The 84,742-nt window shown below is 64.6% G+C and carries 87 protein-coding genes and 2 pseudogenes (1 of these 89 cut by a window edge); 42 read left to right on the top strand and 47 right to left on the bottom strand.

What is annotated here, in order from left to right:
* Positions 1-1,287, top strand: partial view of an exopolyphosphatase gene (gene ppx / locus IVB31_RS13385; RefSeq protein WP_247322784.1) — the 3' portion only. 216 nt of this gene lie to the left of the window's left edge; the window shows 1,287 of its 1,503 coding nt (coding positions 217-1,503); its start codon lies beyond the left edge, outside the window; the stop codon is at positions 1,285-1,287.
* Positions 1,288-1,326: 39 nt separating this feature from the next.
* Here the strand turns inward: ppx and IVB31_RS13390 are convergent, their stop codons facing one another.
* A complete protein-coding gene (locus IVB31_RS13390; RefSeq protein ID WP_247322787.1) occupies positions 1,327-2,187 on the bottom strand; it encodes a TerC family protein in 861 nt (286 codons plus the stop codon).
* A 44-nt stretch (positions 2,188-2,231) separates the two neighbouring features.
* Positions 2,232-2,654 (bottom strand): nucleoside-diphosphate kinase, encoded by a 423-nt coding sequence (gene ndk / locus IVB31_RS13395; protein ID WP_247322789.1) that lies wholly within the window; start codon positions 2,652-2,654, stop codon positions 2,232-2,234.
* Between the two features lie 313 nt (positions 2,655-2,967).
* Here ndk and IVB31_RS13400 point away from each other — a divergent pair, with 313 nt between their 5' ends.
* The 5 genes from IVB31_RS13400 (at position 2,968) to IVB31_RS13420 (ending at position 7,950) form a co-directional block, all read left to right on the top strand.
* Positions 2,968-3,234: a sulfur globule protein precursor gene (locus IVB31_RS13400; protein WP_247322791.1), complete on the top strand. Its 267-nt coding sequence runs from the start codon at positions 2,968-2,970 to the stop codon at positions 3,232-3,234.
* 319 nt (positions 3,235-3,553) lie between these two features.
* Complete coding sequence (locus IVB31_RS13405) at positions 3,554-3,727, top strand: hypothetical protein (RefSeq protein ID WP_247322793.1); 174 nt, start codon at positions 3,554-3,556, stop codon at positions 3,725-3,727.
* A 58-nt stretch (positions 3,728-3,785) separates the two neighbouring features.
* Positions 3,786-5,648 (top strand): ABC-F family ATP-binding cassette domain-containing protein, encoded by a 1,863-nt coding sequence (locus IVB31_RS13410; RefSeq protein ID WP_247322795.1) that lies wholly within the window; start codon positions 3,786-3,788, stop codon positions 5,646-5,648.
* 104 nt (positions 5,649-5,752) lie between these two features.
* Entirely contained in the window at positions 5,753-6,880 is a 1,128-nt protein-coding gene (locus IVB31_RS13415; RefSeq protein ID WP_247322796.1) for a helix-turn-helix transcriptional regulator, read from the top strand.
* Between the two features lie 227 nt (positions 6,881-7,107).
* Positions 7,108-7,950, top strand: coding sequence for a tripartite tricarboxylate transporter substrate binding protein (locus IVB31_RS13420; protein ID WP_247322798.1), 843 nt, complete (start codon positions 7,108-7,110; stop codon positions 7,948-7,950).
* A 20-nt stretch (positions 7,951-7,970) separates the two neighbouring features.
* Here the strand turns inward: IVB31_RS13420 and IVB31_RS13425 are convergent, their stop codons facing one another.
* From IVB31_RS13425 to IVB31_RS13435, 3 genes are all read right to left on the bottom strand, one after another.
* Complete coding sequence (locus IVB31_RS13425) at positions 7,971-8,465, bottom strand: hypothetical protein (protein ID WP_247322800.1); 495 nt, start codon at positions 8,463-8,465, stop codon at positions 7,971-7,973.
* A 166-nt stretch (positions 8,466-8,631) separates the two neighbouring features.
* A complete protein-coding gene (locus IVB31_RS13430; RefSeq protein ID WP_247322802.1) occupies positions 8,632-9,084 on the bottom strand; it encodes a DNA polymerase III subunit chi in 453 nt (150 codons plus the stop codon).
* 6 nt (positions 9,085-9,090) lie between these two features.
* Positions 9,091-10,590, bottom strand: coding sequence for a leucyl aminopeptidase (locus IVB31_RS13435; RefSeq protein ID WP_247322806.1), 1,500 nt, complete (start codon positions 10,588-10,590; stop codon positions 9,091-9,093).
* 340 nt (positions 10,591-10,930) lie between these two features.
* Here IVB31_RS13435 and lptF point away from each other — a divergent pair, with 340 nt between their 5' ends.
* The 10 genes from lptF to IVB31_RS13485 all read left to right on the top strand — a co-directional run bounded on the left by lptF (position 10,931) and on the right by IVB31_RS13485 (position 21,326).
* The gene (lptF, locus tag IVB31_RS13440; protein ID WP_247322808.1) at positions 10,931-12,100 is read left to right on the top strand and encodes an LPS export ABC transporter permease LptF; all 1,170 of its coding nucleotides are present in this window, start codon (positions 10,931-10,933) and stop codon (positions 12,098-12,100) included.
* Complete coding sequence (gene lptG, locus IVB31_RS13445; protein ID WP_247322811.1) at positions 12,097-13,194, top strand: LPS export ABC transporter permease LptG; 1,098 nt, start codon at positions 12,097-12,099, stop codon at positions 13,192-13,194. Before lptF ends, lptG begins: the two co-directional genes overlap by 4 nt.
* On the top strand, positions 13,194-15,680 hold the full coding sequence (locus tag IVB31_RS13450) for an LPS-assembly protein LptD (RefSeq protein ID WP_247322813.1): 2,487 nt from the start codon (positions 13,194-13,196) through the stop codon (positions 15,678-15,680). Before lptG ends, IVB31_RS13450 begins: the two co-directional genes overlap by 1 nt.
* 69 nt (positions 15,681-15,749) lie before the next feature.
* The gene (locus tag IVB31_RS13455) at positions 15,750-16,676 is read left to right on the top strand and encodes a SurA N-terminal domain-containing protein (protein WP_247322815.1); all 927 of its coding nucleotides are present in this window, start codon (positions 15,750-15,752) and stop codon (positions 16,674-16,676) included.
* Entirely contained in the window at positions 16,676-17,704 is a 1,029-nt protein-coding gene (gene pdxA, locus IVB31_RS13460; RefSeq protein ID WP_247322816.1) for a 4-hydroxythreonine-4-phosphate dehydrogenase PdxA, read from the top strand. Before IVB31_RS13455 ends, pdxA begins: the two co-directional genes overlap by 1 nt.
* Positions 17,701-18,558, top strand: a complete 858-nt coding sequence (gene rsmA / locus IVB31_RS13465) for a 16S rRNA (adenine(1518)-N(6)/adenine(1519)-N(6))-dimethyltransferase RsmA (protein WP_247322817.1) — start codon at positions 17,701-17,703, stop codon at positions 18,556-18,558. Before pdxA ends, rsmA begins: the two co-directional genes overlap by 4 nt.
* A gap of 22 nt (positions 18,559-18,580) precedes the next feature.
* Positions 18,581-19,639 carry an alcohol dehydrogenase gene (locus tag IVB31_RS13470; RefSeq protein ID WP_247322818.1) on the top strand — a complete coding sequence of 353 codons (1,059 nt, stop codon included), beginning with the start codon at positions 18,581-18,583 and terminating at the stop codon, positions 19,637-19,639.
* Between the two features lie 164 nt (positions 19,640-19,803).
* Positions 19,804-19,965 carry a Flp family type IVb pilin gene (locus tag IVB31_RS13475; protein WP_247322820.1) on the top strand — a complete coding sequence of 54 codons (162 nt, stop codon included), beginning with the start codon at positions 19,804-19,806 and terminating at the stop codon, positions 19,963-19,965.
* 75 nt (positions 19,966-20,040) lie between these two features.
* Positions 20,041-20,277 (top strand): hypothetical protein, encoded by a 237-nt coding sequence (locus tag IVB31_RS13480; protein WP_247322822.1) that lies wholly within the window; start codon positions 20,041-20,043, stop codon positions 20,275-20,277.
* A gap of 323 nt (positions 20,278-20,600) precedes the next feature.
* Positions 20,601-21,326, top strand: a complete 726-nt coding sequence (locus IVB31_RS13485) for a Crp/Fnr family transcriptional regulator (RefSeq protein ID WP_247322825.1) — start codon at positions 20,601-20,603, stop codon at positions 21,324-21,326.
* A 57-nt stretch (positions 21,327-21,383) separates the two neighbouring features.
* Here IVB31_RS13485 and IVB31_RS13490 read toward each other — a convergent pair whose 3' ends face one another.
* The gene (locus IVB31_RS13490) at positions 21,384-22,121 is read right to left on the bottom strand and encodes a Crp/Fnr family transcriptional regulator (protein ID WP_247322826.1); all 738 of its coding nucleotides are present in this window, start codon (positions 22,119-22,121) and stop codon (positions 21,384-21,386) included.
* Between the two features lie 171 nt (positions 22,122-22,292).
* Between IVB31_RS13490 and IVB31_RS13495 the strand changes: the two genes are divergently transcribed.
* The 3 genes from IVB31_RS13495 (at position 22,293) to IVB31_RS13505 (ending at position 23,233) form a co-directional block, all read left to right on the top strand.
* On the top strand, positions 22,293-22,514 hold the full coding sequence (locus tag IVB31_RS13495) for a hypothetical protein (protein ID WP_247322827.1): 222 nt from the start codon (positions 22,293-22,295) through the stop codon (positions 22,512-22,514).
* A gap of 18 nt (positions 22,515-22,532) precedes the next feature.
* The gene (locus tag IVB31_RS13500) at positions 22,533-22,919 is read left to right on the top strand and encodes a cyclic nucleotide-binding domain-containing protein (protein ID WP_247322828.1); all 387 of its coding nucleotides are present in this window, start codon (positions 22,533-22,535) and stop codon (positions 22,917-22,919) included.
* A gap of 62 nt (positions 22,920-22,981) precedes the next feature.
* The gene (locus IVB31_RS13505) at positions 22,982-23,233 is read left to right on the top strand and encodes a helix-turn-helix domain-containing protein (RefSeq protein ID WP_247322829.1); all 252 of its coding nucleotides are present in this window, start codon (positions 22,982-22,984) and stop codon (positions 23,231-23,233) included.
* A 25-nt stretch (positions 23,234-23,258) separates the two neighbouring features.
* Here IVB31_RS13505 and IVB31_RS13510 read toward each other — a convergent pair whose 3' ends face one another.
* On the bottom strand, positions 23,259-23,573 hold the full coding sequence (locus IVB31_RS13510; RefSeq protein WP_247322830.1) for a low affinity iron permease family protein: 315 nt from the start codon (positions 23,571-23,573) through the stop codon (positions 23,259-23,261).
* Positions 23,574-23,656: 83 nt separating this feature from the next.
* Positions 23,657-24,271: a cupin gene (locus IVB31_RS13515; protein WP_247322832.1), complete on the bottom strand. Its 615-nt coding sequence runs from the start codon at positions 24,269-24,271 to the stop codon at positions 23,657-23,659.
* A 1,572-nt stretch (positions 24,272-25,843) separates the two neighbouring features.
* Here IVB31_RS13515 and IVB31_RS13520 point away from each other — a divergent pair.
* The 3 genes from IVB31_RS13520 (at position 25,844) to IVB31_RS13530 (ending at position 29,062) form a co-directional block, all read left to right on the top strand.
* Complete coding sequence (locus IVB31_RS13520) at positions 25,844-27,190, top strand: caspase family protein (protein ID WP_247322834.1); 1,347 nt, start codon at positions 25,844-25,846, stop codon at positions 27,188-27,190.
* Between the two features lie 27 nt (positions 27,191-27,217).
* Positions 27,218-27,721, top strand: coding sequence for a hypothetical protein (locus IVB31_RS13525; protein ID WP_247322837.1), 504 nt, complete (start codon positions 27,218-27,220; stop codon positions 27,719-27,721).
* A 129-nt stretch (positions 27,722-27,850) separates the two neighbouring features.
* A complete protein-coding gene (locus IVB31_RS13530; RefSeq protein WP_247322839.1) occupies positions 27,851-29,062 on the top strand; it encodes a hypothetical protein in 1,212 nt (403 codons plus the stop codon).
* On the opposite strand, the gene gmk is transcribed toward IVB31_RS13530, so the two are convergent.
* The 9 genes from gmk to IVB31_RS13575 form a co-directional block, all read right to left on the bottom strand.
* Positions 28,995-29,654, bottom strand: coding sequence for a guanylate kinase (gene gmk, locus IVB31_RS13535; RefSeq protein WP_247322841.1), 660 nt, complete (start codon positions 29,652-29,654; stop codon positions 28,995-28,997). The two genes, IVB31_RS13530 and gmk, sit on opposite strands and share 68 nt — an antisense overlap.
* A 3-nt stretch (positions 29,655-29,657) precedes the next feature.
* On the bottom strand, positions 29,658-30,545 hold the full coding sequence (locus IVB31_RS13540; RefSeq protein WP_247322842.1) for a YicC/YloC family endoribonuclease: 888 nt from the start codon (positions 30,543-30,545) through the stop codon (positions 29,658-29,660).
* Positions 30,546-30,662: 117 nt separating this feature from the next.
* Complete coding sequence (gene mltG / locus IVB31_RS13545; protein ID WP_247322844.1) at positions 30,663-31,937, bottom strand: endolytic transglycosylase MltG; 1,275 nt, start codon at positions 31,935-31,937, stop codon at positions 30,663-30,665.
* 125 nt (positions 31,938-32,062) lie between these two features.
* Positions 32,063-33,328 carry a beta-ketoacyl-ACP synthase II gene (fabF, locus tag IVB31_RS13550; RefSeq protein WP_247322846.1) on the bottom strand — a complete coding sequence of 422 codons (1,266 nt, stop codon included), beginning with the start codon at positions 33,326-33,328 and terminating at the stop codon, positions 32,063-32,065.
* 108 nt (positions 33,329-33,436) lie between these two features.
* A complete protein-coding gene (locus IVB31_RS13555) occupies positions 33,437-33,676 on the bottom strand; it encodes an acyl carrier protein (protein WP_006020277.1) in 240 nt (79 codons plus the stop codon).
* 309 nt (positions 33,677-33,985) lie between these two features.
* Complete coding sequence (gene fabG, locus IVB31_RS13560; RefSeq protein WP_247322848.1) at positions 33,986-34,723, bottom strand: 3-oxoacyl-[acyl-carrier-protein] reductase; 738 nt, start codon at positions 34,721-34,723, stop codon at positions 33,986-33,988.
* A gap of 14 nt (positions 34,724-34,737) precedes the next feature.
* Positions 34,738-35,697: an ACP S-malonyltransferase gene (gene fabD / locus IVB31_RS13565; protein WP_247322859.1), complete on the bottom strand. Its 960-nt coding sequence runs from the start codon at positions 35,695-35,697 to the stop codon at positions 34,738-34,740.
* Between the two features lie 173 nt (positions 35,698-35,870).
* Entirely contained in the window at positions 35,871-36,896 is a 1,026-nt protein-coding gene (locus tag IVB31_RS13570; RefSeq protein ID WP_247322862.1) for a fatty acid desaturase family protein, read from the bottom strand.
* A gap of 3 nt (positions 36,897-36,899) precedes the next feature.
* Positions 36,900-37,604: a TetR/AcrR family transcriptional regulator C-terminal domain-containing protein gene (locus IVB31_RS13575; protein WP_247322863.1), complete on the bottom strand. Its 705-nt coding sequence runs from the start codon at positions 37,602-37,604 to the stop codon at positions 36,900-36,902.
* 342 nt (positions 37,605-37,946) lie between these two features.
* Between IVB31_RS13575 and rpsF the strand changes: the two genes are divergently transcribed.
* The 4 genes from rpsF to rplI all read left to right on the top strand — a co-directional run bounded on the left by rpsF (position 37,947) and on the right by rplI (position 40,559).
* Complete coding sequence (gene rpsF / locus IVB31_RS13580) at positions 37,947-38,465, top strand: 30S ribosomal protein S6 (protein WP_247322865.1); 519 nt, start codon at positions 37,947-37,949, stop codon at positions 38,463-38,465.
* 5 nt (positions 38,466-38,470) lie between these two features.
* Positions 38,471-38,710: a 30S ribosomal protein S18 gene (rpsR, locus tag IVB31_RS13585; RefSeq protein WP_007592020.1), complete on the top strand. Its 240-nt coding sequence runs from the start codon at positions 38,471-38,473 to the stop codon at positions 38,708-38,710.
* Between the two features lie 210 nt (positions 38,711-38,920).
* Positions 38,921-39,904 (top strand): hypothetical protein, encoded by a 984-nt coding sequence (locus IVB31_RS13590; protein ID WP_247322867.1) that lies wholly within the window; start codon positions 38,921-38,923, stop codon positions 39,902-39,904.
* A gap of 49 nt (positions 39,905-39,953) precedes the next feature.
* On the top strand, positions 39,954-40,559 hold the full coding sequence (gene rplI / locus IVB31_RS13595; RefSeq protein WP_247322869.1) for a 50S ribosomal protein L9: 606 nt from the start codon (positions 39,954-39,956) through the stop codon (positions 40,557-40,559).
* 36 nt (positions 40,560-40,595) lie between these two features.
* Here rplI and IVB31_RS13600 read toward each other — a convergent pair whose 3' ends face one another.
* The 3 genes from IVB31_RS13600 to IVB31_RS13610 form a co-directional block, all read right to left on the bottom strand.
* Complete coding sequence (locus IVB31_RS13600) at positions 40,596-41,063, bottom strand: PaaI family thioesterase (RefSeq protein ID WP_247322872.1); 468 nt, start codon at positions 41,061-41,063, stop codon at positions 40,596-40,598.
* A gap of 9 nt (positions 41,064-41,072) precedes the next feature.
* Positions 41,073-41,669 (bottom strand): TetR/AcrR family transcriptional regulator, encoded by a 597-nt coding sequence (locus IVB31_RS13605; protein ID WP_247322873.1) that lies wholly within the window; start codon positions 41,667-41,669, stop codon positions 41,073-41,075.
* Between the two features lie 106 nt (positions 41,670-41,775).
* Positions 41,776-42,795 (bottom strand): hypothetical protein, encoded by a 1,020-nt coding sequence (locus IVB31_RS13610; protein WP_247322876.1) that lies wholly within the window; start codon positions 42,793-42,795, stop codon positions 41,776-41,778.
* A 282-nt stretch (positions 42,796-43,077) separates the two neighbouring features.
* Between IVB31_RS13610 and IVB31_RS13615 the strand changes: the two are divergent.
* From IVB31_RS13615 to alr, 3 genes and pseudogenes are all read left to right on the top strand, one after another.
* A pseudogene (locus IVB31_RS13615) lies at positions 43,078-44,336 on the top strand (cyclopropane-fatty-acyl-phospholipid synthase family protein).
* 761 nt (positions 44,337-45,097) lie between these two features.
* Positions 45,098-46,606, top strand: coding sequence for a replicative DNA helicase (locus IVB31_RS13620; protein WP_247322878.1), 1,509 nt, complete (start codon positions 45,098-45,100; stop codon positions 46,604-46,606).
* A gap of 46 nt (positions 46,607-46,652) precedes the next feature.
* Positions 46,653-47,933 (top strand): alanine racemase, encoded by a 1,281-nt coding sequence (gene alr / locus IVB31_RS13625; RefSeq protein WP_247322970.1) that lies wholly within the window; start codon positions 46,653-46,655, stop codon positions 47,931-47,933.
* A 13-nt stretch (positions 47,934-47,946) separates the two neighbouring features.
* On the opposite strand, the gene IVB31_RS13630 is transcribed toward alr, so the two are convergent.
* Positions 47,947-48,165 carry a cysteine rich repeat-containing protein gene (locus IVB31_RS13630; protein WP_247322880.1) on the bottom strand — a complete coding sequence of 73 codons (219 nt, stop codon included), beginning with the start codon at positions 48,163-48,165 and terminating at the stop codon, positions 47,947-47,949.
* A 41-nt stretch (positions 48,166-48,206) separates the two neighbouring features.
* On the opposite strand from IVB31_RS13630, the gene IVB31_RS13635 reads away from it, so the two are divergent.
* On the top strand, positions 48,207-48,977 hold the full coding sequence (locus IVB31_RS13635; protein ID WP_247322882.1) for an exodeoxyribonuclease III: 771 nt from the start codon (positions 48,207-48,209) through the stop codon (positions 48,975-48,977).
* A 1-nt stretch (position 48,978) separates the two neighbouring features.
* Here IVB31_RS13635 and IVB31_RS13640 read toward each other — a convergent pair whose 3' ends face one another.
* The 4 genes and pseudogenes from IVB31_RS13640 to IVB31_RS13655 all read right to left on the bottom strand — a co-directional run.
* A complete protein-coding gene (locus IVB31_RS13640) occupies positions 48,979-49,794 on the bottom strand; it encodes a hypothetical protein (protein WP_247322885.1) in 816 nt (271 codons plus the stop codon).
* 97 nt (positions 49,795-49,891) lie between these two features.
* On the bottom strand, positions 49,892-50,260 hold the full coding sequence (locus IVB31_RS13645) for a GFA family protein (protein WP_247322887.1): 369 nt from the start codon (positions 50,258-50,260) through the stop codon (positions 49,892-49,894).
* A 306-nt stretch (positions 50,261-50,566) separates the two neighbouring features.
* Entirely contained in the window at positions 50,567-51,262 is a 696-nt protein-coding gene (locus IVB31_RS13650; RefSeq protein ID WP_247322889.1) for an alpha/beta hydrolase, read from the bottom strand.
* 395 nt (positions 51,263-51,657) lie between these two features.
* Positions 51,658-51,985: pseudogene (locus tag IVB31_RS13655) on the bottom strand (L,D-transpeptidase); the annotation flags it as partial.
* A 212-nt stretch (positions 51,986-52,197) separates the two neighbouring features.
* Here IVB31_RS13655 and IVB31_RS13660 point away from each other — a divergent pair.
* The 7 genes from IVB31_RS13660 to IVB31_RS13690 all read left to right on the top strand — a co-directional run bounded on the left by IVB31_RS13660 (position 52,198) and on the right by IVB31_RS13690 (position 60,232).
* Entirely contained in the window at positions 52,198-52,926 is a 729-nt protein-coding gene (locus IVB31_RS13660; RefSeq protein ID WP_247322891.1) for a sulfite exporter TauE/SafE family protein, read from the top strand.
* Positions 52,927-52,944: 18 nt separating this feature from the next.
* A complete protein-coding gene (gene radA / locus IVB31_RS13665) occupies positions 52,945-54,390 on the top strand; it encodes a DNA repair protein RadA (protein WP_247322894.1) in 1,446 nt (481 codons plus the stop codon).
* A 166-nt stretch (positions 54,391-54,556) separates the two neighbouring features.
* Positions 54,557-55,186 carry a CvpA family protein gene (locus tag IVB31_RS13670; RefSeq protein ID WP_247322902.1) on the top strand — a complete coding sequence of 210 codons (630 nt, stop codon included), beginning with the start codon at positions 54,557-54,559 and terminating at the stop codon, positions 55,184-55,186.
* A 31-nt stretch (positions 55,187-55,217) separates the two neighbouring features.
* A complete protein-coding gene (purF, locus tag IVB31_RS13675) occupies positions 55,218-56,723 on the top strand; it encodes an amidophosphoribosyltransferase (protein WP_247322905.1) in 1,506 nt (501 codons plus the stop codon).
* Between the two features lie 145 nt (positions 56,724-56,868).
* Entirely contained in the window at positions 56,869-57,609 is a 741-nt protein-coding gene (locus IVB31_RS13680) for an SDR family NAD(P)-dependent oxidoreductase (protein WP_247322907.1), read from the top strand.
* A gap of 77 nt (positions 57,610-57,686) precedes the next feature.
* Positions 57,687-58,835 (top strand): hypothetical protein, encoded by a 1,149-nt coding sequence (locus IVB31_RS13685; protein ID WP_247322910.1) that lies wholly within the window; start codon positions 57,687-57,689, stop codon positions 58,833-58,835.
* Positions 58,836-59,005: 170 nt separating this feature from the next.
* The gene (locus IVB31_RS13690; protein ID WP_247322912.1) at positions 59,006-60,232 is read left to right on the top strand and encodes an ABC transporter substrate-binding protein; all 1,227 of its coding nucleotides are present in this window, start codon (positions 59,006-59,008) and stop codon (positions 60,230-60,232) included.
* Positions 60,233-60,342: 110 nt separating this feature from the next.
* Here IVB31_RS13690 and IVB31_RS13695 read toward each other — a convergent pair whose 3' ends face one another.
* The 8 genes from IVB31_RS13695 to IVB31_RS13730 all read right to left on the bottom strand — a co-directional run bounded on the left by IVB31_RS13695 (position 60,343) and on the right by IVB31_RS13730 (position 69,345).
* Entirely contained in the window at positions 60,343-61,599 is a 1,257-nt protein-coding gene (locus tag IVB31_RS13695) for a TCR/Tet family MFS transporter (RefSeq protein ID WP_247322914.1), read from the bottom strand.
* Positions 61,596-62,978: a ribosome biogenesis GTPase Der gene (gene der, locus IVB31_RS13700; protein ID WP_247322916.1), complete on the bottom strand. Its 1,383-nt coding sequence runs from the start codon at positions 62,976-62,978 to the stop codon at positions 61,596-61,598. Before der ends, IVB31_RS13695 begins: the two co-directional genes overlap by 4 nt.
* Positions 62,979-63,082: 104 nt before the next feature.
* Positions 63,083-63,628, bottom strand: coding sequence for a hypothetical protein (locus IVB31_RS13705; protein WP_247322918.1), 546 nt, complete (start codon positions 63,626-63,628; stop codon positions 63,083-63,085).
* A 32-nt stretch (positions 63,629-63,660) separates the two neighbouring features.
* Complete coding sequence (locus IVB31_RS13710) at positions 63,661-64,314, bottom strand: tetratricopeptide repeat protein (protein WP_247322920.1); 654 nt, start codon at positions 64,312-64,314, stop codon at positions 63,661-63,663.
* 167 nt (positions 64,315-64,481) lie between these two features.
* Positions 64,482-66,074, bottom strand: coding sequence for a class I adenylate-forming enzyme family protein (locus IVB31_RS13715; RefSeq protein ID WP_247322923.1), 1,593 nt, complete (start codon positions 66,072-66,074; stop codon positions 64,482-64,484).
* 84 nt (positions 66,075-66,158) lie between these two features.
* Positions 66,159-66,743: an NnrU family protein gene (locus IVB31_RS13720; RefSeq protein WP_247322926.1), complete on the bottom strand. Its 585-nt coding sequence runs from the start codon at positions 66,741-66,743 to the stop codon at positions 66,159-66,161.
* Positions 66,744-66,934: 191 nt separating this feature from the next.
* Complete coding sequence (locus IVB31_RS13725) at positions 66,935-67,513, bottom strand: hypothetical protein (protein WP_247322973.1); 579 nt, start codon at positions 67,511-67,513, stop codon at positions 66,935-66,937.
* A 212-nt stretch (positions 67,514-67,725) separates the two neighbouring features.
* Positions 67,726-69,345, bottom strand: a complete 1,620-nt coding sequence (locus tag IVB31_RS13730; RefSeq protein WP_247322927.1) for a peptide chain release factor 3 — start codon at positions 69,343-69,345, stop codon at positions 67,726-67,728.
* A 158-nt stretch (positions 69,346-69,503) separates the two neighbouring features.
* Here IVB31_RS13730 and sugE point away from each other — a divergent pair, with 158 nt between their 5' ends.
* A complete protein-coding gene (gene sugE, locus IVB31_RS13735) occupies positions 69,504-69,818 on the top strand; it encodes a quaternary ammonium compound efflux SMR transporter SugE (protein WP_247322929.1) in 315 nt (104 codons plus the stop codon).
* On the opposite strand, the gene IVB31_RS13740 is transcribed toward sugE, so the two are convergent.
* The 7 genes from IVB31_RS13740 to IVB31_RS13770 form a co-directional block, all read right to left on the bottom strand.
* A complete protein-coding gene (locus tag IVB31_RS13740) occupies positions 69,811-70,818 on the bottom strand; it encodes an inorganic phosphate transporter (protein WP_247322931.1) in 1,008 nt (335 codons plus the stop codon). The two genes, sugE and IVB31_RS13740, sit on opposite strands and share 8 nt — an antisense overlap.
* A 15-nt stretch (positions 70,819-70,833) precedes the next feature.
* Positions 70,834-71,478 carry a DUF47 domain-containing protein gene (locus IVB31_RS13745; RefSeq protein ID WP_247322933.1) on the bottom strand — a complete coding sequence of 215 codons (645 nt, stop codon included), beginning with the start codon at positions 71,476-71,478 and terminating at the stop codon, positions 70,834-70,836.
* Positions 71,479-71,636: 158 nt separating this feature from the next.
* Positions 71,637-72,605 carry a branched-chain amino acid ABC transporter permease gene (locus IVB31_RS13750; protein ID WP_247322935.1) on the bottom strand — a complete coding sequence of 323 codons (969 nt, stop codon included), beginning with the start codon at positions 72,603-72,605 and terminating at the stop codon, positions 71,637-71,639.
* 1 nt (position 72,606) lies between these two features.
* Positions 72,607-73,470: a branched-chain amino acid ABC transporter permease gene (locus tag IVB31_RS13755; RefSeq protein WP_247322937.1), complete on the bottom strand. Its 864-nt coding sequence runs from the start codon at positions 73,468-73,470 to the stop codon at positions 72,607-72,609.
* Positions 73,471-73,542: 72 nt separating this feature from the next.
* Entirely contained in the window at positions 73,543-74,766 is a 1,224-nt protein-coding gene (locus tag IVB31_RS13760; RefSeq protein ID WP_247322940.1) for an ABC transporter substrate-binding protein, read from the bottom strand.
* A gap of 36 nt (positions 74,767-74,802) precedes the next feature.
* On the bottom strand, positions 74,803-75,549 hold the full coding sequence (locus tag IVB31_RS13765) for an ABC transporter ATP-binding protein (RefSeq protein ID WP_247322942.1): 747 nt from the start codon (positions 75,547-75,549) through the stop codon (positions 74,803-74,805).
* Positions 75,542-76,297, bottom strand: coding sequence for an ABC transporter ATP-binding protein (locus tag IVB31_RS13770; RefSeq protein ID WP_211396242.1), 756 nt, complete (start codon positions 76,295-76,297; stop codon positions 75,542-75,544). Before IVB31_RS13770 ends, IVB31_RS13765 begins: the two co-directional genes overlap by 8 nt.
* A gap of 338 nt (positions 76,298-76,635) precedes the next feature.
* Between IVB31_RS13770 and IVB31_RS13775 the strand changes: the two genes are divergently transcribed.
* On the top strand, positions 76,636-77,274 hold the full coding sequence (locus IVB31_RS13775; protein WP_247322944.1) for a hypothetical protein: 639 nt from the start codon (positions 76,636-76,638) through the stop codon (positions 77,272-77,274).
* Positions 77,275-77,298: 24 nt separating this feature from the next.
* Here the strand turns inward: IVB31_RS13775 and IVB31_RS13780 are convergent, their stop codons facing one another.
* Positions 77,299-77,682 (bottom strand): ArsC family reductase, encoded by a 384-nt coding sequence (locus IVB31_RS13780; RefSeq protein WP_247322975.1) that lies wholly within the window; start codon positions 77,680-77,682, stop codon positions 77,299-77,301.
* 121 nt (positions 77,683-77,803) lie between these two features.
* Here IVB31_RS13780 and IVB31_RS13785 point away from each other — a divergent pair, with 121 nt between their 5' ends.
* From IVB31_RS13785 to IVB31_RS13795, 3 genes are all read left to right on the top strand, one after another.
* Complete coding sequence (locus tag IVB31_RS13785) at positions 77,804-78,175, top strand: tRNA-binding protein (RefSeq protein ID WP_247322947.1); 372 nt, start codon at positions 77,804-77,806, stop codon at positions 78,173-78,175.
* Positions 78,176-78,391: 216 nt separating this feature from the next.
* On the top strand, positions 78,392-79,024 hold the full coding sequence (locus IVB31_RS13790) for a TetR/AcrR family transcriptional regulator (protein ID WP_247322948.1): 633 nt from the start codon (positions 78,392-78,394) through the stop codon (positions 79,022-79,024).
* 3 nt (positions 79,025-79,027) lie between these two features.
* Positions 79,028-79,810 carry a sulfite exporter TauE/SafE family protein gene (locus IVB31_RS13795; RefSeq protein WP_247322950.1) on the top strand — a complete coding sequence of 261 codons (783 nt, stop codon included), beginning with the start codon at positions 79,028-79,030 and terminating at the stop codon, positions 79,808-79,810.
* Position 79,811: 1 nt separating this feature from the next.
* On the opposite strand, the gene IVB31_RS13800 is transcribed toward IVB31_RS13795, so the two are convergent.
* The 6 genes from IVB31_RS13800 to IVB31_RS13825 all read right to left on the bottom strand — a co-directional run bounded on the left by IVB31_RS13800 (position 79,812) and on the right by IVB31_RS13825 (position 84,523).
* Positions 79,812-80,516 (bottom strand): glutathione S-transferase N-terminal domain-containing protein, encoded by a 705-nt coding sequence (locus tag IVB31_RS13800; RefSeq protein WP_247322977.1) that lies wholly within the window; start codon positions 80,514-80,516, stop codon positions 79,812-79,814.
* Positions 80,517-80,616: 100 nt separating this feature from the next.
* Complete coding sequence (locus IVB31_RS13805; protein WP_247322952.1) at positions 80,617-80,760, bottom strand: hypothetical protein; 144 nt, start codon at positions 80,758-80,760, stop codon at positions 80,617-80,619.
* 115 nt (positions 80,761-80,875) lie between these two features.
* On the bottom strand, positions 80,876-81,541 hold the full coding sequence (locus tag IVB31_RS13810; protein WP_247322954.1) for a DUF429 domain-containing protein: 666 nt from the start codon (positions 81,539-81,541) through the stop codon (positions 80,876-80,878).
* 91 nt (positions 81,542-81,632) lie between these two features.
* Complete coding sequence (locus IVB31_RS13815; RefSeq protein WP_247322956.1) at positions 81,633-82,325, bottom strand: GNAT family N-acetyltransferase; 693 nt, start codon at positions 82,323-82,325, stop codon at positions 81,633-81,635.
* Between the two features lie 4 nt (positions 82,326-82,329).
* A complete protein-coding gene (locus IVB31_RS13820) occupies positions 82,330-82,677 on the bottom strand; it encodes a Lin0512 family protein (protein WP_247322958.1) in 348 nt (115 codons plus the stop codon).
* A gap of 181 nt (positions 82,678-82,858) precedes the next feature.
* Positions 82,859-84,523, bottom strand: a complete 1,665-nt coding sequence (locus IVB31_RS13825; RefSeq protein WP_247322960.1) for an acetolactate synthase large subunit — start codon at positions 84,521-84,523, stop codon at positions 82,859-82,861.
* Between the last annotated feature and the right edge of the window lie 219 nt (positions 84,524-84,742).

Consider the following 84,742-nt stretch of genomic DNA (forward strand, 5'->3'; position numbering starts at 1 on the left):
CTGTGCCGGGTGATGCAGGTCGGACGGGTGTTTGCGATCGCGACCGCCGCCTGCCGCGACGCCTCCAACGGCGCCGACTTCATCGCGAAAGCCGAGCGCATCTGCGCGGTGAAGATCGAGATCCTGTCGGGCCCGCGCGAGGCGCGGCTGTCGGCGCTCGGCGTGATCTCGGGCATCCATCACCCCGACGGCGTCGTCGGCGACCTCGGCGGCGGCTCGCTCGAACTGATCGACGTGCGCAAGAACAGCGTGCGCAGCGGCGTGACGCTGCCGCTCGGAGGCCTCGCGCTCCAGGACCTCGCGCATAAATCGCTCAAACGCGCCGACCGCATCGTGCGCGAGGCGATCGACGAGGTGCCGCAACTCACCGCCGGCCGCGGCCGCAGCTTCTACGCCGTCGGCGGCACCTGGCGTGCGCTGGCGCGCATCCACATCATCCAGAGCGGCTATCCGCTCCAGGTGATGCACGGCTATTCGATTACGGCCGCCGAGGCGCTCGACTTTTCGCGGCGCCTGCGCCGGCTCGCGGCCGCCGACATGCTCGCCGACATCGAGATCGTCGCCGACGCCCGGCGCCCGCTCCTCACCTACGCCGCACTGGTGCTCGAGCACATCATCCGCGTGGCGAAGCCCAAGACCATCGTGTTCTCGACCTTCGGCGTGCGCGAGGGCCTGCTGCACGAAAAGCTGTCGGAGTCCGAACGCAACAAGGACGGACTGATCTGCGCGGCCGAGGAGCTGAACCAGCTACTGTCGCGTTCGGCCAAGCACGCGCGCGAGCTGATCGCCTGGACCGACCGCCTCGCGCGCGTGGTGAAGCTGCGTGAGACCGCGGAGGACCGCCGCCTGCGCCACGCCGCATGCCTGCTGTCCGACATCGGCTGGCGCGTCCATCCCGATCATCGCGGCGAGCAGACGCTCAGCCTCGTCGTCAACGGCAATTTCGGCGCGATCACCCACACCGAGCGCGCCTTCGTCGGCCTGTCCGTGTTCTATCGCTATGCGGGGCTGAGCGAAGAGAACCAGCCGCCGGTCAACATGCAGGAACTGCTGACGCCGGCGCAGCTCGAACGCGCCCGCCTCTTGGGCGCGGCCTTCCGCGTCGCGCATCTGATCTCGGCGGCGCGTCCGGGCGTCTTGCCCGCCACGCATTTCCGCAGTCTGGGCCGCAAGCTGATGCTGGTGTTCGAGCACCGCCTCGGCGATCTCGTCGCGGACCGCGTCGGCAGTCGCTTCCGCGCACTCGCCCGGTTGATCAACCGTGCCGGCTCGATCGTGCGGCGGTAGACAATTATCCGCCAAAGCCTTCTACTCGGCAGAAGCCTTCTACTCGGCAGAAGCCTTGGCGTGGCGCTCGGACGTCTCGAGCGCGGCCGCGCTGAGGCTGCGCCGGCGCCAGATCGTGCCGACCGCCAGCACAACCACGACGCCGAGAGCGGCGCACAGATATTCGCCGCCTCCGCCGCCATGGGCGAATTGCGGCGGGATGCGCAACGCGCCGAGCATGGTGTCCAGCGAGGCGCCGAACGGACCGTCGAACAGCGTGTGCAGCCGGGGCGCGATGCCGGGATCGGTCGCGATCACCTCGCCCGCGATCCAGCCGAGCAGCGCAGCACCAGCCCACACCAGAACCGGCAGCTTTGCGAGCAGCGCCATGATCAGCGCCGCACCGGCGACGATCAGCGGCACGCTGATGGCAAGACCGAGCACCAGCAAGGGCACGCTGCCATTGGCGGCGGCGGCGACCGCAATGACGTTGTCCAGACTCATGACGATGTCGGCGACGACGACGATCTGCACCGCCTGCCACAGATGCGAGGCCGACTCGACGCCGTCCTCGTCCTCCTGTTCCGGCACCAGCAGCTTCGCCGCGATCACGATCAGCGCAAGACCGCCGACGAGCTTGAGGTATGGCAGCTCCATCAGGCTCGCGACGATGCCCGTGAAGATGATCCGCAGCACCACGGCTGCGCCGGCACCGAGGATCATGCCCCAGAGCCGATGCCGCGGCTTGAGGCCGCGGCAGGCGAGCGCGATCACCAGCGCATTGTCGCCGGACAAAAGGATGTTGATCCAGATGATCTTGCCGACTGCAACCCAGAAGGTCGGTTCGGCCATCTCGACGCGGAACTGGGTGAAAAATGCCCCGATCGTAGCGGGATCGAAGATCTGCCAGAGCCAGTTCACAATACGTCCTTTCGCCCCGCGGCTTTAACTGACCGGCTGAAAGTTCAGCCGACGATCTCGTTGCCCGAGAAGAACTGGGCGATTTCGACCGCGGCAGTCTCCGGCGCATCCGAACCGTGCGCCGAATTCTCGCCGATCGACTTTGCGTAGAGCTTGCGGATGGTGCCGTCGGCCGCCTTGGCCGGATCGGTCGCGCCCATCGCGTCGCGATACTTGGCGACGGCGCCCTCGCCTTCCAGCACCTGGACGACCACGGGGCCCGAGGTCATGAATTCCACGAGCTCGCCGAAGAACGGCCGCGCCTTGTGGACCGCATAGAAGGTCTCGGCCTGTTCCTTGGTCATGCGGATGCGCTTCTGCGCGACGATGCGCAGGCCCGCCTTCTCGATCACGGCGTTAACCGCACCAGTCAGGTTACGCGCGGTGGCGTCGGGCTTGATGATCGAGAAAGTGCGTTCGATGGCCATGATATCTTGTCCTTGGGAAGAAAGCGGTGGTTCGGAGTTGCCGGGCTTATATCGGCGCCGTCGCCGGACGGCAAGCGACCGCCGGAACGGCCCTCACAGGCGCTTCGCCGCAGGCGCACAGCTCCAATTCCAGCATGGATTACGACAATTTCACTCAGATGAACCCAGTCTGAAGCCCTTGTCAGGCTTCGGTTCAGCTTGTCCGGCGTAAGGTCGGGTCCATCGAAACCGAAGCCTGATGATCAGGCAGAGCGTTTCGGCGGCCTTTCCATCGGCGCGATAGCCCCGCGCCGGCAGTTTTGAGGAGATCACCATGTTGAGGAAACTTTCGCTTGCCGCGGTCGCCGCGGTTGCGCTGGGTGCCGCGCTGGCACCGACCTCCGCCTCCGCTCACTGGCATGGTGGCGGCTGGGGCTGGCACGGCGGCGGCGGTGGCTGGCATCGCGGCTACGGCTGGGGTGGACCGCGCTTCTATGCCGGCGTCCCCGTCTCCTACGGTTATGGCGGCGGCTGCTATGTACGCCGGCTGGTCCCGACCCCTTGGGGACCCCGCTGGCGCCTGATCAACCGCTGCTATTGAGCCCGACAGCACCTTTCCAACAGCACCTTTCCAACAGCACCTTTCCAACAGCACCTTTCCAACAGCACCTTTCCAAGGGTACCTGAGCCCCCCAAGGTACCTTCCAAGCGAAGCCCCGGCGTTCCCCTGCGCCGGGGCTTTGTCTTGGCTTTTGGGCGTTGTCTTGGGCTTTGTCTTGGGCGTCGTCTTTGGACGAGGACATTGCGCGGCCTCATACAATTTTTGCTAGAATGCAGGGCAATCTCCGCGAGTGGCGAAACCATTTGGGGGGCCAAGGACTTGGTACCGTGTCGCTCCCTTGAGAACACGGAACCCTACGATGGCGGGCCTTTTTGCCAGTGACAGCGAACAGATCGACCGGCGCACCAGCCGCTCGATTTGCGATGCTGTGGGCGAGCGGCTCCAGCAGAGCCTGCGCCCCGAACCCCGGCTCCCGACCCATCTCGAACAGCTTATGGACGAGCTGAAGCAGCGCGACCGCGATTCGCACTGACATAAGGGGTCACGGAAAAACGGGTTGCGTTCGGCGCGCCTTGCGGTGACAAGGCCGCATGCTGTCCATCAACGACCTCTCCATCCGCCTCGCCGGACGCCTTCTGATTGACCAGGGCTCCGTGCAGATCACGCCCGGCGCGCGCGTCGGCATGGTCGGTCGCAACGGCACCGGCAAATCGACCTTGTTCAAGGTAATCCGGGGCGAGCTCGCGGCCGAGCACGGCACGGTGACCCTGCCGCCGCGGTGGCGCGTCGGCAGCTTGGCGCAGGAAGCCCCGAACGGCCCCGAAAGCCTGATCTCGGTCGTGCTCAAGGCCGATCTCGAACGCGACGCCCTGCTCACCGAGGCCGAGAGCGCGACCGACCCGCACCGTATCGCCGAGATCCAGACCCGGCTGGTCGACATCGACGCGCATTCGGCACCGAGCCGTGCCGCCGCGATCCTCTCCGGCCTCGGCTTTTCCGCCACCGACCAGCTCCGCCCCTGCGCCGAATTCTCCGGCGGCTGGCGCATGCGCGTCGCGCTTGCCGCCACGCTGTTCGCCGCCCCTGACCTGCTGCTGCTCGACGAGCCCACGAACTATCTCGACCTCGAAGGCACGCTGTGGCTGGAGGATCACCTCGCGCATTATCCGCGCACCGTGATCGTGATCAGCCATGACCGCGACCTGCTGGAAAGCTCGGTCGACCAGATCCTGCATCTGGAGCGCGGCAAGCTCACGCTCTACAAAGGCACCTATTCCTCCTTCGAGGAGCAGCGTGCCGCACGCGAGCTGCTCGACGCCAAGCAGGTCAAGCGCCAGGAAGCCGAACGCGCACACCTGCAAGCCTTCGTCGACCGCTTCAAGGCCAAGGCCTCCAAGGCGCGCCAGGCCCAATCCCGCGTCAAGATGCTGGAACGGCTGAAACCGATCAGGGCGCTGGTCACCCAGGACGTTCGCGAGATTACATTTCCAGCGCCGGAAAAAATCCTGTCGCCGCCGATCATCGCCGTCGACAACGCCACGGTCGGCTACGATCCGAACACGCCCGTGCTCAACCGCGTCACCTTGCGCGTCGACAACGACGACCGCATCGCGCTCCTCGGCTCCAACGGCAACGGCAAGTCGACGCTGGTGAAGCTGCTCGCCGGAAGGCTGGCGCCGTTCTCCGGCAAGGTGACCCGCGCCGACAAGCTGTCGATCGCCTATTTCGCCCAGCACCAGCTCGACGAATTGAACGAGGATGCCTCAACCTACGACCACGTCCGCAAGCTGATGGGCGATGCGCCCGAGGCAAAGGTGCGGGCGCGCGCCGGCGCGATCGGCTTCTCCGGTAAGGCCGCCGACACCAAGGTTGCAAAACTGTCGGGCGGCGAGAAGGCGCGGCTGCTGCTGGGCCTTGCGACCTTCTTCGGCCCCAACATGATCATCCTGGACGAACCGACCAACCATCTCGACATCGACAGCCGCGCCGCGCTTGCGGAGGCGATCAACGAATTTCCCGGCGCCGTCATCATGGTTTCGCACGACCGCTATCTGATCGAGTCCTGCGCCGACCAGCTCTGGATCGTCGCCGACCGCACGGTGACCAATTACGACGGCGACCTCGACGAATACCGCCGCCTGGTGCTGTCGTCACGCAATGCGGAACCCCCTCCGCGCGAGCGCAGCGCCCCGAGCGAAAAGCCGCAGCGCCCGAAGTCGGATAATCGCGGCCCGCTGAAGAAGCGCATCGCGGAAGCCGAGAGCGAGATCGCCCGCGTCACCGACATCATCGCCAAGATCGACACCGCGCTCGCTTTGCCCGACATTTTCACCCGCGACCCCAGGCAGGCCGCGCAATTGTCGAAGGCGCGCGCGAATGCCGCCGGGGCGCTGGCGCGCGCCGAGGAGCAATGGCTCGAGGCGAGCACGCAGTTTGACGAGGCGGCGGGCTGACAATTCTCGCCGCGCCGCTGCAGGGTTCCATCAAATAGCAAAGCCAAACGGCTTGCGGATCGCTTCGGCATCGGCGAGCTTGGTGCTGCTGCGGAGGAACGCGGATGCCGGTCGATTTTGAACAGAGGCGAGACGCGCTTGTCGGCGTGATCTACGACGCCGTGCTCGACCCCTCGCTCTGGAGCGCTGCACTGGAAGGTATCGCAGATATCACCCACAGCGCAGCCGCCCTGATCCACGGCTACCGCGTCGATCGCGAAATGTACACGTTCCACGAACTCGGCCGGATCGATCCAGAGTGCAAGCGTCGCCACGAACTCTTTCACGTGACCAATCCGTGGATGCGGTCGAGCCGTTTCCCGGCGGGCAGGATGGTGCATTCCGATGACCTGATCGGGCTATCCCAACTCAAGCGCACCGCCTTCTACGACGACGTCCTGCGGCCGCAAGACCTCGCGCACGGCCTCATCGTCAACGTGGTGAGCCGTCCGGAATTCCAGGTCTCGCTCAACGTCGAACGCAGCGAGAAGAGCGGACCGTTCAGTGAACGTGACGCCGCGATCTTGAATTCACTGCTGCCGCATCTGCGCCGCGCCAGCGAGCTGCGATTGCGCATGCTCGACTACCGCGAGGCCGCACAGGCAGAGCGTGACGCGCTCGACGCATTGTCGACCGGAATCATCACTTTCGATGCCGGCCAGCGCGTGCTGTTCGCAAATTCTGCGGCCCGAACGCGGGCCGTAGAACTTTCGCTCCAGCTCCGCGCCGGCTGCGACCCGTCAGGCCCGCCAGCAGTCGTGAACGCCATCCGCGCGCTCCTCGCGGACACCGTCGGCAGCGGCGCCGTGGGAACGTGCCGGCTGCCACGGCCGAACGGCGGTGACATCGGCATCACCGTGACGCCCGTGCAAGGCCGCGCGTTCGATCACCCGTCGCACCACACAACCGCGAGCCCCGTCGCGATCGCACTCCTGGTCGACATATCGCGCAACGGCGAGGCTGCGAGCGCGCTGCTGGCGGCCCGCCACGGCCTGACGGCGGCCGAATTGCGGGTGGCGAACACGCTCGCGCAGACCGGCGGCATGCGGGCGGCTGCGGCCAAACTTGGCGTCAGTGCCAACACGCTCAAATCCCATACCAAGCGGATTTACGCCAAGATCGGGATCCGCGGCCACGCCGAGCTGGTGCAGTCGGTTGCCCAAATCGCCCAGACGCTCGATCCCTCCGTGTAACGTCCGCGCGTCCCGCGCACGGCGTCCGTCATCACCCCATGGGGTGATGACCAGCGATCGGCCTGCGCAGATGATCCGCCGTGCAATACTGGAGACCACGCATGTTACGGCTGCTGCCTGCTTTGATCTCGCTTCTGTGGCTGACGCAGCCGCTGCAAGCGGAGCCGACATATCCGCAATCGACCATTCGCATCGTGCTGGGCTTCAGCCCGGGAAGCGCACCCGACGTGGCGGCGCGCATCCTGGCCGAACACTTCACGGCGAAATGGGGCAAACCCGTCGTGGTCGAGAACATGCTGGGCGCGGGCGGCAACATCGCAGCCGATCACGTCGCCAAATCGGCGCCGGACGGCGCCACGCTGCTGATGGCGGGCAATGCGGCGATCGTCATCAACCCGTCTCTTTACGCAAAGCTGCCGTATGATCCGGCGCGGGATCTGGTCCCCGTGGCCCAGGTCACGATCGCGCCGAACCTCCTGGTCGTGAACAAGGAGGTGCCGGCGGCAAGCGTGCAGGAGCTGGTCGATCTGGCGCGGCGCAACCCGGGCACGCTCACTTTTGCCTCGGCGGGAGTGGGCACCTCCACCCATTTGGCGGGCGAGTTATTCCAGACCATGGCGGGCATCAAGATTCAGCATGTGCCGTACCGCGACAGCGCTGCGCTGTTGAGCGATCTCACGGCCGGGCGCATCACGATGTTCTTTGGCAGCATCGCATCGGTGCTGCCTCAGATCCGCGACGGCGGACTTCGCGCTCTGGCGATCACATCGCTGCGGCGCTCACCGGCCGTTCCTGATCTGTCGACGCTTGATGAACTCGGTTTCCGCGGGTTCGATGCCACCGCCTGGTTTGGCTTGATGGCGCCTGCCGGCACGCCGGCGTCGGTGATCGCCATGTTGCACGACGAGGCGCAGAAGGCAGTGTCCGCGCCGGCCGCGCGCGCGAAGTTCGCTGCGCTCGGCATGGAAGCCGTGACACGCACGCCGGACGAATTCGCCGCCGAGATCCGGGTCGAAACGCCGAGATGGGCGGAACTGATCAGGCGGGTGGGAATCGCGCCGATCCAGTAATCGGCGCGGCCATCAGAGCCTCAAGCCGCCGACTTCTTCTTCGCTTTCGGCTTGGCCGCCTTCGGGATCACCGGCGCCTCCGGCGTGCCCTCGATCGAGGACAGTCGGCCGGCCGTGAAGGTGTAGATGCCCGCGCGCGGACCGGTCGTCCACGTCACGACCGCAACGCGCCTGCCGGCGGCATCATTCGAGAAGTTGACGTTCGAGGGCGCGCCGATGCCGCGCACCACGTCGCATTCGGTGTGGCCGAGCGCGACGGTGCCGCCCATGGGCGCGGGCGACGTCGTCGACGCATTGGCATCAGCCGGACCGGGCGGCGGCGCCATGCCGGCACAGCCCCCGTCGGCGCCGACCAGATCCTCGGCCCTAACCGGCCTGTCGGGGGTCAGCGGCGGCGACTCAATCGAGATGTTGCGGATGAACAGCCGGCTCGGCGTGTTGAACCACTGGGCATCCCTGGAGAACATATCGGCCCCGCCCGAGCAGCCAGCGACCAGCGGGGCTACCGCAGCCAAAGCAACTATGAGCGATCTGGGAAGCTTTTGATGTCGCACGATAAACTAAATTCCCCGTGTGAAGGACCGACCCTAAGCGATTGTCCCAACATCACTTTGCGGCACGATGGTGACCAAAGCCATCATCGCCCGAAAAGTGCAAATTATCATTAATTGCGAGCGGCTGCTAATTCCGCTTCTGCCACCGGCCCCGCTCGTCGGCCTGCCAATAGGTGACATCAAATCCCCGCGCCTTGCAATCCGTCCAGGCGCTGCGGGCGAACGCAAGCGCGTCCGGATCGTCGCCGTTGAACAGCAGCACCATGCGCTCATAGCCCTGCGCGTCCTGCGGCAGCGCGGCGTTGTCGACGAGGAAGCGGACATTGGCACCGTTCGGATTGTCCTCCTCGACCGTCAGCACGATCGGCTGATCGGCGGCGTCGCTCAAGCGCCATGTCGCGTGCGGCAGGAAGGAATCGTCACGATAGGTCCACAGATGGGCGTCGAGTCCATCGGCACGCTCCGGCGAATTCGACTGCACCACGACGCGCCAGCCGCGCTCGAGCGATTTCTCGAGAAGCGGCGGCAACACGTTCTCCACCGTCATGTTTTGTAGATGATAGAACAGCACTTCAGGCATCTTGGGTCATTTGCGCTCGTAATGGTCGGCGACCAGACGGTCGAGCAAACGGACGCCATAGCCGCTTCCCCAGCTCTGGTTGATGTCGGTCTTCGGCGCGCCCATGGCGGTGCCGGCGATGTCGAGATGCGCCCAGGGCGTGCCGTCGACGAAACGCTGGAGGAACTGTGCTGCGGTGATCGAGCCGCCATGGCGGCCGCCGGTGTTCTTCATGTCGGCGAACTGGGAATCGATCAGCTTGTCGTATTCGGGGCCAAGCGGCAGGCGCCAGACCTTCTCGCCGCTCTCGATGCCGGCGGCCAGCAGCCGCTCGGCAAGCTCGTCATTGTTGGAGAACATGCCTGCATGCTCGGTACCGAGCGCGACCACGATCGCACCGGTCAAAGTCGCCAGATCCACCATGAATTTCGGCTTGGTTTTCTTGGCGACGTACCAGAGCACATCGGCAAGCACCAGGCGGCCTTCCGCGTCGGTGTTGATGATCTCGATGGTCTGGCCGGACATCGAGGTGACGATGTCGCCCGGGCGTTGCGCATTGCCGTCGGGCATGTTTTCGACGAGGCCGATGGCGCCGACGACGTTGACCTTGGCCTTGCGTGCCGCGAGCGCGTGCATCAGGCCGACGACGCAGGCAGCGCCGCCCATGTCGCCCTTCATGTCCTCCATGCTGCCGGCCGGCTTGATCGAAATGCCGCCGGTGTCGAAGCAGACGCCCTTGCCGACGAAGGCAACCGGTGCCTCACCCTTCTTGCCGCCGTCCCAGTGCATGATCACGGTGCGGCTCGGCCGCGCCGAGCCCTGGCCGACACCGAGCAGCGCGCCCATGCCGAGCTTGTCCATCGCCTTGACGTCGAGCACCTCGATCTTGACGCCGAGCTTGCGGAGCAGGCCTGCGCGGCGCGCGAACTCCTCGGGGAAAAGCACGTTCGGCGGTTCGTTGACGAGGTCGCGCGCGATGACCACGCCGTCCACGATCGCCCCGGCCGAGACAAACGTCTTCTTCGCGGCGGCGGCATCGCCGACCGCAAGCGAGATTTCGGCGCGCGAGCCGCCCTCCTCGCCGTCCTTCTTCTTGGTCTTGTAGCGGTCGAATTTGTAGGTGCGCAGCCGCAGGCCGGAGGCGATCGCGACCGCCTGCTCGCTGGTCATGGCGCCATCGGGCAGTTCCGCCATGATGGTCATGGCCGCCGCCCCGGCGGGAAGCTTGCTCGCCGCCACGCCGCCGAATTTGAGGAAGTCGTTCGCCTTCAGGCCGACCGCCTTGCCGGCGCCGATCACGATCAGACGGGTGGCCTTCACCCCCTCCGGCGCCAGGATGTCCAGCGCGGCGCCGCTTTTGCCTTTGAAGGCGGCGGCGGAGGCTGCCCGCTTCACGAGTTCGGTGGCACCGCCCAGCGCCTTGGCCGTCGCCGGGCCGACCTTCAGACTGTCGTTGCAGAACACGACCAGGGTGCCACGGGCGGCGGCAGACAATGGGACGAAGCCGACCTTGATGGCATCGGACATGAGTAACTCCTCCAAAACATGCGGCTTTTTGCCCGTAGGCGATCCCGGCACGGGCCGGACCTGAACGGCGATTCACTAAGCCTTCCCCACTATGGGCCAGCGGCGGCGCAGATGCCAAGCACCCGCCGTGGCCGTGATGCCACAATGAGGGAAATATTAACCATATATTGAGGGTGCCACGGGGCAGCCATTTTGTTGACGGAACAAGGGGATGGTAGTGAGACAAGTAAGCCGGCGGAAGAGGTGGTTGGCCGACCTTGGGGATCCCCTCGCGGGGATTGGTTGGACAGCCAGAATTCCGGCCGGCATTGGGGACTTGGTGGGATTCGTGCGGTAGCGCATGGGGTCAATTGATAGGTATATCTTCCGCACGACGCTCGCGTCGTTTGCGCTGGTCCTGGTCAGCCTCACGGGCGTGATCTGGATTACGCAGGCGTTGCGCGGCATCGACCTGATGACGAGCCAGGGTCAGACCATTCTGACCTTCCTCGGCATCACCAGTCTCGTCGTGCCAGCCCTGGTGCTGATCATCTCGCCGATCGCGCTGATGATCGCGATCTCGCACACGCTGAACAAGCTCGCGACCGATTCCGAGATCATCGTGATGAATGCCGCCGGCTTCTCGCCGTTCCGGCTGTTCTATCCGTTCTTCTACGCCACCTGCGTGGTGGCGCTGCTGGTCGCCTTCATCGCGGCCTATCTCGCCCCGGACGGCATGCGGCGGATCAAGCAGTGGGACGCCGAGATCACCGCCGACGTGCTCACCAACATCCTCCAGCCCGGCCGCTTCGCCCAGCTCGACAAGAACCTGACGATCCGGATTCGCGAGCGCCAGCCCGGCGGCATCCTCGCCGGCATCTTCATCGACGATCGTCGCGATCCGAACGAGCGCGTCTCGATCGTCGCCGAGCACGGCGAAGTCGTGAAGAACGAGACCGGATCGTTCCTGGTGCTGGAGACCGGCAATCTCCAGCGCTTCGAGGCCGGCAAGCGCGATCCCGCGCTGGTGGCGTTCGGCCGTTATGGCTTCGACATGTCGAAGTTCTCGGGCCAGGGCCGCGACGTCACCCTCGGCATCCGTGAGCGTTATCTCTGGGAGCTGCTCTCGCCGTCCGAGGACGACCCCGTCTACAAGCAGATTCCCGGCCAGTTCCGCTCGGCCTTGCATGACAGCCTGTTGGCGCCGATCTATCCGTTCGCCTTTGCCGTGCTGACCTTCGCGTTCCTGGGTGCGCCTCGCACCACCCGCCAGAGCCGCAATTTCTCGATCGGCTCCTCGATCTTGGCAGTGTTCGGCCTGCGCATGGCTGGCTTCGCTTGCTCGGTGATGGCCGTGAAATCGCCGGCCGCGGTGCTGGTCCAATATGCGATGGTCATTGGTGCCATCGGCATGGGGCTCGCAATCATCATTGGCGGCCTCGTGGTCGAACCGCCGGCTCGCCTCATGGAGGCCATCAACAGGTCGAACGCGCGCATCGCGCGCCTGTTCGGACGGCCGGCCGCCGCATGAGCATGCTCACCAACACACTCGGGCGCTATTTCGCCGGCCGTTTCGTTGTCGCAGCACTTGGCGTGTTCGCCAGCATTTTCCTGCTGCTGGTACTGGTCGATTACATCGAGATGGTGCGCAAGACCTCAGGCCTTGCATCCGCCTCCGCGGTCATGGTGGCCGAGACCTCGCTGTTCCGCGTGCCGCAGCTCCTCGAGAAGCTGACGCCGTTCTGCATGCTGATCGGCGCCATGACCTGCTATCTCGCCCTCTCCCGCCGGCTCGAGCTCGTGGTCGCGCGCGCCGCCGGGGTCTCCGCATGGCAATTCATCTCGCCGGCGCTGGGCAGCGCGCTCCTGATCGGCGTGATCGCCACCGTTGCCTACAATCCGATGTCGGCCAATCTGCGCGAGCTCTCCAAGCGCATGGAGGCCGAGCTGTTCGGCTCGGCGCCCGGCGGCGGCATCCAGGACGCCACCGGATTCTGGCTCAACCAGAAGACCAGCGACGGCGAGACGATCATCAACGCGGCGCGCAGCGAGCAGCAGGGCATCCGACTCACGGGACTGACGCTGTTCCGGTTTGACACAGAGCAGCACTTCAAGGAGCGGGTCGAGGCGCGCGAGGCGACGCTCTCGCTCGGCCGTTGGTGGTTCAGGGACGTGCGCCGTTTCTCGCTGGATTCGCCGCCCGTCGACCAGGCCGTTTTGGAAATTCCAACCACGCTGACCGAGGCGCAGATCCGCAACAGCTTTTCCACACCCGAGACTGTGTCCTTTTGGCAACTACCGAGCTACATCCGTTCGTCCGAAAGCTCGGGCTTCGCGACAGCCGGATACCGACTCCAGTATCAGAAGCTTCTGGCGCAGCCGTTTTTGCTGGCGGCCATGGTGATGCTCGCGGCCTCCGTGTCGTTGCGCTTCTTCCGGATGGGCGGCGTGCAGAAGATGGTTTTGAGTGGCGTGGGCGCAGGCTTTCTGCTCTACGTTTTGTCGAAAGTGACTGAAGATTTGAGCAAGGCTGAGTTGATGCATCCGATCGCTGCGGCGTGGTTGCCCGTGGTGGTGGGCGGCCTCACCGGCTTTTTGGCCTTGCTGTATCAGGAGGACGGATAGTGACGGCCGTCCACCGCGGACTCGTGTCTCGTTTGACGCGACGCACATTGGTGCGCGCGAACGGGTGCGGCTTGTCCGTCCGCAGGTTCCTGCTCGCTGTCGTCGCGGCTGCCTCGCTTGGCGGCCTGATCGACGTCGCAGCCGTGGCGCCGGCCTCGGCGCAGTACACCTACAATCCGCTGCCGCCGCGTCCGAAGCCGCCGAAGGCCGCCAACGACAACCAGATGCTGGTTCAGGCGACCGAGGTCGATTACGACTACAACAATTCGCGCGTCTCCGCGGTCGGCAACGTCCAGCTGTTCTACAACGGCACCAGCGTCGAGGCCGACAAGGTCATCTACGACCAGAAGACCAAGCGGCTCCATGCCGAAGGCAACATCCGCATGACGGATGCCGACGGCAAGATCACCTATGCCGAGATCATGGATCTCTCCGACGACTACCGTGACGGCTTCGTCGATTCGCTGCGCGTGGACACGGCGGACCAGACCCGCATGGCCGCGAGCCGCGCCGACCGCTCCAGCGGCAACTACACGGTGTTCGAGAACGGCGTCTACACGGCCTGCGCGCCGTGCAAGGACGATCCGAAGAAGCCGCCGCTATGGCAGGTCAAGGGTGCGCGCATCATCCACGACCAGCAGGAGAAGATGCTCTATTTCGAGACGGCGCAGCTCGAATTCTTCGGCGTGCCGATCGCCTACATGCCCTATTTCTCGACGCCCGATCCGACAGTGAAGCGCAAGACCGGCTTCCTGATGCCGGGCTTTACGTCGAACACGCCGTTCGGTTACGGCGTCGAGGTTCCGTTCTACTGGGCGATCGCGCCCGACATGGACGCCACCTTCAACCCGCGCATCACGTCCAAGCAGGGCGTGCTGTTCCAGGCCGAATTCCGCCAGCGCCTGATGGACGGCGCCTATCAGATCCGCGTCTACGGTATCGACCAGCTCGACCGCAGCGCGCTTGCCGGCCAGCCCGGCGACAAGCAGTTCCGGGGCGCCGTCGATACCAAAGGTCAGTTCGCACTGAACGACAAATGGGTCTGGGGGTGGGAAGGCGTCCTGATGTCCGACTATTATTTCTTCTCGGACTATCGGTTATCGCAATATCGCGATCCGCTGGGATCGTTCCTGTACCTGCCGACGGATGCGATCTCGCAGCTCTATCTGACCGGTGTCGGCAATCGCAGCTTCTTCGACGCGCGCACGATGTACTGGCTGAGTTACTCGGGCAACCAGAGCCAGGTGCCGGTCGTCTACCCCGTGATCGACTATTCGAACGTGCTGAACTATCCGGTGTTCGGCGGCGAGTTCAGCTACAAGACCAATTTCGTGAACCTGTCGCGTGATACCGCGGTGTTCGATCCGATCACGACGCTCGCCAACACCAACAGCCTGTGCGCGACGGCGTCGGCCGATCCGCTCGCGCGCACGCCGTCGCAGTGCCTGCTGCGCGGCTTCCCCGGCACCTACACCCGCCTGAGCGCCGAAGCGCAGTGGCGCAAGTCCTTCACCGATCCCTTCGGTGAGATCTGGACGCCGTTCGCCATTCTGCGCGCCGACGCGATCAATTCCTCGATCTCGAACCAGCCGGGCGTGTCGAACTACCTGCCCGTCGGCGACACCCAGGCGTTGCGCCTGATGCCGACCGTCGGCCTCGAATACCGCTATCCCTTCATCAACATTCAGCCTTGGGGCTCGACCACCGTCGAGCCGATCGCGCAGATCATCATCCGGCCGAACGAGACCTATGCCGGCAAGTTCCCCAACGAGGACGCGCAGAGCATGGTGTTCGACGCATCGAACCTGTTCAGCGTCGACAAGTTCTCCGGCTACGACCGCGTCGAGGGCGGCGGCCGCGCCAATGTCGGCGTGCAGTCCACCACGCAATTCGACAGGGGTGGCGCCGTCAAGGTGCTGTTCGGCCAGTCCTACCAGCTGTTCGGCATGAACTCTTTCGCGGTCCAGGATTCCATCAACACCGGCCTGGATTCCGGCCTGCAAAAGCCGCGCTCCGATTATGTGGCGAGCGCCGCCTACTCGCCCAACAGCACCTATACGTTCAGCGTCCGCTCCCGCATGGACGAGCAGACCTGGAACATCCAGCGCTTCGAGGCGGAAGGCCGCGCCAACTTCAACCGCTGGTCGATCAGCATGATGTACGGCAATTACGCGCCGCAGCCGGAACTCGGCTATCTGACGCGCCGCGAGGGCATCCTGACCTCAGGCTCGATCAAGGTCGCAGCCAATTGGGTGGTGACAGGCTCGGCGCGCTGGGACCTGGAGGCCAACAAGATCAACCAGTATGTGCTCGGTGCCGGCTACGTCGACGATTGTTTTGTGCTCGGCTTGAACTACGTAACTGCGTATAGCTATTCCGCGGGCTCGGCGCCGCCCGTGCTGAACCACGCGATCATGTTCCAGATCGGCCTGCGTACGCTGGCGAACACGGCGACGACCAGCAGTTCCGGCGGCGGCCTCCAGTGAACGGTTTGAAGGTGCCGGCCGCGTGTTCCCGATCGCAGGTTCACCGGGGCTGACATGCGAGCGACAAATATGACGACCCCATTGCCTGGCTTCCGCCTCCTCCTCGTCCTCTTCGTCCTGCTCCTGGCCGGCATGCCGGCGCGGGCGCAGAACATCGTCGTGATGGTCAACGGCGATCCGATCACCGATTTCGACATTGAGCAGCGCTCCAAGCTCGACCAGCTGACGACGCAGAAGACGCCCGCCCGTCAGGAGGTCATCAACGAGCTGATCGACGACAGGGTGAAGATGAAGGAAGGCAAGAAATACGGCGTCGATCCCGGTGTCTCCGACATCAACCAGTCCTACGAAGGCATGGCGCAGCGCATGCGCATCTCGCCGGACCAGCTCACCAAATCGCTCGAGACCAAGGGCGTCCGCCCCGAGACCCTGAAGACCCGCATGAAAGCCGAGATGGTCTGGACCAGCCTCGTGCGCGGCCGCTTCAAGGAGAAGCTGATGGTCGGCGAGAAGGACGTCGCCGACAAGGTGCGGGAAGGCGGCAGCGAGAAGCTCCAGATCGAGGGCACCGAATACAAGATGCAGCCGATCGTTCTGATCGTGCCGCGCGGCTCGTCACCGGCGTTCCTGGAGACGCGAAAAAAGGAAGCCGAGCAATACCGCGCGCGCGTCGGAAGCTGCGAAGAAGCCAATTCCTTATTTCGCTCCACGCCGAACGCCACCATCCGCGACGCCGTCACCAAGACCACGGCAGAGCTGCCCGAAGCGCTGCGCAAGGTGCTCGACGACACCGCGATCGGCCACCTGACCGCGCCCGAGGCGACCAAGGCGGGCATCGAGATGGTGGTGCTGTGCTCGCGCAAGCCGACCATGATCGACACGCCGAAGAAGCGCGAGGTCCGCGAGAAGATGTATCAGGAGAAGTACGAGAAGACCCAGAAGACCTATCTCGAAGAGCTCCGCAAGGCAGCGATGATCGAATATCGCAACCGCTGATGGCCAGGCCGACCATCAAGCACTCGGCCAAGCCCCTCGCCCTGACCCTGGGAGAGCCTGCCGGCATCGGCCCCGACATCACCATCGCAGCCTGGCTGAGGCGCCGCGAGCTCGACCTGCCCGCCTTCTATCTGCTCGGCGACGCGGCGCTGATGGCCAGCCGGGCGAAAGCGCTCGGCGCCGACGTCAGGATCGCCGAAGTCGATGCCGGCGAGGCCGAATCCGTCTTCGCCGAGGCCCTGCCGGTGGTTGCGACCGGCGAGCGTGCAAGCGCCGAGCCCGGTAGGCCCGATGCATCGAGCGCACCGGCCGCGCTCGCCTCGATCCGCCAGGCGGTCACTGACGTCCGCGAAGGCCGCGCCAGAGCCGTCGTCACCAATCCGATCGCCAAGAGCGTGCTCTATCGCGCGGGCTTCCGCCATCCCGGCCACACCGAATTCCTCGCCGAGCTTGCGGCCGAGGACGGCCGCGTGCCGCAGCCGGTGATGATGCTGTGGTCGCCGCGGCTCGCCGTGGTGCCCGTGACCATTCACGTCTCCTTGCGCGATGCGCTGGCCCAGCTCAGCAGCGAGCTGATCGTCTCGACCGTGCGCATCGTCGCAACCGAGCTCAAATCCCGCTTCGGCATCGACAGGCCGCGCATCGCGATCTCCGGCCTCAATCCGCACGCGGGCGAGGACGGCTCGCTCGGCCATGAGGAGCAGACCGTGATCGCGCCAGCGCTCAAGGCGTTGCGCAGCGACGGCATCGAGGCAAAGGGACCACTCCCTGCCGACACCATGTTTCACGAAGCCGCGCGCAACAGCTACGACTGCGCCGTCTGCATGTACCACGACCAGGCGCTGATCCCGATCAAGACGGTGGCCTTCGACGACGCGGTCAACGTCACGCTCGGCCTGCCCTTCATCCGCACCTCGCCCGATCACGGCACCGCCTTCGACATCGCCGGCACGGCCAAGGCCAATCCGGCAAGCCTGATCGCCGCGTTGAAGCTTGCGAGCCGGATGGCGGCCGCGAAAATCCCATGAGCGCGATCGACGACCTCCCGCCGCTTCGCGAGGTCATACGCCAACACGCTTTGTCGGCGCGCAAATCGCTCGGCCAAAACTTCCTCCTCGACCTCAATCTCACCGCGCGCATCGCGCGTGCGGCGGCTCCGCTCGAGGACTCCACCATCGTCGAGATCGGCCCCGGCCCGGGCGGGCTGACGCGCGCGTTGCTCGCGCTCGGCGCCCGGCGCGTCATCGCCATCGAGCATGACGAGCGCGCGATCCCTGCGCTGGAGGATATTTCCGCGCGCTATCCCGGCCGTCTCGAGATCGTGCATGGCGATGCCATGACCTTCGATCCGCGCCCGCTGCTCTCAGGCGAACGGGCAAAAATCGTCGCCAACCTGCCCTACAACATCGCGACCCAGCTTCTGATCGGCTGGCTCACCACCGAACCCTGGCCGCCCTGGTACGACATGATGGTCCTGATGTTCCAGCGCGAGGTCGGCGAGCGCATCGTCGCGCGCGAGGACGAGGAGGCCTTTGGCCGGCTCGGCGTGCTCGCCAATTGGCGCTGTGAGACCAAGATCCTGTTCGACATTGCGCCGTCCGCCTTCGTGCCGCCGCCGAAGGTCACCTCCTCCGTCGTGCGCCTTGTGCCGCGCGCAGAACCACTGCCCTGCGATCGCAAGCTGCTCGAACAGGTCGCAGCCGCCGCCTTCGGCCAGCGCCGCAAGATGCTGCGCCAGAGCCTGAAATCGCTGGGCGCCGATCCCGCGCGGCTTGCGCAAGCGGCCGGCGTCGACGCGACGCGGCGCGCGGAGACCGTTCCGATTTCCGGCTTTGTTGCCATGGCGCGTGAATTGGCGGATATACGAAAGCAAGCTGAATAACAGGAATTCCGGAGGAAAGAATATGGCGTTGATGCGTCGGCAGTCCCTGGTCAAGTTCGATGCGCCGCTGTGCGAGACCATCGTCGACACGCCAAAACCGCAGGCGCGCGAGGTGCTGGTGCGCATCGAGCGCTGCGGCCTCTGCCACTCCGACCTGCACATCCAGGATGGCTATGCCGATCTCGGCGGCGGCAGGAAGCTCGACACCACGCGCGGCATGACGCTGCCCTTCACGCTCGGCCACGAGATCGCGGGCGTGGTCGACGAAGTCGGCCCGGACGTGCCCGCCGGCCTCGTCGGAGCCAAGAAGGCGGTGTTTCCGTGGATCGGCTGCGGCCAGTGCCGCGACTGCGCCAATGGCGATGAGAATCTCTGCGCCAAGCAGCGTTTCCTCGGCGTCTCCATCGACGGCGGCTTCGCCACCCACGTGCTGGTGCCGGACGCGAAATATCTGCTCGATTACGATCCGCTGCCCGTCAACCAGGCCGCGACGCTGATGTGCTCCGGCGTCACCGCCTACGGCGCGCTCAAGCGCCTGGTCGACCGTCCCCGCCAGCGCAATTTGCTGCTGATCGGTCTCGGTGGTGTCGGCATGATGGGCCTGTCGTTCGCGCAGGCCATGTTCAAGCAGCCGATCACGGTTGCCGACCTCAGCAGCGCCGCGCGCGAGACCGCGCTGAACAACGGCGCAGCGGTGGCCTACGATCCGGCCGAACCGGAAGTCATCCGACGCATCCTCAAGGAGACCGAGGGCGGCTTCGACGAGATCGTCGATTTCGCCGGCAACGAGAAGTCCATGGCCTTCGCGGTCGCCGTCGCCGCACGTGGCGGCAAGATCGTGGTCTCCGGCCTGATGGGTGGCCAGTTCACGCTGCCGATGGTGCAGTGGGTCTACAAGCGCATGACCATCGAAGGGTTCATGGTCGGCACGCTCACCGAGGCCCACGAGCTGATGGCGCTCGCCCGCGCCGGCAAGATCAAGCCGACGCCGATGCGCGAGGAGCCGATGGGCGAGGTCCAGACATGGATCGACCAGCTTCGCGCGGGCAAGGTCGTCGGCCGCATCGTCCTGAAGAACTGAAGCGCGGAATTCCCGTACAAAACCGCGATTTGTGTGGCGGCGGAGCCGCCCGCTTCGATCACCTGATTAACTCGAAATTGACGCAAAGCTCGGTTCCGGATTGGGGAACCCGCTTCCTGGGGATTACAGTCCTCGCCAGCCCCCTTTGCAATTCCGGTAGGACCATGCAGACCATTCGCCGCTTCCTGGCCGACGAAACCGGCGCCACCGCGATCGAGTACGGCCTGATCGCCGCCGGCATCGCGCTTGCGATCATCGCCGTCGTCAACAACCTCGGCTCGACGCTGAACAAGAAGTTCACCTCGATCAACACCTCATTGAAGTAACGCGGGCACGCGCGCGCGTTCGCGGCACTTCGCCCTGCGCGCGGAACGTCGGCGCCCGGGCTGCGTTGGCAGCCCATGTCCATTCGTTGCACCGTCGAAAGCGCATTCTTCATCGCGTGGAGCTTCCTGGAGCAGAGCGGAGAGCTCGGCCCTCCGGACGAGAGCGCGAACGTCCTTCTGGACGCCATCGAAGCCCAGCTCAGGACCGGCGAACGCCGGCAGTTGATGCTCGCCAACAGGGCGATCGACGCCTACCGCGCGCACGCGGAAAAAACCCGGCCCGCGCACGACTGCGAAGCACGCTTCGGGTGATGAACGTCGCCGCCGCCCTCGGGGCCGCCGGCCCGGCGGCGTACAGGTAAAGGCCGGCGGTCCGTCGGGCAAAGCGCACGGGTGCAGCGCTCGGCGACGACAACGCTACGCCGATCCGCGCACCGGCTATGTGCACTCCTGTACAGAGCTCGTGAGAGTTCGGCATACGGCGCGGTGCGGCCCCGTCCACTTCCGGAATTCCGCAGGCTGAAAGGCCAACTTTTCAACGTGGATAAGGGCCTTGTGTGCACTTTGGAACCGTCGGTTCCGCAGCGGAAACGTAGGGTTCGGGCCGGTGCCGATTCCCGGCCAGAGCAAGACACGTGACCGGTCGGCCCCAGAACGATCTTCTCCAGCGGCTCAGCCATCTGGATTTCGAACTGCTCGCGCCTCACCTCCAGCCGGTCGAGCTCGAGGCGGGTCACACTTTGCATCACGCCGGGGACGAGGTGGTCGCGGTCCATTTTCCCTGCGGCCCCACGCTGGTGTCGTTCGCCGTGCCGGTCGAGGACGATCGCGAGGTGGAAAGCCTGCTGGTGGGGCGCGAGGGCGCGGTGGGCATTGGCGCCGGCCGCAGCGCCTCACTCGCCTATTCCCGCATCGTCGTGAAGCTCGGCGGCAGTCTGGTGCGGCTGCCGCTACGCGCGCTTGAGCAGGTCCAGCAGAGGTCGGCCACGCTCCAGCAAATGTTCTCGCGCTATGCCGACTGTCAGTTCGCGCAGCTACTCCAGGCCGCGGCCTGCAATGCCGCGCATTCGATCGAGCAGCGCGCCGCCAAGTGGATCATCTCCGCGCAGGAGCACATCGGCAACCCCGAGATTCCTCTCACCCACGAGCAGCTCGCCGGCATGCTCGGCGTGTCCCGCAGCTATGCCAGCCGCGTCATCCAGATGTTCAAGGCGAGGCGGATCCTCGCGACCCGCCGCGGCGCCATCCTGATCCTCGATGCGCCCGCGCTCGAAGCCAGAGCCTGCCGTTGCAACGATTGGGTGAAGAAGCATTTTGATGAGGTTCTGGGCGGGCGGCATCTGCCGACGGCTGGAGCGTGATCCGGAAAAGTGTGCAGCGGTTTTCCGAAACGATCATGCTCGAACAATAATGCCGCCTTACAATCGTGGCGGCGACTGACGCTTGAGGTGTAGATAGGCCGGCGTGAAGTCTCCAAGCCGCTGCAATTCGCGCCATTTCAGGACGATCAGCTCGCTATCGCGCAAGTCCATTGTCCCGCTTTGCCTGAGGTCGGCGAGCGTCCGGTTCACCGTCGCGATCGCCATGCCCAGCGTCTCGCCGAGTTGCGCAAGACTGATCGGCAAACGGCAGCGATTGCTGCGGACGAGTTGCGCGGCGCGCGCGCGGTAGAACAGCTCGCAGAACAGATGCGCCATGCGCGCCGGCATCGGCCGGGCGCTGTTGTTGGTGATGGCCTCGCGAAAAATCGAGGCGTCGAGCAGCGTCTCGCGCCAGACGGCCAACGCAAAATTGGGCCGCCGCCGGAACGCGGCGAACAATTCGCGATGCGGAATGAAGGCCACCGAGGCTTGCCCCAGCGCACTCAGCCCATGATCCATCTGGTCGATGAACAGGCTTTGAGAGTCCGGCAGGTCGCCGGAGAGATGGAACGCGAGATATTGCCGCCGCCCGCTGCCGAGCAGGTGGTAGCGCGCCACCATGCCGGAGACGACCAGCGCCGAATGTTCCGGCTCGTCGCCCTGGTGGACGAAGTTCTCGTTGGGCGCGAAATCGCGCTGCGTAAAGGTGAGCGAACGGATCTCGGCGATCTCCTCCGGCGCGAGCGCCGTGTGCTCACAAAGGTTCCGGATCAGCACGTCGTGGGCTTTTTCCATGCCGCCGCCAAAAATCATGCCGGTTCTATCAAGTGATACGTCCGGCTCGGGTCCAGCGGACTAGAACGCGAGTCGGACGCACTGGTTGCTAACCGGTTTGCCACGGCACCGGATCGCATCAACGCCCATCCCCCGTCGCGCGGACCGAGCCTGCTTCTCATGAGCCCTAAGATGATCCTCGAGTGCATCCGCCGCGTGTTCGCATCGTCTCCGAGCGCGCACCTCGACGGCATCGGCGAGGCCTTACTCAAGGATCCGCCGAACGAGCCGGTCCGGCCGATGTCGGATCAGGAACTGGCCCGCGCCATCCGCGAGTTCCGCGCCCTGCCCGTCTCCGGCCGGACCATCCCAAAACTCTCGCGGCGTTTCGTCGAAATCCCGCGGGAGGACTGAAGCGCACTCGTGTAGCCCATGCCCCATCCGAAGTTCATCGAACGTCTGCAATCGATCGCAGACGTGTCCGACGGCGAGCGCCGGCAGATCGCGGCCGTTCCGTCTACGCGGCGCCACGTCGCGGACGCCGATATCGTGCTGCGCCAGGGCGAAGCCGCCTCACACTGCGTCTTCGTCGTCAGCGGCTTCCTCTACCAGGCCCGCATCGTTGGCGACCGCCGCCAGATCCTCTCATTCCACATTCCCGGCGACATGCCGTGCCTGCACACGCTGCTGATCTCACCGATGGATGCGGACCTCGTCAGTCTCGGGCCGACCACCGTCGGCTATGTCGCGCATGGCCAGCTCAAGCAGCTTCTCGACGGCTCCATCCATCTATCCGCGAGTTCTGGCGCGAGACGCTGATCGACGCGGCGATCTCGCGGCAATGGATCGCGCGCCTCGGCGCGCAGACGGCGCTGCCCAAGGTGGCGCATCTGATCTGCGAGCTTGCTGCAAGGCTGGAGGCCGTGGGCCTCGTCAAGGATGGCTGCTTCCAGATGCCGATGACACAGCGGCACGTCGCCGATGCCTGCGGATTGTCGATCGTCCACGTCAACCGCACCATCCAGGAACTCAGGCATCGCCGATTGATCGCATGGGAGGGCGGCGAGATCGAGTTGCTGCAACCCGACGAGCTCCGCGACCTCGCCGATTTTACGCCGGACTATCTGACCTGACCGCGGCGGCGGTGAGCTCGATGCGCTACCCGCTCCGTCGAATCTCCTCCCGCTGCGCCTCGACCTCTTCGGCTTCCTCGTCATCGACCTTCATCTGATCGCCCCGGCCGCTGGCCTTGAGCAGCTCGTCGAGTTTGGCGTGGATGGCCTGAGTGTCGCGGTGCTCGGCCCGCTGGATCACCAGGGTCATGCCCCATGTCGCCAGTGTCGCGAACGAGTGCCACTCGAGCCCGTTACCCAAAGTGATCCAGGCGATGCAATAGACCACGTAGACAACAAACGCGGCGGGCCGCGACGTGGCGACGCCGATCTCGGTAAGCCAGCCTTTTGGATCGGCCATAGACATCCGCGGCAACTCGCGGGGCGCGCGGGCGTTCCAACGGCCAACCCGCACAAGGCTTGCGCGGATCGATACTCAGTGCTTCACGACCGCGATGGTTTCCCCTGCCATGATTTGAGCAGCGGGCCGCTGGCTCCGACGACGGGGTCTGTCTTGGGCTTGCGAACCTTGGCGATGCGCTTGACGGCGTCAGGACGTTCTCTTGTGTCCGTGCACTCGTCGTACGTCCCCTCCTGCGGGTAGGCTCCGACAACCAGGAAGTCCCGGCTAGCTTCGATCAGCCGGTGTCCGGTGCCCGCGGGAAGGACCAGAACGTCTCCGGCTTTCACGCTCACGATCCGGCCCCTGATCCCGCCGCACTCGATCCTGGCCGTGCCGCGTGCCACGCCCATCACTTCGTGGATCTGCGAATGATAATGGACAAAGTCGTAGACAGTATCGCGCCATGACCGGCCCCAGCCATTGCTGTCGAACAACGTGTCGACGATGACCTCCGGGGCAAAACGCCGGGTCTTCAGGTTCACCGCGCCGCGATAGACCAGCACGGGAAAACGCGGGTTGTTCGGCACGATGCCGTCGTCCTGGAAATGGATAACCCGCGGCTGCCGGGTCCGCACAAGTGCCCGCAGCGTTGCCGCGTCGGGACGGTTCTCCACCAGCTTCTTCGCGAAATTCTTGACCTGGTCCTTGATCGGCATGGCGTCTCCTCGGCCGCAATCCAACGACGGCCGAGTTGATAAGTTTCTCAAGGTGGAACGGGGTGGAGGAACCCGGCATCCCCCGTTGCCGTTGTAACCTGCATGAGCGAGCCTGCATCACCCGCGCGACGAGTCGCCTCCGTGATCCGTTATCTGTCAATCGTGATAGGTTGTGCCTGCCTGTTCCTCGCCGCCATTTGCATCGTCCTTGCGTGCAGTGTTTTCATTCAGACAGGCCTCTTGGCGCAATCATACGCAATAGTAGGTCTCATCAGCGCCGCGTTGGGGCTTCTTGCAGTGACGCTCGCGCGGCTCCGCAAATAGACCTTCTCGGCAATTCATCTCGACGAGATCGGCCGGACGATCGAATTTATCTCGACCCAGCCAAAGGTCCCGTGCCCCTGATGGTCCCTTTGATCTCACACCGATCTCCCAATTTACAGACGTTCAAGACAAAGCTTCCGTCCTTGTCGTCGATATCGGCATCACACCGTGTGAGCATGTCCTGATCCGGCGCAAGCATCAGACCCCCCTGGTCTTCGGACAGCGCACCGCGGCAGGTGAACCGATTGTCCTGTGGCCAGGCAAATTTTTGGCTCTGCTTGTTTGCCGCCGCCAACGCGGGGCCAACGCCGACACATGTCACAACCTTTCACCGCCAGCCTTGCGATCGGATTCATCGTAGTCCTCCATTCACTCGAGCTGGTTCGGCTGCCGCCGTGTCCACATGGTCTACTGCGGAATGAAGTTCTGGCCAGCGGTTACGCGCGCCCGGGAATGACGGCTGCAGGACGATGCAACTGTCCGCGACCCGTCGGGCAACATACCCCGTCAACCCCTTCGCGCAAAAACATTTTACTTTTCCGAATTTCGGATTTATGGCATACCCTCCTCATCCTGGCCCTGCCAAAGGGGCGTTCGCGACCGTCACGATATGCGGGCCGGGTGGCGGTGGACGCGGCAGCGCCGGCGCGATCCGTGTGGTGACAGGGCGGGCAACCGTGAGTTCTCACACGACGCGGACGACACGGCGCTGAAGAGCGGGATTGTCGGGTGTCGGAGGGTGAGCACACGCGATCCCCCGGCGATCCGGCAAACCCGTCCGCGGACGGAGAAGTCGTGTGGTCCTGACGCCCGGGGTCTGTGCGTCAAGTCCTGCGGTGATGTGGCGGCCGACCGGCGCGCGCATCGATCATCTGCAGGGCGACGGGGGCAATAGTGCATCGCTCCCCGAGGAGAGCATGAAGGACACCGTTAAAACCATCCGCGCAGGGAAGGCCGGGCGATCGGCCACCTGTCGTCCACCCCCGTGTGCATTTCTACAGCGCACGGACTTGCGGGTGCCGCCGGCGCCCGGCCTTCCCTGCGCCCTTTGGCCTCCATTGGGCGATGAACGAAAGCAACACTCGGGCAAAACCTGCCGCGGGAACGCGCAACCATGTCACGTTTCGCGATACGAGCAGGCCGCCCCTGTACAGAATGTCGCACCGCTTTTCCCCCGCGCGCCGGGCTGATAGATTGGCGCGATTGCTCTGAAGACGTTGGCTCTGAAGAATTTGGCTGGGGAATTTGATGCGCGCGAGGATTTTCAATCGCGTCATGGGGCTGGCGGCGCTGGTCGCAGTCCTGCTTGTCGTCGCCACGCACCCGGCGTCGGCCGAGAAGCGCATCGCGCTCGTGGTCGGCAACTCCGCCTACAAGAACATCACGCCGCTCGACAATCCCTCCAAGGATGCCAGCCTGATGGCGGAGACGCTCGGCCTGCTCGGCTTCACGCTGGTCGGCGGCCGCGCCCAGCTCGATCTCGACAAGGGCGCGATGGACCTCGCGGTGCAGAGCTTTGGCCGGCAGGTCCAGGGCGCCGATGTCGCGCTGTTCTATTATGCCGGCCACGGCGTGCAGGTCGCGGGCTCCAACTATCTCGTCCCTGTCGGCGCCAATCCGACGCGCGAGGCCGATGTTGATTTCCAGATGACCGACGTCAATCTCGTGCTGCGCCAGATGCAGGGGTCCGGCACACGCCTCAACCTCGTGATCCTCGATGCCTGCCGCAACAACCCGTTTGGTTCACGCGGCCTGCGATCGTCCGATGGCGGCCTCGCGCAGATGCGCGCGCCGGAGGGCACGCTGATCTCCTACGCGACGCAGCCCGGCAACGTCGCCCAGGACGGCAACGACGGCCACAGCCCCTACACCAAGGCATTGGCCGCGACGGTCCGGACCGCCGGTCTCGACGTGTTCCAGACCTTCAACCAGGTCGGCCTCGCCGTGAAGCGCGCCACATCAGGCGCGCAGCAGCCCTGGGTGTCGTCCTCGCCGATCGACGGCACCTTCTATTTCGTAGCCCCGACGCAAGCAGCGCCGCCGCAGGTCGCCGCGATGCAGCCCGATCCGCTGCCGGCGAATCGGCTGCGCGCCGATCCGGACCGCGTCCCCTTGCGCGATGCCGCGCTGTTGAGCGAACTCAGCGAGCGGCTCTACGAGCTCAATTTCGATCCTGACACACCTGATGGACTCACCCGCGCGATCACAAAGCTCCAGCAGCGGATTTCCATCGCGCCGACGGGAGAGCCGACCGAAGGCCTGCTGCTGCGGATGCGCAACATGGAGGATCTCAAGCCATGGGGCTCGATCGTCTACGGCCCCGATAGCAGCAGATGGGGCATGTCCTGGACCCACGCCTCGCGGCGCGCCGCGGTGGCGGATGCGCGCGGCAATTGCGCCGGCGCCAAATGTCCGATCGAGCTCTCCTTCTACGGCAAAAGCTGCGGAGCGTTCGCGATCTCCGACAAATCCTGGTCGCTGGTCCAGCGCGACAGCGTGCAACGCGCGAAAGACGCCGCGCTTGACGAATGCGGCAAGGCTGGCAAAGCTTGCCGCATTATCGGATCCGTCTGCGCCGACGGCTCCGGCCGCTGATACCATTTTCATTCTGGATTTTTGCTCATGCGCCATGCCGTCATGCCTGCGATTGCCCTCGCCGTTGTCCTCTCCGCCGCCCTCGCCTCATCGTCCGCCTTCGCGCAGTCCGGCAGCGCCGGCGGCTCGATTGGCAATGACGAGAAGTCGCTGTCCGGCTCGCGGCAGGATTCGTCTTCAGGCCGCTCGGCTGAGCCTGCGCCCTCGGCCCGGCGAAGCAAGCCGGCAGCCGAGGAACCGCGCAGCTCCTCCCGGCGCGGTGGGGGTGGCGGCGGCAGCTTCGACGGAGCCTGGATGGTCGTCAGCGTCGGTTGCGGCGGCACCACGTCCGGCGCGGTCGTGGTCTCCTCCGGCAAGGTCATCGGCCAAGGCGTCAGCGGCACCGTCAGCCCGAGCGGCGCAGTCAGCACGTTCGGTCAAGGCGAGGGCGTGACCTTCACCGGCTCCGGGCGCCTCGGTGCCCGCAGCGGCTCCGGAACCTTCCGCCGCTCGGACGGCTGCAGCGGAACCTGGAGCTCGAGCAAGCAATAGCAGCGAAAATGCCTGATTTCGCGGCGGAACGAACGCCGCGCAGGCCCAATTCAGGCCACATCCTCTCCGGATTTGCGGCTCATTGCCACCCAAGTCTTTGACCAGAAAGGGAAGGTAACGAGTTGCGTCATGCGTAATCGGGAGACCAGGATGGGCAACCGCACCGCAAAGTTCATATCCGCCCTTGTGGGCAGCATCATTGCCGGCGCGCCACTTGCGGCCGTGTCGCAGAATGCACCGACGGCCCCGAGCACGGCAAATGCCGCGAGCGACTGCCTTGCCTCGCCAAAGGGCGCCGCGTCGCAGGGCCAGCATTGGCATTATCGCCTCGAGCGCGCGACCAAGCGGCAGTGCTGGTATCTGCGCGCCGAAGGCGGCAAGGACAGCGCAAAGGTCACGCAGACCGCACAGGCTGCGCCCGATATGCCGACGGCAGAGGCAGCCGCGCCGCAGCCGCACGCGGTGCAGGATGCGCGCGCCGAATATCTGACCCCGCAGAGCATCGCCGCTCCGAAGACGCCGGCGGCGCCGGCGCCACCGACTGCGAGCCCCGCGGCTGACGCGAACGCGCAGCAGCCCGCCGACGCCGCGCGCTGGCCTGACGCCTCCACGCTATCCGCCGCGCCCGCAGCGCAGCCGTCGCCTGCACCTGTCGCGGTCGCGGCACAGCCCGGCGCGAAGCCGGCTAAGTCCCCGGCACCGATGGCTCTGGCTGCGGCAGACAGCACCACCGACAAGCCGGCCGGCTCGCTCCAGATGCTGCTGCTCGTGATCGGCGGCGCGCTGGCGCTTGCCGGCATCCTCGCCAGTGTCATCTACCGGTTCGCCGGCGGGCGCATCCGCGTCCAGGCCGCCGACCATCGCCGGGTCAAATGGGACAATTTCGAGCCGCACGATCACGACGACGGCCGCGCTCCCTGGCTCAACGTCACGCCGCGCGCGCAGCAGCCCCGCCCGGTGGATTTCGATGCCGAGCGTCCGCAGGCCGTGCGTCCCGAAGCCCCGCAGCTCGCCGCATTCGCCAATGAGATCGGCAGGATCGCTGCACGGCCCCGTTCCACTCACAACGAAATCGTAGAGCTCGACGAGACCGACATATTCAACGGAGAGTTCGAGATCGAGCCGTCAGCGCCCATGCTCGCGGCCAACGACGTCAATGATGAAGAGCCGACCGGTCGCGATGAAAATGTGCAGGTCGAGGACGCCGTCGACGTCGACGTGATCACGGCGATGCTGGAACGGCTGGCGCAGGAAGGGCCGCGGCTGAGGCCGCCTAGCCCTGAAGCTGGCCTTGCAGACCTCGCACGAAGCTCACGAGGCCAGTCTGCCGCTCGCGCTTGAGGCGTTCGGCCTTCAGGACCGACTGCACCTCGGCGAAGGCCTCGTCGACGTCGTGGTTGATGACGATGTAGTCGTACTCGGCCCAGTGGCTCATCTCGTGGCTGGCGCGGCTCATGCGCTTGCGGATCACCTCGTCGGAATCCTGCGCGCGCGAATGCAGGCGCTTCTCGAGATCGGCGGCTGACGGCGGCAGGATAAACACGCTGACGACGTCGGCGCGGGCTTTCTCGCGCAGCTGCTGCGTGCCCTGCCAGTCGATGTCGAACAGCACGTCCTGCCCGGCCGATAGCGCGGCTTCGACCGGTGCGCGGGGCGTGCCGTAGCTGTTGTCGAACACGGTTGCCCATTCCAGGAGCTCGTCGCCCTTCACCATCGCCTCGAAGCGGGGTTTGTCGACGAACAGATAGTCGCGGCCGTCGACCTCGCCCGGCCGCATCGCGCGCGTGGTCGCCGACACCGACATGCGGAGGCCGGGCATGCGGTCGATCAAGAGACGCGACAGCGTCGTCTTGCCCGCGCCCGACGGCGAGGACAGCACGAACATCAATCCGCGCCGCTCGACACCGTCAGTTCCGTGACCGCCAATCGTCATCGATCACTCCAGATTCTGGACCTGCTCGCGGAACTGCTCGACCACGTTCTTCATGGCGAGCCCCGTATTGGTCAGCTCGATGTCGTTCGACTTCGAGCAGCAGGTGTTGACCTCGCGGTGAAACTCCTGCGCCAGGAAATCGAGCTTGCGGCCGACAGGGCCGCCCTTGCCGATCAGTTCGCGCGCCTGCGCAATGTGCGAGGCGATGCGATCGAGCTCCTCGCGGATGTCGGCCCTGGTCGCGATCAGGATCGCCTCCTGCATCAGGCGGTCGGAATCGAAACGGTCGGAGGTGTCGAGGAGAGTAGCGATCTGCTCGGCGAGCCTGGCCTTGATCGCCTCGGGCTTGCGGCCGGGCGCGGCCTCGGCCTTCTTCGCGAGCTGCTCGACCTCGTCCACCCGCTGGGTCAGGATCTGTCCGAGCGACGTCCCCTCGCGCTTGCGCATCACGACGAGGTCGGCGAGCGCCTTGTCGAAGGACTCGGCCACAGCAGCGCGCGCCGCGTTGTCCTCGTCCTCGTCGCCCTCGGGCTCGGCGACCTCGATCACCCCCTTGATGGCCAAAAGCCCGTCGACGCTCGGCGCGACCGCGTCGACCTTGCCAGCGATCACGGCGGCGGCCTTCAGGACGGCGTTGAGCACGTCCTCATTGACACGCACGGAGGTTGCGGCATTGGCACGCTTGATGGTGAGATTGGCGTAGACGGTGCCGCGCGACAAAAGCTCGGCGGCGCGCTTCTTGGCGTGGGCCTCGAGCTCGTCGAACCCCTGCGGCAGCCGCACCCTGAGGTCAAAGCCCTTGGCGTTGACCGACTTCAATTCCCATTCGAACGTGTACGGCCCGCTCGCGCCGTGGCTTCGGGCAAAGCCGGTCATGGACGACAACGCCATCAGGTCAATTTCTCCAGAAGCACGGGATTCGCGCGGCCATCAGGCCACGCGAATCTTAAGACTATTTTGCAGGAAAGTGGAATCCGCAAAGTCCCGCGGGCAGGTCTGCGCGCAGACCTAGCGCTGGACCACCGGGGGCGAGGGTTGCACCGCGCCCTGCCGGGCCGGCGGTGGACCTGCGGGGCGCGCCGCTGGCGGCTTCTTCTGCTGGTTGGGGCGCGCCGGCGTCGTCGCCGTCGGCGTGTCGGCGGCGCTGGGCGCGGCGGCGGCCGGCGGCTGCGCGTCCTCGGCCGGCTCGACCGTGTCGTTCTGGATCTGCTTTTCCATCGCGCGCAGCTTGGCGACGTTCTTCTGGTGCGCGTCATAGGTCTCGGTGAAGGCATGCCCGCCGGTGCCGTCGGCGACGAAATAGAGGTCGCGGGTGCGGGCCGGGTTGGCGGCGGCTTCCAGCGAAGCGCGGCCGGGGTTGGAGATCGGGCCCGGCGGCAGCCCCTCGATCACATAAGTGTTGTAGGGCGAGGGCTGCGTGATCTCGCTGCGCTTGATCGGACGGCCGAGCGTGCCCTTGCCGCCGACGAGGCCATAGATGATCGTTGGATCGGACTGCAGCTTGATCCGCTGCTTCAGGCGGTTGACGAACACCGCGGCGACGCGGCTGCGCTCGTCCGGCTTGCCGGTCTCCTTCTCCACGATCGAGGCCAGCGTCACCAATTGCTCCGGACTCTTGACCGGAATGTCCTGGCTGCGACGCTCCCAGATCTCGGTCAGCACACGTTTGTGCGCCTGCTGCATGCGCTGGACCACCTGATCGCGCGGGGTCCCGCGGGGGAATTTGTAGGTCTCGGGCAACAGCGTGCCTTCGCGCGGCAGCTCACGCACGCTGCCGGTGAAGATGTCGTTGTCGGTGAGGCGCGCCACGATCTGCTCGGAGGTCAGCCCTTCCGGTATCGTCACGGCATGCTGCACCACCTTGCCCTCGACGATGGTGGCGACGACGTCGCGCAAGGAGGCGTTCTTCTGGAACGAATATTCGCCGGGCTTGAGGTCCGAGCTCGCCTTTAGCGCGGCGACGCTTGCGATGAACACCCACGGATTGACGTCGGTCACGCCTTCCCGGTTCAGCGTCTCGGCGATGTCGCGCTTACCCGCACGCTGCGGGATGTTGACGATCTTGTCCTCCTTCAGCGGCCCCGGCGCCTCGAGCACCTGCCGGCCGTAATAGTACACGCCGCCCGCACCGATCATGGCGATCAGCAGGAGGGTGATGATGGCGTTGCCGACGATCACGAAAGGATTGCGCGCGCGGTCCGATCGCTTCGGCGGCGGCGGGACCTGCTCGGGCTCGAGCGCTGCCCGCGGACTCCGGGGCGAAATGGGCGGCCTTTCACTCATCGAAGCAACCTGAATCCTGCCGGTTCAATCGCGACCAGACAATCGCTTGTCGAGCCAAATGCACGCGCCCGCTTCCATGACTATCGCCGAATACGGCAAAACGGTGGATTCGTCGCAACAACAAACTAATGGACCAGACGCCGGAAGATCACCGACGCGTTGGTACCGCCAAAACCAAAAGAATTCGACAACGCCACGTTGACCTCGCGCTTCTTCGCCTTATGCGGCACGAGGTCGATCGCAGTCTCGACCGACGGATTGTCCAGATTGATGGTCGGCGGCACGACATTATCGCGAATCGCGAGAATGGCGAAGATCGCCTCGATCGCGCCGGCCGCACCCAGAAGATGGCCGGTCGACGACTTGGTCGACGACATCGCGACCTTGGAGGCGGCATTGCCGAGCAGCCGTTCGACGGCACCGAGCTCGATCTCGTCACCGAGCGGTGTCGAGGTGCCGTGCGCGTTAATGTAGTCGAGATCGGATGCCGTGAGGCCGGCGCGCTTGAGCGCCGCCGACATGCTGCGAAAGGCGCCATCGCCGTCGGGCGACGGTGAGGTGATGTGATAGGCATCGCCCGAGAGACCGTAGCCGATCACCTCGGCGTAGATCTTCGCGCCGCGGCGCCTGGCGTGTTCGAGCTCTTCCAGGACCAAAACGCCGGCACCCTCGCCCATCACGAAGCCGTCCCGGTCCTTGTCGTAGGGACGCGAGGCCTTCTCGGGCGTCTCGTTGAAGGCGGTCGAGAGCGCACGCGCGGCGTTGAAGCCGGCGATACCGATGCGGCTGATCGGCGACTCGGCGCCGCCGGCAACCATGACGTCGGCATCGCCCAGCGCGATCAGGCGGGCGGCATCGCCGACCGCATGGGCCCCGGTCGAGCAGGCTGTGACCACCGAATGGTTCGGACCCTTGAGCCCATGCTTGATCGAGACGTAGCCGGAGGCGAGATTGATCAGGCGGCCCGGAATGAAGAACGGAGACACCCGGCGCGGCCCACGCTCCTTCAGGAGGATCGCCGTGTCGGCAATGCCGCTGAGACCGCCGATACCGGAGCCGATCATGGTGCCGGTCGCGCATTTGTCCTCTTCGGTCTCGGGGTGCCAATTGGCATCGTCGAGCGCCTGGCCGGCTGCGGCCATGCCGAAGACGATGAAGTCGTCGACCTTGCGCTGGTCCTTCGGCTCCATCCATTTGTCGGCATTGAACGTGTCGTTGGTACCGTCGCCGCGCACGACCGTGCAGGCAAACTTTGTCTGGAGATCGGAGACATCGAAGCTCTCGATCCCGCGTGCACCGCTTTCGCCGTTGAGGATGCGCTTCCAGGTCGGCTCGACACCGCAGCCGAGTGGCGAAACCATGCCAAGACCCGTGACGACAACCCGCCTCATATCCGAAAACTCCGCATCGAAATATTCACGGCCAATAACAAGAAACCGGCTGACCGCTGGTCAGCGGCCCGTCCGGTTTCAATGTTGTCCCCGCGAAAATGAAGAGCCTTAGCTCTTCGCGTTCTTCTCGAGAAACTTCGTGGCGTCGCCGACGGTGAGAATCGTCTCCGCGGCGTCGTCCGGAATCTCGCAGCCGAATTCTTCTTCGAACGCCATCACCAGCTCGACGGTGTCCAGACTGTCGGCGCCGAGGTCGTCGATGAAGCTCGCAGCATCGACAACCTTCTCGGGTTCAACACCAAGGTGTTCGACCACGATCTTCTTAACCCGCTCGCCAATCTCACTCATTGCATAACCTCGTGTTGTTCCCTGTAGACCCGACCCCCCGGGACGATACGAGCCGTCGTGGTCGTTGACTGCCTTCGCTTACGAACTTTGATTTGGCCCCATCCTTAACCGATGCGGCCCGGCGAACGACGGCCAAGGCTCCGCATCGCCAATATACAGGGTTTCAAAAACCTGCAATGGCGTTCTTTGCCCATCCGTTGAAGGTCCGGTTATCATACTTCAATTGCCTTGACTACAAGCCTCATTTCGCTCCGGAAACGGCCGTTTGCCGCATCCGGCACCGCCCAAGGGGGCATGCGGGATGAGGCGTCAGATCATGGCCATGCCGCCATTGACGTGGATGGTTTGGCCGGTGACGTAGGCCGCTTCGTTCGAACTCAGGTAGACGGCGGCCGCCGCGATGTCCTCGGGCGTCCCAAGGCGAGCGGCCGGAACCTTGGTCAGGATCGTCTCGCGCTGCTTGTCATTGAGTGCATCGGTCATCGGCGTCTTGATGAAACCGGGCGCGATACAGTTCGCGGTCACGCCGCGCTTGGCGTATTCGGCGCCTAACGTCTTGATCATGCCGATCAGGCCCGCCTTGGACGCGGTGTAATTGCCCTGCCCGGGATTGCCGGTGACGCCGACGATCGACGTGATGGCGATGATGCGGCCGAAGCGCTTGCGCATCATCAATTTGGTCGCAGCGCGCGCCAGGCGGAAGGTCGAGGTCAAATTGATATTGATGACCTCCTCCCAGTCCTCGTCGCGGAGCTGAACGAAGAGATTGTCGCGCGTGATGCCGGCATTGGCGACGAGAATGTCGACCTGACCCAGCGCCGCTTCCGCAGCGGGCACCAGCGCCTCGACCTCATCGGCCTTGGAGAGATTGCAGGGCAGCACGTGCGTGCGCTCGCCAAGCTTGCCGGCAAGCTCATCCAGCACGTCCTTGCGCGTTCCTGATATCGCGACTGTGGCGCCCTGCGCGTGCAGCGCCAGCGCGATCGCGCCGCCGATGCCGCCGGTCGCGCCGGTGACGAGCGCCTTTTTGCCAGTCAGATCGAACATTGATAAAAACTCCTCTAGCCCTGCTTCGCAGCGGCCAATGCATCCTTGGCGACGGCAATGTCGTTCGGACCGCCGACCGCAATGCCGACGGCGCCATCCGCAATGCGCTTGACGAGGCCAGTCAGCACCTTGCCGGCGCCGATCTCGAAGAAACGGGTGACACCCTGCCCTGCCATGTAGGCAACCGACTCGCGCCAGCGCACGGTGCCGGTGACCTGCTCGACGAGGCGGCGGCGAATTTCGTCGGGATCGCTGATCGCGCTCGCCAGCACGTTCGACACCAGCGGCGTTGCCGGCGCCTTGATCGTGACCTTGGCCAGCGCCTCCGCCATCGCGTCCGCGGCCGGCTGCATCAGCTTGCAATGGAACGGCGCCGACACGGGCAGAAGCATCGCGCGCTTGGCGCCCTTGGTCTTGGCGATCTCGACGGCGCGATCAACCGCCGCCTTGTCGCCGGAAACCACCACCTGCCCGCCGCCATTGTCGTTGGCAGCCTGGCAGACCTGGCCCTGCGCCGCCTCGCCGGCGACCTGCATGGCCGTCTCGTAGTCGAGGCCAAGCAGCGCGGCCATCGCGCCGGCGCCAACTGGCACGGCCTTTTGCATTGCGAGACCGCGGGTGCGAAGCAGCCGTGCGGTGTCGGAAATCGTCAGGCTGCCGGCCGCAGCCAGCGCCGAATATTCACCGAGCGAGTGGCCGGCGACAAAGGCCGCGTCCCGCCCCACGGAAAATCCGGCTTCCGCCTCGAGCACGCGCAGGGTGGCGACAGACACAGCCATCAGGGCGGGCTGGGCGTTCTGGGTGAGCTGGAGGGTTTCTGCCGGACCATCCCAGATGATCGACGTCAGCTTCTCCCCCAGCGCGGCATCGACCTCGTCGAACACGGCGCGCGCCACCGGAAAGGCATCGGCCAAGGCCTTGCTCATACCGACCGCCTGGGAACCCTGCCCCGGAAATGTGAATGCTGCCGTCATCGGCGCTCCCTGGATCGCTCGAGCAGTTGTCTTGAGAACCCGGCAGCCGACTACGTCCGGCCCGAGCCTTGGTTCCCGATCGTGCTCCGAAGGGGGCCGTAGACACTGTCCAGGGCCGGAATGTCAAGCCAGGATGGCAGCTTCAACCGGCATTCAACGCAAGATGCGGCTCGCTAGAATCCGCCGGCCGTCTGGTTGGCGTCAACCTCCGACCCCGCCTGCGCGCGGCGCGCGCTGTTCACCAATTGACCCGGCCGGTCATCGCGGCTCGGCTTCGCGGTCGCAAGCCGCAGCACCGCGGCGTAACCCGGTTGCACCTCCATGCGGCTCGCGTGCCGGCTCTCGCTCAGCAGGCGATGAACCTTCGGCAGATTGTAGCAGGGCACGTAGAACAGGAGATGATGTTCGAGGTGATAGTTCACATAGTACGGCGCGATGAACAGGCGCTCGAAAACATTGGCATGCGTGGTGCGGGTGTTGCGCAAGGGATCGCTGCTGTCGGGCACGACGGCGTGCTCGGCGATGTTGCGGATGCGGGTGATGACCATCATCCAGGTGAGCAGCGGCACCAGCCATAGCAGCGGATAGGCCCACCACACGCCCGCCGCCGCGAGGCCAGCGAACATCGCGGTGTTGACCAGACATTGCGGGCCGAGCTTCTCCCAAAAATGCGCGGCGCGCTGGCGCCATGACAAATCCTTCGGCCCAAGCGCATTGAACAACTGCGCCTTGCGCTGCTGGTAGCCGGTCTGTCCGGTGATGTCGCGGATGAACTTGCGGCGATAGCTCAGCCTCGTGATCGGAAACGGCGCCGACAGCACGAGATCGGGATCATCCTCCTGCTGGGTGCGCGCATGATGCTGAAGGTGATAGCGCCGGTAGCTGCGCGTCTCCGCGAAGAGTGGATAGGCACAGAACCACTGGCTCAGGGTCAGATTGGTCTTCTCGTCGGCGGACAGGCAGCCATGTGCACCGTCATGCATGAGGATCGCGAGCCCAAGCTGGCGCGAGCCGATGATGGCGACGGCGAGAATATAGGCAATCGGATTGGGCCACCACGCGACCAAGGCGATTGCGGCCACGATGAGCGCCCAGGCGTGCGCGATCAGCGCGACGCCTTTCCACGTCACGCGTTGGCGCACACCGGCGAGTTGATCGTCGGTCAGGAAATCGCGGGCACGCATGCGAAGCGCGGTCATGGCCTAACCCTCCTCATTCGAATCGTTTGATGGGTCGCGCCCGTCGACGAGACGCAGCCGCGCCGTGTCGCCAACGGATTTCGCCTGTTCGCCCAGCACGCGCAGCATCTCGGCGCACAGCGCCTCGGGCGAACGGCCCATGGCGTAACCTTCCAGGATGACGCCGATGGCGACGGCCCAGAACCGCCGCGAGCTTTCGTCGGGCGCACGCAGGGAGCGCCAGCCGTGCCGCGCGACCTGACTTGCATAGGCCCGCGCACCTTCACTGTGCAGACGCTCGATCGTGCGCTCGACCAGCGGCGCGAGATCCTGGCGCCGCCGCGTCAGCGTCAGCGCCTCGGCGAAGAAGGCCACCGAATCGCTCGCCGTCACGGTCCCGGCCAGCGCGTGGGTGTAATCCCCAGGCGTGCGCGCCGTCAGGGCCGCCTGCTCCGTCGCGCGCGCCAAATACAGGAGCTCGCGGCAGGCGCATTCGACGAACAGCGCCTCCTTGGTGCGGAAGTAATAGGTGATCTGGCTCGGAAACGCGTCCGCGGCGGCCGCAATGTCGGTGATCGCGGTGCCGGACAGCCCGCGCTCCCGGAACAAGGGGCTCGCGGCATCCAGCAGCAGCGAGCGCATTTTGCGGCCGGCCGAGCGGGTCGCACGGGCAGCGTGCTTGGGGTCGCTGGCCGCCTCGAGCGGCTCCTGGGCCGACTTTTCTGCCATTGGGATCGCTCCGTTGATTTATTTGTATGACATACAAACAAATAAATCAAGCCGGTAAGGTATCCGGCGTGGGTCGGGCCTCCCGCATCAGGACCATCCGGGTCGAAAACGCGGCCCGCAACCTTGCAAAGGCGGCCAAAATCCGTATAAGGCGCGCATCCGCAGACCCCGGCCGGGAGCTGAACGGACGGTCTCAGCAAATCATTCGTGATTTTGATGTGGCAGGGCCAGTCGGCCCGTCGTCCCGTGTTTCCGCCTTCTGAGCTTAATCCCAGAGTCCTTTCCCAAGGCCTCTTAAGGGCTTGACGCCGGGCGATGCGCCAACATGAGGAAAGGACTTCCATGGCTCTCTATGAGCATGTTTTTCTCGCGCGCCAAGACGCGAGCACGCAGCAGGTCGAAGAGCTGACTGCGCAGATGACCGGCATCGTCGAGGGTCTCGGCGGCAAGGTCACCAAGACCGAGAATTGGGGCGTACGCTCCCTCACCTACCGCATGAACAAGAACCGCAAGGCGCATTTCGTGCTGCTCAACATCGACGCGCCGTCCGCGGCGATCGCCGAGATCGAACGCCAGGAGCGCATCAGCGAGGACGTGATCCGCTACATCAGCGTCCGCGTCGAGGAACTCGAGGAAGGCCCGTCGGCGATGATGCGCAAGGCCGACCGTGACCGCGAGCGTGACGACCGTGGCGGCGGCTTCCGTGGCGATCGCGAAGGCGGTGGCTTCCGTGGCGACCGCGAGGGCGGCTTCCGTGGTGGCGATCGCGACGGTGGTGGCTTCCGCGGTGATCGCGGCCCGCGCCGTCCGCGCGAAGACGCTGAAACCACTGCCACCACCACCACGACGGACGGGGAGTAACAACAATGGCTGAAGCTGGTGCACGCCGTCCGTTTTTTCGTCGTCGCAAGAGCTGCCCGTTCACGGGCGCGAATGCTCCGAAGATCGACTACAAGGACTCCAAGCTGTTGATGCGTTACGTCTCCGAGCGCGGCAAGATCGTGCCGAGCCGCATCACCGCGGTGTCCGCGAAGAAGCAGCGTGAGCTCGCCCGCGCCATCAAGCGCGCGCGCTTCCTGGGCCTGCTGCCCTACGTCATTCGCTAAGACGAACTCGGCCGACGGCGACATCGCCGCCGGCCGCATTCTAAAGCGCGATATCATCGCGCTTTAGGTTATCGTTTGAGCATGATCTTTTCGGAAAACCGCTGCACACTTTTCCGGATCATGCTTGAGTTTCATAAGGCTTCCGGGTCGTCCGGTCGCCGATGGTTGGGGCGAGATGCCTCTAACCGCTCGAAGGGAGCGGGACAGCTGATGATGACCTTTGGACTGATAGCCCTCATCGCCGGCGCCGCCTCGGCGCTGATGTTCGCCTCGATCGTCTCGGGCGCGCTGATCTCGCTCGTCCTGTTCTATCTCGCACCGCTGCCGCTGATGGTCGCCTCGATCGGCTGGGGGCCGCTTTGCGCGAGCCTTGGCGGCATCGCCGCAGCGCTTGGCCTCGGCGCGCTGTTCGGCCTGCCCTATTGCATCGCCTTCGCCGTTACCGTCGCACTGCCGGCCTGGTGGCTCGGCCATCTCGTCCTGCTCAGCCGGCAAGTGGGACCGGCCGCGCCGGAAGCCGCCACCGAGCCACCGGCCGCGCTTGATCTCGAATGGTATCCGGTCGGCCGCATCCTGCTGTGGATCGCGGGATTCGCCACGCTGACCACGATCGCCGCCCTGCTCACGCTCGGCACCGACGCCGAGACCATCACCGGTGCGCTGCGCCGTGGCTTGATGCGCCTCCTCCGCGCCGCCGACCCGCAGACATCAGGCGAGACCGACCAATTCATCGACGCACTGGTGCGGATCGCGCCGGCCGCCGCCACCATCGTCGCGATGATGACGCTGACCCTCAACCTCTGGCTCAGCGCCAAGGTGACGGCGACGTCGGGCCGGCTACGGCGCCCCTGGCCGGACATGATGACGGCGGAGCTGCCGCCGATGACGCTCGTGGCGCTCTGCATCGCGCTCGCCTTCAGCTTCACCGGCGGACTGCTTGCGATCGTCGCGCAGATCACCACGGCGGCGCTGATGATGGGATATGCGCTGGCCGGCTTTGCTGTGCTGCATACGCTGACGCTGGCGCTGAAGAGCCGCACCTTCTGGCTCGGCTCGACCTACGCCGTCGTGGTCGTGTTCGGGTGGCCCGTCGTCGCGATGGTGATCCTCGGCCTCGCGGATGCCGTGTTCGGGCTGCGCGAACGCTTCCTGCGCAGCCGCCAACCACCGCCACTGCCGACGCCGACCTCTTAAGTCCAACCCCGAAGATCCAACTCACTCAACACTTCATAGGAGAACGAATATGGAAGTCATTTTGCTGGAACGCGTCAACAAGCTCGGTCATATGGGCGAAGTCGTGAAGGTTCGCGACGGCTATGCCCGCAACTTCCTGCTCAAGCGCGGCAAGGCGCTGCGCGCCACCGCCGACAACCGCGCCAGGTACGACGGCATGAAGGCCGATCTCGAGGCCCGCAACCTCGAGAGCAAGGGCGAGGCCTCCAAGGTTGCCGAGAAGATCCAGGGCAAGAACATCATCGTGATCCGTCAGGCATCGGAAGCCGGCCAGCTGTTCGGCTCGGTCAACGTGCGCGACATCGTCGTGGCGTTCGAAGCCGACGGCGTTTCGCTGTCCCGCCCGCAGGTGCAGCTCGACGCGCCGATCAAGACCATCGGCAAGCACACCATCACCGTTGCCATCCACCCCGAGGTCGAGATCGATATCTCCGTCACGGTTGCGCGCAGCCAGGACGAGGCCGAGCGCATCAACCGCGGCGAAGACATCTCGACCCGCAACGAAGACCGGGATGCTGCCGCCGAAGCGATTGCCGCCGCCGGCGAGTTCTTCGATCCGGAAGCCCAGCAGGACGACGCCGAGCCGGCGCCGGCTGCGGAAGAGACCGAGAAGTAAGCCTCGCGTTCGCGCACGCTGCGAAGCCCGGCCGCCTCAGGCGGCCGGGCTTTTCGTTTCGGCGATGACGTCCTCGCCCAGCATCGCGATCGAGGCCAGCGCCGTTGCGGTATGCTTCTCGACGCCGTCGCTGACGCAGAACACGTCGGCTGCGACCACGGAGACCTGACGCCCCGGCTTGATCACCCTCGCCCGGCAAATCAGCTTCTCGCCGACCGCGGGCGACAACAAATTGAGCTTGTACTCCGCCGTCAGCGCCGGCTGGCCGCGCGAGGTCGCGGCTGCGATCGTCGTGGCGTTGTCGACCAGGAAGGCGGTGACGCCGCCATGGAAGAAGCCGTGCTGTTGCAAAAGCTCCGGCCGACGTTCCACCGCGAGCGTGCAGGTGCCGCGCGACAGTTCCGAAAGTTCGGCGCCAACCAGATTCATAAAACCCTGCCGACCGACATTGGCGTGGATGCGCTCGGCGACGGCTGCGAATTCGGGATCTGCTTTGCTTTGCATGGCCACTCCTTATTGCTTGTTGACGCGGTCGGGGGGCCGCAGCGCACGGTTGGCGCAAGCGATCAACGTGTCGGCATCGGTGCGCGGATCGGCGCGGTCGCGTCCCGAGAGGAAGGCGCGGCAGAAAATCTGCGCGGGCCCGATGAGCTGGCTGACCAACATCACCGGCGTCATCGGCAAGAGCTCGCCACGCGCGACCAGCGGCGCGCGCCAGCGCTCGATGCCCTCGGCAAGGCGCGCGTTCTGCGCACGCTGGGCATCGCGCACGTCCTCGCCCCATTCGCTGCGCGAGATTTCGAACAGATAGCGCGCCTCGCGGCGGCTGGTCACGACCCAGTCGAGATGGGCCCGGATCAGGCGCTCGATGCCCTCGCCGGCATCGGGGACGGGATCGAGCGCGGCCAGCATCGCGGCGTGATAGTGCCTGAGCACTTCCAGGAACAGCGCACCCGCCAGCTCCTTCTTCGAGCCGAAGACGTGGAAGAAGCTGCCATTGGAGGCGCGCGCCCGGGCGCGGATCGCGGCCACCGTGGCGGCTTCGAAGCCGACGCGGTCGAACACGAAAAGCCCCGCCGCCAACAAATCCTCGCGCATGCTCGCGGTCACGGACGCCCTCCTAGAGGTGCACTCTAGAGTAATACTCTAATCGCGGTCAAGACGAAGGCCGCGGATGGATGCGGCCTTCGCAAGTCGAGCGGAAGATGGGGGATTCTTATCGTGAAATCGGCGGGGCCGGCGGACCGGACGATTCGGCTGGCGCCGTGGCGGTCGCGGGCGGCGCCGGCTCCGGCGATTTCGCTACCGGTTCGGAGCTGGCGGCCGGCTTGGGAGCAACCTCCTCGGCCGGCTTGGGCGCAGCCGGCTCGGCGGGCTTCGCGGCGGCCGGTGCAGCCGGCGTCACCTGCGGCACCGGATCGGGCCGCAGCGCCGGAGCATCGCTGCCGCGCGGTTCGACCTTGGCGCTCTCCGGCTTGGCCTCGGCGGGCTTCTCGGACGGTTTGCTGCTTTCGGACTTGCTGGCTTCAGGTTTGGTCTCGCCGGAGTCCACCTTCGCAGTCTCGGGCTTAGACTCGGGCTTGGGCTCGGGCTTCGGCTCACCCTTCTTGTCGCCTGCCGCCGGCGCCGCGGCGTCGTCCTTCGGCGCCTCTTCGCTCTCCGGCTTGCCACGCTTGCCGAGACGCTTGGCCTTGCGCCCTTCGGGTGCGGCCTGGCCTTCGGGCTTCGCGCCTTCCTTCGTTCCTTCTTCGGCCGGCCGCGCCATACGCTTCTGACGCGCGCCCTCGGCTGCGGGAGCGGCCCCCTCGCCGTCAGGCCTGGCGGACTCCTGGGAACGTTGCCGGCGACCCTGACGTTCAGGTGACCGCGCGGGATTGGTATTGGCTTCCTTGTCCTTGTCCTTGTCCTTGTCCTTGGCGCCGTCCTTCTTGTCCTTGCCGTCCTTGGCCTGGTAGCGGGTGTCGGCGGCGCCGTTGGAGACGAGATAGGAAGCGAGCACGCCCGCCATGTCGGGGCTGGTCGTGTAATGCTGACGCAGGAAGCCCGGCAGCGAGCCCGGCGCCACGGTCTTCAACAGGCCGCGCGGGCTCTTGTGGCAGGCATTGCAGGTCTGCGTGAAAAGCTGGGATGGGGCCTTGCCGGCCTCGAGGTTCGTCGCCTGCGCAAGAACGGCATCGGTCGCGCCGAAGCCGATCAGAAACAACACCGTCGCGAGGCTGAGCGCTCGGCTCGACATTCCCATCATCTCCATTGAATTCCGAGAGGTACAGCCGGCAGGCGGCGCGGCGGCGGGTCACCTTTTAGCGGATTGAGCTGCGAATGGAAGCAGGCTCCGCGCGCAAGGATGTGATTAAGCGCTTTTGGAATATCGGCTTTGAACCCAGCGCAATAGCGGGATCGAAGCCCCTTCCCCAGATTTGGATGCAAACGCATAGGAACCAGAGCGGGACCTGAGTGTCGGATGTGAAGGCCGGGTTAGTCGCATCTCTTCGGGTTCGCTCGAAAAGGGAAGGTGTCGATGGACCGATTGTTGCGTGGATTCCTGTCTCAGTTCGTTCGCCGCGGGTCGTTGACGGTGACCACGGCAAAGGGATCGAAGTTCGCCGTCGGCGACGGCTCGGGCGAGCCGATTGCCGTCCGTTTCGTCACTGCGGAGGCAGAACGAAAGATCCTCGTCAATCCCGAGCTCGGGCTTGGCGAGGCCTATATGGACGGCGAGTTCGTCGTCGAGCGCAGCAGCATAGCTGATGCCCTCGCGATCCTGCTCGATCAACCCGACCTATTGCCGCAGTGGGCAAAACCCTGGTGGCACCTGCGCTATTTGACGCGGCACCTGAAGCAGTTCAATCCGCGCTCGCGCTCGCGCAGCAACGTCGCACATCATTACGACCTCGACGCGCGGCTCTACTCGCTCTTCCTCGATGCCGACAAGCAATATAGCTGCGCCTATTTCGAGACGCCGGAGACGACGCTCGACGATGCGCAGCTCGCCAAGAAGCGGCACATCACTGCGAAGTTGCGCGTCAAGCGTGGCCAGCGCGTGCTCGACATCGGCTCGGGCTGGGGCGGGCTGGGGCGGGCTGGGGCTCTATCTCGCGGAGATCGCCGGCGCCGACGTTACCGGCATCACGCTGTCGACCGAGCAGTTGCAGGTCGCCACTGCGCGCGCGACCGAGAAGGGTCTGACCAGATCGGCACGCTTCCTGCTCCAGGACTATCGCGACATTGACGGCCCGTTTGACCGGATCGTCTCGGTCGGCATGTTCGAGCATGTTGGAGCGAGGTTCTACGACGCCTATTTAGCGCTGCGCCGAGCTCCTGAACGAGGACGGTGTCATGCTTCTGCACTCGATCGGCCGCTCGCAAGGCCCGGACTCGACCAATCCCTGGATCGCGAAATACATCTTCCCCGGCGGCTATATCCCCGCTTTGTCGGAAGTGCTGCCGGCGATCGAGCGTGCTGGTCTGCTGATCTGCGATATCGAGGTCCTGCGCCTGCACTACGCCGAGACGCTGAAGGCCTGGCGGGAACGCTTCCTGGCCCGGCGCGAGGAAGCGATACAGCTCTACGACGAGCGTTTCGCGCTGATGTGGGAATTCTATCTTGCGGCTTGCGAGATGTCGTTCCGCAAGCAGGCGATGATGAACTTCCAGATCCAGCTCACCAAGCGTCAAGGCGTGGTGCCGATGACCCGCGACTACATCGCCCGCGAGGAAGTGCGGCTGCGCGCAATCGAAGGCGGCACCCAGCCGAGGCTGAAACTTGCGGGTGAATAGGTCCTAGTGACGCAGGGTCGAAATCGGGGAAGACCGGAAGGAACTCGTTAACGCCAGTTGCGTCCGCAGTTCGTCCAGAACGTCGGGTGCGACCGGTTGGCGGCGGACGTCCGGCTGCCCGGCATGCTGCATGGCCACGATCAGCCCGGACAGCCAAAGCCGGCTGCCTGCCTCGCTTCGCCAGTTCTGGTGCTGCCGTTCTGGCCGCATCGCTAGCCTCGTTCTCCTGGTGGAGGGTCGTCGGGGACAATCCCCTGCCCGCCTGCCTGTTCCGGCTCTATCCCCGAAAAAATCCGGGGAGATGTGATCTGCTTCACATAAGTCTCGTCGGCCTTGGCCTAGACCGTCGCCATGAGCAAAGAGACCCAAACCTCATTCGACGTGCAGGACGACCTCCGCACCGATTACGCCCTGATCGTCACCGGCGTCGGGGCGGCACTGGTTGCACTGGTCTACCTCCTGCTGGTCTGAAGGCGAGCCGAAAGCTCCCAGCGTGCGTCATTTCGCGCGCCTCTCGATACGTCTGCCCGCCAATCCAATAGGTTCACATCATCGGGCATTTTCCGTGGCGCGGTCGCGAGCGCTGCCAGCGCCGCGACCCGGTTCCGCGAAAATCCGTCAAGCGCGGCGCGTACTGCGGCGCCCAATCATCCACCATTTTAATGATCGGTTGATAGCAGTCAGCTTTTGCTTCCGCTTTGGGCTGCGGCAGCGCTTTATCCCGGCCCCGCATTCGCCCAAGAAATTGTCAACACTCGATCATGGCCCTTACTGATTCGAACATTTTGAAACTCGCTCCCGATGCCGGAACGCCTGCCTACCGGAGCGCGCCGCATAATATCGAGGCGGAACAGAGCCTTCTGGGCGCAATCCTGGTCAACAACGACGCGTTTTATCGCGTCTCCGACTTCCTGGAGCCGAAGCACTATTTCGAGCCGCTGCACCAGACCATCTACGAGACCGCCAGCAGCCTGATCCGGATGGGCAAGATCGCGACGCCGGTGACGCTGAAGACCTTCCTGCCCGCCGACACCGATGTCGGCGGCATGACCATCGGGCAATATCTGGCGCGCCTGGCCGCTGAAGCGACCACCATCATCAACGCCCAGGACTACGGTCGCACCGTCTACGATCTGGCGCTGCGCCGCGACCTGATCGGCATCGGCGAGGACATGGTCAACGTGGCCTATGACGCCCCGGTCGACTTTGCGCCACGGGCGCAGATCGAGGACGCCGAGCGCCGCCTCTACGAGCTTGCCGAATCCGGCCGCTATGACGGCGGCTTCCAGAAATTCTCGCAGGCGTTGGCGGTCGCGGTGGATCTCGCGGCAAAGGCGTTCCAGCGCGACGGCAAGCTGTCGGGCATCTCGACGGGTATGCGCGACCTCGACACCAAGATGGGCGGCCTGCAGTCCTCCGATCTCATCATCGTCGCCGGACGCCCGGGCATGGGCAAGACGTCACTGGCGACCAATATCGCCTACAACGTCGCACGAGCCTACGTTCCGGAAATCCAGGCCGACGGCACCACGAAGGCCGCCAATGGCGGCGTCATCGGCTTCTTCTCCTGCGAAATGTCGGCCGACCAGCTCGCCACGCGTATCGTGGCCGAGCGCACCGGCGTTCCCTCATCCCACATCCGCCGCGGCGGCATCTCGGAAGCCGATTTCGAAAAGATCCGGGAGGTGTCGATCGAGCTGCAATCGCTGCCTTTCTATGTCGACGCGACCGGTGGCCTGTCGATCGCGCAACTGATGGCGCGCGCGCGCCGGCTGAAGCGGCAGAAGGGCCTCGACCTGCTCGTGATCGACTACATCCAGCTGCTGTCCGGTTCGGGCAAGCGGAGCGACAACCGCGTGCAGGAAATCACGGAGATCACGACCAGCCTGAAAGCGCTCGCCAAGGAACTCAACGTTCCCGTGATCGCGCTGTCCCAGCTCTCGCGACAGGTCGAATCCCGCGACGACAAACGGCCGCAGCTCTCCGACTTGCGTGAATCCGGTTCGATCGAGCAGGACGCCGACGTCGTCCTGTTCGTTTATCGCGAGGAATATTACCTCGCGATGAAGGAGCCCCGCCCGGGCACGCCGGAACACGAGAAGTGGCAGCTCGACATGAGTCTTGCGCACGGAAAGGCCGAGGTCATCATCGGCAAGCAGCGCCACGGCCCGACCGGCACCGTCGATTTGGCGTTCGAAGCCTCGGTCACGCGGTTCGGCGACCTCGCGCCTGACAGCCAGATGCCGGCCCGCAGCGGCAACGACTACTGAGTTCCTTGAACCGGGCGTGCCTCTTGCGTAAAACGGCGCCATGACACTGGCGTCCGACCCGAAAATGATCCCGCAATCCGGCCTTCTCTCCGCGGAGGCCAATCAGGCTGCCGCGCTCGCTGCTTATGGCGGCGTGCTCACCGTCGATCTCGATGCCATCATCGCCAATTGGCGCAAGCTCGAGAAGACCGCAGTGCCGGCCGAATGCTCGGCAGTGATCAAGGCCGATGCCTATGGCTGCGGCGCCGAGCAAGTCTCGCGTGCCCTCAACAAGGCCGGCTGCAAGACCTTCTTCGTCGCCACCATCGAGGAAGCGCGCAAGGTGCGCGCGGCGGTGCCGGAGGCCACGATCTACGTGCTCGGCGGCTATTTCCAGAACACCGGCGAGCACTACGCCAGCAGCAACTGCCGGCCGGTGATCGGCGATCTCAATGAGCTCGCGGAATGGGACGTGTTCTGCCGCCGCACCGGCTGGTCCGGGGGCGCCGCCATCCACATCGACACCGGCATGAACCGGCTCGGGCTGACGCTTGCGGAAGCGCAGGCCATCATTCCCCGCATCAATGCCGGCGATCACGGCATCACGCTGGTGATGAGCCATCTGGTTTCGGCCGAGCAGCTCAACAGCCAAGTGAACGCCAAGCAACTCGCGGCCTTCCGCGGCATCGCCAGCGAATTTTCCGGCGTGCCGGCGGCGCTCGCCAATTCGTCCGGCATCTTCCTCGGCGCGCACTTCCAGTTCGACCTGGTGCGGCCAGGCGCCGCGCTCTACGGCGTCAACCCGACGCCGGAGTCCGACAATCCGATGCAGCCGGTGGTCGACCTCAAGGCGCGCATCGTGCAGATCCGCAACGTCGAGCGCGGCGAGAGCGTCGGCTATGGCGGCACCTGGACCGCGCGGCGGCCGACGAAACTGGCGATCATCGCGGTCGGGTATGCCGACGGCTATTTCCGCGCCGCAAGCTCCAATGACGGCACCCGCGGCGCCGAGGTCATCGTCGCCGGCAAGCGTTGTCCGGTCGCGGGCCGCGTCTCCATGGACCTGATCGCGATCGACATCACCGATCTACCGCCGAACGCGGCGCGGCGCGGCCACATGGTGACGCTGATCGGCGAGGGCATCACCGTCGACGAGCTCGCGCATCATTTCGGCACGATCGGCTATGAGGTGCTGACCAGCCTCGGCCGCCGCTATGCCCGAATCTACAAGGGCGGCAACGTCGTGGAGCCACTGACAAAGCCGGCTCCCGCGCAGGCGGTCGAGCAGCAGCCGCCCGCTCCGCCGCCGGTCGAGCAGCCCGCGAGCCCGCCGCCGCTGCCCGGCTGACCTGTTCGGCCGCTTACTTCTTCTTCCTGCTGTCCAGCGCTGTCCTGCAGGTCGCGCTGAGCTGATCGCGCTTGGCGTTGAGACAGGCGACGATGCCGCCGCCCGGTGCGAGGCCGGCGCAGAATTTGTCGTAGTCCGCCTTGCACGCACCCCGGGGATCAGCGGATTGTGCCGGAGCCGCTCCGGAGAATGCGGCGAGCAGTACGATGGCGGCAAAGTTGAACTTGGACATTGTGTCTCCGGTGACGAAACGCGAGAGGCGATCAGCTCTACATGAAGATTGCGACATTCAACATCAACAACATCAATCGCCGCCTGCCCAATCTCTTGGCATGGATGAAAGCGGCGAAACCTGATGTCGTTGCGCTTCAGGAGTTGAAGGCAAGTGATGGCGAATTTCCGGCGGCCGCGATCGAAAAGGCTGGTTACGGCGCAGTGTGGTGTGGACAAAAAACCTGGAACGGCGTCGCCATCCTCGCCCGCAATGCCGAGCCCATACTCACACGCGATCGCTTGCCAGGGAAGCCAGGCGATCACGAAGCCCGCTACATCGAGGCCGCGGTGCGCGGCGTCATCGTCACCAGCATCTACCTGCCGAACGGCAATCCGCAGCCGGGGCCGAAATTCGATTACAAGCTCGACTGGTTCGCGCGGCTCAAGCGCCACGCGAAAACCTTCATCAAGCAGGATCTGCCCGTGGTGCTCGCCGGCGACTACAACGTCGCGCCTGATGAGATCGACATCTATCCGACGCGCTCGTGGGACAAGGATGCCTTGATCCAGCCGAAGAGCCGCGCGGCCTTCGCCTCGCTGGTGGCGCAAGGCTGGTGCGACGCCATCCGCGAACAGCACCCGGAGCAGCGCATCTACACCTTCTGGGATTACAAGCGAAACCGCTGGCCGCGCGATGCGGGCCTGCGGCTCGATCATCTCCTGCTCAGCCCTGCCCTCGTCTCACGGCTGGCCAAGGCTGGTGTCGACAAGAAGGTCCGCGGCGAAGACGGCGCCAGCGACCACGCGCCGGCGTGGATCGTCCTGCGCTAGGTCAACGCCCGTAATATTCCTGCACGGTGTCCCACGCGGCCTTTTGCAACAGCTGCGTCGTCTCCGGATCCAGTCCCATGTTGTAGGAATTGCCGACCGGTGAACGGCCCGTCAGCGCGGCGAGCGTCACGCATGTCGCGAGATACGTGCCGGCGGGACTCGGGTGCCGCTTGTCCGGCGCATAAAGATTGAGCTCAGGCTGGAGCTTGCGCACGCGCGCGAAGGCAAGACCCGCGGGAATGACGAGCGCCTCATTGGCATTGCCTGCGATCGTGTAGGCCTCAGCCAGGCCCTCCGTCATCTCGGGCTTGTCGGCATAAGCCCAGGACATGAACAGCACGGGCCGCATGCCATGGGCGCGGACGATCTCGCTGTCCTTCTTCGCGAACGTAACAAACGCATCCTTCAGTTGCGGATGGATCGGGCACTGACTGCAATCCATCATCACGACCGCGTCGAACTGCCTGCCCGGCTTGTTGAAGACGACGGTGTTTTGCTCGTCGAAGGAATACGCGCCAATGCCGCCCGGCCGCAGCAGATTGTCCATGTCGTGCCAATCGAGGCCGGAGCCGCCGATCGTGGCCATGGTGTTGCGATAAGCCGCCTTGTTTTCAGGATCCCCAGCCCGCTCCATGAAGGAGAGATGCCCGGGCAGGCCGTTATTGTAGTAGAAGAAGCTGTTGCCGACGAACAACGCCGCCTTGGGAAAATCCGGGCCGAGCGAGGTGACCTTCGGCTTGGTCTGCGCCTGGGCATCGAAGCCCGCTGCAACGACCAGACACATTGCGAGCATCACTCGCGCAAAAAGACGCGTCATGGCTTCCTCCCCTTTTTTCTCGGGCCGGAAACAAATCAGCTTTTCAGAATTGCCTCAAGAGGACGAGCGTGCAGCAGACATGCGTCAGCCTGCATGCTCACCACAAATTCCGGCCGTCGATCATGTTCACCGGCACGGCCTCCAGATCGAAATCGTCGAACAGGCGCGCGTTGACGCCGACCTTGGGATTGTCGAAATCGGGCTTGCCGGTCGACCAGTCCGGCGACTCCGAATAGGTGCCGCAGCCGCAGCTTGCGCAGAAATGATGTTTGACCGTGCGGCTGCCCCAGAGATAGGTCGCGACGTTCTCCGCCGGCGACAGCAGCCGAAATTGCGCCGGCGTGTAATAGGCCCACAACGCGCCGCGCTTGGCGCAGAGCGAACAGGTGCAACGGGTCACGCTCGAGGGCGCCTCCGTCACCTCGAACACCGTCTCACCGCAATGACAGCTTGCCTCGATCGGCATGTCCCGCTCTCCGTTTTGTCAGGAGATGGTCGTAGCCGGCCCCTGCTGCCAACATGCTGTCAGCAGCGGAACGCCGCTCTTGGCCCGGGTGCTGCGCGCACCGACTTGCCGCACCAACTCAGCAAAAACATGAAAAACAACCCCATGCACAGTAGCAGACCAATGGCAAATCAATGGGTTACGCATGCTCCGAAACGGGCAAAATACCGGCGGGATGTCTCCGGAAGCGGTCGGCGCCAACAGGACAGTGAACGGGAGAGGCCGCCCGCGAACGACCTCTCCTTCGCGTTCAGCGCAGAGAGGTGATCAGCCTTTTTGAACTGCCGCCGCGGCCTTGCGTATGACGTCGATGACCACATCAGGCTGGGACAGCATTGGCACGTGGCTGCTCGCGACCTCGGTAACTGTCGCTCCCATGCGCTTTGAGACCCAACGTTGCAGATCGGGGTGCACCGTGTGGTCTTTCGTGGCCAGGATGTACCAGCTTGGCTTCGATCTCCACGCAACCCTGTCCGCGCTGAGCTTTTGCTGCTGGAACAGATCGTAGACGGGCGCATAATGCGTCGCCCAAACCAGCTTCTGGTCGGCCTCGGAGAGATCACCTGCGAAGAACTCGGTGCCGCCCGGAAGCATCCAGGCACGCCCATCCGCCACCTCAACGCGAGAGAAAATGTCCGACGGATACTTGTCGAGCTGATCCTGTACGGTTTCGCCGGCATCCGGGGCCACCGCTGCGATGTACACCAGCCCGACCACGCGCTCATCCGCGCCTGCGCCTGTAATCGTGGCCCCGCCGTAAGAATGACCGACCAGGAGAACGGGGCTGCCGACACGATTGAGCGTGCGCTTAACCGTCGCCAGATCCTCCTCGTAAGAGTCCAAACCGTATTGGACGGCAATGACCTCGTGTCCATCGGCCTGCAACGCAGGAATGACCTTACTGAAGCACGAGCCGTCGGCCCAAATCCCGTGGCAGAAAACGATCGTTGGTTTGGCGTTCATGGGAACTTGCCTTCCTGATCACAATTGAAGAGCGACAGGATAGTAAGGAGGCAAGGCGCGTCTTCCGAAATGGCACGGGCAAGGTGTGGTCCTTTCAAAATAGCGATGGACCGATTTTCGAAACGTCTGCTTCGCATCAACAGCGCCGCTTTGACCAGCGCCGCGTCGCGTCCGGTCCGCCCGACAAATCGCAACAGCGTGTCATGCGATGCGAAGGGCCAAACAGGACACCCCTCTTCGGGAAGTCGAAGGCATGAAATTGCGATGGCAAATTGCAGTCCTTGGCGCTGCTCTAACCGGCGCAGCTTTGAGCTACGCTTATACTCATCCCGCAATCGGGGTGGCTGAGCCGTGCCGGAGAAGTTCTCCGGGCGAGGTGACCTGTCCTCCGCCCTAATCGTATCGGGCTTGTTGGTGCCGTGAATTCGATATTCGGTCTCGCCCAGATACATCGCACGCGCCGAGCGGGTTGCCAGGACCTCCTGCCATAAACCGCGGCAGATAAGGCTGACGCGAGACCATCTCCGCAGGCGGATGCCAATCCGGCCATTCTGCCTTACGAGCCACAGTCTGCTCACCGGACCATGTGAAACCTTCGCGGCCAACACCGATCCCGTAGCGCAGTGCCTGCGCGTCGTTCAGGACGAAACAAAGGAATGTGTTCTTGGTATCGATGATCACGGTGCCCGGGGTCTGGCGGCTGGCGTAGTCAACCACCTGCCGCCTTTCCGCGTTTGACCCGCTTACCCCCAAGGTCACTATCCCAAGACAGGTACCCAGTAAAATTTAAGAAACTTCGAAGCGATTTCGCTCAGACTGGAACCGTGGGCGATGGTTAACGCCGGGCTCACGTTCGGCAAGATAGGGTTCCCACGCCCCGCGGATCGCCCGCGTCGCTGGCGGCGGCTAAACTCTCCCGATTCGTGGAGACCGTTTTGGCCTTCCTCTTCGTCCTCACCGTCGGCCTTGTCGCCGGCACCATCTCCGGCATCGTCGGCACCGGCTCGTCGATCATGCTGATGCCGGTGCTGGTCTATGCCTATGGGCCGAAGGAGGCCGTGCCGATCATGGCAGTCGCCTCCGTGATGGCGAATTTCTCGCGGATCCTGGCTTGGTGGCGCGAGGTCGACTGGTGGGCCTGCGCGGCCTATTCGGTCACGGGCATTCCGGCCGCCGTGCTCGGTGCGCGCACGCTGCTGGCGCTACCTTCGCACGCCGTCGATCTTGCCATCGGCGTCTTCCTGATCGCGATGGTGCCGGTCAGGCACTGGCTGGCGCGGCACGATCTCAAGGCCAATCTCTGGCATCTCGCCATCGGCGGCGCGATCATCGGCTATCTCACCGGCATCGTCGTCTCCACCGGCCCGCTCAGCGTCCCGCTGTTTTTGTTCTACGGCCTGTCCAGGGGCGCCTTCCTCGCTACCGAAGCGGCTTCTTCGCTCGGCCTCTACTTCGCGAAGTCCGTGACCTTCGAGCGTTTCGGCGCGCTGACACAGGACGTCTTTATCAAGGGCCTGGTCGCAGGATCTTCGTTGATGGCCGGCGCCTTCATCGCCAAACGCTTCGTGCTGCATCTCAAGCCGGAGATGTTCCGCCTGGTCATGGACGGGATCATGGTCGCGGCGGGGCTCTCCATGCTATGGAGCGCGGCGCAATCCTCCTGACCAGCGATTCACTTCCCCATGGCCAAATCCACGCTTTCCTTCGTCTGCCAGAACTGCGGCGCGGCCTATAACCGCTGGCAGGGCAAGTGCGAGTCCTGCGGCGAGTGGAATACGCTCGCCGAGGAGGATGCGACCGGCAGCGTACCGGTGTCGATCCGCTCCAAGCGCAAGGGGCGGACATTCGCGCTCGAGAGCCTGTCCGGAAAAACCCAGGACGCCCCGCGCCTGTCCTCAGGCATGACCGAACTCGATCGCGTGACCGGCGGCGGTTTCGTCCGCGGCTCGGTGCTGCTGGTCGGCGGCGATCCCGGCATCGGCAAATCGACGCTGCTCACTCAAGCGACCAGCCTGATGGCGCGCGCCGGCCATCGCATCGTCTACATCTCGGGCGAAGAGGCGGTCGCGCAGGTGCGGCTGCGCGCCGAGCGGCTCGGGCTGTCAGACGCGCCGGTTCAGCTTGCCGCCGAAACGTCTGTCGAGGACATCGTCTCGACGCTGTCGGAGGGTGCGGTCCCCCGGCTGATCGTGATCGATTCGATCCAGACCATGTGGACCGACACGGTGGAATCCGCCCCCGGCACGGTCACCCAGGTGCGCGCCTCGGCGCAGGCGCTGATTCGTTTCGCCAAGAAGACTGGCGCTGCCATCATTCTGGTCGGCCATGTCACCAAGGACGGCCAGATTGCCGGCCCCCGCGTGGTCGAGCACATGGTCGATGCGGTGCTGTCGTTCGAAGGCGAAGGCTCGCAGCAGTTCCGCATCCTGCGTGCCGTGAAGAACCGTTTCGGGCCGACCGACGAGATCGGCGTGTTCGAGATGACGGGCCTTGGCCTGCGCGAGGTCACCAACCCCTCGGAGCTGTTCCTGTCCGAGCGCGATCTCGGGACGCCCGGTACCGCTGTCTTCGCAGGGATCGAGGGCACGAGGCCCGTCCTGGTCGAATTGCAGGCACTCGTGGCCCCCACCTCGCTCGGCACCCCGCGCCGGGCCGTGGTCGGCTGGGATCCGAGCCGGCTGTCGATGGTGCTGGCGGTGCTGGAGGCCCATTGCGGGGTCAAGCTGTCCGGCCACGACGTCTATCTGAACGTCGCGGGCGGCCTGCGCATCCACGAACCCGCGGCCGATCTGGCCGCGGCGGCGGCGCTGGTGTCGTCCCTGGTTAATGCGCAGTTACCCACCGATGCGGTCTATTTCGGCGAGATCTCGCTATCCGGCGTGGTGCGCCCGGTGGCGCAGACCCCGGCCCGGCTGAAGGAAGCGGCAAAACTCGGCTTTCAGCGTGCCGTGCTGCCCGAATCGGCCCGGGGCGACGCCGGCGGCGATGCCGGACTGTCGCTGAACGCAATCAACAGCCTGACGACATTGGTGGCCGAAATCGCCGCCCGCGGCTCCCGACGCGGTGAATCGAACGCACCGGCGGAGAAAAATGCCACACCGGCAAGATTCCGCCGTGGAGAGGGTTAGGTGGAGGTGACGTTCCCCATCCCCGCCGCTATACAGCCGTCACAAAAGCAGCACGGGATTGCGTGGTTGCGGCCTTGCCGGAAACTCCGTCTGGCCCTCACTTGGGGCGGCGGCCAAACACCGATTCGCTGAGCACCTTTGAAGTACGAGCGGACCAGACCAGCCGATGCCAGTAACCATCCTCGACCTGATCCTGCTCGGTGTGATGCTGATCTCGGGCCTGCTTGCCATGGTCCGCGGCTTCATGCGCGAAATCCTGTCGATCGCGGCCTGGGGCACGGCGGCGATCGTCACCCTTTATTCATTCTCGAAGCTGCTGCCGACCGCAAAGACCTATTTCAACAACGATACCGTCGCGAGCGTGGTCGTGGTCGCCGGCGTATTCGTCGGCACCCTGGTCGTGGTCTCCGTGATCACGGTGCGGATCTCCGACATGATCCTGGATTCGCGCATCGGCGCGCTGGATCGCACCCTCGGCTTCCTGTTCGGGCTGGCTCGCGGGCTTTTGATCGTCGTGGTCGCCTTCCTGTTCTTCACCTGGCTGGTGCCGGACAAGCAGCGCCCGGACTGGGTCACGGGGGCCAAATCCCGCGTGGTGCTCCAGGGAACCGGGGATTGGCTGATGGCCCTCTTGCCTGACGACCCCGAGAACACCATCTTGAAGAGATTCAAGAAAAACAAACCAGATGATGAGCAGACTGATTCCGAGCAGCAGCCTTCGGGCAGCGGCGACGGATACAGCAAACCGGCTCGTGACAGCCTTAAAAAGCTGATCGAGAAACCCGCGGTGCGTTGATTAAGCCCTACTAGAGAGAGGCTCGGACGAGATGCGAAATCCTGACCAGGACGCCCAACTTGATCTCGGCCCGGCCGCGCTAGAGCTTCAGGACGATCTGGAGGGGGATACGCTGCGCGAGGAATGCGGCGTCTTCGGCATCTATGGCCACCCCGACGCCGCCGCCATCACGGCGCTCGGCCTTCACGCCCTCCAGCATCGCGGCCAGGAAGCCGCCGGCATCGTCTCCTACGACGGCAGCCGGTTTCATTCCGAACGCCGCCTCGGCCTCGTCGGCGACACCTTCTCCCGCCGCGAGGTGATCGACCGCCTGCCCGGCACCATGGCGGTCGGCCATGTCCGCTACGCCACGACCGGCGCCACGATCCTGCGCAACGTGCAGCCGCTGTTCGCCGAACTCAATGCCGGCGGCCTCGCAGTCGCCCACAACGGCAACCTCTCCAACGGCCTGACCTTGCGCCGCGAGCTCGTGAAGAGCGGCGCTATGATGCAGTCGACGTCCGACACCGAGGTGATCCTGCACCTGGTCGCGCGCTCACGGCGCAGCCGCTTCATCGAACGCTATATCGACGCGCTGCGCGAGATCGAGGGCGCCTATGCGCTGGTGTCGCTCACCAACAAGAAGCTGGTCGGTGCGCGCGATCCGCGCGGCATCCGTCCGCTGGTGCTCGGCGACCTCGACGGCTGCCCGATCCTGACGTCGGAAACCTGTGCGCTCGACATCATCGGCGCGCGCTTCGTCCGCGACATCGAGCCCGGCGAAGTCATCGTGTTCGACGAGAACGGCCAGGACATCCACAAGCCGTTCCCACCGATGGCGCCGCGTCCCTGCATCTTCGAATACATCTACTTCTCCCGTCCGGATTCCATCGTTCACGGCCGCTCGGTCTACGAGGTGCGCAAGGCCTTCGGTGCGCAGCTCGCGCGCGAGAGCCATGTCGAGGTCGACGTCGTGGTGCCGGTGCCGGATTCCGGCGTGCCCGCCGCGGTCGGCTACAGCCAGCATTCCGGCGTGCCGTTCGAGCTCGGCATCATCCGCAACCATTATGTCGGCCGCACCTTCATCCAGCCGACGCAGGCGATCCGCGAATCCGGCGTGCGCATGAAGCATTCGGCCAACCGCGCCGCGATCGAAGGCAAGCGCATCATCCTGATCGACGACTCGCTGGTGCGTGGCACCACATCGAAGAAGATCGTGCGCATGATGCGCGATGCCGGCGCGAAGGAAGTGCATTTCCGTCTCGCCTCGCCGCCGATCCTCTATCCCGACTATTACGGCATCGACCTGCCCGACCGCGACGGCCTTCTTGCGGCAACGCATTCGATGGAAGAGATGCGCGAGCTCATCGGCGCCGACTCGCTCGCCTTTCTGTCGATCGACGGCATGTATCGTGCGATGGGCGAACCAGGCCGCGACCCGGCCAATCCAAAGTTTGCGGATCATTGTTTCACCGGGGCGTATCCGACCCACCTCACCGACCAGACCCAGACCGAGCAGCAGCCGCGGCAATTGTCGCTGCTGGCGGAAGCGAGCTAGGCAGTCGTCCCGGCGAAGGCCGGGACCCATAACCACAGCTCTGTGTGGTTCGAAGAGGATGGCCATGACCATCTTCACCAAATCATCGCCGTCACGGCGTATGGGTCCTGGCTTTCGCCAGGACGACGCTGGATAGAACATTTCAATGATAAATCCCCTCGCCAACCGCATCGCTCTCGTCACCGGCGCCTCGCGCGGTATCGGCTTCGCCACGGCCAAGGCGCTGGCGAAGGCCGGCGCGCATATCGTCGCCGTGGCGCGCACGCAGGGCGGGCTGGAAGAGCTCGATGACGAGATCCGCAAGGACGGCGGCAGCGCCACACTGGTGCCGCTCAACCTCACCGATTCCGACGGCATTGCGCGGCTCGGCGCCGGCCTGCATGAACGCTACGGCAAGCTCGATATCCTCGTTGGCAATGCCGGCGTGCTCGGCCCCTCCTCGCCGGTCGGCCATATCGAGCTGAAGGCCTTCACCGACGTGATGGCTGTCAACGTCTCCGCCAACTTCCAGCTGATCCGCTGCATGGAGCCGCTGCTCAAGCAATCCGACGCCGGCCGCGCGGTGTTCATCACCTCGGGCGCCGCCAACAAGGCCACCGCCTATGTCAGCCCCTACGCCGCCTCCAAGGCTGCCCTGGAAACGCTGGCGCGCGCCTGGGCGCAGGAGACCGCCAATACGAAGCTGCGTATCAACCTGTTCAACCCGGGCCCGATCCGCACCCGCATGCGCGCCACCCTGATGCCGGGCGAGGATCCGACGACGCTGGAGACGCCCGAGCAGGTCGCCGAACTCATCGTCCCGATGTGCGCGCCAGACTGGACCGAGACCGGCAAGTTCTACGACTACAAGACCCGCAGCCTGATGAGCTTCCGCTCGCCGGCCTGATTGACTCGCGCGCCTCCCCGCGATTGACTGCCCGCGCTCAAGCGGCAGCAAGCCGCAAGCCAAAAAGGGAGGTCGCCATGGCACCGTGGCATGATCGCGCAGGCGTCACCCGTGCGCTCGCAAATGTCTTTCACGCCTTCTTCATCCTGACCGCAGCCATCGCGTTTGCGCTTCCGAGTGTTGCGATCGCTGGCGATGTCCCGACCTTCGCGGTCGATGCCTCCTGGCCAAAGCAATTGCCGAACAATTGGATCCTTGGCCAGGTTGGCGGCATCACCGTCGACTGGCAGGGCCACATCTGGGTGATCCATCGCCCACGCTCGCTCACCGATGACGAGAAGGGCGCGAGCCTCAACCCGCCGCGCTCCAAGTGCTGTGTGTCGGCGCCGCCGGTGCTCGAATTCGACACTGATGGCAACCTGCTGCGGTCCTGGGGTGGTCCGGGCGAAGGCTATGAATGGGTCGGCCGCGAGCATGGCATCGAGGTCGACGACCGCGGCTTCGTCTGGGTCGGCGGCAATGCCGACAACGACAACGCGATTCTGAAGTTCACGCTCGACGGCAAGTTCGTGGCACAGATCGGCAAGATCGCGCCGAGCCTCGGCAGCAACGACACGACGCAACTCGGCAAGCCCGCGGAGACCGCGATCGACAAGGACGCGAACGAGATCTACGTCGCCGACGGTTATGGCAATCGCCGCGTCATCGTGTTCGACGCAACCACGCTCGCCTACAAGCGGCATTGGGGCGCTTACGGCAACAAGCCTGACGACACCAAGCAGGCGGCGTACGATCCCAAGGCGCCGGTTGCGCAGCAATTCGGCAATCCCGTCCATTGCGTGAAGCTCGCCAATGACGGCCTTGTCTACGTTTGCGACCGCATCAACAACCGCATCCAGGTCTTCAAGAAGGACGGCACCTTCGTGAAGGAGTTCTTCTTCGAGAAGAACACGCTCGGCAACGGCGCGGTGTGGGACATCGCGATCTGGCCCGATCCGAAGCAGAGCTGGCTGCTCAGCGCCGACGGCGAGAACAACGAGATCAGGGTCATCAAGCGCGAGGACGGCAGCGTGGTCGGCAGCTTCGGGCACAACGGCCGCAACGCCGGCCAATTCCACTGGGTGCACGCCATGGCGATCGACGCCAAGGGCAACGTCTATACCGCCGAGGTCGACACCGGAAAGCGCATCCAGAAATTCAAGCTGACGTCGGACGCGCTCAAATAGCGTCTCGACGCATTTTGCCCAAAAGTTAACCGCCGGATGACGCTACGACGCGGCGTCATCCGGCTTTAGGCGCATTGCCGGGACCTGCAGGACACGGTAGAGCCATCAGCCGGAACAAGGCTCCCATTCAAGAGAGCCGTCCGCATGTTTGACAATGGAGGAAACCTTTTATGACGACCATGTTCGCGCGCCGCTCCGCGGCTCTTCTGGCCTGTGCCGCCTTCGGTTTTGCCACATCCGCCTTCGCCCAGGACAAGACCGCCACGATCGGCGTGCTCAACGACATGTCGAGCCTCTATGCCGACATCGGCGGCCCCGGCGCCGTGGCGGCGATCAACATGGCGGTGGAAGATTCCGGTCTCCGCGCCAAGGGCTGGAAGATCGAGGTGATCAGCGGCGATCACCAGAACAAGCCGGATGTCGGCGTCAATATCGCGCGGCAATGGATCGACACCCAGAAGGTCGATGTGATCGCCGACACGCCGAACTCCGGCGTGGCACTGGCCGTCAGCAACGTCGTCAAGGAGAAGAACGCGGTCCTGCTCAACAATGGCGGCGCCAGCGCCGACCTCACCGGCAAGGCCTGCAACGCCAACACCATCTCCTACACCTACGACACCTACATGCTCGCCAACGGCACCGGCAAGGCGCTGACCAAGGCCGGCGGCGACAGCTGGTTCTTTCTGACCGCCGACTACGCCTTCGGTGCCGCGCTCGAGCGTGACACCAGCGCGGTCGTCACCGCGAATGGTGGCAAGGTGCTCGGGGGCGTCAAGCATCCGCTCAACACCTCGGATTTCTCTTCCTTCCTGCTCCAGGCGCAGAACTCGAAGGCCAAGATCGTCGGTCTTGCCAACGCTGGCGGCGACACCACCAACTCGATCAAGCAGGCGGCCGAGTTCGGCATCGTCGAGGGCGGCCAGAAGCTCGCCGCGCTCCTGCTGTTCATCAACGACGTCCACTCGCTCGGCCTCAAGACTGCGCATGGCCTGACCTTCACCGAATCCTTCTACTGGGATCTCAACGAGGGCACGCGCGCGTTCTCGAAGCGCTTCCAGGACAAGGTGGCCAACAAGGCGATGCCCTCGATGACGCAGGCCGGCAATTATGCGGCCGTGCTGCATTACCTGAAGGCGCTCGAGGCCCTCGGCGGCAATCCGCATGACGGCGCCAAGGTCGTCGCCAAGATGAAGGAGATCCCGACCGACGATCCGCTGTTCGGCAAGGGCCCGCTGCGCGAGGACGGCCGCCGCATTATTCCCGCCTTCCTGTTCGAGGTGAAGAAGCCGGAAGAATCGAAGGGCCCGTGGGACTATTACAAGCTGGTCGCGACCATCCCGGCGGAAGACGCGGCCAAGCCGCTCAAGGACAGCGAGTGCCCGCTGGTGAAGAAGTAAGCGAGATATCGTAGGGTGGGTTGCGGCTGCGCGAAGCGCGGTCCGCATGGCGTAACCCACCTCTTCTTTCTCAGCGGCCAAGATGGCGGATTACGCTTCGCTAATCCACCCTACGGTTCTGATTTTGTGGCACCCAACGCCCGCACAGCAATCGCTACGCACGCCACCATCAACACGCCGGCAAGCAAAAATGGCGCGCCGGGCAGATGCCACGGCGCGCTCGCGCCGATGAAATATGAAAACGTCAGCGTGAACAGGAACGGGCCGACGAGCTGCGACACGCTCTGCACGCTCGCGGTCGCGCCCTGCAACTGGCCCTGCTGATCGGGCGCGACCAGCCGCGTCATCAGCGATTGCATGGCGGCGCCCGAGATGCCCCACAGCGACATCACGGGAATGCCGATCCAGAACAGCGGCCCGGTCGGCGCCGCGCCGAAGATCACGAAGCCGACCGCGCCACAGCACAGGCCCATCACCAGCGCGTTCCGCTCGCCGAGCACGCGCACGATCGGGCCGATCGCCAGCCCCTGCACCACCATGGCGCAGATGCCGACCATCGCCAGCGTCAGTCCCACGGTTTTCGAATCCCAGCCGTAGCGATAGGTCGCATAGAGCACGAAGGTCGAGGGAAGCACGACATGCGCGACCTGCGCGATGAAGTTGACGACCGACAGCGCAGCCAGCACCGCGTTGGAGCGCAGCAGATGCAGCGCGCCGACCGGATTGGCGCGCGTCCAGCGGAACGGCGCGCGCTTGTCCGCCGCCAGGGATTCCGGCAGCACGAAGAGCCCATAGAGTGCATTGGCGAGGCTCAGGGCCGCCGAGGCCCAGAAGGGCAGGCGCGGATCGATATCGCCGAGCAGACCGCCCAGTGCCGGGCCCAGCACGAAGCCGGCGCCGAAGGCCGCGCCGATCCTGCCGAACACCGCTGCGCGCCGCTCCGGCGGTGTGATGTCGGCGATGTAGGCAAAGGCAGTCGAGATGCTGGCGGAGGTGATCCCGGAGATGACGCGGCCGACGAACAGCCAGACCAGCGATGGCGCCAGCGCCATCAGCACATAATCCGCCGCGAGCCCGAAATTCGACAGCAGCACCACCGGCCGTCGCCCGAAGCGATCCGACAGCGCGCCGAGCACCGGCGAGAACACGAACTGCATCAACGCCCAGGCAGTGCCGAACAGGCCGAAGATGCGGGCCGCATGCGCGGTGTCGTTGCCGACGAAGCTCTCGATCAGCTTTGGCAGGATCGGCATGATCACGCCGAGCGCGAGCATGTCGAGCAGGATGGTGACGAAGATGAAGGCGACCGCACCACGCCGGACGGGTGCTGCGTCCTGCGCCATCGCCTCGCCGGCATCGCTGCTCACGACGGCCGCTTGCGCTTGTGGGCGAAGGGGTTGGCCTTCTCGCGCAAGGTGATGCGCACCGGCGTGCCCGGCAGCTCGAAGGCCTCACGCATCGAATTGGTGAGATAGCGCATATAGGACTGCGGCACCGCGTCCGCGCGGGAGCAGAACAGCACGAAGCTCGGCGGGCGCGCCTTGGTCTGCGTGATGTAGTTCAGCTTCAGCCTGCGGCCGGACACGGCGGGCGGCGGATTGGCCTGCACCGCCTGCTCGAACCAGCGGTTCAATGCGGAGGTCGAGACGCGCCGGTTCCAGAGCGCATAGGCGTCCTGGATCGCCTGCATCAATCGATCGATGCCCTCGCCCATCAGACCGGAGACGGCGACAATCGGCACGCCCTTGACCTGCGGCAGCAGATGGTCGGCATCGCGGCGCAGGTTGGAGATTGCGCCACCGCCCTTGCTCTCCATCAGATCCCATTTGTTGACGGCGAGCACGACCGCGCGGCCCTCGCGCTCGATCAGGTCGGCGATGCGCAGATCCTGCTCCTCGAAACGGTTCTGCGCATCCATCATCATCACGACGACTTCGGCAAAGCGCACCGCGCGCAGTGCGTCCGCAACCGAGAGCTTTTCCAGCTTCTCCTCGATGCGCGAGCGCCGGCGCAGGCCTGCGGTGTCGAACACGCGAAATTCGCGGCCCTTCCAATTGATCTCGACCGCGATGGAATCGCGCGTGGTGCCGGCCTCCGGGCTCGTCAGCAGGCGCTCCTCGCCGAGCAGATGATTGATCATCGTCGACTTGCCGGCATTGGGCCGGCCGACGATGGCGACCCGGATCGGACGCGTCGCGGCCTCTTCCTCGGTGAGCGGCTCGTCGTCCTCGACCTCGTCTTCCTCGACAGGCTCCGGCATCAGCTCTCTGAGGGCGTCATAGAGCTCACCCATGCCTTCGCCGTGCTCGGCCGAGATCTGGATGGGATCGCCGAGGCCGAGCGCGAAGGCCTCCATGGCGCCGGCATCGCCGTGCTTGCCTTCGCTCTTGTTGGCAACCAGCAGCACCGGCTTGTTGGCCTTGCGGGCGAAATCAGCGAAGGCGCGATCGGTAGGCGTGAGGCCGATGCGGGCATCGACCACGAAAAACAGCGCATCGGCCTGCGCGATCGCGGCCTCCGTCTGCTCCTGCATGCGCGCGGTCAGCGAGCCCTTGGCGCCCTCGTCGAGCCCGGCAGTGTCGATGATGGTGAACTCGAGATCGCCGAGCCTCGCCTCACCCTCGCGGCGGTCGCGGGTGACGCCCGGCAAATCATCGACGAGCGCGAGCTTCTGCCCAACCAGGCGGTTGAACAGCGTCGACTTGCCGACATTGGGTCGGCCGATAATGGCAATCGTAAAGGACATCGGTCATTCGTGCGCTGCGAAAGCTGCGTCTGTCAATGAAATGAAGACAATTGTTTGAGCATGATCCTTTCGGAAAACCGCTTCACACTTTTCCGGATCATGCTCTAGCGCGAGAAGCTGCCGCTCGGCATCGGCGCCGGGAAGGCGCCTTGCGATTGCTGCTGGGTGGTCTGGGTCGGTTGCGCCTGCTGGACGGGCTGATCCGGCGGCGGCGCGGTGGTGCGCTTGCGGACGATCTTCTGCTTCGGCGGCGGAGCGGCCGCGGGCGGCGCCGCCTCCGGCTGGGCCTCGCCATCGACTTCGCCGGCGGGCGCCTCGGCCGGCGCGGCGGCAGTCGGCTGCCTGGTCTTTTTCGCCTTGGCACCCTTCGCCGGCTTGGCCGGCTCGGGCTGAGGCTCCACAGGCAAGGCCGCGACGGCAGGCCCGTTCGAGTCGGGCTGTTGCTGCGCGCCCTTGTACATTTCCTTCGGGACGCCCTGCTCGAGGCCCGGCACGCCTTCAGGGAACACCGGCTTGCGGTCGCCCGGCAGCTTCTTCTTGGTATCGAGGAAGTCGAGCATGTCGCTCGGATCGAAGCTGGAGCAGCCGCCCAGGACGCCTGTGAAGGCGATCAGGACGGCGGCTGCGATCAAGCGTGGCGTGCGGCGCATCTTGGTATCTCGTCTCGTGTCGGAGGCCGTCGTCAGCTCTTGGCGACGGGCGGCAGCAGGGCCTGCAGTGCCTCGGCGCGTGAGCGCAGGCCGGGCGGCGTTTCACCGTCCTCGGCAATCGTATCGAGCCATTTGCGGGCAGCAGTCATGTCGTTGTTGCGCCAGGCCGACAGCGCCAGCATCTCGCGGGCACTGTGACGGAAGGTCGATTTGGGCGCGGTGGAGGCTTCCAGCCGCTGCTGCATCTCGGCATAGCCGGCGCTATCGAGCAGCAGGCCAGCCGCGCGGACCTTCGCCAGATCCTGCCACTCGCCACCCACGCTGCGGTCGGCGGCAATGTCGTCATACAGCTTGGCGGCCGCCTTGGGATCGCGAGCCGCGGCTTCGGCCGCAGCACGCAGCCGCGCCAAAGTGCGGTAGCCCGAAGGAGCCCTGGCTGCGAGATCGGTGAAGGCCGCCTCGGCCTCCGCATGCTTGTCCTGCTCGGACAGCTCGACAGCCTTCTCGAAGGCGGCGCCGGCCTCGGCAGCCTTCTTGGCCTCCAGATACTGGTAACCGCGCCAGCCACCCACGGCGGCCACGATCAGCACCATCAGGGCGATGAAGACGATCGAATACTTATCCCACAGCTTCTTGAGCTGTTCGCGACGGACTTCTTCGTCGACTTCGTCAAATAATTCAGACACTTAAGCTAACCCCATACCCGGTCAGGAATGCGCGCCACATCGTCCGCGTCAAAAACCCGTCCCCGCGTGGCGGCGGCGATACCCTATCGATATGGCGGTGGCAAGGCAAAGTGAGCCCGATCAAGGCGTTAACCACCCGGGATCGCCCGGAGGCCCTGCTGCCCGGCTCAGGTTCCCAGGAGCTCCCGCAACCGCCGCTTGAGCACCTTGCCATTGGCATTGCGCGGCAACGGCTCCGCGGTGATCACCATGGTTTCCGGGACCTTGTAGTCGGACAGCCGCTCGGCGCACCAGGCGCGCAAGGCCTCGCTGTCCACCCGCGCGCGCGTCACCACCACGGCGTGAACGCGTTCGCCCAGTACTGGACAGGCCTTGGCAACGATCGCGCTCTCGATCACGGCGGGATGGCCGGCCAGCACGGATTCGACCTCGGCCGAATAGATCTTCAGGCCGCCGCGGTTGATCATGTCCTTCTGCCGGTCGAACACGCGGACAAACCCTTGCGCATCGACCGAGCCGAGATCGCCAGAATGCCAGAACCCGCTGGTAAAGCTCTCGGCCGTGGCCTTCGGATTGTTCCAATAGCCCTTGATGACGGAGGCACTCTGGATCCAGAGTTCGCCGATCTCACCGTGCGGCAGTTCGCGGCCGTCTGCTCCCATTGCGAGGATGCGCGCACCCGGACACGGCAGGCCGACGCTGTCGATATGGCTCGCCGTCAACTCGCCGGGCATGATCGTGGATGGCGACGTCGTCTCGGTCGCGCCGTAGCAATTCGCCAGCTCGAGGCCGGGAATCTTTGCCTTGAGTTTCTCGATGGTCGCGACCGGCATCGGTGCACCGCCGAACCCGCCAATGCGCCAGCTCGAGAGATCATAGCTGTCGAAATCGGGCTGGAGCAGGCAGAGATTGTACATCGCCGGAACCATCACCGTGTAGCTGACGCGCTCGCGCGCGGCGAGCTTGAGATACTCGGCAGCCCTAAACTCCGGCATGATGATCAGCGCGCCGCCGCAGCAGACCATCGTCGTGATGTTGGCGACGATTCCGGTGACGTGGCCGAGCGGTACCGCTGCGATCGACCGGTCGGCTTGCGTCAATTGCAGGCAGGACACGAAGATCATCGAGGAATGGACGATGTTGCAATGGGCCAGCATCGCGCCCTTCGGCTTGCCGGTCGTGCCCGAGGTGTAGAGGATCATCGCGGTGTCCTCTTCGCTCGTCTCCGCGGGTGCCCTGGCCGGCACATTGTCGGCGAGCACCGCGAAACGCGACAGAGCCGGATCGTCGTCCACAGCGATGCGGTGGACCACGTCGGGGACTTCAAGCGCATCCGGCAGCCGCTCCGCGAGTGCCGCCTCGTGGATCAGGATTTTGGCGCCGCAATCGGCCAGCACATGGGCGATTTCCGGCTTCTGCTGCCGCGTGCCGAGCAGCACGGTGACCAGTCCCTCATGCGCGGCAGCGAACAGCAGCAGCGGAAATTCGACGCGGTTGCCGAGCAGGATCGCGACGCGGTCGCCGCGCTGCAATCCGAGCTTGCGAAAGCCCGCAGCGATCCGCGCGGCCTGCTCTATCGCCTGCCGCCAGCTCAGCCGGACATTGCTGGAGATCAGCGCTTCACCGTCGGCGTTGCGCGCGCAGGCATCCGCAATCATTGCCCACAAGCTCGCCGGCCGGTCGCAAAACGCCTGGATCACCCGATCGCCGAAGCGTGCCTCGAACCGCATCGGCGGAATCTGAGATTGCGACCAATCCATCGGAATGCCCTCGGAACGCCCTTGGCTTGTTGCTCTTGTTACCTTCCGCGCATGGACATGCCCGCCCCGTCTTGCGCTGATCGGCTATCCACCCACCACGGGAACGCCGATCACGACCGGATGGAACGCAAAAGCCAGCGCCAGATAAGCGACGATTCCGACCGCGATCGCGATCAGATCGTTGGTGACGCCGCCCACCGGAATCGGCGGGGCGCCACCGTCGGCGCGACGCTTCAGCGTGATGCGATCGTACACTGCCCAGCCCAGGAAGGAGCCGAACAGGATGATAGAGCCGAGATCGCCATTGGCCAAAAGATGCGCCGCCGCCCACAGCTTGATACCGGCCAGCATCGGATGCTTCAGCGTCGCATAGATGCGGCCGCGCAGATATGAGGCGACCACGAGGATCACGGCCGGCAGCATCAGCGCAAGCGTGATGTGCTTCAGTGCCTTCGGTGGATACCAGACGTCGATCCAGCCGGAGCTGCGATAATGCGCGAAGCCCCAGATGATCAACGCGAGCCCCGCGATCGAGGCAAACGAATAGAGGATCTTGTAGGTCCCCTCGCCCAATCTCGCGATCGCCTGCGCGCGCGCCTCACGTTTCGTCGTGAAAACATGGGCCGCGAAAAACAGCGCAAGCCCCAGGATCATGACCAACAGACCCACGACATCCTCCCCTCGTCCAGCGCCCCAGCTCATGGCGTATCATCGATTGGCCGCGGGTCGCAACTCTCGCGCCTCATGGTGAGGAGGCGCAAAGCGCAGTCTCGAACCATGCTGGCCCGGCTGCGGCAACGGCGCGGCCTTTCATCCTTCGAGACGCGCGCGAGCGCGCTCCTCAGGATGAGGGGATAAAGCTATTTTCCGAACTCGCGATTGTCGACATAGCGGATCGCGATCGGACGCCCAGCCAGGGCGCCACCGAGGCCGCTGGTGAATTTCAGCGGCAGGCAGGCGTTCAGCGACGAATTGATCGCATTCAGATATGTCGTTCGGGTATCGGCTGAAACGCCAGCGGTCGCAAAAGTCAGGCGCGGCGGACCGATCAGGCCGCCCGTCTTGTTGAAGCTGAAGCGCACCGCGATCTGCATGCCCGCGCGCGCGTTGTCCGACGGCGGCGACCAGCAGGTGCGCAGTTCGGCGAAGAGGTCGCCGATCGTGTCGAGATCGTGATCGGGCTTCTGGTATTTGGCGCGATTGGCCTCCGCCGGCACGCTTTCGATGGTGAGCTGAAGATTCTGGCCGTAGGGATAGTCGATCTCGGGAATACAGGGGCCGGGCTCCAGCGGGCTGCAATAGGACGGCGTGCAGGGCCGGCCGTCGAGCACACTGCACGGCTCATGCGCAAACGGGATCGGATTGATCTGGCGGCGTTGCGCGTCGACGCCAACTGTCGATATCGCCAGCAGGAGAAAAACGAGGATGCCGCGCCACATGATGCGAGCTCGCAAGGTCACATCGAGAAAGTTGGCATCGTCCATCGACCCGTCAAGGCCGCGCGCGTTCACATGCTGGCGTTCAAGCTCGGTGTCGTCGTCCGGCTTGACCGGACGACCCAGTATTCCAGAGGCGGTTGTTGAGCCGAGGGGCCGCGGCGTACTGGATGCCCCGCCTGCGCGGGGCATGACAGCGGAGGGCGGAGCGGCGCCTACCCCTTCTTCTTGACGTCCTTGACGTTGGTGAACGCGATGCCTTCGGCACGTTCCCTGGTGTAGCCGAGATAGAACTCGTTCCTCGCCAGATACACGGGATCGCCGTCGACGTCGTCGGCGATGCTGGAGGTGTTGGCAGCGATGAAGGTATCGAGCTTCTTGCGGTCTTCCGAGGAAACCCAGCGTGCGAGCTGGAACTCGCTGACCTCGAATTCGACCGGCAGTGAATATTCCGCATCCAGCCGCGCCTTCAGCACGTCGAGCTGTAGCGCGCCGACGACACCGACCAGCGCGGGCGCGCCGTCGCGCGGGCGGAACACCTGCACCACGCCCTCTTCCGACATCTGCTGAAGCGCTTCCTTCAGCTTCTTCGCCTTCATCGCGTCGGTGAGACGCACGCGGCGGACGATTTCCGGCGCAAAGCTCGGCACGCCGACGAAGTTGAAATCCTCGCCCTCGGTCAGCGTGTCGCCGATGCGCAGCGTGCCGTGGTTGGGAATGCCGACGACGTCGCCGGCGAAGGCCTCGTCCGCAACCGAACGGTCCTGCGCGAAGAAAAATTGCGGGCTCGACAGCGGCATGCTCTTGCCGGTGCGCACGAGCTTGGCCTTCATGCCGCGGCTGAGCTTGCCGGAGCACAGCCGCGCGAAGGCGATGCGGTCGCGGTGGTTGGGATCCATGTTGGCCTGGATCTTGAACACGAAGGCGCTCATGCGCGGATCGGTCGCCTCGACCTTGCGCTGGTCGCTCTCCTGCGCGCGCGGCTCGGGCGCGAACTTGCCAAGGCCTTGCAGCAGGTCGCCGACGCCGAAATTGCGCAGTGCGCTGCCGAAATAGACCGGTGTCAGATGGCCCTCGCGAAACGCCTCGAGCTCGAACGGCTTGGACGCTGCGGTGACGAGCTCGAGCTCGTCCTTGACCGCCGACACATCGAGATTGGCATTGAGCTTGCTGAGTTCGGCAATCTCGATCTGCTGCGCCGCGCCGGTCTTGGCGCCCCCGCCTTCGAGCAGGCGCACGCCGCCATTGACGACGTCGTAAGTGCCGAGGAAGTCGCGGCCGCGACCGACCGGCCAGGTCATCGGCGTGGTGTCGAGCGCCAGCGTCTTCTCGATCTCGTCGAGGAGATCGAAGACGTCGCGGCTCTCGCGGTCCATCTTGTTGATGAAGGTGATGATCGGGATGTCCCGAAGACGACACACCTCGAACAGTTTTCGGGTGCGCGCCTCGATGCCCTTGGCGGCGTCGATCACCATGACGGCGGAATCGACCGCCGTGAGCGTGCGATAGGTGTCTTCCGAAAAGTCCTCGTGGCCCGGCGTGTCCAGCAGATTGAACACCAGCCCCTCGAACTCGAAGGTCATGACCGAGGTCACGACCGAGATGCCGCGCTCGCGCTCGATCTTCATCCAGTCCGAACGCGTGTTGCGCCGCTCGCCCTTGGCCTTGACCTGGCCGGCCAGGTTGATGGCGCCGCCGAACAGCAGCAGCTTTTCGGTCAGCGTGGTCTTGCCGGCGTCCGGATGCGAAATGATCGCAAAAGTACGCCGCCGCGCCACCTCGGTGGCAAGCGGGGAACGGGCCGGCGATTCGGCTGTGGTGGCGATGTCGGACATTGCGGCAGCGTTTGGCAGGGAAAATGGGCCTGATCAAGCCTCATTTGGTGATTGCGGAGCCTTCCGGCCAGCCCCATATCGCCCTTTGGGGAGGACGGCCTTCCTGCTCACCAGCATATCAGCCGCGGGGACGACCCTGCCTTGAATGGAGGGTCGTCATGGCCTGGAGCATCCTGTTCGTCGCCGGTCTGCTCGAGATCACCTGGGCGATCGGCCTGAAATATACCGAGGGTTTTACCAGGCTTGTTCCGTCCGCCATCACGATCACGGCCATGGCCGGCAGCGTCATCCTGCTCGGGATAGCGCTGAAATCACTGCCCGTCGGAACCGCCTATGCGGTCTGGACCGGCGTCGGCGCGGTCGGCACCGCGACGCTCGGCATCATCCTGTTCGGCGAGCCGGCCACCGCGCTCCGCCTCGCCAGCATCGGGTTGATCGTCGCCGGGATTGCCGGGCTGAAGCTCGTTACCTGACGAAAATCTTGACCGCCCACCATGTCAGCGCGGCGACGATCGCCGAGGCCGGCATCGTGATCACCCAGGCATAGACGATCGAGCTCGCGACGTTCCAGCGCACCGCCGAGAGGCGCCGGGCGGCGCCAACGCCGACGATCGCTCCGGTGATGGTATGGGTGGTCGAGACGGGAACGCCGAGGAAGGTCGCCATGAACAGGGTCGCCGCACCGCCGGTCTCGGCGCAAAAACCCTGCATCGGCGTCAGCTTGGTGATGCGCAGGCCCATGGTGCGGACGATGCGCCAGCCGCCCATCAGCGTGCCCATCGCCATGGCCGCCTGGCAGGAGAGCACCACCCAGAACGGGATGGAGAAGTCGCTGCCGAGATGGCCCTGCGAATAAAGCAGCACGGCGATGATGCCCATGGTCTTCTGCGCGTCGTTGCCGCCATGGCCGAGCGAGTAGAGCGAGGCAGAGGCGAATTGCAGGATGCGGAAGGCGCGGTCGACCGCGAACGGCGTGGAGCGAACCGAAGCCCAGGAGACGATCGCAACCAGCACCATCGCGAGCAGGAAGCCGACGAGCGGAGACAGCACGATTGCGATCACCGTCTTGGACAATCCGCTCCAGACCGCCGCCGAAAGCCCGGCCTTGGCTACCCCCGCACCGAATAACCCGCCGATCAACGCGTGCGACGAGGACGATGGGATGCCGAGAGCCCAGGTCACCAGGTTCCAGACGATGGCGCCGACGAGGGCCGCGAAGATCACTTGGGCGTCCACGATCGCGGGATCGATGATGCCGGTGCCGATGGTCTGGGCGACGTGCAGCCCGAACACCATGAAGGCGACGAAATTGAAGAACGCGGCCCAGAACACCGCGTATTGCGGCCGCAGCACGCGGGTCGAGACGATGGTCGCGATCGAATTGGCAGCGTCGTGCAGGCCGTTCAGGAAATCGAACAGCAGCGCGACGGCGATCAATCCGACCAGGACGGGAAGACCCAACGCAACATCCACGGCGTGGCCCCTGCCCTAAACTTGCTCGATGACGATGCTGTTGATCTCGTTCGCGACGTCGTCGAAGCGGTCGGCGACTTTCTCGAGATGGTCGTAGATCTCTGCGCCGACGATGAAATCCATCGCGTTGCCGTCGCGATGCTTGAGGAACAGTTCCTTCAGCCCGATATCATGGAGGTCGTCGACGCGGCCTTCCAGTTTGCCCAGCTCTTCCGTGATCGCAGTCAGCATGGCCACGTTCTGACCGATCTTCTGCATCAGCGGCAGCGCACGGCCGACCAGGTTGGCGCATTCCACCAAGAGCACGCCGATCTCCCGCATCGGCGGTTCGAAGCTGCGGACCTCGAACAGCATCACGGCCTTGGCGGTCTGCTGCATCTGGTCGATGGCGTCGTCCATCGAGGTGATCAGGTTCTTGATGTCGCCGCGGTCGAACGGGGTGATGAAGGTACGGCGCACCGCCGTCAGCACCTCACGGGTGATATTGTCGGCATCGTTCTCGAACTGGTTGACGCGCTGGCAATAGACCGGCGTCTCCTCGCCCCCGTTGAGCATGCTCTGGAGCGCGATCGAGCCCTGGATCACGGTCTGGGCGTGGCGGTCGAACAGGTCGAAGAACCGTTCTTCCTTGGGCAGGAAAGCGCGAAACAATCGCATCATGGGGGAGAGACTACCGTTTGGATAATGGCCTGGCCCAAGCGGGCCGTCATGAAACTGTCATAGACCATTTTCGATCCACGCGCGTGCCACCTCACGCCCGTGGAGCCGGATCATCCACCGCTTTCGCGCGTCAACGCATCTTCCATTATATCAATGACTTACAGCGACCGCCGGAAGTAATGGGCGATTTCGCCGATGACGCCCCGGCGGAAGGTGAGCACGCAGATCACGAAGATCGAGCCCTGGATCACGGTCACCCACTGGCCGAACCCCGCCAGATATTGCTGCATGGCGATGATCGCGAAGGCGCCGACCACGGGGCCGAAGACGGTCCCGAGCCCGCCGACCAGCGTCATCAGGACTACCTCGCCGGACATCGACCAGTGGACGTCGGTGAGCGAGGCATTTTGCGCCACGAACACCTTGAGCGATCCGGCAAGGCCCGCCAGCGTGCCCGATAGGACGAAGGCCAGGAATTTGTACTGATCGGTCCGGTAACCGAGCGAGATCGCGCGCGGCTCGTTCTCGCGGATCGCCTTCAGCACTTCGCCGAACGGCGAATTGATGATGCGATAGATCAGCAGGAAGCCGGCGAGGAAGCCGACCAAGACGACATAATAAAGCACCGTCGGCTTGGACAGATCGAACACGCCGAACATGTGCCCTTGCGGAATGCCCTGGATGCCGTCCTCGCCATGGGTGAACGGCGCCTGGAGGTAGATGAAGTAGAGGAGCTGCGACAGCGCCAGCGTGATCATCGAAAAATAGATGCCCTGGCGGCGGATCGAGATGTAGCCGGTAATGAGCGAGAGCACGAAGGCCCCGGCGACGCCAACGAGGATGCCGAGTTCCGGCGGCAACGCCCACACTTTCAGCGCGTGCGCGCTGCAATAGCCGGCGGTCCCCATGAACATCGCGTGGCCGAACGAGAGCAGGCCGCCATAGCCGATCAGGAGATTGAAGGCACAGGCCAGCAGCGCGAAGCACAGCGCCTGCATCACGAAGAACGGATAGATGCCGCTGAATGGCACCGCAGCCAGCAGCAGCGCCATCGCCACGAACACGATCATCTCGTCGCGGATCGCGCGCGGGGCCACCGGCAGTGTGTCGTCCGTCAAGGCTGTCATATCAGGCCGCCCTTCCCGTCAATCCGGTTGGCTTCACCAAGAGCACCAGCACCATCAGCACGAACACGACGGTGTTGGAGGCCTCGGGGTAGAAATACTTGGTCATGCCCTCGATCACACCGAGCGCGAAGCCGGTGATGATGGAGCCCATGATCGACCCCATGCCGCCGATCACGACCACCGCGAACACGACGATGATGAGGTCGGCCCCCATCAGCGGCCGCACCTGGTTGATCGGCGCCGACAGCACGCCGGCGAGCGCGGCCAAGCCGACACCGAGACCGTAGGTCAGCGTGATCATGCGCGGCACGTTGACGCCGAAGGCGCGCACGAGCGTCGGGTTTTCGGTCGCGGCGCGCAGATAGGCGCCGAGCCGCGTCTTCTCGATCAGGAACCAGGTCGCGATGCAGACCACCAGCGAGAAGATGACGACCCAGCCGCGATAGACAGGCAGGAACATGAAGCCGAGATTCATGCCGCCCTTGAGCTGGTCCGGGATGGCGTAAGGCATGCCGGAGGAACCGAAGTAGTTCTGGAACACGCCCTGCACGATCAACGCAATGCCGAAGGTCAGGAGCAGGCCGTAGAGATGATCGAGCCCCGTCAGCCATTGCAGCATAGTCCGTTCCAGGATCATGCCGAAGATGCCGACGACAATTGGCGCAAGCAGCAACGCCCACCAATAGTTGATGCCGCCGATGTTCAGCAGGAAGTAGGCAACGAACGCGCCCATCATGTAGAGCGCGCCATGGGCGAAGTTGATGATGTTGAGCATGCCGAAGATCACGGCAAGCCCGAGACTGAGCAGCGCGTAGAACGAGCCGTTGATCAGTCCCACCAGTAGCTGAGCGTAAAGAGCCTGCATCGATCCCGCACCCGGTCCCTTCGGCGTTCCCTGAAAGTCGCCCGCAGGCCTGATGGCCTGCGGACGGTTATCCTACTTCTTCAACAGCGCGCACTTGCTCTCGGACAGCGGCGTGAAGGCCTGGTCGCCCGGCACCGTGCCTACCAGCTTGTAGAAGTCCCACGGTCCCTTGGACTCGGAGGGCTTCTTCACCTCGAACAGATAGGCATTGTGGATGGTGCGGCCGTTGGGCTGGATCTCGCCCTTGCCGAACAGTTCGTCCTCCGTCGGCATCGACTTCATCTTCTCGACGACCTTGGCGCCGTCATGCGGGTTGCCGCCGAGCGCTTCCAGCGCCTTGAAATAGTGACGCACGCCCGCATAGACGCCCGCCTGGACCATGGTGGGGGGCGCGTTGCTCTTCATCTTCTCGGCGAATCGCTTGGAGAACGCCCGGGTCTGGTCGTTCATGTCCCAGTAGAAGGTCTCGGTGAAGTTGAGGCCCTGCGCGGTCTCGAGCCCGATCGCCTTGACGTCGGTGAGGAACAGCAGCAGCGCCGCGAGCTTCTGGCCGCCCTTGACGATGCCGAACTCGGCCGCCTGCTTGATCGTGTTGGTGGTGTCGCCGCCGGCATTGGCAAGGCCGATGATCTTGGCCTTGGAGGCCTGCGCCTGGAGCAGGAAGGACGAGAAGTCGGGCGTGTTCAGCGGGTGCTTGACGCCGCCGACGATCTTGCCGCCATTGGCGGTGACGACCGCCGTGGTGTCGCGCTCCAGCGCCGCGCCGAAGGCGTAGTCGGCGGTCAGGAAGAACCAGGTGTCGCCGCCGGCCTTCACCAGCGCCTGACCGGTGGTGTGGGCCAGCATGTAGGTGTCGTAGGTCCAGTGCACGGTGTTGGGCGAGCACTGCGCGTTGGTGAGGTCCGAGGTCGCCGCGCCGGAATTGATGTAGACGCCGTTCTTTTCCTTGATGACGTTGTTGACGGCGAGCGCTACGCCGGAATTCGGCACGTCGACGATGATGTCCACCTTCTCGACGTCGAACCATTGCCGCGCGATCGCGGTGCCGATGTCGGGCTTGTTCTGGTGATCGCCCGAGATGATGTCGATCTTCCAGCCCTTCGCAGCCAGACCGGAATCTTCAATGGCCATCTGCGCGGCGAGCGTCGAGCCCGGTCCGCCGAGGTCGGCGTAGAGCCCGGACTGATCGGACAGCGCGCCGATTTTCACGGTCTTGTCCTGCGCGGACGCGACGCCTGTCGCGGCGAAGGTGAGAGCGGTGGTCAGCAGCAATGACGCAATCGACCTGGTGTTCATGCAACTTTCCCTTTCGAATTCTTTTTGTTGGCGGTTCTAGACGCCGAGATAGGTGTGGAGCTTGTCCATGTTGGCGGCGAGTTCGGAATTGGAAAATCCGTCAATGATCTTGCCGTGCTCGACCACGTAATAGCGGTCGGCCACGGTGGATGCGAACCGGAAGTTCTGCTCGACCAGAAGGATCGTAAAACCCTCCTTCTTGAGCCGCGCGATGGTGTGGCCGATCTGCTGGATGATGACGGGCGCGAGACCCTCGGTCGGCTCGTCCAGCATCAGGAAGTTCGCGCCGGTGCGCAGGATGCGCGCGATCGCGAGCATCTGCTGCTCGCCGCCGGAGAGTTTGGTGCCCTGGCTGTTGAGCCGTTCCTTCAGGTTCGGGAACAGATCGAAGATCTGCTCGAGCGGCAATCCGCCTGGGCGCACCACCGGCGGCAGCAACAAATTCTCCCGCACGTCGAGGCTGGAAAAAATTCCCCGCTCTTCCGGGCAGAACGCGATGCCCATCCGCGCGATCTTGTCGGAGGTCGTGCGGATGATGTCCTGATTGTTGAACTTCACCGAGCCGGTACGCTTGCCGATGATGCCCATGATCGACTTCAGCGTGGTGGTCTTGCCGGCGCCGTTACGCCCGAGCAGGGTGACGACCTCGCCCGCATTCACGTCGAAATTGATCCCGTGCAGGATGTGGGACTCGCCGTACCAGGCTTCCAGGTTGCGAACCTGCAGGAGGTTGGCGCCGGTCGCGGCCTCTGCGGGAGCATCCACGGTTGCAGTCTCAGCCATGACCCGCTCCCAGATAGGCTTCCTTGACGCGCTCGTCCTTGGTGAGCTCGCTGTAATGGCCTTGCGCCAGCACCTGCCCGCGCGTCAGCACGGTGATGATGTCGGAGAGATTGGCCACGACGCTCAGATTATGCTCGACCATCAGGATGGTATATTTCGCGGAGATGCGCTTGATCAGCGCCGCGATCTTGTCGATGTCCTCGTGGCCCATACCGGCCATCGGCTCGTCCAGCAGCATCATCTCGGGGTCGAGCGCGAGCGTGGTTGCGATCTCCAACGCGCGCTTGCGCCCGTAGGCCATCTCGACCGCCGGCGTATTGGCAAACTCGCTGAGGCCGACATCGTTCAGCAGCTCACGCGCGCGATCGTTGAATTGGTTGAGCACGGACTTGGAGCGCCAGAAATCGAAGGAGCTGCCGTGCTGGCGCTGAAGCGCGACGCGGACGTTTTCCAGCGCGGTGAGATGCGGAAATACCGCCGATATCTGGAACGAGCGAACCAGCCCCAGGCGGGCCACGTCGGCGGGCGCCATCGCGGTGATGTCCTGCCCCTTGTACAGGATTTTTCCGGCGGACGGTTTGAGGAACTTGGTCAACAGATTGAAGCACGTCGTCTTGCCGGCACCGTTCGGGCCGATCAACGCGTGAATGCTCCCACGGCGAACCTTGAGCGCAACGTCGCGAACGGCGAAGAAGCCCGCGAACTCCTTGGTCAAGCCTTCCGTTTCGAGAATGAACTCATCGGCCAAACAGTTTTCCCCCTGCCCGCGCAATGCGCGTGGTTGTCCTTGTTGCTTCGGCTTTCCGGGGGCCTTGGAGCCTTCCCGGAATGCCGCCTCGGGCGCGGAATATGCCGGAGGTGACGGGGGTTAGGCAAGGCGGAAAGCTGAGCAGATCAGGCCTCCGGCCGGGAGACTTATGCTCCCTTAGTCGGACGTATTTTGATATCGCCTGCCCGGCCTCCCGGTTCGCAAGGCGCCGGTCATCAAGCCGTCGTTAACGGTCTTTCGTTCCTTGCGCCAGCCTTCATAGAAAATTTTCCCGCAACGAGCATCATGTGCGGGTTTTATACTTCGGGAATATTGTTTTGGATTTTACAAGCGCCGCTCCTTCTGTGGTCAAGTCGATCAGGCAGCGTGATCTCCTGAACACGTGGCTGCGGCTCTATGCGCGCGAGCAGGTGGCCCCGGCGATCTGGGAGTATCAGCCTGCGCGGCTCGAGGAAGAACTGTCCGATCTCATCTACTATACGGTGGACATTTCGGCGCCGACGCCGCGGCTGACCATCCAGAGCGAGGGCACGCGCATCTCGCGTGCCTATGGACACACCGGCAAGGGCGTTCTGCTCGACGATTATATCGGGCCGCGGCTCGCGCCCCTGGTGATGCCGGTCTATCATGAATGCGTGGCGCGCGGGCTGCCCGTCTACAGCGTTGCCGACGTCGACGACATCTACGGGCGTATCGTCGCCTATGAGCGCTTGCTGCTGCCGTTCCAGACCGACGGCAATATCTGTCACGTCATCGCATCGCTCAAGACGTTCTGCGAGGACGGCGGCTTCGAGATCAAGAACCTGATGCGCGGAAATGACGCGTTGCCGCGCACGCGATTGCGCGCGGTGATCGACCGCGACCTGTTTCATCGCGCTCCCGGCCGCATTGCGCCGGCCGAACTGGTCGAGTTCGCGGAGCGGCCGGTCCCCGGCGAGATCGTCGAGCTGAACTAGCAGTCAGCGCGACTTGGCGCCAGCTTACTTGGTCCTGATTTCCTTGGTCCCGACTTCCTTCGTCCTGACTTCCTTGGCATAGACGTCCGGCTTGAAGCCGACCAGCAGCTTGCCGCCGACTTCCAGCACCGGCCGCTTGATCATCGATGGTTGCGCTAACATCAACGCCTGCGCCTTCTTCTCGGTGAGACCTTCCTTGTCGGCATCGGGCAGCTTCTTGAAGGTCGTGCCGGCGCGATTGAGCAGCGTCTCCCAGCCGACCTTGTCGCTCCACTGCTTGAGCTTGTCCTTTTCCACGCCCACCGCCTTGTAGTCGTGGAATTCATAGGCGACGCCATGGGTGTCGAGCCAGGCGCGCGCCTTCTTCATGGTGTCGCAGTTCTTGATGCCGTAGATGGTGTTGGGCAAGATTTCCTCGCGCATGCGTCGTGTCGTGATCCCCGGGGCGTTTTACGTCCCAAGGCGTTGTACGCAACTCCGGTTCACGCGACAATATTGCGAACGTCGCCAGCTCTCGAACGGACACTCCATGCACGTCACCCACGATCCAGCCGCGACCGCGTCGCCGACCATCGACTTCAACAGCTTCCTCGCGGTCGATGTTCGTGTCGGCACCATCGTCGATGCGAAACCGTTCCCGGAAGCGCGCAAGCCGGCCTGGCGCCTGTGGATCGACTTCGGTCCCGCGATCGGCGTACGCAAGAGCTCGGCGCAGATCACTGAAAACCATCCGCTCGAGACGCTGGTGGGGCAACAGGTCGCCGCCGTCGTCAATTTCCCCCCGCGTCAGATCGGCCCCGTCGTCTCCGAGGTGTTGACGCTCGGTTTCCCCGATGCCGACGGCAAGGTCGTGCTGGTACAGCCGAGCAAGCCCGTGCCGAACGGCGGACGGCTGTTCTAGCAGCGCGCGATCAAGGCCGCCCTGGCCGCAGGCGGCGCGCCACCGTATCGATTTGATCTACCTCCTTCCCCGCGCCGGGCGGTCGGGTTGACTCCGTCCATGTTCGGTAATAAAAATGACTGACTGATCATTTTTTATACTAATCGACAGGCTCACGGCCCTTTATTGGCATTCAACTAAAAAGATCGATCTGTCAGTTATTTAGGGACGGCCCGGATGCCGAAGATCAGCGACAAGCAACGCGAAGGCCGGCGGCAACAGATTTTGGAAGCCGCGCTTGCCTGCTTCGCCGAGGATGGCTTTCACCAGACCGGGATGGCCGACATCGTCAAGCGGTCGGGGCTGAGCCATGGGGCGGTCTATCTCTACTTCCAGAGCAAGGACGATTTGATCGAGGCGCTGGCCGACGACCGCCATCGCCGCGAAACCGTGCTCAATTCGATCGCTCAAGGATCGGGCGATCCGATCGAAGGACTGCACGCGCTAATCCGCGTCTACGCGCAATGGCTCACCGACCCCGCCGGCGAAGCGCGCCGCCGTGTCGGCATCCATGGCTGGGCCGAGGCCCTGCGCAACCGCCGGGTCCGCGCCAGCGTCGTCGAAGGCATCGACATGCCGCGCGCCCTGATCGTGGCGCTGGTCGAGCGCGGCCAGCACGACAGCCTGATCGGACGCGACCTCGATGCGGAAGCGATCGCGCGCATGCTGATCGCAATATTCCAGGGCTTCGTCCTGCAAAAATGCTGGGGCGAGGATTTCGATATCGAGGCCTGCATGGCGGCCGTGGCAGGCGTGATCGATGGATTTCGTACGGTCAGGCCCGATATCAAGCGACGGACCAGGACGTAAGCGATGTCCTGGATTCACGACCTCCTCGCCGGCGCCGGCGTCGGTCTCATCGGCGGGCTGACATCGGGCTTCATGGGGACGAGCCCCGGTGGCGGCCTCGTCATCTTCTGCGTGCTGCTGCTCGGAGCGGAGCAACACGTCGCCCAGGGCACATCGTTGATCACGCAGGTGCCGCCGACGGGCCTCGCTGGCGTGCGCCGCTACTGGCAGAAGGGCAATCGCAGCCCCTTGCCGTGGATCGTCTGGATCGGCATCGGATTTCTCATCGGCGGCGCCGGGGGCGGCTATACCGCGGCCGTGGTCTCCGACGCGGTCCTGCAATGGACTTATGTCGTCTATCTCGTCGCGCTGATCGCGATCCTGATCCTGCGCCGCGACCGCGAGGATGGGAGCAACGAGGCCGGCGACCAGGACAAGCTGCCGTGGCTGCCCCTGCTCCTGATCGGCATCCTTGCCGGATTTTCCTCCGGCTTCATGGGCATCGGCGGCGGCCTCGCAATCACCGTTGGCCTCGCCGCAGGCCTGCGCGTGCCACAGCATCAGGCGCAACTCGTCAGTCTCATCTTCTCGGTCATCCCGACCAACATTCCGGCGGCGTGGATCTACTGGAGCAAGGGCCTCATGGTCGGCTGGCCGGCCATCATCGGCATTCTTGCAGGCCTCTGGATCGGTACCGATCTCGGCGCACGCGCTGCAAACGGCGTCAGCAAAGGGATGCTCCGCCGGGTCATGATCGGCCTCATCTCGCTGATGGCCATCTATATGACGCATAAAGCGTTGACCTAGCTTACGGCCGCTTCGGAATGTCCAGCCCGCGCTGCACGGCCGGGCGTGCCAGCCCGCGCTCGAGCCACGCACCGACCGACTTGAACTGGCTGAACCCGACGAGATCGCCGGCGCCGTAGAAACCGACGAGGTTGCGCACCCAGCCGAGCATGGAAATATCGGCGATGGTGTAGTCGTCATCCATGAACCATTGCCGGCCGGCAAGGTGCGTCTCCATCACGCCAAGCAGGCGCTTGGCCTCGCTGGCGTAGCGCTCCAGCGGCCGCTTGTCCTCGAAATCCTTGCCGGCGAATTTGTGGAAAAAGCCGACCTGGCCGAACATCGGCCCGATGCCGCCCATCTGGAAATGCAGCCACGCAAGCGTCTGATAACGGCGCGCGGCGTCTTCCGGCAAAAGCTTGCCGGTTTTCTCCGCGAGGTATTGCAGGATCGCCCCGGACTCGAACAGCGGCAGCGGCCTGCCGCCGGGGCCGTTGGGATCGAGGATCGCCGGGATCTTGCCGTTCGGATTGAGCGAGCGGAACTCCGCCGTCTTCTGATCGTCCTTGCCGAAATCGACGAGATGGACTTCGTAAGGCAGCCCGATCTCTTCCAGCATGATCGAGACCTTGACGCCGTTCGGAGTCGGCAGCGAATAGAGCTGAAGCAGCTCGGGATGTTTGGCCGGCCAGCGCTTTGTGATGGGAAAGGCGGATAGATCGGACATCGGGACCCCGGCTTCGTTCATGAGATGCCGCCTAATCTAGGCCAGCCGCCGAACGACGCAAGGTCGCGTACTCACATCATTTTCCCGCACAGCGATCAGGTCACAACGGCCGCAGCACATGGCTGGTGGCGTAGGTCATATCGCGCTGTGCGCGTTGCTCGATGAAGAGCTGCCCGGTGACGAGCAGCGCTCCGATGAAAACGAGCGCGAGCATCGCGGTCGCAAACTGACTGGTATCATTCATCGCACGAGCTTCTCTGAATCGGTCGCACGGGGAACGCGGGACGACCACCGGCAGTTCCTGCAAGCTTCAAATAAATTGCCGCTTTTTCCCGATCAATGCCCTGCCGGCTGCAGCCTCAATAGTTGATCTCCATCCGCAGTCCGCGCGGATCGACCTCCTCCGCGCCGACACGCTGCGTGCTGTCGCGCGCCGCGACGGCGCAGGCACAGGCGTCGATCAGATCGTCGCGGCCGATACCGGTGCCGTGACGTTGGGTCAACCATTTCGGCAGGCGCGTGAAGCCGCGTTGCACCAGCAGCGCGATGCGCCGCTCGCGGCCCTCCGCGGATGTCTTCCGCGCAAGCCGGACACGTCCCGCCAGATTCCAGAAAACCAACTCCGGATGCGCTTCGCCGATCGTCGCCTGCCGCGCCGGCGTCATGATCGCGTCGACGTCCCTGATCTTGTCCCTGATATTCCAGAGCTGCGCCGATACGCCCCTGCCCTTGCCTTCATGCTCCCAATAGTGGCGATTGGCCGCCGCCATGTCGGCGAATGTCCAAAGGTCCCGGCGCGCGCCGAGAAACACGGCGGGACCGACAAGCTCACGTGCACGCAGATCGCAGATGCGATAGCCGCTTGCGGTCAAGCCGATCGGCATGTCGATCATCGCGCGTGCATGCGGCATCGCGAGCAGGCGTGTCAGGCCCGGCGAATAATCGAAGCCATGATCGCCGCGCTCGTCGATCCAGGCCGCGACCCAGCCGAAGCGAAATCCATCGAGGCCGAGATAGTTTGGCAAGCTATTCGCCGGTGCCTGCATGACATCCGTTTATTTGGGATCGATATATAGCGTGAGTTTGCCTGATAGAAGCCCGACCGAACGGCGCAGCTCATTCCTGCTTCGTCAGCACCGTGACGTGCAGGCGGCGCCGAATCCGCATCCCCTGCCGCTGGTACAGCGCGATGGCTGATGCGTTGCTCGAAAACACGTGCAGGAACGGAATTTCGTCGCGCGCCTCGATCTGGCGCGCGACGGCGGCGAGCAGCGCCTGCGCGTAGCCGCGCCCGCGATGATCAGGGTGGACGCACACGGCCGTCATCTCGACGAAATTGCCCGGCTTCATCCGCTCGCCCGTCATCGCGACCAATTCGCCGCCGGCGCGGATGCCGAGGAACGTGCCGAGCTCGTGGGTGCGCAGCGCGAATGGACCGGGCTTGGTCAGCTCCGTCAGCGCCATCATCGCGGGAACGTCGGCCGCCCCCAGCGTGACAATCTCGGCATCGCGAAGCCGGCTGTCGGCGGGCGAGCCGATCATCTGCTCGCCGGTCTCCGCAAGCACGACCTTGAAGCCGGCGGGAACGACGACGGGCTCCGGCGTGAACAGTGCGGCGACCTGCGAGCCCGACAGGAGATCACCGAGCGCCGCAAAGCTTGCCGCGGACATGTCGACCATGTCGGCAAACGGCGTCATGTCCAGGGGATAGCGCAACGCCCGTGGACCGCCCTCCGCCAGATGCTTCTGGCTGGTCGTCAACGCGCTCCAGATCGGACGATCCAGTAGCCGCTCATCGCTGTCGGACACCGGCCTAATCCTTGTCGAAGCTGACGATCACCGCCGCATTGGCGATCAGGATGGGGTCGTTGCCCTGCTCCGGGACCGAGGGAATCTCCAGCCCGCCCTTGATCGCGTTGACCGTGACCGTGCCGTAAGGCAGCTCCTTGGCGACGGCGTCCTTGTCCACGCTTTCCGGATTGGGCACCGCGATCGTGACATCGACGAACATGTCGTTCGCGGTCTTGCCGATCATCCGGAAGAAACCGAGGCTCGAATGCCTGATGGCATCCGACACCGCGCGCCTGGCCGCCTTGGTGGCGTCCCTGCCGTGGACGTCGACACCCATGCCCATCTCGGTGATACAGCGAACGCGAGTCATTTCTTATTCCTGTGGTTGGTTGGATGATGGCGACGCAAGTTGTTATCGCATTCGGGCCTGTCGGCATACTCCGTCATTGCGAGGAGCGAAGCGACGAAGCAATCCAGACTGCCTGTGCGAAAAGACTCTGGATTGCTTCGCTGCGCTCGCCATGAGTGGTGTGGCGAGAGCGCCGAATAAATTACGCCTTTGATTTTTCATGCGCCCGCAGCTCGTCGACCAGCACCCGCACGTTCTCCGAATAGTCGATCGGGATCACGACCAGATGCACGCCGCCCTGCTTGAAGGCGGCATCCAGCGTCGGAGCAAAACTGTCGATGCTCTCGATCCGATGCCCCTTGGCGCCATACGCCTTCGCGTAGAGGACGAAATCGGGATTGCCAAAGGTCATGCCGAAATCGGCGAAGCGATCGACGGCCTGCTTCCAGCGGATCATGCCGTAGGCGTTGTCCTCGAGCACCAGCACGACGAGGTTGAGCTTGAGGCGGACGGCGGTCTCCATCTCCTGGCTGTTCATCATGAAGCCGCCGTCGCCGGCGACCGCGAGCACGCGGCGGTCGGGATAGAGCATCGCGGCCATCATCGCCGACGGCAGGCCGGCGCCCATGGTCGCCAGCGCATTGTCGAGCAGCAGCGTGTTGGCGAGGCGGGTGCGGTAGTTGCGCGCGAACCAGATCTTGTACATGCCATTGTCGAGCGCGACGATGCCGTTCTCCGGAATCACCTGCCGGATGTCGTGCACGATGCGTTGCGGCGTCGGCGGCCAGCGCGCTTCGGTGGCGCGATCGGCGATCCGGCTGAGAATCGTTTCGCGCAGCGGCAGCAGCGCGGCGGCTTGCGGCAGCTTGCCTTCGACGCGGTCGGCGAGAAGCTCCAGGCTCGGGCCGACGTCGCCGACGACTTCCGCATCGGGAAAATAGACCTGCTCGACGCTGGCCGGGGTATAGCTCACGTGAATCACCTTCGGGCCCGAGGGACCCATGATGAAGGGCGGCTTCTCGATCGGGTCGTGGCCGATCGCGACGATCAGATCGGCGGCGTCGATCGCGTCGTGGACGTAGTCGCGCTCCGACAGCGCCGCCGTGCCCATGTAGAGATTGGTGCCGCCGGGCACCGTGCCCTTCCCCATCTGCGTGGTGAAGAACGGAATGCCGGTCCGCCGCACGAAGCTCGCGATGCCGTGGGTCGCGCGTGGCCGGCTGGTCGCAGCCCCCATCATCACCAGCGGATGCTTCGCGGCCAAGATCATCTCGGCGGCGCGGTCGAGCGCGGCGCGATGGGCGACGGGGATTTCGATCGGATGCACCGGGATCACGGGGACGTCGGGCACTTCATCGCCCGCGATATCCTCGGGCAGTTCGAGATGCACCGGCCCCGGCCGCTCCTCCATCGCTACGCGAAAGGCGTCGCGCACCACAGTCGGGATGCTGGAAGCGCTGATGATCTGCCGCGACAGCTTCGTCAGCGGCTTCATGGTGGCGACGACGTCGACGATCTGGAAGCGCGCCTGCCGGCTGCTCATGATCGGCTTCTGGCCGGTGATCAGGATCATCGGCATCGCGCCGAGATGCGCATACGCCGCGCCCGTCGACAGATTGAGCGCGCCAGGGCCGAGCGTCGAAAGACAAACGCCGGGCCTGCCGGTCAGCCGCCCGTACGTCGCGGCCATGAAGGCGGCGGCCTGCTCGTGGCGGGTCAGGATCAGCTCGATTTTGGAGGTGCGGAGCGATTCCACCACATCGAGGTTTTCTTCGCCAGGGACGCCGAAGATGCGGTCGACGCCCTCGTTCTCCAGCGCCGCGACAAACAGGTCGGATCCCTTTGCCTTGCGTTCCTGCCCACTCATGTCGCCTCCGGTCGCAATATCGGCTCCTGCCTGACGCAGGAACTTCGGGCGCATGGTAACGGCTCGCGGCACGGGCACAACTCACAATGCAGCGTGGTCTGTGACACATCGATACCCCTACACACTCCACTGTCATGCCCCGGCTCGACCGGGGCATCCAGTACGCCGCGGCGTCTCGGCCCTTAGCTCGCTGTCTCTGGAATACTGGATCCCCCCCCC

The sequence above is a fragment of the Bradyrhizobium sp. 21 genome, from assembly GCF_023073335.1.
In the GTDB taxonomy this organism is placed as follows: domain Bacteria; phylum Pseudomonadota; class Alphaproteobacteria; order Rhizobiales; family Xanthobacteraceae; genus Bradyrhizobium.

What these genes read in the sequence shown, in the direction of transcription:
- rpsR (WP_007592020.1), top strand. Translation starts at nt 38,471, where the DNA reads ATGGCTGAAGCTGGTGCACGCCGTCCGTTTTTTCGTCGTCGCAAGAGC.
- IVB31_RS13555 (WP_006020277.1), bottom strand. Translation starts at nt 33,676, where the DNA reads ATGAGTGAGATTGGCGAGCGGGTTAAGAAGATCGTGGTCGAACACCTT.
- IVB31_RS13795 (WP_247322950.1), top strand. Translation starts at nt 79,028, where the DNA reads ATGTCCTGGATTCACGACCTCCTCGCCGGCGCCGGCGTCGGTCTCATC.
- IVB31_RS13785 (WP_247322947.1), top strand. Translation starts at nt 77,804, where the DNA reads ATGCACGTCACCCACGATCCAGCCGCGACCGCGTCGCCGACCATCGAC.
- IVB31_RS13570 (WP_247322862.1), bottom strand. Translation starts at nt 36,896, where the DNA reads ATGACCGCGCTTCGCATGCGTGCCCGCGATTTCCTGACCGACGATCAA.
- lptG (WP_247322811.1), top strand. Translation starts at nt 12,097, where the DNA reads ATGAGCATGCTCACCAACACACTCGGGCGCTATTTCGCCGGCCGTTTC.
- IVB31_RS13620 (WP_247322878.1), top strand. Translation starts at nt 45,098, where the DNA reads ATGGCCCTTACTGATTCGAACATTTTGAAACTCGCTCCCGATGCCGGA.
- IVB31_RS13725 (WP_247322973.1), bottom strand. Translation starts at nt 67,513, where the DNA reads ATGTGGCGCGGCATCCTCGTTTTTCTCCTGCTGGCGATATCGACAGTT.
- IVB31_RS13520 (WP_247322834.1), top strand. Translation starts at nt 25,844, where the DNA reads ATGCGCGCGAGGATTTTCAATCGCGTCATGGGGCTGGCGGCGCTGGTC.
- purF (WP_247322905.1), top strand. Translation starts at nt 55,218, where the DNA reads ATGCGAAATCCTGACCAGGACGCCCAACTTGATCTCGGCCCGGCCGCG.
- IVB31_RS13525 (WP_247322837.1), top strand. Translation starts at nt 27,218, where the DNA reads ATGCGCCATGCCGTCATGCCTGCGATTGCCCTCGCCGTTGTCCTCTCC.
- fabF (WP_247322846.1), bottom strand. Translation starts at nt 33,328, where the DNA reads ATGAGGCGGGTTGTCGTCACGGGTCTTGGCATGGTTTCGCCACTCGGC.
- IVB31_RS13760 (WP_247322940.1), bottom strand. Translation starts at nt 74,766, where the DNA reads ATGAACACCAGGTCGATTGCGTCATTGCTGCTGACCACCGCTCTCACC.
- IVB31_RS13715 (WP_247322923.1), bottom strand. Translation starts at nt 66,074, where the DNA reads ATGGATTGGTCGCAATCTCAGATTCCGCCGATGCGGTTCGAGGCACGC.
- IVB31_RS13400 (WP_247322791.1), top strand. Translation starts at nt 2,968, where the DNA reads ATGTTGAGGAAACTTTCGCTTGCCGCGGTCGCCGCGGTTGCGCTGGGT.
- IVB31_RS13510 (WP_247322830.1), bottom strand. Translation starts at nt 23,573, where the DNA reads ATGGCCGATCCAAAAGGCTGGCTTACCGAGATCGGCGTCGCCACGTCG.
- IVB31_RS13600 (WP_247322872.1), bottom strand. Translation starts at nt 41,063, where the DNA reads ATGCAAAGCAAAGCAGATCCCGAATTCGCAGCCGTCGCCGAGCGCATC.
- pdxA (WP_247322816.1), top strand. Translation starts at nt 16,676, where the DNA reads ATGGCCAGGCCGACCATCAAGCACTCGGCCAAGCCCCTCGCCCTGACC.
- IVB31_RS13540 (WP_247322842.1), bottom strand. Translation starts at nt 30,545, where the DNA reads ATGGCGTTGTCGTCCATGACCGGCTTTGCCCGAAGCCACGGCGCGAGC.
- IVB31_RS13805 (WP_247322952.1), bottom strand. Translation starts at nt 80,760, where the DNA reads ATGAATGATACCAGTCAGTTTGCGACCGCGATGCTCGCGCTCGTTTTC.
- IVB31_RS13820 (WP_247322958.1), bottom strand. Translation starts at nt 82,677, where the DNA reads ATGACTCGCGTTCGCTGTATCACCGAGATGGGCATGGGTGTCGACGTC.
- rsmA (WP_247322817.1), top strand. Translation starts at nt 17,701, where the DNA reads ATGAGCGCGATCGACGACCTCCCGCCGCTTCGCGAGGTCATACGCCAA.
- IVB31_RS13635 (WP_247322882.1), top strand. Translation starts at nt 48,207, where the DNA reads ATGAAGATTGCGACATTCAACATCAACAACATCAATCGCCGCCTGCCC.
- IVB31_RS13590 (WP_247322867.1), top strand. Translation starts at nt 38,921, where the DNA reads ATGATGACCTTTGGACTGATAGCCCTCATCGCCGGCGCCGCCTCGGCG.
- IVB31_RS13685 (WP_247322910.1), top strand. Translation starts at nt 57,687, where the DNA reads ATGGCACCGTGGCATGATCGCGCAGGCGTCACCCGTGCGCTCGCAAAT.
- IVB31_RS13490 (WP_247322826.1), bottom strand. Translation starts at nt 22,121, where the DNA reads ATGGAAAAAGCCCACGACGTGCTGATCCGGAACCTTTGTGAGCACACG.
- fabD (WP_247322859.1), bottom strand. Translation starts at nt 35,697, where the DNA reads ATGACGGCAGCATTCACATTTCCGGGGCAGGGTTCCCAGGCGGTCGGT.
- rplI (WP_247322869.1), top strand. Translation starts at nt 39,954, where the DNA reads ATGGAAGTCATTTTGCTGGAACGCGTCAACAAGCTCGGTCATATGGGC.
- IVB31_RS13530 (WP_247322839.1), top strand. Translation starts at nt 27,851, where the DNA reads ATGCGTAATCGGGAGACCAGGATGGGCAACCGCACCGCAAAGTTCATA.
- IVB31_RS13515 (WP_247322832.1), bottom strand. Translation starts at nt 24,271, where the DNA reads ATGCCGATCAAGGACCAGGTCAAGAATTTCGCGAAGAAGCTGGTGGAG.
- IVB31_RS13755 (WP_247322937.1), bottom strand. Translation starts at nt 73,470, where the DNA reads ATGCAGGCTCTTTACGCTCAGCTACTGGTGGGACTGATCAACGGCTCG.
- IVB31_RS13825 (WP_247322960.1), bottom strand. Translation starts at nt 84,523, where the DNA reads ATGAGTGGGCAGGAACGCAAGGCAAAGGGATCCGACCTGTTTGTCGCG.
- IVB31_RS13800 (WP_247322977.1), bottom strand. Translation starts at nt 80,516, where the DNA reads ATGTCCGATCTATCCGCCTTTCCCATCACAAAGCGCTGGCCGGCCAAA.
- fabG (WP_247322848.1), bottom strand. Translation starts at nt 34,723, where the DNA reads ATGTTCGATCTGACTGGCAAAAAGGCGCTCGTCACCGGCGCGACCGGC.
- IVB31_RS13405 (WP_247322793.1), top strand. Translation starts at nt 3,554, where the DNA reads ATGGCGGGCCTTTTTGCCAGTGACAGCGAACAGATCGACCGGCGCACC.
- IVB31_RS13680 (WP_247322907.1), top strand. Translation starts at nt 56,869, where the DNA reads ATGATAAATCCCCTCGCCAACCGCATCGCTCTCGTCACCGGCGCCTCG.
- IVB31_RS13790 (WP_247322948.1), top strand. Translation starts at nt 78,392, where the DNA reads ATGCCGAAGATCAGCGACAAGCAACGCGAAGGCCGGCGGCAACAGATT.
- IVB31_RS13765 (WP_247322942.1), bottom strand. Translation starts at nt 75,549, where the DNA reads ATGGCTGAGACTGCAACCGTGGATGCTCCCGCAGAGGCCGCGACCGGC.
- IVB31_RS13495 (WP_247322827.1), top strand. Translation starts at nt 22,293, where the DNA reads ATGATCCTCGAGTGCATCCGCCGCGTGTTCGCATCGTCTCCGAGCGCG.
- IVB31_RS13730 (WP_247322927.1), bottom strand. Translation starts at nt 69,345, where the DNA reads ATGTCCGACATCGCCACCACAGCCGAATCGCCGGCCCGTTCCCCGCTT.
- sugE (WP_247322929.1), top strand. Translation starts at nt 69,504, where the DNA reads ATGGCCTGGAGCATCCTGTTCGTCGCCGGTCTGCTCGAGATCACCTGG.
- IVB31_RS13575 (WP_247322863.1), bottom strand. Translation starts at nt 37,604, where the DNA reads ATGGCAGAAAAGTCGGCCCAGGAGCCGCTCGAGGCGGCCAGCGACCCC.
- lptF (WP_247322808.1), top strand. Translation starts at nt 10,931, where the DNA reads ATGGGGTCAATTGATAGGTATATCTTCCGCACGACGCTCGCGTCGTTT.
- IVB31_RS13470 (WP_247322818.1), top strand. Translation starts at nt 18,581, where the DNA reads ATGGCGTTGATGCGTCGGCAGTCCCTGGTCAAGTTCGATGCGCCGCTG.
- ndk (WP_247322789.1), bottom strand. Translation starts at nt 2,654, where the DNA reads ATGGCCATCGAACGCACTTTCTCGATCATCAAGCCCGACGCCACCGCG.
- IVB31_RS13610 (WP_247322876.1), bottom strand. Translation starts at nt 42,795, where the DNA reads ATGTCGAGCCGAGCGCTCAGCCTCGCGACGGTGTTGTTTCTGATCGGC.
- IVB31_RS13475 (WP_247322820.1), top strand. Translation starts at nt 19,804, where the DNA reads ATGCAGACCATTCGCCGCTTCCTGGCCGACGAAACCGGCGCCACCGCG.
- IVB31_RS13415 (WP_247322796.1), top strand. Translation starts at nt 5,753, where the DNA reads ATGCCGGTCGATTTTGAACAGAGGCGAGACGCGCTTGTCGGCGTGATC.
- IVB31_RS13750 (WP_247322935.1), bottom strand. Translation starts at nt 72,605, where the DNA reads ATGACAGCCTTGACGGACGACACACTGCCGGTGGCCCCGCGCGCGATC.
- IVB31_RS13640 (WP_247322885.1), bottom strand. Translation starts at nt 49,794, where the DNA reads ATGACGCGTCTTTTTGCGCGAGTGATGCTCGCAATGTGTCTGGTCGTT.
- rpsF (WP_247322865.1), top strand. Translation starts at nt 37,947, where the DNA reads ATGGCTCTCTATGAGCATGTTTTTCTCGCGCGCCAAGACGCGAGCACG.
- gmk (WP_247322841.1), bottom strand. Translation starts at nt 29,654, where the DNA reads ATGACGATTGGCGGTCACGGAACTGACGGTGTCGAGCGGCGCGGATTG.
- IVB31_RS13435 (WP_247322806.1), bottom strand. Translation starts at nt 10,590, where the DNA reads ATGTCCGATGCCATCAAGGTCGGCTTCGTCCCATTGTCTGCCGCCGCC.
- IVB31_RS13455 (WP_247322815.1), top strand. Translation starts at nt 15,750, where the DNA reads ATGACGACCCCATTGCCTGGCTTCCGCCTCCTCCTCGTCCTCTTCGTC.
- der (WP_247322916.1), bottom strand. Translation starts at nt 62,978, where the DNA reads ATGTCCTTTACGATTGCCATTATCGGCCGACCCAATGTCGGCAAGTCG.
- IVB31_RS13650 (WP_247322889.1), bottom strand. Translation starts at nt 51,262, where the DNA reads ATGAACGCCAAACCAACGATCGTTTTCTGCCACGGGATTTGGGCCGAC.
- mltG (WP_247322844.1), bottom strand. Translation starts at nt 31,937, where the DNA reads ATGAGTGAAAGGCCGCCCATTTCGCCCCGGAGTCCGCGGGCAGCGCTC.
- radA (WP_247322894.1), top strand. Translation starts at nt 52,945, where the DNA reads ATGGCCAAATCCACGCTTTCCTTCGTCTGCCAGAACTGCGGCGCGGCC.
- IVB31_RS13410 (WP_247322795.1), top strand. Translation starts at nt 3,786, where the DNA reads ATGCTGTCCATCAACGACCTCTCCATCCGCCTCGCCGGACGCCTTCTG.
- IVB31_RS13745 (WP_247322933.1), bottom strand. Translation starts at nt 71,478, where the DNA reads ATGATGCGATTGTTTCGCGCTTTCCTGCCCAAGGAAGAACGGTTCTTC.
- IVB31_RS13480 (WP_247322822.1), top strand. Translation starts at nt 20,041, where the DNA reads ATGTCCATTCGTTGCACCGTCGAAAGCGCATTCTTCATCGCGTGGAGC.
- IVB31_RS13670 (WP_247322902.1), top strand. Translation starts at nt 54,557, where the DNA reads ATGCCAGTAACCATCCTCGACCTGATCCTGCTCGGTGTGATGCTGATC.
- IVB31_RS13690 (WP_247322912.1), top strand. Translation starts at nt 59,006, where the DNA reads ATGACGACCATGTTCGCGCGCCGCTCCGCGGCTCTTCTGGCCTGTGCC.
- IVB31_RS13630 (WP_247322880.1), bottom strand. Translation starts at nt 48,165, where the DNA reads ATGTCCAAGTTCAACTTTGCCGCCATCGTACTGCTCGCCGCATTCTCC.
- IVB31_RS13430 (WP_247322802.1), bottom strand. Translation starts at nt 9,084, where the DNA reads ATGCCTGAAGTGCTGTTCTATCATCTACAAAACATGACGGTGGAGAAC.
- IVB31_RS13645 (WP_247322887.1), bottom strand. Translation starts at nt 50,260, where the DNA reads ATGCCGATCGAGGCAAGCTGTCATTGCGGTGAGACGGTGTTCGAGGTG.
- IVB31_RS13500 (WP_247322828.1), top strand. Translation starts at nt 22,533, where the DNA reads ATGCCCCATCCGAAGTTCATCGAACGTCTGCAATCGATCGCAGACGTG.
- IVB31_RS13705 (WP_247322918.1), bottom strand. Translation starts at nt 63,628, where the DNA reads ATGCGCCGCACGCCACGCTTGATCGCAGCCGCCGTCCTGATCGCCTTC.